Annotated in this window: 104 protein-coding genes and 1 pseudogene (2 of these 105 cut by a window edge); 75 read left to right on the forward strand and 30 right to left on the reverse strand. The window is 34.2% G+C overall.

The genetic code is table 11. The features are described 5' to 3' along the window. The 8 genes from argC to argH form a co-directional block, all read left to right on the forward strand. On the forward strand, nt 1–869 hold the 3' portion of the coding sequence (gene argC / locus C8P67_RS02860; RefSeq protein WP_115811018.1) for an N-acetyl-gamma-glutamyl-phosphate reductase. The gene continues 109 nt to the left of window position 1, outside the view; the window shows 869 of its 978 coding nt (coding positions 110–978); its start codon lies beyond the left edge, outside the window; the stop codon is at nt 867–869. Between the two features lie 88 nt (nt 870–957). After that, nucleotides 958–2094 (forward strand): aspartate aminotransferase family protein, encoded by a 1137-nt coding sequence (locus C8P67_RS02865; RefSeq protein ID WP_115810225.1) that lies wholly within the window; start codon nt 958–960, stop codon nt 2092–2094. Between the two features lie 136 nt (nt 2095–2230). Beyond that, nucleotides 2231–3427: a glutamate-5-semialdehyde dehydrogenase gene (locus C8P67_RS02870; RefSeq protein ID WP_115810227.1), complete on the forward strand. Its 1197-nt coding sequence runs from the start codon at nt 2231–2233 to the stop codon at nt 3425–3427. Between the two features lie 108 nt (nt 3428–3535). Further along, nucleotides 3536–4297, forward strand: coding sequence for a glutamate 5-kinase (proB, locus tag C8P67_RS02875; RefSeq protein WP_115810229.1), 762 nt, complete (start codon nt 3536–3538; stop codon nt 4295–4297). A 75-nt stretch (nt 4298–4372) separates the two neighbouring features. Then, nucleotides 4373–5320 carry an N-acetylornithine carbamoyltransferase gene (locus C8P67_RS02880; RefSeq protein WP_115810231.1) on the forward strand — a complete coding sequence of 316 codons (948 nt, stop codon included), beginning with the start codon at nt 4373–4375 and terminating at the stop codon, nt 5318–5320. Nucleotides 5321–5402: 82 nt separating this feature from the next. Then, nucleotides 5403–6179: an acetylglutamate kinase gene (argB, locus tag C8P67_RS02885; RefSeq protein WP_115810233.1), complete on the forward strand. Its 777-nt coding sequence runs from the start codon at nt 5403–5405 to the stop codon at nt 6177–6179. 67 nt (nt 6180–6246) lie between these two features. After that, nucleotides 6247–7317: a M20 family metallo-hydrolase gene (locus tag C8P67_RS02890; protein ID WP_115810235.1), complete on the forward strand. Its 1071-nt coding sequence runs from the start codon at nt 6247–6249 to the stop codon at nt 7315–7317. Nucleotides 7318–7499: 182 nt separating this feature from the next. Next, on the forward strand, nt 7500–8780 hold the full coding sequence (gene argH, locus C8P67_RS02895) for an argininosuccinate lyase (protein WP_115810237.1): 1281 nt from the start codon (nt 7500–7502) through the stop codon (nt 8778–8780). Between the two features lie 280 nt (nt 8781–9060). On the opposite strand, the gene C8P67_RS02900 is transcribed toward argH, so the two are convergent. Further along, nucleotides 9061–9690 carry a hypothetical protein gene (locus tag C8P67_RS02900; RefSeq protein WP_115811020.1) on the reverse strand — a complete coding sequence of 210 codons (630 nt, stop codon included), beginning with the start codon at nt 9688–9690 and terminating at the stop codon, nt 9061–9063. 280 nt (nt 9691–9970) lie between these two features. Here C8P67_RS02900 and C8P67_RS02905 point away from each other — a divergent pair, with 280 nt between their 5' ends. Both C8P67_RS02905 and C8P67_RS02910 read left to right on the forward strand, forming a co-directional pair. Beyond that, on the forward strand, nt 9971–10969 hold the full coding sequence (locus C8P67_RS02905; protein ID WP_115810239.1) for a DUF2157 domain-containing protein: 999 nt from the start codon (nt 9971–9973) through the stop codon (nt 10967–10969). Beyond that, nucleotides 10953–12140: a hypothetical protein gene (locus C8P67_RS02910; protein ID WP_115810241.1), complete on the forward strand. Its 1188-nt coding sequence runs from the start codon at nt 10953–10955 to the stop codon at nt 12138–12140. Before C8P67_RS02905 ends, C8P67_RS02910 begins: the two co-directional genes overlap by 17 nt. A gap of 125 nt (nt 12141–12265) precedes the next feature. Here C8P67_RS02910 and ytxJ read toward each other — a convergent pair whose 3' ends face one another. Further along, nucleotides 12266–12655 (reverse strand): bacillithiol system redox-active protein YtxJ, encoded by a 390-nt coding sequence (ytxJ, locus tag C8P67_RS02915; protein ID WP_115811022.1) that lies wholly within the window; start codon nt 12653–12655, stop codon nt 12266–12268. 301 nt (nt 12656–12956) lie between these two features. On the opposite strand from ytxJ, the gene clpB reads away from it, so the two are divergent. From clpB to C8P67_RS02940, 5 genes are all read left to right on the forward strand, one after another. Next, a complete protein-coding gene (gene clpB, locus C8P67_RS02920) occupies nt 12957–15560 on the forward strand; it encodes an ATP-dependent chaperone ClpB (RefSeq protein WP_115810243.1) in 2604 nt (867 codons plus the stop codon). Between the two features lie 193 nt (nt 15561–15753). After that, complete coding sequence (locus C8P67_RS02925; RefSeq protein ID WP_449403983.1) at nt 15754–16398, forward strand: KilA-N domain-containing protein; 645 nt, start codon at nt 15754–15756, stop codon at nt 16396–16398. A 442-nt stretch (nt 16399–16840) separates the two neighbouring features. Next, a complete protein-coding gene (locus C8P67_RS02930) occupies nt 16841–17233 on the forward strand; it encodes a hypothetical protein (RefSeq protein ID WP_115810245.1) in 393 nt (130 codons plus the stop codon). 343 nt (nt 17234–17576) lie between these two features. Beyond that, nucleotides 17577–18407: a toll/interleukin-1 receptor domain-containing protein gene (locus tag C8P67_RS02935; protein ID WP_115810247.1), complete on the forward strand. Its 831-nt coding sequence runs from the start codon at nt 17577–17579 to the stop codon at nt 18405–18407. Between the two features lie 250 nt (nt 18408–18657). Then, nucleotides 18658–19038, forward strand: coding sequence for a ribosomal eL19 family protein (locus tag C8P67_RS02940; RefSeq protein ID WP_170141400.1), 381 nt, complete (start codon nt 18658–18660; stop codon nt 19036–19038). Nucleotides 19039–19066: 28 nt separating this feature from the next. Here the strand turns inward: C8P67_RS02940 and C8P67_RS02945 are convergent, their stop codons facing one another. Beyond that, a complete protein-coding gene (locus tag C8P67_RS02945) occupies nt 19067–19552 on the reverse strand; it encodes a hypothetical protein (protein ID WP_115810251.1) in 486 nt (161 codons plus the stop codon). 362 nt (nt 19553–19914) lie between these two features. On the opposite strand from C8P67_RS02945, the gene C8P67_RS02950 reads away from it, so the two are divergent. From C8P67_RS02950 to C8P67_RS02995, 10 genes are all read left to right on the forward strand, one after another. Continuing rightward, nucleotides 19915–20259: a hypothetical protein gene (locus C8P67_RS02950; RefSeq protein WP_115810253.1), complete on the forward strand. Its 345-nt coding sequence runs from the start codon at nt 19915–19917 to the stop codon at nt 20257–20259. Nucleotides 20260–20345: 86 nt separating this feature from the next. After that, nucleotides 20346–20906, forward strand: a complete 561-nt coding sequence (locus tag C8P67_RS02955) for a helix-turn-helix domain-containing protein (protein ID WP_115810255.1) — start codon at nt 20346–20348, stop codon at nt 20904–20906. Between the two features lie 77 nt (nt 20907–20983). Next, complete coding sequence (locus tag C8P67_RS02960; RefSeq protein ID WP_115810257.1) at nt 20984–23401, forward strand: heavy metal translocating P-type ATPase; 2418 nt, start codon at nt 20984–20986, stop codon at nt 23399–23401. 39 nt (nt 23402–23440) lie between these two features. Next, nucleotides 23441–23671 carry a heavy-metal-associated domain-containing protein gene (locus C8P67_RS02965; RefSeq protein WP_115810259.1) on the forward strand — a complete coding sequence of 77 codons (231 nt, stop codon included), beginning with the start codon at nt 23441–23443 and terminating at the stop codon, nt 23669–23671. A 123-nt stretch (nt 23672–23794) separates the two neighbouring features. Beyond that, nucleotides 23795–24394: a nitroreductase family protein gene (locus C8P67_RS02970; RefSeq protein WP_115810261.1), complete on the forward strand. Its 600-nt coding sequence runs from the start codon at nt 23795–23797 to the stop codon at nt 24392–24394. Between the two features lie 355 nt (nt 24395–24749). Next, on the forward strand, nt 24750–25034 hold the full coding sequence (locus C8P67_RS02975; RefSeq protein ID WP_115810263.1) for a YtxH domain-containing protein: 285 nt from the start codon (nt 24750–24752) through the stop codon (nt 25032–25034). A gap of 16 nt (nt 25035–25050) precedes the next feature. Continuing rightward, nucleotides 25051–25404 carry a hypothetical protein gene (locus C8P67_RS02980; RefSeq protein WP_115810265.1) on the forward strand — a complete coding sequence of 118 codons (354 nt, stop codon included), beginning with the start codon at nt 25051–25053 and terminating at the stop codon, nt 25402–25404. Further along, nucleotides 25401–25787: a hypothetical protein gene (locus C8P67_RS02985; protein WP_115810267.1), complete on the forward strand. Its 387-nt coding sequence runs from the start codon at nt 25401–25403 to the stop codon at nt 25785–25787. Before C8P67_RS02980 ends, C8P67_RS02985 begins: the two co-directional genes overlap by 4 nt. 291 nt (nt 25788–26078) lie before the next feature. Then, nucleotides 26079–28151: a prolyl oligopeptidase family serine peptidase gene (locus C8P67_RS02990; RefSeq protein WP_115810269.1), complete on the forward strand. Its 2073-nt coding sequence runs from the start codon at nt 26079–26081 to the stop codon at nt 28149–28151. A 259-nt stretch (nt 28152–28410) separates the two neighbouring features. Then, nucleotides 28411–29286 carry a DUF808 domain-containing protein gene (locus C8P67_RS02995; protein WP_115810271.1) on the forward strand — a complete coding sequence of 292 codons (876 nt, stop codon included), beginning with the start codon at nt 28411–28413 and terminating at the stop codon, nt 29284–29286. A gap of 101 nt (nt 29287–29387) precedes the next feature. On the opposite strand, the gene C8P67_RS03000 is transcribed toward C8P67_RS02995, so the two are convergent. Then, complete coding sequence (locus tag C8P67_RS03000; protein WP_115810273.1) at nt 29388–29930, reverse strand: hypothetical protein; 543 nt, start codon at nt 29928–29930, stop codon at nt 29388–29390. A 397-nt stretch (nt 29931–30327) separates the two neighbouring features. Here C8P67_RS03000 and C8P67_RS03005 point away from each other — a divergent pair, with 397 nt between their 5' ends. Next, complete coding sequence (locus C8P67_RS03005; protein ID WP_115810275.1) at nt 30328–30567, forward strand: hypothetical protein; 240 nt, start codon at nt 30328–30330, stop codon at nt 30565–30567. Between the two features lie 5 nt (nt 30568–30572). Here the strand turns inward: C8P67_RS03005 and C8P67_RS03010 are convergent, their stop codons facing one another. Further along, nucleotides 30573–31022, reverse strand: coding sequence for a hypothetical protein (locus tag C8P67_RS03010; protein ID WP_147298191.1), 450 nt, complete (start codon nt 31020–31022; stop codon nt 30573–30575). Between the two features lie 258 nt (nt 31023–31280). Here C8P67_RS03010 and C8P67_RS03015 point away from each other — a divergent pair, with 258 nt between their 5' ends. Together C8P67_RS03015 and C8P67_RS03020 are read left to right on the forward strand one after the other, a co-directional pair. Beyond that, complete coding sequence (locus tag C8P67_RS03015; RefSeq protein ID WP_115810279.1) at nt 31281–31961, forward strand: HAD family hydrolase; 681 nt, start codon at nt 31281–31283, stop codon at nt 31959–31961. Between the two features lie 134 nt (nt 31962–32095). Continuing rightward, nucleotides 32096–32749, forward strand: coding sequence for an NADPH-dependent F420 reductase (locus tag C8P67_RS03020; RefSeq protein WP_115810281.1), 654 nt, complete (start codon nt 32096–32098; stop codon nt 32747–32749). A 115-nt stretch (nt 32750–32864) separates the two neighbouring features. Here C8P67_RS03020 and C8P67_RS03025 read toward each other — a convergent pair whose 3' ends face one another. Then, nucleotides 32865–33866, reverse strand: a complete 1002-nt coding sequence (locus tag C8P67_RS03025; protein ID WP_115810283.1) for an LLM class flavin-dependent oxidoreductase — start codon at nt 33864–33866, stop codon at nt 32865–32867. Between the two features lie 379 nt (nt 33867–34245). Between C8P67_RS03025 and C8P67_RS03030 the strand changes: the two genes are divergently transcribed. The 6 genes from C8P67_RS03030 (at nt 34246) to C8P67_RS03055 (ending at nt 39725) form a co-directional block, all read left to right on the forward strand. Next, nucleotides 34246–34878: a hypothetical protein gene (locus C8P67_RS03030; RefSeq protein ID WP_115810285.1), complete on the forward strand. Its 633-nt coding sequence runs from the start codon at nt 34246–34248 to the stop codon at nt 34876–34878. A 20-nt stretch (nt 34879–34898) separates the two neighbouring features. After that, a complete protein-coding gene (locus C8P67_RS03035) occupies nt 34899–35402 on the forward strand; it encodes an endonuclease V (protein ID WP_115810287.1) in 504 nt (167 codons plus the stop codon). A gap of 179 nt (nt 35403–35581) precedes the next feature. Next, nucleotides 35582–36043, forward strand: a complete 462-nt coding sequence (locus C8P67_RS03040) for a hypothetical protein (RefSeq protein WP_147298192.1) — start codon at nt 35582–35584, stop codon at nt 36041–36043. Between the two features lie 274 nt (nt 36044–36317). Beyond that, a complete protein-coding gene (locus C8P67_RS03045) occupies nt 36318–37268 on the forward strand; it encodes a serine hydrolase domain-containing protein (protein WP_115811024.1) in 951 nt (316 codons plus the stop codon). A gap of 526 nt (nt 37269–37794) precedes the next feature. Continuing rightward, a complete protein-coding gene (locus tag C8P67_RS03050; RefSeq protein ID WP_115810291.1) occupies nt 37795–38682 on the forward strand; it encodes a carbon-nitrogen hydrolase in 888 nt (295 codons plus the stop codon). A gap of 2 nt (nt 38683–38684) precedes the next feature. Next, complete coding sequence (locus tag C8P67_RS03055) at nt 38685–39725, forward strand: agmatine deiminase family protein (RefSeq protein ID WP_115810293.1); 1041 nt, start codon at nt 38685–38687, stop codon at nt 39723–39725. Nucleotides 39726–39795: 70 nt separating this feature from the next. On the opposite strand, the gene C8P67_RS03060 is transcribed toward C8P67_RS03055, so the two are convergent. Beyond that, nucleotides 39796–42069, reverse strand: a complete 2274-nt coding sequence (locus C8P67_RS03060; RefSeq protein WP_115810295.1) for a M1 family metallopeptidase — start codon at nt 42067–42069, stop codon at nt 39796–39798. A gap of 235 nt (nt 42070–42304) precedes the next feature. Between C8P67_RS03060 and C8P67_RS03065 the strand changes: the two genes are divergently transcribed. The 3 genes from C8P67_RS03065 (at nt 42305) to C8P67_RS03075 (ending at nt 44374) form a co-directional block, all read left to right on the forward strand. Continuing rightward, nucleotides 42305–43156 (forward strand): aldose 1-epimerase family protein, encoded by an 852-nt coding sequence (locus C8P67_RS03065; protein ID WP_115810297.1) that lies wholly within the window; start codon nt 42305–42307, stop codon nt 43154–43156. Nucleotides 43157–43176: 20 nt separating this feature from the next. Further along, a complete protein-coding gene (locus C8P67_RS03070) occupies nt 43177–43728 on the forward strand; it encodes a GNAT family N-acetyltransferase (RefSeq protein WP_115810299.1) in 552 nt (183 codons plus the stop codon). A gap of 196 nt (nt 43729–43924) precedes the next feature. Beyond that, entirely contained in the window at nt 43925–44374 is a 450-nt protein-coding gene (locus C8P67_RS03075; protein WP_115810301.1) for a GNAT family N-acetyltransferase, read from the forward strand. A gap of 135 nt (nt 44375–44509) precedes the next feature. On the opposite strand, the gene C8P67_RS03080 is transcribed toward C8P67_RS03075, so the two are convergent. Further along, nucleotides 44510–44743 carry a VF530 family protein gene (locus tag C8P67_RS03080; RefSeq protein ID WP_115810303.1) on the reverse strand — a complete coding sequence of 78 codons (234 nt, stop codon included), beginning with the start codon at nt 44741–44743 and terminating at the stop codon, nt 44510–44512. Nucleotides 44744–44813: 70 nt separating this feature from the next. On the opposite strand from C8P67_RS03080, the gene smpB reads away from it, so the two are divergent. Then, nucleotides 44814–45266, forward strand: a complete 453-nt coding sequence (gene smpB / locus C8P67_RS03085) for an SsrA-binding protein SmpB (protein ID WP_115810305.1) — start codon at nt 44814–44816, stop codon at nt 45264–45266. Nucleotides 45267–45356: 90 nt separating this feature from the next. Further along, nucleotides 45357–46028, forward strand: a complete 672-nt coding sequence (locus C8P67_RS03090; protein ID WP_115810307.1) for a DUF4136 domain-containing protein — start codon at nt 45357–45359, stop codon at nt 46026–46028. Between the two features lie 246 nt (nt 46029–46274). On the opposite strand, the gene C8P67_RS03095 is transcribed toward C8P67_RS03090, so the two are convergent. Both C8P67_RS03095 and C8P67_RS03100 read right to left on the reverse strand, forming a co-directional pair. After that, nucleotides 46275–50027 carry a transglutaminase domain-containing protein gene (locus C8P67_RS03095; protein ID WP_170141401.1) on the reverse strand — a complete coding sequence of 1251 codons (3753 nt, stop codon included), beginning with the start codon at nt 50025–50027 and terminating at the stop codon, nt 46275–46277. A 25-nt stretch (nt 50028–50052) separates the two neighbouring features. Continuing rightward, on the reverse strand, nt 50053–50694 hold the full coding sequence (locus tag C8P67_RS03100; protein WP_115810311.1) for a protein-L-isoaspartate(D-aspartate) O-methyltransferase: 642 nt from the start codon (nt 50692–50694) through the stop codon (nt 50053–50055). Between the two features lie 167 nt (nt 50695–50861). On the opposite strand from C8P67_RS03100, the gene C8P67_RS03105 reads away from it, so the two are divergent. From C8P67_RS03105 to C8P67_RS03130, 6 genes are all read left to right on the forward strand, one after another. Further along, entirely contained in the window at nt 50862–51827 is a 966-nt protein-coding gene (locus C8P67_RS03105) for a Gfo/Idh/MocA family protein (RefSeq protein WP_115810313.1), read from the forward strand. Between the two features lie 90 nt (nt 51828–51917). Further along, nucleotides 51918–52805 (forward strand): 3-hydroxyacyl-CoA dehydrogenase family protein, encoded by an 888-nt coding sequence (locus tag C8P67_RS03110; RefSeq protein ID WP_115810315.1) that lies wholly within the window; start codon nt 51918–51920, stop codon nt 52803–52805. 88 nt (nt 52806–52893) lie between these two features. Then, complete coding sequence (locus C8P67_RS03115) at nt 52894–53481, forward strand: hypothetical protein (RefSeq protein WP_147298193.1); 588 nt, start codon at nt 52894–52896, stop codon at nt 53479–53481. Continuing rightward, a complete protein-coding gene (locus C8P67_RS03120) occupies nt 53478–54161 on the forward strand; it encodes a YggS family pyridoxal phosphate-dependent enzyme (protein WP_115810319.1) in 684 nt (227 codons plus the stop codon). Before C8P67_RS03115 ends, C8P67_RS03120 begins: the two co-directional genes overlap by 4 nt. A 54-nt stretch (nt 54162–54215) precedes the next feature. Beyond that, complete coding sequence (locus C8P67_RS03125) at nt 54216–55577, forward strand: exonuclease domain-containing protein (RefSeq protein WP_115810321.1); 1362 nt, start codon at nt 54216–54218, stop codon at nt 55575–55577. A gap of 9 nt (nt 55578–55586) precedes the next feature. Beyond that, on the forward strand, nt 55587–56435 hold the full coding sequence (locus tag C8P67_RS03130) for an ion transporter (protein ID WP_115810323.1): 849 nt from the start codon (nt 55587–55589) through the stop codon (nt 56433–56435). On the opposite strand, the gene C8P67_RS03135 is transcribed toward C8P67_RS03130, so the two are convergent. Next, the gene (locus tag C8P67_RS03135) at nt 56412–56603 is read right to left on the reverse strand and encodes a hypothetical protein (RefSeq protein ID WP_147298194.1); all 192 of its coding nucleotides are present in this window, start codon (nt 56601–56603) and stop codon (nt 56412–56414) included. The two genes, C8P67_RS03130 and C8P67_RS03135, sit on opposite strands and share 24 nt — an antisense overlap. 13 nt (nt 56604–56616) lie before the next feature. Here C8P67_RS03135 and miaA point away from each other — a divergent pair, with 13 nt between their 5' ends. Together miaA and C8P67_RS03150 are read left to right on the forward strand one after the other, a co-directional pair. Beyond that, a complete protein-coding gene (gene miaA, locus C8P67_RS03140; RefSeq protein WP_115810327.1) occupies nt 56617–57537 on the forward strand; it encodes a tRNA (adenosine(37)-N6)-dimethylallyltransferase MiaA in 921 nt (306 codons plus the stop codon). A gap of 210 nt (nt 57538–57747) precedes the next feature. Further along, a complete protein-coding gene (locus C8P67_RS03150; RefSeq protein ID WP_115810331.1) occupies nt 57748–58488 on the forward strand; it encodes an acyl-[acyl-carrier-protein] thioesterase in 741 nt (246 codons plus the stop codon). A gap of 75 nt (nt 58489–58563) precedes the next feature. On the opposite strand, the gene C8P67_RS03155 is transcribed toward C8P67_RS03150, so the two are convergent. The 3 genes from C8P67_RS03155 to C8P67_RS03165 form a co-directional block, all read right to left on the reverse strand. Then, entirely contained in the window at nt 58564–59517 is a 954-nt protein-coding gene (locus C8P67_RS03155) for a LamG domain-containing protein (protein WP_115810333.1), read from the reverse strand. Between the two features lie 331 nt (nt 59518–59848). After that, nucleotides 59849–60889 carry a PLP-dependent cysteine synthase family protein gene (locus C8P67_RS03160; RefSeq protein WP_115810335.1) on the reverse strand — a complete coding sequence of 347 codons (1041 nt, stop codon included), beginning with the start codon at nt 60887–60889 and terminating at the stop codon, nt 59849–59851. 73 nt (nt 60890–60962) lie between these two features. Further along, on the reverse strand, nt 60963–63023 hold the full coding sequence (locus C8P67_RS03165; protein ID WP_115810337.1) for a S9 family peptidase: 2061 nt from the start codon (nt 63021–63023) through the stop codon (nt 60963–60965). A gap of 141 nt (nt 63024–63164) precedes the next feature. Here C8P67_RS03165 and C8P67_RS03170 point away from each other — a divergent pair, with 141 nt between their 5' ends. The 3 genes from C8P67_RS03170 (at nt 63165) to C8P67_RS03180 (ending at nt 65136) form a co-directional block, all read left to right on the forward strand. Next, on the forward strand, nt 63165–63485 hold the full coding sequence (locus C8P67_RS03170) for a YbaB/EbfC family nucleoid-associated protein (protein ID WP_115810339.1): 321 nt from the start codon (nt 63165–63167) through the stop codon (nt 63483–63485). Nucleotides 63486–63618: 133 nt separating this feature from the next. Further along, nucleotides 63619–64605 (forward strand): hypothetical protein, encoded by a 987-nt coding sequence (locus C8P67_RS03175; protein ID WP_115810341.1) that lies wholly within the window; start codon nt 63619–63621, stop codon nt 64603–64605. Between the two features lie 87 nt (nt 64606–64692). Next, the gene (locus C8P67_RS03180; protein ID WP_115810343.1) at nt 64693–65136 is read left to right on the forward strand and encodes a GNAT family N-acetyltransferase; all 444 of its coding nucleotides are present in this window, start codon (nt 64693–64695) and stop codon (nt 65134–65136) included. A gap of 12 nt (nt 65137–65148) precedes the next feature. Here C8P67_RS03180 and C8P67_RS03185 read toward each other — a convergent pair whose 3' ends face one another. After that, the gene (locus C8P67_RS03185; protein WP_115810345.1) at nt 65149–66174 is read right to left on the reverse strand and encodes a threonine aldolase family protein; all 1026 of its coding nucleotides are present in this window, start codon (nt 66172–66174) and stop codon (nt 65149–65151) included. 98 nt (nt 66175–66272) lie between these two features. Here C8P67_RS03185 and prfB point away from each other — a divergent pair. Further along, nucleotides 66273–67371 (forward strand): peptide chain release factor 2 gene (prfB, locus tag C8P67_RS03190; protein WP_115810346.1). Its coding sequence is split into 2 segments (ribosomal slippage): nt 66273–66335 and nt 66337–67371, totalling 1098 coding nucleotides; the frame shifts between segments, so codons are not numbered across the junction. Nucleotides 67372–67440: 69 nt separating this feature from the next. On the opposite strand, the gene C8P67_RS03195 is transcribed toward prfB, so the two are convergent. Further along, entirely contained in the window at nt 67441–68346 is a 906-nt protein-coding gene (locus tag C8P67_RS03195) for a phospholipase A (protein ID WP_115810348.1), read from the reverse strand. Between the two features lie 278 nt (nt 68347–68624). Here C8P67_RS03195 and C8P67_RS03200 point away from each other — a divergent pair, with 278 nt between their 5' ends. Next, complete coding sequence (locus C8P67_RS03200; protein ID WP_115810350.1) at nt 68625–70253, forward strand: acyl-CoA carboxylase subunit beta; 1629 nt, start codon at nt 68625–68627, stop codon at nt 70251–70253. Nucleotides 70254–70444: 191 nt separating this feature from the next. Beyond that, nucleotides 70445–70876, forward strand: coding sequence for a DoxX family protein (locus C8P67_RS03205; RefSeq protein ID WP_115810352.1), 432 nt, complete (start codon nt 70445–70447; stop codon nt 70874–70876). Between the two features lie 91 nt (nt 70877–70967). On the opposite strand, the gene C8P67_RS03210 is transcribed toward C8P67_RS03205, so the two are convergent. Continuing rightward, nucleotides 70968–72023, reverse strand: coding sequence for an AMP-binding protein (locus C8P67_RS03210; RefSeq protein WP_115810354.1), 1056 nt, complete (start codon nt 72021–72023; stop codon nt 70968–70970). A gap of 36 nt (nt 72024–72059) precedes the next feature. Beyond that, nucleotides 72060–72971 (reverse strand): CPBP family intramembrane glutamic endopeptidase, encoded by a 912-nt coding sequence (locus C8P67_RS03215; protein WP_115810356.1) that lies wholly within the window; start codon nt 72969–72971, stop codon nt 72060–72062. Nucleotides 72972–73076: 105 nt separating this feature from the next. Between C8P67_RS03215 and arsC the strand changes: the two genes are divergently transcribed. Together arsC and C8P67_RS03225 are read left to right on the forward strand one after the other, a co-directional pair. Further along, nucleotides 73077–73418, forward strand: coding sequence for an arsenate reductase (glutaredoxin) (gene arsC / locus C8P67_RS03220; protein WP_115810358.1), 342 nt, complete (start codon nt 73077–73079; stop codon nt 73416–73418). 81 nt (nt 73419–73499) lie between these two features. Beyond that, nucleotides 73500–75950: an outer membrane beta-barrel family protein gene (locus tag C8P67_RS03225; RefSeq protein WP_115810360.1), complete on the forward strand. Its 2451-nt coding sequence runs from the start codon at nt 73500–73502 to the stop codon at nt 75948–75950. Between the two features lie 78 nt (nt 75951–76028). On the opposite strand, the gene C8P67_RS03230 is transcribed toward C8P67_RS03225, so the two are convergent. Beyond that, the gene (locus C8P67_RS03230; protein ID WP_115810362.1) at nt 76029–76196 is read right to left on the reverse strand and encodes a hypothetical protein; all 168 of its coding nucleotides are present in this window, start codon (nt 76194–76196) and stop codon (nt 76029–76031) included. Between the two features lie 329 nt (nt 76197–76525). Between C8P67_RS03230 and C8P67_RS03235 the strand changes: the two genes are divergently transcribed. Beyond that, nucleotides 76526–77953, forward strand: a complete 1428-nt coding sequence (locus tag C8P67_RS03235; protein WP_115810364.1) for an L-serine ammonia-lyase — start codon at nt 76526–76528, stop codon at nt 77951–77953. 106 nt (nt 77954–78059) lie between these two features. On the opposite strand, the gene C8P67_RS03240 is transcribed toward C8P67_RS03235, so the two are convergent. The 3 genes from C8P67_RS03240 to C8P67_RS03250 all read right to left on the reverse strand — a co-directional run bounded on the left by C8P67_RS03240 (nt 78060) and on the right by C8P67_RS03250 (nt 81898). After that, complete coding sequence (locus tag C8P67_RS03240; protein WP_115810366.1) at nt 78060–80003, reverse strand: KUP/HAK/KT family potassium transporter; 1944 nt, start codon at nt 80001–80003, stop codon at nt 78060–78062. 103 nt (nt 80004–80106) lie between these two features. After that, nucleotides 80107–80793, reverse strand: coding sequence for a response regulator (locus C8P67_RS03245; protein WP_115810368.1), 687 nt, complete (start codon nt 80791–80793; stop codon nt 80107–80109). After that, nucleotides 80786–81898, reverse strand: coding sequence for a sensor histidine kinase (locus C8P67_RS03250; RefSeq protein WP_245980362.1), 1113 nt, complete (start codon nt 81896–81898; stop codon nt 80786–80788). Before C8P67_RS03250 ends, C8P67_RS03245 begins: the two co-directional genes overlap by 8 nt. A gap of 515 nt (nt 81899–82413) precedes the next feature. On the opposite strand from C8P67_RS03250, the gene panB reads away from it, so the two are divergent. The 7 genes and pseudogenes from panB to C8P67_RS03285 all read left to right on the forward strand — a co-directional run bounded on the left by panB (nt 82414) and on the right by C8P67_RS03285 (nt 91815). Beyond that, nucleotides 82414–83232 carry a 3-methyl-2-oxobutanoate hydroxymethyltransferase gene (gene panB / locus C8P67_RS03255; protein ID WP_115810370.1) on the forward strand — a complete coding sequence of 273 codons (819 nt, stop codon included), beginning with the start codon at nt 82414–82416 and terminating at the stop codon, nt 83230–83232. An 88-nt stretch (nt 83233–83320) separates the two neighbouring features. Next, nucleotides 83321–84010 (forward strand): RluA family pseudouridine synthase, encoded by a 690-nt coding sequence (locus tag C8P67_RS03260; RefSeq protein WP_115810372.1) that lies wholly within the window; start codon nt 83321–83323, stop codon nt 84008–84010. A 78-nt stretch (nt 84011–84088) separates the two neighbouring features. Continuing rightward, the gene (locus C8P67_RS03265) at nt 84089–85417 is read left to right on the forward strand and encodes an aldehyde dehydrogenase (protein ID WP_115810374.1); all 1329 of its coding nucleotides are present in this window, start codon (nt 84089–84091) and stop codon (nt 85415–85417) included. A gap of 174 nt (nt 85418–85591) precedes the next feature. After that, entirely contained in the window at nt 85592–86362 is a 771-nt protein-coding gene (locus tag C8P67_RS03270; RefSeq protein ID WP_115810376.1) for a DUF2189 domain-containing protein, read from the forward strand. Nucleotides 86363–87063: 701 nt separating this feature from the next. After that, entirely contained in the window at nt 87064–90456 is a 3393-nt protein-coding gene (locus C8P67_RS03275; protein ID WP_170141402.1) for a PAS domain S-box protein, read from the forward strand. A gap of 63 nt (nt 90457–90519) precedes the next feature. Continuing rightward, nucleotides 90520–91371: pseudogene (ypfJ, locus tag C8P67_RS03280) on the forward strand (KPN_02809 family neutral zinc metallopeptidase). Nucleotides 91372–91401: 30 nt separating this feature from the next. After that, the gene (locus tag C8P67_RS03285) at nt 91402–91815 is read left to right on the forward strand and encodes a hypothetical protein (RefSeq protein ID WP_115810379.1); all 414 of its coding nucleotides are present in this window, start codon (nt 91402–91404) and stop codon (nt 91813–91815) included. Nucleotides 91816–91873: 58 nt separating this feature from the next. On the opposite strand, the gene C8P67_RS03290 is transcribed toward C8P67_RS03285, so the two are convergent. Next, the gene (locus tag C8P67_RS03290; protein ID WP_115810381.1) at nt 91874–93361 is read right to left on the reverse strand and encodes a YifB family Mg chelatase-like AAA ATPase; all 1488 of its coding nucleotides are present in this window, start codon (nt 93359–93361) and stop codon (nt 91874–91876) included. A 43-nt stretch (nt 93362–93404) separates the two neighbouring features. On the opposite strand from C8P67_RS03290, the gene C8P67_RS03295 reads away from it, so the two are divergent. From C8P67_RS03295 to C8P67_RS03310, 4 genes are all read left to right on the forward strand, one after another. Further along, a complete protein-coding gene (locus tag C8P67_RS03295; RefSeq protein WP_115810383.1) occupies nt 93405–95186 on the forward strand; it encodes a recombinase family protein in 1782 nt (593 codons plus the stop codon). Between the two features lie 58 nt (nt 95187–95244). Continuing rightward, a complete protein-coding gene (locus C8P67_RS03300) occupies nt 95245–95454 on the forward strand; it encodes a hypothetical protein (protein WP_115810385.1) in 210 nt (69 codons plus the stop codon). 23 nt (nt 95455–95477) lie between these two features. Continuing rightward, a complete protein-coding gene (locus C8P67_RS03305; protein WP_115810387.1) occupies nt 95478–95963 on the forward strand; it encodes a hypothetical protein in 486 nt (161 codons plus the stop codon). Nucleotides 95964–96047: 84 nt separating this feature from the next. Further along, nucleotides 96048–97532 (forward strand): DNA/RNA helicase domain-containing protein, encoded by a 1485-nt coding sequence (locus tag C8P67_RS03310; protein WP_115810389.1) that lies wholly within the window; start codon nt 96048–96050, stop codon nt 97530–97532. Nucleotides 97533–97586: 54 nt separating this feature from the next. On the opposite strand, the gene C8P67_RS03315 is transcribed toward C8P67_RS03310, so the two are convergent. Then, complete coding sequence (locus C8P67_RS03315; RefSeq protein WP_115811028.1) at nt 97587–98189, reverse strand: recombinase family protein; 603 nt, start codon at nt 98187–98189, stop codon at nt 97587–97589. 1339 nt (nt 98190–99528) lie between these two features. Here C8P67_RS03315 and C8P67_RS03325 point away from each other — a divergent pair. Beyond that, nucleotides 99529–102120 (forward strand): hypothetical protein, encoded by a 2592-nt coding sequence (locus C8P67_RS03325; protein WP_115810393.1) that lies wholly within the window; start codon nt 99529–99531, stop codon nt 102118–102120. Between the two features lie 48 nt (nt 102121–102168). On the opposite strand, the gene C8P67_RS03330 is transcribed toward C8P67_RS03325, so the two are convergent. The 4 genes from C8P67_RS03330 to C8P67_RS03345 all read right to left on the reverse strand — a co-directional run bounded on the left by C8P67_RS03330 (nt 102169) and on the right by C8P67_RS03345 (nt 104478). Next, complete coding sequence (locus tag C8P67_RS03330) at nt 102169–102459, reverse strand: hypothetical protein (RefSeq protein WP_115810395.1); 291 nt, start codon at nt 102457–102459, stop codon at nt 102169–102171. A 28-nt stretch (nt 102460–102487) separates the two neighbouring features. Further along, nucleotides 102488–102853, reverse strand: coding sequence for a hypothetical protein (locus C8P67_RS03335; protein WP_115810397.1), 366 nt, complete (start codon nt 102851–102853; stop codon nt 102488–102490). Between the two features lie 46 nt (nt 102854–102899). Continuing rightward, nucleotides 102900–103082 carry a hypothetical protein gene (locus C8P67_RS03340; RefSeq protein ID WP_115810399.1) on the reverse strand — a complete coding sequence of 61 codons (183 nt, stop codon included), beginning with the start codon at nt 103080–103082 and terminating at the stop codon, nt 102900–102902. A 403-nt stretch (nt 103083–103485) separates the two neighbouring features. After that, complete coding sequence (locus tag C8P67_RS03345; protein ID WP_115811030.1) at nt 103486–104478, reverse strand: Gfo/Idh/MocA family protein; 993 nt, start codon at nt 104476–104478, stop codon at nt 103486–103488. 567 nt (nt 104479–105045) lie between these two features. Between C8P67_RS03345 and C8P67_RS03350 the strand changes: the two genes are divergently transcribed. The 7 genes from C8P67_RS03350 (at nt 105046) to C8P67_RS03380 (ending at nt 112431) form a co-directional block, all read left to right on the forward strand. Then, a complete protein-coding gene (locus C8P67_RS03350; RefSeq protein ID WP_115810401.1) occupies nt 105046–105423 on the forward strand; it encodes a PH domain-containing protein in 378 nt (125 codons plus the stop codon). A gap of 160 nt (nt 105424–105583) precedes the next feature. Beyond that, nucleotides 105584–106594 carry a dipeptide epimerase gene (locus tag C8P67_RS03355; RefSeq protein ID WP_115810403.1) on the forward strand — a complete coding sequence of 337 codons (1011 nt, stop codon included), beginning with the start codon at nt 105584–105586 and terminating at the stop codon, nt 106592–106594. Between the two features lie 354 nt (nt 106595–106948). Continuing rightward, on the forward strand, nt 106949–107116 hold the full coding sequence (locus C8P67_RS22050; RefSeq protein WP_170141403.1) for a hypothetical protein: 168 nt from the start codon (nt 106949–106951) through the stop codon (nt 107114–107116). Between the two features lie 62 nt (nt 107117–107178). Next, on the forward strand, nt 107179–108249 hold the full coding sequence (locus C8P67_RS03365; RefSeq protein WP_115810406.1) for an aminotransferase class I/II-fold pyridoxal phosphate-dependent enzyme: 1071 nt from the start codon (nt 107179–107181) through the stop codon (nt 108247–108249). A gap of 300 nt (nt 108250–108549) precedes the next feature. Beyond that, nucleotides 108550–109866 carry an ammonium transporter gene (locus C8P67_RS03370; protein ID WP_115810408.1) on the forward strand — a complete coding sequence of 439 codons (1317 nt, stop codon included), beginning with the start codon at nt 108550–108552 and terminating at the stop codon, nt 109864–109866. Nucleotides 109867–110377: 511 nt separating this feature from the next. Continuing rightward, nucleotides 110378–111703, forward strand: a complete 1326-nt coding sequence (locus tag C8P67_RS03375; RefSeq protein ID WP_115810410.1) for an ammonium transporter — start codon at nt 110378–110380, stop codon at nt 111701–111703. A gap of 188 nt (nt 111704–111891) precedes the next feature. Further along, complete coding sequence (locus tag C8P67_RS03380; protein WP_115810412.1) at nt 111892–112431, forward strand: NADPH-dependent FMN reductase; 540 nt, start codon at nt 111892–111894, stop codon at nt 112429–112431. Between the two features lie 70 nt (nt 112432–112501). Here C8P67_RS03380 and C8P67_RS03385 read toward each other — a convergent pair whose 3' ends face one another. Both C8P67_RS03385 and tilS read right to left on the reverse strand, forming a co-directional pair. Further along, nucleotides 112502–114529 (reverse strand): protein-disulfide reductase DsbD family protein, encoded by a 2028-nt coding sequence (locus C8P67_RS03385; RefSeq protein ID WP_115810414.1) that lies wholly within the window; start codon nt 114527–114529, stop codon nt 112502–112504. A 9-nt stretch (nt 114530–114538) separates the two neighbouring features. Beyond that, nucleotides 114539–115343: the 3' portion of a tRNA lysidine(34) synthetase TilS gene (gene tilS, locus C8P67_RS03390; RefSeq protein ID WP_115810416.1), read on the reverse strand. The gene runs 506 nt beyond the window's last position; the window shows 805 of its 1311 coding nt (coding positions 507–1311); the start codon falls outside the window, past its right edge — the gene reads right to left on this strand; it ends in the stop codon at nt 114539–114541.

The following is a 115343-nucleotide window of genomic DNA, read 5'->3' on the forward strand; positions in this document are numbered from 1 at the left end:
ATGCAGGAAAACCGCTTTCAGTAGCGCATCACGATTTGCTTGGCGATATCGAAATGAATTTCACCGACAAAGTAAATCCTGATGTAAACGTATTATTTCTGTGTTTAGGACATGGAAAATCTAAAACCTTTTTGACCGAAAACCAATTTGCCAGCCATACTAAAATTATTGATTTAGGAAATGATTTCAGATTGAACAAAGACGAAGTTTTTGACGGAAAAAAATTCATTTACGGCTTACCGGAATTAAACAAACCAGCGATTAAAAACGCTCAGTTTATTGCGAATCCTGGATGCTTTGCAACCGCAATTCAATTGGCTTTATTACCATTGGCGGAAGCCAAATTATTGAACAGCGACGTTCATATCAACGCTACAACTGGAAGCACAGGTGCTGGAGTTAGCCTTTCAGAAACCTCACATTTTAGCTGGAGAAACAACAATATGTCGCATTACAAAGCTTTCGAACACCAACATTTGGGCGAGATTTCAGAAAGTCTGCACCAATTGCAGGCTGATTATAAAAACGAACTGCTCTTCATTCCGAACAGAGGGGATTTCCCAAGAGGAATTTTTGCAACATTATACACCACTTGCGAAGAAAGTCTGGAAGATATTGTTGCCAAATATGAAGCATTTTATCAAAATCAGCCTTTTGTAACCGTTACCACAACTGGCATCAACATGAAACAGGTGGTTCAAACAAATAAATGTATCATTAGTTTAGTCAAAAAAGGGAACCGGATTTTGATCACTTCGGTGATCGATAATTTAGTCAAAGGCGCTTCGGGGCAAGCCATCCAAAACATGAATTTAATGTTTGGATTGGAAGAAACCACAGGACTGCATTTGAAACCATCTGGATTTTAATAATTAAGTTGATGGTTGTCGGTTGATAGTTGATTGAAAAATACTATAACCGACAACCAGCAACAATCAACCAAAAACTAAAAAGAAAATGAACTTATTTGACGTTTACCCATTATACCCTATTACTCCTGTAAAAGCTTTAGACTGCACGATTACAGATGATAAAGGAATTGAATATTTAGATTTATACTCTGGTCACGGAGTAATTTCAATCGGACATACACATCCTGATTATGTTGCGAAAATAAAAGAACAATTGGATAATTTGAATTTCTATTCGAATGCGATTCAGAATCCATTACAAGTAGAATTAGCCGAGAAACTAGGTAAAGCATCTGGTTTGACAGATTTCAGCTTATTTCTTTGCAGTTCTGGTGCTGAAGCCAATGAAAATGCTTTGAAAGTAGCTTCTTTTCATACTAATAAATCAAGAGTCGTTGCTTTTCATAATTCATTCCACGGAAGAACTTCTGCTGCTGTTGCGGTTACGGATAACAAAAAAATTGTTGCTCCAATTAATGCGCAACAGGTTGTTACATTTTTGCCTTTGAATCAAATTGATTTGGTCGAAGCAGAACTAAAAAAAGGTGATGTCTGCGCTGTGATTATTGAAGGAATTCAAGGTGTGGGTGGTTTAGACCAAGGTACAGCTGAGTTCTTTCAAGCATTAGAGAAAGTTTGTAAAGCCTATGATGTAGTTTTAATTTTAGACGAAGTACAGTCAGGATATGGAAGAAGCGGGAAGTTTTTTGCTTTTCAGCACCACGGAATCAATGCCGATATTATCACGACTGCAAAAGGAATGGGGAATGGTTTCCCGATTGGCGGGGTTTTAATTTCACCTAAATTCAAAGCAAGTCACGGTTTATTGGGAACCACTTTTGGCGGAAGTCATTTGGCTTGTGCAGCAGGAATTGCAGTTTTGGATGTAATCGAAAAAGAAAACTTAATAGCAAACACCAATAAAGTATCTGACTATTTCATGGAGGCGATCAAACAAGTTCCTGAAATTATCAAAGTGAAAGGAAAAGGACTAATGCTGGGAGTTGAATTTGACTTTGATGTGAGTGCTTTAAGAAAAAAACTGATTATTGAAAAATACATTTTCACTGGGGGAGCCAACAATAAAAACTTATTGAGAATTCTTCCGCCATTGACGATTACAACTGAAGCTATTGATACTTTTATTATTGCTTTAAAAGAATCATTAGCTGAACTGAAATAGTAAGCTGCGTGAGGGATAGCAGTGGAGCTCTTTTTATAATTAGCGATTTTTTTCGCTAATTATAAAAAAACGGGAACGAATAGCCCGACCCGCTTTTTCTGCGGGTCACGCCCAAAAATTAACTAACCAAAAAACAATGAATACAATACTTCCAATCGAAAAAAGAAATGCTGTTCTAACCACAATGGCTGCTTTATTAGAGCAAGAAAGAGAGGTGCTGAAAAGTATCAATCAACAGGATTTAGCCAATTATTCAGGCGAAGATTTGGCAATGGAAAAACGTCTGCTTGTTGATAATGCAAAAGTGGATGCCATGATTCTTTCTTTGCAGCAATTAGCTAGTCAGGAGGATCCGGTTGGACAGGTTCGATTTACTTTCACTCATGAAAACGGAATGAAAATCAGCAACAAAACGGCTGCTTTTGGAACTATTTTAATTATATACGAATCTCGTCCAGACGTAACTGTCGAAGCGGGAGGAATCGCTTTTAAATCGGGGAATAAAATCCTTTTGAAAGGCGGAAAAGAATCACTGCTTTCGAACCAGAAAATTGTAAGTCTTTGGCATCAAGCCTTAACAAACAATGGGGTTTCTGCGGATTGGGTGGAATATTTGAATTATGACAGGACTCAAACTCAGGAATTCCTTGAAAAACCAACGCAAAAAGTAGATTTAATTGTACCTCGTGGCGGCGAAAAATTAATCGAATTTACCAAGAAACATGCTACCTGCCCAGTTATTGTAAGCGGACGCGGAAATAACTTTGTGTATGTAAATGCCGACGCTGATTTAGAAAAAGCAATGGCGATTATCATTAACGGTAAAACGTCTAATATCTCTGTTTGCAATGCTTTAGACAAAGTGCTAATTGATACCAATCTGCCAAATTGGGAAGTTTTCGCTAAACAATTAGTAACTGAATTAGAGAAATTCAAAGTGACTATTCTAGGAGATGATGCTTTCGCAAAAGCGACTGGAGTTCCAGCAATTGAGAGTGATTTGATTTGGTACGAAGAATTTTTAGATTACAAAATCGTGATTGGAACAATCAATTCTAATCAGGAAGCGATTGCCAAAATCAATAAATATTGTGGCGGTCACTCTGCTTCTATCATTACTAAAAACGAAGCTTTGGCACAAGAATTTATGGAGAATGTAGATGCCTCTTCTGTATATCACAATGCCTCTACCCGCTTTACTGATGGAGGGCAATTTGGTCTTGGAGGAGAATTGGCAATCAGTACTGATAAATTACACCAGCGCGGACCAATTGGTTTACAGCATTTGGTAACCAATAAATGGTACGTTTACGGTGATGGACAAATTAGATAGCAGAATTTAGATTGCAGATTAACGATTTTTAATTTTAGATATAGCTTTGCGAACCTTGCGTTTACAGAGATCCAAATAAAAACCTTGCGCCCTTTGCGGTTAAAAACAATGGCAAAAAAAAGAATATTATTAAAGTTAGGCAGTAATACCTTAACCAAAGAAACCAATCATATTTCGAGAGGAAAGATTGAGGATATTGGGGTACAAATAGCCGCTTTGCAGGACGAATACGAATTCATTATTGTGAGTTCAGGAGCTATTGCAGCAGCCAAACAATTCGTAAAACTGGACAATAATGACAAAGATGTTTTTGTAAAGCAAGCATTAGCATCCATTGGACAGCCTCATTTGATGCGGATTTACCATGAGAATTTCAGCGATTTGGGATTGCATATTTCACAATGTTTACTGTCATATTCTGATTTTGAAAAACAGCAGTCCAAAGTCAATATTGTAAACACCATCAATGTATTGGTCAAAAACAATTACATTCCGATTATCAATGAAAATGACACCGTTGCAACCGATGAGATAAAATTTGGAGACAACGATAAATTGGCGGCTTTGACGGCAGTATTGTTAAATGTTGACATTCTGATTATTGCAACCAACACCAACGGAATTTACACCAAATCGTCAATAAACGATGAAGTACCGGAAACGATACAATTAGTTACTGATTTATCGCTTTTGCAAAAAGAAATCGGAGACAAAAAATCGTCTCATGGAACTGGAGGCATGCAGTCTAAAATCGATTCGGCGGCTATTGCCAAAGCAGGAAATATCGAAACTTGGATTGTAAACGGACTAGAAGACAATTTTATGCTGAAGGCATTAAAAGGAGAAATTAAGTTTACAAAAATTGCTTAAAATCATCATGTATTTAAACGATATTTAAAAATATCGCGCATTTAGATGATATTTTAAATTAATAAACAAAAAACTATGAACTACACCTCGATAAAAGAAATAGACTCACTCCAAAAATGGGTGAAAGAAGCGTTAAAAATCAAAAAAAATCCGCTTAAAAATAAAAAACTAGGAAAAAACAAAACCTTAGTAATGCTGTTTTTCAATTCCAGTCTGAGAACACGTTTGAGTACTCAAAAAGCAGCCATAAATTTAGGAATGAATGTGATGGTGATGAATTTCGGAAGTGAAGGCTGGACGCTTGAATTCGAAGACGGAACCGTTATGAACCAAGGTGCTTCAGAACACATCAAAGAAGCGGCAGAAGTAGTTTCACAATATGCGGATATTATTGCCATCAGAGCATTTGCTGGTTTAGCTGACAAAGAAAAAGACAATGCCGAAACAGTAATGAATGGCTTCGTAAAACATGCTACTGTGCCAATTCTAAATATGGAAAGCGCAACAGGACATCCATTGCAGTCTCTTGCCGATGCCATTACTATGGCTGAAAACAAAACCAAACACAGACCAAAAGTAGTGCTGTCATGGGCTCCGCACCCAAGAGCGTTACCGCAGGCTGTTCCTAATTCATTTGTAGAAATGATGCAGCTGCAAACCGAAATGGATTTTGTAATTACGCACCCAGAAGGCTACGAACTGAATCCTGAAATCACCAAAGATTCCAAAATCGAACACGATCAGGACAAAGCTTTTGAAAACGCTGATTTTATCTACGCCAAAAACTGGAGCAATTATAAAGAATATGGTAAAATCACCAACTCTGACCCAAATTGGACCATCACAGCCGATAAAATGAAACTGACCAACAATGCTAAATTCATGCATTGTCTACCCGTAAGACGTAATGTAATTGTTACTGATGAAGTCATCGACAGCGAAAATTCGGTTGTAATCCAGCAGGCGAATAACAGGACGTATTCAGCCCAATTGGTTTTACAGAAAATATTAAAAAGTCTCTAAGTTTCTAAGACACTAAGATACTAAGTTTTTTTTGCTTGTTATCTTAGAAACTTAGCCACTTAGTAACTCAGAAACTTAAAAAATGAACAAACTATCTATCATAAAAATTGGCGGTAACATCATCGACAATCCAACGGAATTAGCACAATTTCTAACTGATTTTTCCAAAATAGAAGGCAATAAAATACTCGTTCACGGTGGTGGAAAATCAGCTACCAAAATGGCACAGAGTATCGGATTAGTTCCGCAGATGATTGACGGACGAAGAATTACCGATGCACCAATGCTTGACGTAGTCGTGATGATTTATGCGGGTGAAATCAATAAAAATGTTGTAGCTCAACTACAGGCTCATAACACTAATGCAATTGGATTTTCAGGTGCTGATGGAAATTTGATTCAATCAACTAAAAGAAATCACCCGACAATTGATTATGGTTTTGTTGGCGATGTGCAAAAAGTAAATACTCCTTTATTGGAAACATTATTAAACAGCGGAATAACACCTGTTTTTTGCGCTATCACTCACGACGGCCAAGGACAATTATTGAACACGAATGCTGATACTATTGCAAGTGAATTGGCTATTGCAACCTCCGAAGTTTTTGACGTGACTTTAACTTATTGCTTCGAAAAAGCAGGAGTTTTAACAGATGTTGAGGATGAAAATTCAGTAATCCAACAAATAAATTCAGCTCTTTATTCAAAATTAAAAGAAGAAGGTGCCATACATTCCGGAATGATTCCTAAATTGGATAATTGTTTTAACAGCTTATCTAAAGGCGTTCAAAAAATACGGATTGGTCACCACAGAATGTTACAAAACACAAACGCAATTTGTACAACAATCGAATTGTAAAAAATTAAACGCTAATTGCACTGATTTACATGAATAATTTGTGAAATTTGCGCTGAAAATAAAATAAATGAAAAACATCGAAACCCTCATACAAGAAGCCATCGCACTTTTAAAATCGCTGATTGCAATTCCTTCCTTTTCGAGTGAAGAAGATCAGACGGCGCTTTTAATCGAAAACTGGTTTACTCAAAACAATATCCCTTTCGAGCGGGAAAACAACAATATCTGGGCGTATAATCAGCATTTTGACAAATCCAAACCTACACTTTTACTTAACTCACATCATGATACAGTAAAACCCAATCAAGGTTACACTAACGATCCGTTTGAAGCAATAGTAAAAAACGGAAAACTATACGGTTTGGGCAGCAACGATGCGGGCGGTTGTCTAGTTTCATTAATTGCCACATTCACTCATTTTTATGCCAAAGAAAACCTGCCTTACAACATTGTAATTGTAGCTTCGGCAGAGGAAGAAAGCAGCGGAAAAAATGGCTTGAACAGTGTTTTAAAACATTTGCCGGAACTAGAATGCGCTATTGTTGGCGAACCTACTTTAATGCAGCTGGCAGTAGCCGAAAAAGGTTTATTGGTTCTGGATGTTGTGGTAAAAGGAACTGCAAGTCACGCAGCTCATAACAATCCAGACAACCCAATTTACAATGCAATGCCCGTGATTGACTGGTTTAAAACCTATCAATTCGAAAAAATATCAGAGGTTTTAGGTCCCGTAAAAATGACCGTAACACAAGTAACTGCTGGAAAACAGCACAATGTCGTTCCCGCCGAATGCCATTTGGTTGTCGATATCCGCGTGACTGACCGTTACAGCAATATCGAAATTCTAGAAACGGTTAGAGCCAATGTTAATGCCGAAGTTACACCTCGCTCAATGCATTTAAACGCTTCATCCATTCCCGTTTCACACGGATTGGTGCAGGCGGGAATCGCTTTGGGAAGAACGACTTATGGCTCGCCTACCCTTTCGGATCAGTCGGTTTTAAGCTGTCAGTCATTGAAACTAGGGCCTGGAGAATCCCTGCGGTCGCACTCTGCAGACGAATTTATATACATCAACGAAATCGAAGAAGGAATCCAATTGTACATTAAAATACTTGGAGACTTCTTGAAGAATTAAAATAATTTTCAGGAGCTAATCCCGCTATCCGCTTCAATCTTGTGTGCCGAAACCCGGCCCACAAGGATTTCCGCTGCTATCGGGGCTAAGGGTTTCTGTAATCAAGAAAATTTTGAAATAATAAAACCTTTGCGAATCTCTGAGTAACCTCTGAGTATCTTTGCGAAACAAAAAATACGAATATGAAACTTTGGGAAAAAGGAATACCAACCGACAAACAAATCGAACATTTTACGGTAGGAAATGATAGGGAACTTGATTTAGTTTTAGCCAAATACGATGCTTTGGGTTCTATCGCCCATGCAAAAATGCTAGGTCAGATTGGTTTATTAACTCAAACAGAAACCGATTCATTGGTAGTCGCTTTAAACGAAATAATCGCCGATGTAGAGAAAGGAAATTTCAAAATCGAAGACAGTTTCGAAGACGTACATTCCAAAATTGAATATCTCCTGACAGTAAAACTTGGCGATGCAGGAAAAAAAATCCACACCGCCCGTTCCCGTAATGATCAGGTTTTGGTTGATGTAAATCTTTACTTGAAAGATGCTGTCAAAGAATTGAAAGAGCAGGTAAAAACGCTTTTCGATTTAATGATGGAATCAGCAGAGAAACATCAAAATGTATTACTACCGGGTTACACCCACCTTCAGATTGCAATGCCGTCTTCTTTCGGAATGTGGTTTTCTGCTTATGCCGAAACCCTGATTGACGATATAACAATGCTTAACGCAGCTTTGAAAGTTGTAGATCAAAATCCGCTGGGTTCAGCTGCTGGTTACGGAAGCTCCTTCCCTATCAACAGAACTTTCACAACCAAAGAATTAGGTTTTGAAACGTTGAAATATAATTCGGTTGCAGCGCAAATGAGCCGTGGAAAATCTGAAAAAACAGTTGCTTTTGCAATGAGCAGTGTTGCGGCAACTTTAGCGAAATTCTCAATGGATGTATGCTTGTACATGAGCCAGAACTTTGATTTTATTGGTCTGCCATCACATTTAACGACAGGTTCTAGCATTATGCCTCACAAAAAAAACCCAGATGTTTTTGAATTAATTCGTGGAAAATGTAACAAGATTCAAGCCCTGCCTTATGAAATTACTTTAATTACAAACAACTTGCCAAGCGGTTACCACAGGGATTTTCAACTATTGAAAGAAGGTTTGTTTCCTGCGATTCAAAACCTGAAAGCCTGTTTGGATATTGCTATTTTCTCTATCAAAGACATTAAGGTAAAAGATAATATTCTTGCAGATAAAAAATACGATTATCTTTTTACAGTAGATACTTTAAACGAAATGGTTGTTGCCGGAATGCCTTTCAGAGATGCGTATAAAGCCGTTGCTGAAGAATTGGAAGCAGGCAATTATCAATCTCCAAAAGAAACCAAACATACGCACGAAGGAAGTATAAACAATCTTTGTTTGCTGGAAATAAAGACTAAAATGAAGAATGCTTATTAAGTAATAGCATCATTACATAGGGTAACTAGAAGGCATTAGAATTTATTTCCTAATGCCTTTTTTATTTGGGTAATGTGGTAAAAATGGATGATAGTTTTTGATTTTATAATGATTATATTTCCATGATTACAAAAAAAGAAACATCTCTCCTCCTAGCCCTGATCGAAGTGAAAATCCTTGTTGTCTGGAGTTCGGACAACAAGATTGAAACGGAGAGCAGGAACCATCTTTCCAAAAATTCCTATTATTTCTGCTTCTAAAAATAATTAAACCTTATTTATTAATTCAAACTTGGTGCTTCAGGAATTTTGACTTTGATTTTATTTTTCTTTGTCAATAATAAATAGGTAGTAATACCGGTTAGTATAACGAGTAAGGCAATTTCGAGCTCACCTAAACTGTTGTTTCCGTTATGTATAGCAGTGGCATGGTCTAATTTAAATTTCCCTTCCTTAATTTGAAGATTGGACAATTTAGCCAATATTTCCAGAGCCTGATTACTCGAATTTGCAATTTGAATCCAGTTTTTATTTCTGTTTTGTTCTTTTATCGCTGTACAGGATGCTAAAAAAGATTTAAAAAAAGATTTCTCTCTTGGAGTTAAAACCGTCTTTAAGTACAGTATATCAATGTTTTGAATATTTCCTAAAGCTATTGCAATAGCCTCAATTTTTTGAGTATCATTTAATTGTGTTTTAATTGCATTTGCTTTTATTGAATGGAGTTCATTAGCATACTGAAAGATATAATGCTCTACAACCAAACGGTCATTAAAAATGGCATTGATATCTTCATTCGTTTTTTTTGAATTATGAAGCGTATTGAAATTATTAAACAGAATAATAACCATAACAATTAATAAAATAAAAGCTGCTTTCGTTTTATTCGAATATTTTTTTAAACCACTCATCTGTAAAGTTTTATATTTAGCAATATAGGTCATTGTTTTGGGTAAACCAATTTTATTTATTCAGTATGCTAATATCCTTAGTAATCAGTATTATTTCTTGACATTGGACGCTGTCACTGTCTATAAAAAATGAAAAACAGGTTATCTAATAATCCTATTAGATTGCATCAAATTTTGAAATTCAGAATACAAATAATATGCCAGTAAATTAAGTACACAATTACTCTATAATTAGTACTAAAAATTGTATATATTTGAGAAAACATCTTAATGGAATACTATGGCAAATTTGGAAGAACAGGCTGCGCAGACTCTTTTTGATAAAAATCTCATTAAAGAAGAACAATTTACAGCAATTAAGGCTTATCGTGCATTAAATATATTTTCGGTTCATAACGAACTAAAGTTTTTATTGTACTTATCAATGCTGCTGTTTACATCAGGCGTGGGAATATTAATTTATCAAAACATTGATACCATTGGGCATACAGTACTTCTTGGACTGCTGCTGCTAGTAACATTAACGTGTTTTTACTTTTGCTTTAAAAACCATCCCGGTTTTAAAAAAGATGAAGCTCCATTTCCCAATCCATTATATGATTACTTAGTGCTTACGGCGGTAATATTAAGCTGTTCATTTGTAGGGTATCTGCAATTTCAGTATCAGACTTTTGGAACTCATTATGGATTAGCTACTTTAATCCCGACCATTATCAGTCTTTTTTGTGCCTATTATTTTGATAACAAAAGTGTTTTATCCATCGGAATAACCGGTATGGCAGCTTATTTAGGGCTTTCTGTAGATCCAAAACATTATTTTGAAAACGAGATGTTCAACAATACGACCTTAAGCTACATTGGTCTCGCATTTGGATTGACATTGCTGCTCTGGGCCTTGTACGCCATCAAAATCAATTTAAAGAAACATTTCAATTTGGTTTACTTAACTTTTTCACTGCACTTAATTGGCATTGCCTGTATTGTGAATCTTTGTGACGATTTCTGGTTTCCTTTTGGTTTGGTATTAGGAATTGCTGCCTATTATTTTTATAATTTAAGTTTCCAAATCAGATCCATATCATTATTCATTTTCACAGTTTTATATGGATTTGTCGGGATGAATATCTTTTTTGTCCAGATGCTGACAGCCATCCATTTTGATGACTTTTTCTCAATATTCCTTTTCACAACGCCTTTTTATTTTATTGGCACCATACTTGGATTCATTAAACTGATTAAACATTTTAACAAAAAAACTTCCGATGATAGCATACGATAAGACACTTTTAGACAACGTTTATATTGACCAAGAAGCAAACCGGCTGAAAGAATCTGGATTTATCAGTAAGGAACAATACAAAGATTTAAGCCACGAATTACCAAAGCTAAAAAGCCAAAACAATCTTTTCATCCGAATTGGTTTCTTTATTTTGGGCTGTCTGCTCTATTCGTCAATCTGCGGTTTTATATCACTTTTGGGACTGGGAGCTATGGACAACGGGTACTTGTTTTTCATCTATCTTTTTGCCTTTATTGGTTTTGGTGCAAAAGAATATATGTCCCAGGAAATGAAATATTTTGGTTTTGGTTTAGACGATGCTTTTATTTTGGGAGCCATTTTAGCATTGCTGATTGCTGTTGGACTTACGTTTGAACAAAACTATGATCCCAACTATCTGGCTGTTATTATTGTTCTGGCAATTGCTTCCAGCATCGCCTATCTGCGTTATCTCAATACTTCTTTAGTCTTGCTCGCCTGTATTGGAATAACAGGAAGCGCCGCTTATCTGATTTTTGAATATCTTATAATTGGCAAAGCCATATTGCCTTTTGCTATGATGTTATTAGCTGGAACGGGATATTTATTTTCTAAAAAGAAACTACAGAATTTAGCTTTTCCTTATTATTACAACGGACTGAAACTCGCCAAAGGTTTCTGCTTAATTCTATTTTATCTTGCCGGAAACTATTATGTGGTAAGGGAACTGAATTTCAGTCTCTCGGGAGAGTTTTATTACAATGCCGTAAGTCCTGAAATCCCTTTTGCTCTGCTTTTTTGGGCTTTTACATTTATAATACCGGCAGTTTATCTCATTTTTTCTTTAAAAAGCAAAGACCGAATGATGCTTTGGATCGGCTTTTTAGCCCTTTGTTTTAGCTTTTTTACTTTCAGAATGTATCATCATGTTTTACCCCCCGAAGTTGCTTTAACCATTGGCGGTTTAGCTGTATTTGCCTTTACTTATTTTTCTATTAAAAAAACAAAATATAACGAAACTGGAATTACTTTCAAAGCCGATCGATTTACGAATCCAAATGCATTTTCGAATCTTCAGGCACTTGTTGCTGCTTCACAATTTGGCCTTAAACCTGAAGTAAAAGTAGAGGAATCACCAATGGAATTTGGCGGTGGCGGGTTTAGTGGCGGCGGTTCGAATGGTGAATTTTAAAACCTCATCAATCTGTTTCTCGCAAATACGCGAAGGCGCAAAATTTGAAATGTTTTACTTTACGCCTTTGCGTCTTTGCGAGCTAAAAAAACTTAGTTTGACGAGATACTATACTGTTAATTAAACTACAATCTCTCAGCCAATTCCTGCGCATCAATATCACTATGCGAAGCATCATAAACCGATTTTCCGTTTTTAATCAATAATAACTGCGGGGACTGATGCGTTACCAGAAAACGGCTGGCAATTTCATTAGAGATATCGCGGTATTCTAATAAATCCAGAAAATAAGCATCTACAGTATCCTGTAAAGCATATTCATTTTCAAATTGTTTCAATGCAAATCTGCTTATGCTGCAGCGGGTGCTGTGCTTAAAAATAACTGCAGGCGCTTGGTCTGATAAAGCCACAATTTCGTCTAATTGTCCTATATGCTGCAGCGGAATCCAATTGATTTTACTTTCTCTTTCTTTCTTTTCTTCTGAACTCCCGAATAGTGAATTGAATATACTCATTTTGTCGTATTTTATGTCGTTTTGTCTTTTTAAAATGATAAAAATCATCGGTAAAGCGTCAAATTGTCCGTAAATTTAGACTGGAATACCGTTTGATATTTATTCTGCAAAGTTAATGATTAGTCATTAGGCAATAGCCACTAGCCATAAGTTTTTAGCAGGAAAGAAAAATCTATACAGATTTTTTCATTCGCTTTACTTAATTAAAGCTATCATAATCTAGTTAAAACTAACAGCACTAATGCCTAATGGCTTTTGCTTAATCATTTAAAAAAAAACTAAAAATATAAAACCTTTAATCATGAACATTAATAAGTTTACCATTAAATCGCAGGAAGCCATACAGCATTCACAGCAATTGGTTCAGAGTTTGGGTCAGCAGCAAATAGAAAATGAACACATTTTCAAAGCTATTTTTGAAGTCGATGAAAATGTAGCCCCTTTTATCTTGAAAAAACTCAACGTCAATGTACCGCTGTTTCTTCAGATTTTAGATGCCACTATCCAAAGTTTTCCAAAAGTTTCAGGAGGCGAAATACAGCTTTCCAGAACAGCCAATACCGCTTTGAACGAAGCCGAAATCATTGCCAAAAAAATGAACGACGAATACGTTTCAATCGAGCATTTAATTTTGGCTATATACGATTCCAAAAGCAAAGTGTCTCAAATTCTGAAAGACCAAGGCGTTACCGGAAAAGGACTGAAAGCGGCCATAGAAGAACTGCGCAAAGGAGAAAGAGTCACTTCAGCATCAGCCGAAGAAACCTATAATTCATTGAACAAATACGCCAAAAACCTCAACGAACTGGCTAGAACCGGGAAACTAGATCCGGTAATTGGCCGTGACGAGGAAATTCGTCGCGTACTGCAGATTTTGACTCGTCGTACCAAAAACAACCCAATGCTTGTGGGAGAACCCGGAGTAGGTAAAACCGCAATTGCCGAAGGTCTCGCCCACCGAATCGTAGATGGAGACGTACCTGATAATCTAAAAGATAAAATCGTATTCTCTCTGGATATGGGAGCTTTAATTGCGGGGGCAAAATACAAAGGAGAGTTTGAGGAACGATTAAAATCGGTGGTTAAGGAAGTAACCGCTGCCGAAGGTGATATCGTGCTTTTCATAGACGAAATCCACACACTTGTTGGTGCGGGAGGCGGTGAAGGCGCAATGGATGCAGCTAATATTCTGAAACCAGCTTTGGCTCGTGGCGAATTGCGTGCCATCGGTGCCACGACTTTGGACGAATACCAGAAATATTTCGAAAAAGACAAAGCATTGGAACGCCGTTTCCAAAAAATTATGATCGAAGAGCCTGATACCGAAAGTGCGATTTCGATTCTTCGAGGCATCAAGGAAAAATATGAAACACACCATAAAGTTCAGATAAAAGACGATGCAATTATTGCGGCCGTAACCCTTTCGCAGCGCTACATTACAAGCCGTTTTCTGCCAGACAAAGCTATCGATTTAATGGACGAAGCTGCTTCGAAACTGCGTATGGAAATCAACTCAAAACCGGAGGAACTGGATGTTTTGGACCGAAAAGTAATGCAGTTAGAAATCGAAATTGAAGCTATCAAGCGCGAAAAGGACGAAAGCAAACTCAAAGTATTAGGTTTGGAACTGGCTAATCTAAAAGAAGAGCGAAATGTTATTTACACCAAATGGAAATCAGAAAAAGATGTTGTAGATAATATTCAAGCCGTTAAAACCGAAATCGAAGATTTAAAACACGAAGCCGAACGCGCCGAACGAGAAGGCGATTACGGTAAAGTCGCCGAAATCCGTTATGGAAAAATCAAAGAAGCCCAAGAGCGATTGGATACTTTTACCATACAGTTACAGGAAAATCAATCGGGAACTTCCCTGATTAAAGAAGAAGTAACCCGCGAAGATATTGCCGAAGTGGTAGCCAAATGGACCGGAATCCCTGTTATGAAAATGCTGCAGGGCGAGCGCGAAAAACTTCTGCATCTCGAAGAAGAATTACACAGACGTGTTGTGGGTCAGGAAGAAGCAATCGAAGCCGTGAGTGATGCCGTGCGCCGTAGCCGCGCAGGACTGCAGGACATGAAAAAACCAGTTGGAACTTTCCTTTTCCTTGGAACTACAGGAGTTGGTAAAACCGAATTGGCCAAAGCGCTGGCCGAATACCTGTTTGACGATGAAAACGCCATGACCCGAATCGACATGAGCGAATATCAGGAACGCCACAGCGTGAGCCGATTAGTAGGTGCACCTCCGGGCTACGTGGGTTATGACGAAGGCGGTCAATTGACCGAGGCCGTTCGCCGTAAACCGTATTCCGTAATCCTGCTTGATGAAATCGAAAAAGCCCACCCCGATACTTTCAATATATTGTTACAGGTGTTGGACGAAGGACGTTTAACAGACAATAAAGGACGTCTGGCCGATTTCAGAAATACGATCATCATAATGACTTCCAATATGGGAAGCCAGATTATACGGGAGAAATTCGAAAACCTAAAAGGCAGTGTTGAAGCAGCTACGGAATTAGCAAAAGTAGAAGTCCTTGGTTTACTAAAACAAACAGTTCGTCCGGAGTTTATAAATCGTATTGACGAAATCGTGATGTTTACTCCGTTAACCAATGCTAATATTACTCAAATCGTGGGACTACAGCTAAAAAGCATCACCAAAATGCTGGCACAGCAGGGCATCACGATGGATGCTACCCCTCAGGCTATCGAGTATTTGTCTGAGAAAGGATACGATCCGCAATTTGGTGCAAGACCGGTAAAACGAGTGATACAAAGAGACGTATTGAATAAATTGTCCAAAGAAATCCTCGCCGGAAGCATCAAAACAGACAGTATTATTCTGCTCGATTCCTTTGACGGCGAATTGGTTTTCAGGAACCAAACTGAGCTGGTACACTAATAAATAATAACAATAAATCAATAAAAACTGCAAAGTCATAAGCTTTGCAGTTTTTTGTTTTTGGGAGCAGAGGAATTAATTTATTGCTATTTTATTTTAAAGAATTTTAATACATTTACTTTTCAGTTTTTACATTTAGTAACTAATAAAAAGAAAACATTTCAGTTTTAAGTAAAAAGAAAAACAATAGTTCATGGCAAAAAACAAGACAATAGTTGTAAAAGGAAATCCAATAACTATTATTCAAAAAGAAGGAACTGAATTTATATCACTTACCGATATGCTGAAAGCAAAAGATGGTGATTTTTTTATTTCAGATTGGTTAAGAAATAGAAATACAGTTGAATTCATAGGGATTTGGGAAAGTATCAATAATCCAAATTTTAATTACGGCGAATTCGCCATAATTAAAAGTCAAGCAGGATTGAACAGTTATAAACTAAGTGTCAAAGAATGGGTTGAAAAAACCAATGCAATAGGATTGAAAGCAACAACCGGAAGATATGGAGGTACTTACGCACATCCTGATATAGCTTTTGAATTTGGGATGTGGATTAGTCCAGAATTTAAAATATACCTCATCAAGGAATTCCAGCGTTTAAAAGACGACGAGAGCGATAGACTAAAATTAGAATGGAGCTTTCAGCGTACACTCGCAAAAGTAAATTATCACATTCATACCGATGCTATAAAACAAAATCTTATTCCAGAGGCAATTGATAAAAACAAAATCAATTTTGTGTATGCCAATGAAGCCGATTTACTAAATGTGGCATTATTTGGTCAAACAGCAAAACAATGGCGAACCGAAAACCCAACAACGGAGGGGGAACATTAGAGATTCTGCCACCATCGAGCAATTGGTAGTACTATCAAATTTAGAAAGTTTAAACTCGGTTTTCATTCATCAAGGGCAATCACAATCAGAACGGTTAATTCAACTCAACACCATTGCAATTACCCAAATGAAAGCTTTGATCAACAATAAACAAATCAAAAATCTAAACCAATAAAATTGGCACACGAATAAATAATAACAATAAAATCTCCAAAAACTGCACAGTGGCAACACTCTGCAGTTTTTTTGTTTTTAGAAAAAAGTATTTCGTCCTTCATGTCTTAAGATTTTAAAGATACACCTCTTCAACAGTGCATCACTCCAAAAAACTTACGGTGCAAAGTTTCTGTACCCAAATCAATTGTGTAAACCTAATTATTAACTTAACTTAGTATTTAGTAATTGAAACCGCATACAAACGAACCCAAAACAGCCAAAAGAAATGAGCAGCGGACGCATAAAAATTGACGGAAAAACTATTAATTGGATTTGGAAGAACGAGACTATTCTTGAACTCCCAGTAGATCAGATTATAGCCGTCGGCGAACTCACTCTAAACGCTCTCGACGAGGATTACTTTGTAATACTGGTAACTTATGACGGGAAATGGCACAGAGTCTCAATGTATGCCGAAGAAATTGACCAGCTCCTCTGCCTCTTGGCCGCCAAATTTGGCGTTAAAAAATTTGAAGCCCAGCTGGCTAACAAAACAGACTTTGCCTCTGCTATTACTTATCCTTCAGCATTAAAAGGCGAATTGATAGTAGAAAAAAACACCCAAAATCAAATCGAACTTAGCGCACCAATACAAATCCTAATTCAGTCCGGCCAGTAACATAAAAATCACCTGCATAGTCCTAAGATCTTTGCAACTGCAAAGTGACGACGCTTTGCAGTCTTTTTATTTTTAGGAGCAGAGGGATTTGTGTTTTCATTAATAGTACTCCCGCTATTCGTTGCAATCTTCTTGCCCGAACCCCGGGCAACAAGGATTTTCACTGCTATCGGGGCTAGGTTAGGTATTTAGTTTTTCAGATAAATATTTTTTAGTATTACGATATTTATATATTACTCTATAATTTATTACTTAATATAAATACTATATATTTACTACAATTCTTATTATAAATTAATTGCTTACTTAAGTAATAATATATACACCATTAAATAAATAAATTATGAATATTTTTATAAGTTGGTCTGGAGAAAGTAGCAAAGAAATAGCTAGTACAATAAAAAATTGGTTACCTACAGTTCTTCAATCTACAAAGCCTTATTTTACACCTTCTGATGTCGAAAAAGGATCTAAATGGGAAAGTGAAATTACAAAAAAACTAAATGAATGCAAAGTTGGATTAATATGTTTAACAGCTGATAATACAGAAAAACCATGGATTCTATTTGAGTCAGGTGCACTATCAAATAGATTAGAAAAATCAAGAGTTTGCCCAATTTTATTCGGTTTGTCTAATTCAGATTTAAAAGGCCCATTAGCTACATTTCAAACTACTGAGTTTCGTAAAGATGATTTTAAAAAGTTAATAAAATCAATAAATAAGCTTTTGGAAGAAAATGAAATCCCTGATTTTGTTTTAGACGAGGCTTTTGAAGCTTTTTATCCAAAACTTGAACAAAAAATAAATTCAATTTTAGAAGATTCAAATTCAGACAATCAAATAAATAAAATAACTAAACGATCGGATAGAGACATACTAGAAGAAATTTTAGAATTAAATAGAAAACAATATATCACTCCAAAAACTATTATTGAAGATAATGATGATGTATACAACTTAATAAATAGTAGCAACTATAAAGTATTAACATTTGGGGAAGCACAAAAATTACAAGCTGGAGATAGAGTATTACATTCTAAATTTGGTAGAGGAACTGTTTATAGTCTGAATATGTATCCTGAAAAACCACTAGATTGCAAAATAGATATTAAATTTGATCATTCAGGTATAAAAAAATTACTGTTACGATTTGCTCAATTAGCGAAACTATAGATTCCTCCCGCTTTGCAAAATATCCTGACTTCCCCCGCGAGCGCGAGCGTCCCGCTCGTAAACACTAACATAAGCAAACAATTATAAATCGGCACGAGCGGGACGCTCGCGCTAGCAGAGCTTTAGATAAAAAGCAATATTAAAAAAAAATATTTGAAGAATTGAAGCGGTTAACAGCTCTACGAAATTCCCCGATTTCGCAGCACACGTTGAGCACTACACAATATAAAAGTCGCAAGAAAATATTTTTGTGGCTTTATACTTTTATAAGACACGAGCACTTATCAAAAACACAGGAGCTCCTACCAAAATCATAGGAGCTCCTATCAAAAACGTAAGTTCTCCTACCAAAACCATAGGAGCTCCTATCAAAAACATAGGAACTCCTACCAAAATCATAGGAGCTCCTATCAAAAACGTAGGAGCTCCTATCAAAAACATAGGAGCTCCTACCAAAAACGTAGGAGCTCCTACCAAAACTATAAGAGCTCCTATCAAAACCATAGGTTCTCCTACCAAAACTATAGGAGCTCCTATCAAAAACGTAGGTTCTCCTACCACAACTATAGGTTCTCCTATCAAAATCATAGGAGAACAAGTCATAAAAAAAGCCAGCCTAAAAATAGACTGACTTATAAACATGTAATCAAATCGTCTGATTATAAATCAGCTGGAACTTTAGCAGGAGCTTCTGTTTTGTGGGCAAAACGCTTGTTCCATTCATCGACTTCTGCCATTGCCAAGTCAAGAGATCCCTCATTTCCTCTGGAAACCTGCAGGTTGGCTGTATATCTATCCACCAAGGTCATTACATCGGTGGCGGTTGCCAGCTGAATTTCATCGATGGTCTCCAATGCCTGCAATAGGGCCATTTTGTTTGCTTCCAAATTGTTGTAATAATCCAACAGATTGGAAAGCTCTGTAGGAACATCGGCACGGCTCAATGAATTTGGAAACTGATTAGCGATTCTGGAGATTAACCGAGCATAGCCCTCCCTGCCCTCGGCCATGGAACGTGTGCCTTTTTTTTGTTCGTCGGTCAAATTAATTTTGAAAGGATTCAATGGTATCAATGCCGTATTAATGGCAGTTTTAAAAGCTGTTAACACTGCTGGTGTAGCAATGGAAGTAATCATTTTTGACATAAAAAATAGTTTAAATTGGTTAATAAAAGTTAATTTAAGCGAATATTTCTTACGTAATTTTTTTTCATTTATAAAATAACAAAAAATTAATATCTTACTATTCTTACTATAAATAAATTAGCATGTACGAAGTGTCTCAAATAAATACTAATTTATACTGCTTAAGCGAAAACCAAAGATTCCGCTCTGCGAAATCTCTCCGCTTTCGGCACACACGCTGAGAACTACACAAATAAAAATAAAAAAGAAAATATTTTTGTAGCAACGTTTCGTTTATATCAGCAGAAAAATCAATCTTTGTAAATAACAAACAAATCCTTACTATCAGGAGCAGACAGCTCCATAACCTAAAACAAACCAAAATGAGTAACTTCAATTTCGACAATAAAAAATTCGCCTTAATTAATAATTCCGAAACGGGACAAGTAAACCCAGATACCATTTTTGAATACAAACAAAAAGACAACCTTGTAACAGCTGACTATTACGGAGGAACTATTCTATACGGAAAAATCATAGCCGACCTTAAAGACAATGAATTACACATGCTCTACCAATGCATCACTACCGACAGCCAGCTCAAAGCCGGAAAAGCAATAGCCAAAATAACATTGACAGATAACGGAAAAATAAAATTAAATTTGGATTGGGAATGGTTAACCAGCGTAAATGAAAAAGGCAAGTCTGAATACATTGAAATTGAATAACCGCATCATTACATTTGAAAAAAACATACAGCCTCTTTTTATCTCATTAATAGATCGAAGCATTGCTCTAGAATTTTAAATTACTTATGAAACTTTACATAAAAAATATGGTCTGCAATCGCTGTATCATGGCGGTAGAAAACGAGTTGGAAAAACTTGGACATCAGCCGTTAAATATTACTTTAGGTGAAGTACTCTTAAACAAAGAACTTACCGACAGCGAGAAAGAAATACTCAGCCTGCATTTGCAAAATCTAGGCTTTGAAATGATAGACGACAAAAAAAGCCGCCTTATCGGACAAATAAAATCATCTATTATTGAAATCGTCCATCATCAGAACAGTGATTTAAAATCGAATCTCTCCGACTATTTAAGCAGCAGACTTCATCACGATTACACCTATCTTTCCAATCTTTTTTCAGAGACCGAAGGCACAACTATTGAAAAGTATTTTATTGCCCAAAAAATCGAAAAGGTAAAAGAACTGCTAGTCTATGATGAGTTATCGTTAAGCGAAATCGCAGCAAAAATGAATTACTCCAGCGTTGCTTATTTAAGTAATCAGTTTAAAAAAGTCACTGGCCTCACTCCTACTTATTTTAAGAATATCAAGGAAAACAAACGCAGACCATTAGACGAACTGTAAATGTTACAAATACTATCCAAAATCAGGTAACATGAAATACAGCTAGTCCTGCGACCTTTGTTATGTAATTAAAAAACATGACAGCAAAAGCAAATACTACAGAAATATTTCTGCCTCTCGAAGGGGTTGAAAGCGAACACTGCGCCTTAATTATAGACAAGGCACTCAGCAGACAGCAGGGAATTAACACCCACAAGGTTGAATTAAACAACAAACGAGCCGTCATTCAGGCAGATAATCCCGAAGCAGTTTCGGAAGCAGTTCATCTTATCAAGGATTTAGGCTACACCGTAACAACCATCAAAAAAACATTTCCAGTATTAGAATTGAGCTGTGCTTCTTGCGCAGTAAATGCTGAAAACATTTTAAAATCACAGCAGGGTGTTATAAATGCAGCAATAAATTTTGCCACAGCAACCGCCGCTGTCGAATATATCCCGGGAGTAATAAACCCTATTGACCTCAAGAAAGCTGTACAGTCTGGCGGTTATGATTTATTGGTCGAAGAAAATAAAGAGGAAACCAATACAATAGAAAATCTGCAGCATGCAAAATTTGCTTCACTAAAAAAGAAGACCTATTGGGCGCTGGCATTTTCTGTTCCATTAGTAATTATTAGTATGTTTTTTATGAACATACCTTACGCTAATGAAATTATGTGGCTGTTGAGTACGCCCGTAATCGCATGGATTGGAAGGGATTTTTTTATAAATGCTTGGAAACAAACCAAACACCGAACTGCCAATATGGATACTTTGGTGGCTTTGAGTACAGGAGTTGCGTATATTTTTAGTGTTTTCAATACGCTGTTTCCTGATTTTTGGCATCAAAGAGGATTACATGCTCATGTATATTTTGAAGCTGCTGCAGTTGTAATTACTTTTATATTGTTAGGAAAACTGCTGGAAGAAAAAGCCAAAGGAAACACTTCGTCTGCGATTAAGAAATTGATGGGGCTACAGCCAAAATCAGTTATCATTATTAACGAAAGCGGGCATGAAACGGAAATCCCTATTGAGCAGGTACAGATTGGCGACATCATTTTGGTAAAGCCAGGAGAGAAAATCGCAGTTGACGGAACACTCATCAGCGGTAATTCGTATGTAGACGAAAGTATGCTGAGCGGCGAACCGATTCCTGTGTTGAAAAACGAAAACGAAAAGGTTTTTTCGGGGACTATCAACCAAAAAGGAAGTTTTCAATTTAGAGCCGAAAAAATTGGAAGCGACACTATGCTTGCCCAAATCATCAAAATGGTACAGGATGCACAGGGAAGCAAAGCTCCTGTCCAAAAATTGGCCGATAAAATTGCAGGCGTATTTGTGCCGATAGTTATGGTCATTGCCATTGCATCATTTATCGTTTGGACAATTTTTGGCGGTGAAAATGGTTTCACGCAAGGCTTAATCGCTTTGGTAACAGTACTCGTAATTGCCTGCCCTTGCGCCTTAGGATTGGCTACGCCCACAGCAATTATGGTTGGAGTCGGCAAGGGAGCCGAAATGGGGATCTTGATAAAAGATGCTGAAAGTCTGGAGCAGGCAAAAAAAATCAATGCAATAGTACTCGATAAAACAGGAACGATCACCGAAGGAAAACCAGTTGTAACTGATGAATTTTGGATAACCGAAAATAATCTGCCTTTGCAAATTTTATTCAGTATAGAAAAACAATCAGAACATCCATTGGCAGAAGCAATAGTGAAACATTTAAATTCACAAACAAAAACAGCAGTTTCAAATTTTGAAAGCATTACTGGCAAAGGAGCAAAAGCTGTCTTTGAGGGCGAAACCTATTTTGTCGGCAATAAAACTTTAATAAAAGAAAATGAAATCACTATTGAAAACACACTATTAAAAACAGCCGAACAATGGAGCAATGAAGCTAAAACCGTCATTTGGTTTTCTAACAGTCAAAAAGCGTTAGCCATCTACGCCATTGCCGACCAAATAAAACCCAATTCAAAAACCGCAATTGCCGAACTGCAAAAAAACGGTATTGAAGTATATATGCTGACAGGCGACAATGAAGCCACCGCAAAAGCAATAGCAGAAACTGCTGGGATCAATCATTACAAAGCAGGGGTATTGCCGGAACAAAAAGCGATATTTATTAAAGAGCTCCAATCTAATGGAAAAGTAGTTGCGATGGCTGGTGATGGTATTAACGACAGCACGGCATTGGCACAGGCAGATGTAAGTATTGCAATGGGAAAAGGCAGTGATATTGCAATAGATGTTGCAAAAATGACCATCATTTCATCTGATCTAAAAAAAATACCTGAGGCTATCAGCTTATCAAAAGCAACTGTGGCTACCATAAAGCAGAATCTTTTTTGGGCATTTATCTACAACCTAATCGGAATTCCTATTGCAGCGGGAATACTCTATCCTATTAACGGTTTTTTATTGAACCCGATGCTTGCGGGTGCAGCGATGGCATTAAGCAGCGTGAGCGTAGTTAGTAACAGCCTCCGTTTGAAATGGAAAAAATAATCAAAATCCAATTAATCATTAACATTTAAAATAAAAAACATGAAAGCCGAAAATAATAATTTACAGTTCAAAACTAATATCAACTGCAGCGGATGTGTTGCCAAAGTAACACCTTTTCTTAATGATACTAGAGGCATTAACCAATGGGAAGTGAACACAGAAAACAAAGACAAAATACTTACTGTACAGACCGATGATGGAATTTCGGCTGAAAAAGTTATTCAGAAAGTACAGGAAGCCGGATTTAAAATTGAATTAGTAAGTCTCTGAAATCGATCGGGTCTGCTCTCACAAATTTTAAATAATAGTCATCATAAAATTTAGACACTAACCTAATCCGAAATAAAAAAGCATTATTGCTTAACTTTGTTTTTTTAATATAAAAACAGCATTATGGATATTCTCGAATTAATACAAAAAAGATACAGCACCAAGAAATACAACGCAGATAAAGCTATTCCGCAAGAAAAAGTTGAAGCTTTGAAAGAGATTTTGCGCCTCTCGCCTTCCTCCATAAATATTCAGCCTTGGAAATTTACATTTGTACAAAATCCGGAGGTTAAGGCCAAACTGGCTTCTGTCTCTATGCACAATGAAGAAAAAGTAAATCAGGCTAGACTTTTAGTAGTTTTTAGTGTGGCCGACAATTTGGATGCTTTTCAAAAAGTCGTAGATAATGAATTACCGCCAGCCAGAAGAGATTGGTACAATCAGATTAAAGCCAGTAAGCCCGAAGCTGATCTAAAAATATGGCTGGCAAAACAGCTTTATATTGCTTTGGGAGTTGGTTTGACAGCCAGCATCGCCCTAGGCTTGGATTCAACACCTATGGAAGGTATAGAAACGGACAAATATATGGACATACTTAATATGGAAGATTACCGGCCATTGTTTGCAATGGCTGTTGGCTACGCCTCCGAAGATGATTTCAACCGAATTGAAGCTGCGCCAAAATCAAGAAGATTACCAGAGAATGTAATTGAAACTATTTGACCATTATAATCTCCGCTAAAACCCAACAAAAACACTAGTCGAAAGGCTGGTGTTTTTTTGTATATAGAAATTTTGTAACTTTTTTAAAAAGTAATGTAAAACATTTTTTGAGCAAAGTATGGAACTTTACAGTGTTGCAATAGAGCAATAAATTGACTGGAAAACAACCTTATAAAACATAAAAATATGAACAATTTATTCAGAGGACTGCTAGCAGGCTATGGAGCAAAAAAACTAGGCGGTGGCTGCTTTGGCACAATATTAGTTTTTATTATTATTTGGGTACTTCTGGGGCAATGTCATTAAAAATTTTAAATTCATATAATTCATTCATTAACATTCAAAATTAAATATCATGAGTACAGGTAAAGCAGTATTAGGAACAGTGGCAGGACTTGCCATAGGCGGAATATTAGGAATTTTATTTGCACCTGAAAAAGGTTCAGTAACACGCAGACAAATAGCTGATAAAGGCAATGACTGTGTGAATGATTTAAAATCAAAATACGAAGGTTTTGCCAATACTTTGAAAGAAAAAATTCAGGCTACAAAACAAGAAGCGAAAGACATTGCTGAAATCGGATTGGATAAGTTTGACAAAGTTCAAGGTGAATTCAATGATGAAGCAAAAAACTTTTAACTATAAATAATACATTATGATTGACGATACAACGCCTATAGCCACGCTTTTTGAAAAAGCAGAAAACTATTCTAAAACAACCTTGAAATTGTTAAAACTTAACGCTGTAGATAAATCAGCCGAAATAGTTTCTTCACTCTTTTCATTGCTTGTTGTTAGTATGACGGTTGTATTGTCAATCATAATTTTTAGCGTTGGTGTAGCATTGTGGCTAGGAAAACTATTGGGTGATACATTTTACGGCTTCTTTATAATTGGCGGTTTTTATCTGCTTGTAGCAGTTTTACTGCGCATATTTAGAGAACAATGGCTCAAATATCCAGTTAGTAATTCTATTATTAAACAAATGATGAAACAAAAAGCGTTATGAAAAAGACAAATGAAACCGATGCATTAAATGAATCGATAGTTCTTCTGCAGCAGCAATATAATACTGACCTGTTTTTATTAAAAGAACAATTTCACATTGCTTATGAAAGTGTAAAACCTATCAATCTAATACAAAATCTCGTTCACGAAGTTACTTCTTCACCCAAAATAAAAGAAGATGTACTTGGTAATGTCATGGGTTTAATAACTGGATTTATTTCTAAAAAACTTATGGTAAATCATAAAAGCAGCTCTATTAAAAAACTGTTTGGGACAATTCTTCAATTTGGAATAGCAAATATTGTTTCAAAACATTCTAACGATATTACAGCAACTGGAAGTGCCATTTTCAATAATTTTATAAAAAAAACAAGCGCTAATTAACTAATTCAAAACTGTGATGAAACACCAGTCTATTTCGGCTGGTGTTTTTTTTGCATAATTGACTATTATTTATAAAGCGATAGTAATCATTTCAATTATATAAGAAAAATTATCAAAATTTCATAGTTCTTTGATATATTTGCAGGAATAAGCTCCTTATTTCAAATTATAAAACACAAATCGATGATTTATATTCAAGTTTTTTTTTAAGCTAAATGATTAAAAACCTTTTTTACAACAACACCGATACCAATACAAATTTAATATTAGCTAAAAATTTATAAACAATACATGAAAGTAAACACTTTTTTATTCTTGGCAATCTTGGGATTATGCCAAATTACTCAAGCACAAGATGACAAATACCAATGGCTGGAAGAAGTAGATGGCGTTAAGTCATTGGAATTTGTAAATGCTCAAAACAAAATTACTTTTGAGGAATTAAGCAAAGAAAAAGATTATCAATCAATGTTTAATAACGCCTTAGAAATATATAATTCTTCTGAACGTATTGAATACCCATCTATTTCTGGAAAATATGTCTATAACTTTTGGAAAGACAAAGATCATGAAAGAGGAATATGGAGAAGGTGCCTTTTAACACAATACATTAATAAAAATATTACTTGGGAAACCCTTCTTGATATAGATGAACTGTCAAAAAAAGACAATATAAAATGGGTATATAGCGGTGCAACAGGATTGTATCCTTCTTATGACCGTTTCTTAATTATGCTTTCAAAAGGCGGTGGAGATGCAGTTATAACAAAAGAATTTGATGTTAATACAAAACAATTCATCGAAAATGGATTTTTTATTGACGAAGCAAAAGCATCTGCCACCTATTTAGACGAAAACACTTTACTTGTATCTTCAGATTTTGGTGAAGGCACGATGACAACCTCTGGATATCCAAAACAAGTAAAACTATGGAAAAGAGGAACTTTGCTAAAGGATGCTCAACTCATTTTTGACGGACAATCCTCTGATGTTGGATCATGGGGTATTGTTTTACGAGATGGCGCACAATCCTATACATTAATAATTCAAGGAACAACTTTTTTTTCAAATAATTCATATATCTGGATCAATAATAAATTAATAAAATTAGATCTTCCAACAGACAGCAACATAAAAACTATTTTAAACAACCAACTAATTGTTGAATTAAAATCAGATTGGACCGTTAATACAATAACCTATAAAGCAGGAACACTTTTAAGTCTCGACTTTAAAAAAATAATAAACAATGAGAAGGAAATTCAAGTTATTCTTGTACCAGATGAATTTTCAAGTATTTCTGAAGTTTCGAGCACTAAAAATAAATTACTCATTAATTTATTAACAAATGTCACTGGGCAACTGTATATTTACTCATTTGCAAATGGCAAATGGGTGAATCAAAAAGTAAAAGCTCCAGATTTTGGAACTATTTCTATTGCTGCAACAGATGAGCTTTCAGATCAATATTTCTTTGAATTTGAAAACTTTACAACTCCTACTACAATATATAACGCTGATGCAAATAATAACACCTTTAAGGCTTACAAATCATTACCAGCTTATTTTGATGCCAATAAGTATCAGATAAAACAATTTAAAGCAAAATCAAAAGACGGTACAATGGTACCCTATTTTTTGGTCTCAGCTAAGAACATTAAAAATGATGGAAACAACCCGACTTTAATATATGCATATGGAGGTTTTGAGGTTTCTTCAAATCCATTTTATTCTGCAACATTTGGAATTTCATGGCTGGAAAAGGGCGGTGTTTTTGTATTAGCAAACATTCGAGGTGGCGGGGAGTTTGGACCAAAATGGCATCTTGATGGGATAAAGGAAAAACGCCAAAATGTATTTGACGACTTATACTCTGTTTCTGAAGACCTGATAACAAAAAAAATAACCTCATCAAAACACTTAGGCGTGATGGGAGGAAGTAATGGTGGATTATTAGTGGGAGTAGCCTTTGTGCAGCGTCCAGATTTATACAATGCCGTAGTCTGTGAAGTTCCATTATTAGACATGCATCGCTATAATAAACTACTAGCGGGCGCCAGCTGGATGGACGAATATGGAAATCCTGACATACCCGAAGAATGGAATTACATTAAAAAATATTCTCCTTATCAAAATCTTAAAACCAATGTCAAATATCCTGAAGTATTATTCACGACTTCTACTCGTGACGATAGGGTGAGTCCAGGACATGCCCGAAAAATGGTTGCCAAGATGAATGACATGGGATACAAAACGTATTACTACGAAAACACAGAAGGTGGTCATGGAGGCTCATCTACCAATGAACAAAAAGCAAAAGAAAATGCCTTAATATTTTCTTATTTACTGATGAAACTGCAATAAAAACTAAATAGTTACGCAATACAAAATTAAAAAAAACTGCACTAGTCAAAAGACTGGTGTTTTTTTTGCTGTGCATAATTAGTATTTTCAATTTTCTGCTTACTGTTTTACATTGAATAGAATTTATCGTATTTCAAAACAGATTATTGCGATAAATTCAGTCAAAAGTAGTAGTTTCGTATTTTTAAATAATCAAACACTGGGCAAAAGATTTTGATACTTCATCCAAATTTTAGTCTGGTTTCTTAAAACACTTATAATGGCATCAGGTTTTTTCGCACTATTAGATGATATCGCAGCAATTATGGATGATGTTGCCGTAATGAGTAAGATTGCAACAAAAAAAACAGCAGGTATTTTGGGTGATGACTTAGCGGTCAATGCCGAAAAAGCTTCAGGATTTGCCTCTTCGAGAGAATTGCCTGTATTGTGGGCTATAGGGAAAGGTTCACTTATCAATAAATTAATTATATTACCAATAGCATTCTTATTGAGCGCTTTTTTCCCAATAGCAGTTATCATCGTTTTAGTCCTTGGCGGACTATATTTAGCGTATGAAGGCGCCGAAAAAATATATGAATTTATATTTCATCGCGGACACAAAGGAGCCGAAATTGAACTCAAAGAATTCACCGAAGAAGAAATCCTGGAAATTGAAAAGGATAAGATAAAATCAGCAATAGTAACCGATTTTATTTTGTCAGTAGAGATTGTGATTATTGCATTAGGTACTGTAATTGAAAAACCGCTGTTATCTCAGATTATTGTGGTTTCTTTTGTTGCCATAATTGCGACTGTAGGTGTTTATGGAATCGTAGCTTTGATAGTACGAATGGACGAAGCGGGCTATAAACTTATTAAACACAGCAGTAACAATCGTGGTATCGTATTCCATATAGGAAACATATTGGTACAAGCCTTACCAAAAGTTATCAAAAGCCTTGCAGTTATCGGCACGATCGCACTGCTTCTTGTGGCTGGCGGTATATTTGTACACAAAATTGAGTTCTTACATCATTTATTTCCTGAATGGCCAGCTATTGTAAAGGAATTTAGCTTTGGGCTTGTAATTGGATTTATTGCTTTAGGAATCGTAAACTTGTTCAAAAAGATATTCGGGATAAAACATCACTAGCCAATCTTATATCTTTCCTTTTTAAATCACTCGATAGCATTAAATATAATCAAAAAAACACCCATCATGTGATGGGTGTTTTTTTGTAAACCAGTGTCTATTTATCTGTAAATATTATGTCCGCTGGATTTCCAATTTTGTTCCAAATAATCAGCATCTTCATCGTTTCTAGGATGCACACCCAAAACAACATGGCCGTCTTTAATTCCAGATTCATATATTTTAGCACGGTCTTCTGGAATTCCAGATCCTACAAGCGCTCCTATCAGACCACCTGCAATTCCTCCGGCTCCTGCACCCGCTAGTCCTGCCGCCAAAGGTCCAGCAATAATTAATCCTAATCCCGGAATAACTACACTTGTCCCAATTGCAGCAATAACTCCTGCAATAGCACCGATTGTCCCGCCAATGGCAGATCCGGTACCAGCTGTTTCTGCTGCTTTGGTCCCAAGTTCTGAATGATCATTTTCATCTGAATAATATTTTTTACGGGTCTCGTCCGACATCAGCAGGTTGACATCGTCTTTTGAGTATCCACGTTCATTAAGTGTATTATATGCATTTTCTGTACTTTCGCGATCAGCGAACATTCCTGTCAGCATTGGACGTCTGCCAGTGCCTTCGTTGTTGTGATTATTTTCCATGATATTTTTTTTTTTAGCAGTGGATTTATTTCCACAAATACAAAGTTGGAGATAATGCCACGGAGGATTTTACAGAATTTTATAGAAATATTGTAAAATATACAGAATTAAATTACGGAATAACTTACTATAATTCTCCTATTTTTTATCTATAAAACGCAACATACCATTGACTTAAGAATAAAACAGTAAATTAAAAACAACAAATAACTTAAATTTATTACAGCCAAAAAAATATGTTATTTCTTATATTGAATAAAAATAAATGTCTATTGTCGGTATTTTAATAATTTTTAACTAACTTTAGCATAACTCTTGAAAGTTACTCTGTTCATAAAAGCAAGCTTTCTACCTTCAAAGAATTTTAAAGCAATTACTAATTTAATACCAAAACACCATGAAAAATAAAAAAATATCTCTATTAAACATCTTGATTGATTTTTTTGCCTCCCTTTATGATTTGGTAATTGACTTTTTTGCCTCTCTTTATGACATAGTTTATAACTCTATAAGTTTTTTAGGCGAATATGTGAAGTGGCTGACTACTATCCGTGTAAAATCTTCGGATTTCAGAACACCTGCTAAGGAATCCATACCAGTTCAAAATCAAAATCCTTTTGAAGCAATGGGCAGGTAAGAAAATTAATTACTTTTTTCAAAATAAAGCTGATTAACCAAATCGCTATTGCTATTGTTTTTCAGCTTCAAAGAAGTACCTGTATTCTCAATTACTTTCCAGCTTCCGCTCAAATGGAGCAAGCTGGAAGAGGTGCCGAACGAAAGTATAAAAATTGTACTGGATATATCATCATCACTCGTGCTTTTGGATACGGACCAAACACCAGTATAAGAATCTGCCTCTTTCGCAGCCGTTACTACTGTGTTGTCGTCAAAAGCAAAATTATATCCCGCATACTCTTGGGTAATATCTTCACCCGACTCATAAAAATAAGTAACTTTCCAAGTCCCATCCTGCACAGTATCTGATACATCATTAGCTCCTGTTTTGTTGTCATCATTGCTGCAGGAAATAAAAACTGCCATAATAAACGCTATGGTCAAAACTTTTCGAAAAACAATAATATATTTCATATTCATGGAGAAATTAGGTCAGTTTTTATTTATGCCTTTTTGTAAAATTAAGAATTAAAATTAGACTTCAAATCAATTATTTCATCGCTCTTTTATTTATACTCATTTAGTTTTTGGCTAAGAATTGAAATTTCCGCTAAAAATTGAAGTATATAATTAGCAAAAGTCATACAAAGCAAAAAAACAATATTCTTATCTTTGAACTCATTAGTAAAATGAAAATCGAAATGAAATTTTCGATGAATTAAAAAAATAAAAATGAAATATAAAGGCGTTATTTTTGATTTAGACGGCACATTAGTAAACTCACTTGAAGATATTGCAGATGCAATGAACAAAGTCCTTATAAACCTAAATTATCCCACCCATAGTTATGAAAGCTACCAATACTTCATTGGAAGCGGCCTGCGCAATTTAGTAAGTAAATCGTTGTCTGAAACTCATAATCATGAACAGCATATCGATAAATGCTATCAATTGATGATTGAGGAATATACCAATAATTGTACCCGAAAAACAAAAACATACGAAGGGATTGCTTTATTATTGGATCACTTAATTTCAAACAATATAAAACTAAGTGTCTTTTCAAATAAGTCGGATGAGCTTACTAAGAAAATCACTGCTGATTTGTTTCCAGATATTTTTGAAAACGTAGTCGGTTTACGTATTGAGGAGCTAAAAAAACCAAATCCATCTGAAGCCCTGGCTATATGTGAAAGCTTAGGATTAAAAACTGAAGAAATCATTTTCGTCGGTGATTCCGGCATTGATATGCAGACAGCGGTAAATGCTGATATGCTTGCAGTTGGTGTGTCTTGGGGATATCGCCCAGAAGAAGAGTTAATTGCTGCAGGAGCAAAATATGTAATAAACCATCCTTTGGATTTGATAAAGATCATACAGCCAAGCGACGAAGCAGTTTTAACTCAAAAGTAGGCTCCAAAATCTGTAAAAAATAAAACTTCTTAAAAATTAATTCTAGCATGATAATTGATTATGATTTTTAAAAAATGTATTTCTTTTATATATTTTTTTAACTTTATATTTCACTAAATTTTAAAACAAACAGAATGAAAATAGGAGTTTTAGGAACGGGAGCTGTTGGTACAGCAATTAATTCCAAATTAATAGAATTGGGTCATCAGGTAATGATAGGCTCAAGAGACAATACAAATGAAAAAGCAATTGAATTTGTAGATAAATTTGATTCAAATGCCAGCAGTGGAACCTTTGAAGAAGCAGCCTCTTTTGGAGAAATTATCTTTAACTGCATCAAAGGCGAGTTTGCTGTAGCAGTATTAAAATCTGTGGAAAACAGTATTCAAAACAAAATCCTTATCGACATCAGTATCCCTGTAGACACAAGCAAAGGAGCTCCATTGAGCTTAATCCCTGAACTCTGCAATACTAACTCACTGGGTGAAGAAATCCAGAAAAACCTTCCGGATACCAAAGTGGTAAAAACCCTGAATACCATGTGGAGCACGCTTATGACTGCTCCTGGAACTTTAAAAAACGGAGATCACACTAATTTTATATGCGGTAATGACGACGAAGCTAAAGCCACCGTAAAGAGTCTCCTTAACGAAATTGGGTGGAAAGATGAAACCATCTTAGATTTAGGCGACATTGTGGGTTCAAGAGGAACTGAGGCTACCGTCCTGCTATGGCTTCGAATTTGGGGAGCCACTATAGGTACTTTCAGCCTTAAAGTGGTTAATTAAAAAATAATCCTAAAATAGAGAAAGACTGCAGTGTAATAAAATACACTACAGTCTTTTTTATTTGATAATGTGACAAAAACACTTTCTTTTAACCGCAAAAAAAAACTGATACAGATTAAATACTATCTACAACCTCTTTCATCATCTGCAGACTTTTCAATTTATCGATATGGCTATATATTGGGCTGCTGATCATCAGTTCGTCGATTCGGGAATAACGAATAAATTCTTTTAATTCTTTGACTAATGTTTCCTTACTGCCTATAAAAGAACCAGCCGTCATTTGGTTAACATGAAAACGCGCTTCTTCACTCATATTATTCATAAGATCGGTCAGGGAAGCCACAGGAGGCTGTAATGGTTTGCGGGTATTTTGAACTAAATTCTGAAACATCTGATACAGACTGGTAGAAAGAATTTCGGCTTCTTCATCCGTATCGGCAGCTATAGCATTGACGCAGGCCATCGTTTTAGGCTCCTGAAGAAATTCTGAGGGCTTAAAATTCTCCCTGTAAAACTCAAAAGCCTGAATCATCTGCCGCGGTGCAAAATGCCCTGCAAAAGCATAAGGTAAACCATATGCTGCAGCCAATGTGGCGCTGTCCATACTTGATCCCAAAATCCAGATAGGCACATTGGTTCCTTCTGCTGGAAAAGCACGGACACTAGCCGTGGCGTTATCTTCCGAAAAATAATCCTGCAATGCCGATACATTTTTAGGAAATCGCTGTGACTCCTCAAAAAAATCTTTTCGTATAGCTTGTGCTGTCTGCGAATCGGTTCCTGGCGCTCTTCCCAAACCAAGGTCAATACGGTCCGGATACAAAGTTGCCAGTGTCCCAAACTGTTCGGCAATAATGAGCGGAGAATGATTTGGCAGCATAATCCCTCCCGATCCTACTCGTATATTTTGTGTCATACTCGCAACATACCCTATCAAAACCACCGTTGCCGTACTCGCAACATGTGCCATATTGTGATGCTCAGCCAGCCAAAACCGCTTGTAATCCAGAACATCTGCAAGCTGCGCCAGCTCTTTGGTTTTCTGCATCGTTTCGGTGGCATTGCTTCCTTCGGTAATTATGGCTAACTCTAATAAGGATATTGGAATTTTCATATTTCAATTATAATTTTGTACAAAATTAACTATAAAATCATATTGCATTTAGGATTTCACTGTTAATTCGATTATAATTTATTTTATTACGCATGATTTTTAGGAGCAGAAACTCAATACAATTTCATCAGCATTACTCCCGCTATTCGTTGCAATCTTATATGCCGAACCCCGGCATATAAGGATTTTTACTGCTATCGGGGCTGGACCAGATGTTTTAGTATTTCAGCTGGCTGTACTATGACTGCAAAGATTTTGTTTATGATATTAAAATACAATATATTTACTACAATTGCAGGACAAAGCAAGTTATATTAGATGTATAATCACTATATTATAGGGAGTACACACTAATTAGCTGACATTTTAGAAAAAAACGATGAACACAAGAGAATCTTTTAATTATTTTACTAGTCAAACAGGAATACAAATTCCTCAAAATGTTTTGAATATATATTCAAATGGTGACACTGATAATTCCGAATTTATTCGTCTTTTTAAACCACAAATTGATTCTATAAAAAAAGGTTATAATCCAGAATTAAGAGTGTTGATTTCTGAAAATTTTGCTAAAGAAATCTTAACTTTAATTCACGAATATTCATACGAGGAAAGAATTACTACTTTATATAAAGAAATATTCAATAATAAAAATTATGGAAAAGAATTAAAGCTTGATACTAATATGGATAAAATTGTTATTGAAGAAGTTTTATATTCTGTAACTGATTATAATTATAAAGAAAATACATTTAAATTTCCGTTAATTCAAAAAGCATATAAAAAAATTAATTCAAATCCTGAAGAAATAAAAGTCTTTTTAGTATTGTGGTGTGATTGCGGAGGAGAGGGAGGATTAATAGTACGAGGTAAAAATATTGGTTGTGACACAGGTTATACACACAGTGATAGTTCAGAAATAGAATTTAATGGTAAAATATATGAATATGATGGTTACCTATTTGAAAAACACGAAAAATTACACAAAGCAATATTATCAAAAAGTAATTAATATAAAATTTATAGCATAAAATGATATTAGCATTTGATACTTATTACTACGAAAATAAAGCCAAAACGGTTTGTTTAAGTTTTGAAGATTGGAATCAGGAAGATAAATTTGAAATTTATACTGAAACACTTTTCGAAATAGAAGAATATGTTTCAGGGGAATTTTACAAAAGGGAACTTCCTTGCATTATAAGTTTAATTTCAAAAATAGATTTAAAGAAAGTAAATTTAATTATAATTGATGGTTTTGTTTTTTTAAATGATGAGAGCAAGTTTGGTCTCGGTGCATATCTTTATCACGAATTAAATAAGAAGATTCCAATTATTGGTGTAGCAAAACGAGATTTTGCAACAATTGAAAAAAATAGAATAAAATTATACAGAGGAAAAAGCGAAAATCCTTTATTTATTACATCTATTGGAATTGAATTAAATATAGCTTCAAAAATAATTGAAGAAATGAATGGAAAATACAGAATTCCTACTTTGCTGAAAGAAGTGGACAGGCTAACTAAAGAAAAATAAAAACGTCAGCTAACAGCTACTATAACGGATTTGGGCAATTGGCTTAATGGAAAGATGGTTTTGTATGTGAATGATTGGGCAAATCCGAAGAATGGGCTTAATTTAGTCCCAAACCCGCTGTAGTACCAGAACGTTACCAGCAATGATACAGTCCCAAAAATACTATGATAAGATAAAATATGGAAGCACTTTGGACATTTCCCCTTTACATAATCAGCCCTTTGATTGGTACAATATTAACTCTTATCGGTATTTTAAAAATTAGAAAAAGTGATACAAATAAAACTCTTTATATAGGGTTAGGTTTTCTCTCACTACCATTAATTCATCTTGCATTAGTTTCTATATTTCAGCTAAAATTTGAAAGTAAAATCGTAGGCAACTACAATCTCGGAAAAGAAAAAGATGTACTAATTGTCTATGACAACGAGACTTTCACTCTGAATAAATCCAGACAATATAATAATGTCGGCAAAGGAAAATGGAAAATTGAAGAAATCGATTCACCAATACTAATTCTAGATTTTGACTCTATTAGAAAAAGTGAATTATGGTTAGAAATTGAGCAGAATGAGAAACAAATTGTTTTGAAAACTATTCCTTGGGGGAATAACATTTCAACAGAGTTTGTCAAGAAATAATCACTGCTGGTAAACAGCTACTCCAACTGATTCCGGCAATCGCCTTAATGGAAAGTGGGTTTTGTATTTGGATGATTTGGCAAATCCAAATAATGGCTTAATTAAGTTTCAAACCCACTGTAGTACCACAAACGTAAACCAAAATACCTTAAAGAATCCAAGAAATAAAAATATGCGATTAAACAAACAGCAATTCTCAATTCTTATTTTTCTATTACTTCTGACAAATAATTTATTTGCTCAGACTCAGCAAATAAAGCAAATTGACTCTTTAATGAAATGGTCAAACCAAATCGGAATTTTCAATGGAAATGTGCTTGTTTCAAAGAATAATAAAATAATTTACAGCGCTTCATTTGGCTTTGCCGATGCCAGTAAAACAAGCCAATTAACGAATGATTATAGATTTAATATTGGTTCTATTACTAAGGAATTCAGTGCGGTTGCATTAATGCAATTGAAAGAGCAAGGCAAACTGAAACTCGATGATAAGGTTTCGAAATTTATTCCCGAACTTCCAAAATGGGCAGACGAAGTTTCAATTAAAGATCTATTGCAATATACAAGCGGAATACCTGATGTAAATTGGAAAAATATAAAAAATGACAAAGATCTTTTTAATGGCTTGATGCTTATCGATACTCTTGATTTTAAGCCTGGCAAAAATTATGCCTACAACAATAACAATATTTTTTTAAGACATTTCATAGTTGAGCGATTAAGCGGAATGAATTATAAAATGTATGTCGAAAAATTCATCTTTCAGCCTTGCGAAATGAATTCGTCAGTAATGACACTTTTTGAAAATGAAGAAAATATAGCTAGAGGATTTAATAATAATTTAGTGGCAGACAAACCCGACTTACCAATAACTGGCGGAACCTATTTAACGACAATTGATTTATTAAAATGGGAAAATTGTCTGTGCTCGGAAAAAATAATTAACAAAAAATCACTTTACGAAATCGGTCAGCAATTTGATTTGCCCGAAACTCAATCGGCTTTGGGAGAAGCAAAATTTAAAAGTAAGAAAATAACTGAACATATACACGATGGCAGAATGGGAAACTATGAAGCCCTTTTGACATCTAACATGGACGAAAAGTTCACAATCATTTTATTAGACAATAACTATAACAAAAAAGTTTTTGAAATTTCAGACGCAATTATATCAATCTTAAGAAATCAAAAATATAAACTTCCCGAAAAAAGAACTGAAAAATAACCGTCACCTAACAAGGGTTTTGCGTCAGGTGGGCTGAAGTACAGAATTCAATCGCAGTTTACCAGCTCTACGAAGTCTCCCGACTTCCTCACGAATGCGGAATCAGCAATCTATAACAGCATATAAAGACATTTAAAATTTCGATAATTATTCGGAAGCTATTCATCACATTCAATATAATAACAATTCGAAAACTTGTACTTCTGACGAAGGAAGCAGGTCCGTAAGAACTGTAATTAATTTCAGCCAACGGTACTACACCAGCTATTTTTTATATTTATTTTAATATATTGATAGTTTCTTATAGTTCAATTATTAAATATTGTAATTGAATTATAATATTTAATGACTCAATTATGACCTAGTACAATTCTATTATAGACCTACATATCTCAATAATTATTTTATAAAAAAGGCCATTTACTTTTTAGAGTCATCGCAGACCTTTAAACTTTTCACAAAAACCAAAAGTCAGTACTGCAACTGTTTTAAAAAAGAACTATTTTTGCAGTCTAATTTTTTTAACATGTCAAAGAAGAAATATAAAATAGCGGTGATTCAACTGAATCTAAACGATGTTGCCGAGAACAACCTTAAAAAATGCCTAAGCTGGGTGCGTGATGCTGCCAGTCAGGGAGCCGAGGTGATTTCGCTGCCGGAGTTATACAGCAGTCATTATTTTTGTCAAAGTGAAGATGTCGATAATTTTGCTTTGGCAGAGCCATTGTACAGTACTTCCTTTATTGCTTTTAGTGCTTTGGCAAAGGAATTGGGAGTGGTAATCATTGTTCCTTTCTTCGAAAAAAGAATGGCTGGAATTTACCACAACAGTGCTTACATCATCGATACCGATGGGTCTGAAGCTGGATTGTACCGCAAAATGCATATTCCCGATGATCCGCATTTCTACGAAAAATTCTATTTCACGCCTGGTGATTTAGGATTTAAAACTATTCCGACTCAAAAAGGGAAAATAGGAACTTTAATCTGCTGGGATCAATGGTATCCTGAGGCAGCTAGACTCACAGCTTTGAAAGGAGCCGAGGTTTTATTTTATCCAACAGCAATTGGATGGCATCCGCAGGAAAAAGAACAGTACGGCGAAAACCAGCACGGAGCCTGGATGAGTGTTATGAAAGGGCACGCTGTTGCAAATGGTGTTTATGTTGCTGCCGCAAACCGAATTGGTCTGGAGCAGTATATTGAAGGAACTGCAGGAATCCAGTTTTGGGGATCTTCGTTTATAGCTGGACCTCAAGGAGAAATTTTGGCGCAGGCCTCACATGATAAAGAAGAAATCCTGATTGCCGAAGTAGATTTGGATTTACAGGAAAACGTACGCCAGAACTGGCCTTTCTTTAGAGACAGACGAATTGATGCCTTTGAAGATATTACCAAAAGAGCTATTGATTAATTATGAATACAAATAACAGACGTATCCCGGCAGAATGGGAAAAACAGCAGGGAATTTTATTATGTTTTCCGCACAACGGCAAAGATTGGCCTGGAAAATATGAAGCCGTGCAATGGGCATTTGTTGAATTCATCAAGAAAGTGGCCATTTACGAGCAGGTTTTTTTGGTAACTGCAGATGAAAATCAAAAGAGCAAAGTAACCGAAATGCTGGAAACAGCTCATGTAAAGATGACAAATGTCTCTTTCATTATACACAAAACCAACCGCAGCTGGATGCGCGATTCTGGACCAATTATTGTAAAAAATGGTTCCTCAAGAGAGGCATTGAATTTTAATTTCAACGGCTGGGCCAAATACAAGAATATCAATTTAGACAAGCATGTTCCTGCCAAAGTAGGCGAGTTTTTAAAAATTCCTGTGACTCAGGTAATGTACAAAGGCAAACCAGTTATCGTTGAAGGAGGTGCTATTGATGTAAACGGTCGCGGTACTTTATTAACTTCTGAAGAATGCTTGATGCATCCTACAATTCAGGTTCGAAATGCTAATTTCACAAAAGAAGATTATGAAGCTGTTTTCAAAGAATATTTAGGAGTAACAAATGTAATTTGGCTGGGTGACGGAATTGAAGGTGACGATACTCACGGACATATTGATGATTTATGCCGATTCGTCAATGAAGATACTATTGTAACTATTGTTGAAACTGATAAAAATGATTCGAATTACAAACCGCTGCAGGATAATTTGAAACGTTTACAAAATGCAAAATTAGAAGACGGAAAATCACCAGTAATTGTAGCTTTGCCAATGCCAAAACGTTTAGATTTTGAAGGATTGCGTTTACCTGCCAGTTATGCTAATTTTTTAATATTAAACAACTGTGTCTTGGTGCCGACATTTAATGATGTTAATGACCGAACAGCTTTAAATATTTTAGCAGAATGCTTTCCTGACCGTGAAATTATAGGAATAAGTGCTACTGATTTTATTTGGGGATTTGGCACGCTGCACTGCCTGAGCCAGCAGATTCCGGAATAAATAATTATAAAACCATAAAAAAAGACTTGCAGAAAAATCTACAAGTCTTTTTTTTATGGGTGTATTTTAATTAATCTCTTGTGAAAGACAATTTATTCCCCGTACTGTCAAGCAAATCAACTCCGTTTTTAGCTTCGTTAAACTGGAACGTAATTCCGGCCTCTTCTGATTGAAATTTATCTTTATCAATCAGAGAAAGCTGCACTTTTGGATAATCAGTAATTTGGGCAAAAAGGATTCCGTTTTTCTCGGTAAATTCAATTTTTAAAGGAGCTGCCTTAGTAGAAAACTTTCCTAAATATCCATCCAGAATAACATCTTTTTCAATTAGTCCTTTATCAGACATCCAAGTATTATTACTTTCATTTACATCTGGAAATACGTGATCGGGATCGATAACCACTTTTGCTATTTCTTCAGTAGTATTCACCTCGAAAGACCAATCTATATTTCGCTGCCAAATTTCAACCGGCAGATTAACTCTTGTAACTTTTCCGCTTTTTGTTTTTACATCCAAAATTACCGGCATAGCCATTTTTTCGAAATTTTCAATAGTTATAACTGCTCCTTTGCTTGGATCATTTTTCACATATTTAACAGAATTTACTCCTTGGTCTAAACGCCAGTTGTTAACGAACCAAGCTTTCCAAAACCAGCTTAAATCCTCCCCTGCCACATTTTCCATCGTTCTGAAAAAATCATCTGGTGCCGGGTGTTTAAAAGCCCAGCGCTCTATATAAGTTCTAAAAGCCAGATCAAAACGTTCTGTCCCTAATATTTGTTCTCTTAACATTACCAGTCCGGCACTTGGCTTGAAATAACACAAAAGACCAATATTTTTTTCCTTCATATTATCCGGCGAACTCATAACAGGCTCATTATTTGGATTTGTAAAATAATCCGCATTTTTATGAAGATCCCATACTTTACTTTTATATTCGCCATTATTAAAACCATTTGAGCTTAATGAATTAATAAAAGTATTGAATCCTTCGTCCATCCATCCAAACAAACGTTCATTAGAACCTACAATCATCGGAAACCATCCATGACCAAATTCATGATCAGTAACTCCCCATAAATCCTCTCCTTTGGACTCCCAGCTGCAGAAAACAATTCCAGGATATTCCATTCCGCCTTCATTTCCTGCCACATTTGTAGCTACCGGATAAGGATATTCGAACCATTTGTTAGAATAATGTTCGATTGAAGCTTTGGTATATTCTGTAGCACGTCCCCAAGCTTCATTCCCTGCGCTTTCAACTGGATATGCTGACAGCGCCAATGATTTTGCCCCGCTCGGCAAATTGATTCTGGCTCCGTCTAAAATAAATGCCGACGAAGATGCCCACGAAAGATCTCTTGAATTCTTAATTTTAAAATGCCATGTCTTTTCAGATGCAGTTCCAGCATTTGAAGCATTGGTAGCTACTTCCTCTGCGGTTCGAATCATTATAGCTTTTTCACTTTGCTTCGCTTGAGCAAGTCTTTTTTGTTCAGTGGCAGTATAAACAGCAGCTGCATTTAACAGTTCACCTGAGCAAACTACAATATGATTTGAAGGCACGGTAATATTTACATCAAAATCACCATATTCCAAATAAAATTCTGAAGCTCCTAAATACGGAGCAGTATTCCAGCCACGCAGATCATCATACACACACATACGCGGATACCATTGCGCCATGGTGAAAATTTTACCGTTTTTTGTTTCTAAAACTCCCATTCGGTCCGAGCCTTCTTTTGGAGAAATAAAAGAAAAATCAATTTTAATTTTAACAACTCCTCCTTTTGGATTCAAATCATCGGGAAGAAACACCTGCATTCTTGTATCATTAATGATGAATTTTGCTGTTTTTTCAACTGATTTTCCTTTTGAAACAGTAACGATTTTAACGGATTTAATTTTGTGTCCTCCGTCAAAAATTTCACCTCTTGCTCCATTCCGGCTTCCATTAAGCGGGATAAGCGCATTTCCTCTTGAATCGGCTTTGAACAAATTCTGATCCAGATGCATCCATACGAAAGACATTTTATCAGGACTATTATTAGTATACGTTACAATACCTGAACCAATAATTTCATTTGTCTTTTCGTTTAATTTTGCAGTTAGTTTATAGTCTGCCCTGTTTTGCCAGTACGCATATCCAGGCTCGCCGCTTGCAGAACGGGTTGGTGTTGCGTCTTTTGTATAAAAAGAGGGTCCAAAAGCATCATGATAATCATACTTTGAAACTGGTTTGGGATTAGCAGTGCCGGCGGGCGGAGTTTCTTGACTCCATGACGTGCCAGCCATAATTAATAAGGCCAATTGAAATATGGCGCCAAAACGATTGTTTTTCATGTTTGGTAAGGTTTAATTCCTGAATCGGGGATTGATGCTTTTAAGAATTCATTATTCTTCTTTCAAATTTTTTATCTATTAAAAGCAAATTAATGAATAAAAAAATAAAAATTAATCATAAAATTAAGAATTTAGTCAATTTTAACTTTAAAAAGTTTTTAGTTTTCCTTTTTGAAATAATAATTATAAATATCTTTACGACAGCATTTCTCAACAACAAAAAACGACTATTATTTTGACTACAACTATTTCTAACTCAATTTTAACCGCAGAAATAAAACATACTGGAGCAGAATTATGCTCTTTAAAAGATAATTTAAACAAAGAATACATTTGGAATGGAAATCCAGAATTTTGGGGAAAGCACTCCCCTGTTTTATTCCCAATTGTAGGTACTTTAAAAAACAATACTTATCAGTACAACAATGCTGACTACCATTTGTCCCGACACGGTTTTGCACGCGAAATGGAATTTGAATTGATTGCTAAGCAGGAAAACAGCGTTACTTTTTCATTAGCAGCTACTCCAAAAACCAAAGAAAAGTATCCTTTTGATTTTGATCTGCATTTAGTTTACACGCTGGAGAACAAAACATTGCAAATTGAATACAAAGTATTTAATAATGGTGAATCTAAAATGCCGTTTTCTATTGGTGCGCATCCTGCATTTAACCTGCCTAACGATTTTGAGAATTACTCTTTAGCATTCGAAAAAGAAAATTCTTTAAAATATTATTTACTCGAAGACGGTTTGATTTCGAATACAACAAATGAAGCATCGCTGGACAAAAATGAACTGCATTTGAATTATGGACTGTTTGCAAATGATGCTTTGGTTTTAAAAAACTGCAGTTCCAAATCGGTTACTATTTTAGAAAATTCTAAGCCGTTTTTGAAAGTAAGTTTTTCTGATTTTCCGGATTTAGGAATCTGGACACCGCCAAATGCGCCTTTTATATGCATTGAACCATGGTTTGGCTATTCGGACACTGTGGATAAATCTGGTGCGCTTTTGGATAAAGAAGGAATTCAGGTTTTGGACGCAGATGAGACTTTCCACGCTGCTTTCAGTATTGAGATTTTATAAAACAATTAAAACCAGAGAGTATGCTCGAAGTTAATTTTTTACCTTTTCCTGTATTAAAAACGGAACGATTAGTATTGCGCCGAGTAGTAGATAATGATGCTGAAACTATTTTGGCCCTGCGCTCCAATGAGGAAGTCATGAAATACATTCCGAGGCCGTATCTTAAAAATAAAGAAGACGCTCTGGAACTTATTGCCATGTTTGATGACAAAATTGAAAACGGAATCGGTATTAACTGGGGAATAGCATTCTTGGACAAACCTGAAAAAATCATAGGAATCATTGGTCATTACCGAATGAAACCGGAACACTACAGAGCCGAAGTGGGCTACATGCTCTTTCCTGAATACAATGGAAAAGGAATTATTTCGGAAGCACTGCAGCGAGTAGTTGATTATGGATTTAAAGACATGAAACTGCATTCTATAGAAGCCATTTTGGATCCTGAAAACACAGGTTCTGAAAAAGTTTTACTTAAAAACGGTTTTGTAAAAGAAGCACATTTAATTGAAAATGAATATTACGAAGGACGATTTCTGGACACCATGATTTATTCTAAATTGAATAAATAATTTTGAAAATGACTAGCTGAGATCATCTCTAAGCTGAAAAAACAGCCACAGATTAAAAAGATTCGCACAGATTTTTTTTTAAATTTTGCTAAACAAATCTGTGTAAATCCTTTAATCTATGGCATAAAACAAGGTTGATATTTCTCGACAACTATTAAACTGATGTCGGTTAATAAACAACTGTTTCAATTAAAATATGGAAATCAAAAAAGCAAGCTTAGGTGACAACGAGATTTTGACAAAAATAACAAAAAAATCAAAAGCCTATTGGGGATATTCTGAAGAGCAAATTTTGAAATGGAATGATAACCTGACGATTTCCAAAGATTATATTGAAAATAATTCTGTATTTAAATTAGTAAACGGCAATGAAATTGTCGGTTATTATTCATACATCATCAAAGAACAAAATGATGTACTGCTCGATAACCTATTTATTTTACCAGAATATATTGGAAAAGGATTCGGGAAATATTTAATGAACGATTTTTTAAATCGGATGAAGAATGAGAAATTCGAAAAGATAACATTAGATTCTGAACCAAATGCTGAAGAATTTTATCTGAAATTTGGATTCAAAAAAATTGGAGAGTTCGAAACTTCCATAAAAAACAGGTTTATGCCAATTATGGAAATTAGTCTTTAAAAAGTAAAACAATCACTTGTTATACATCTAAATCTTTATTATGAAAACTAATGCCCTAGCCCAGATGGGAACGGCATCCTCTTGTCCCAGGGTTCGGGACAAGAGATATAGTGGACAGCTGGATTGAGCTCCTAATTATTTGGATTGTATTTTTGGAAGTGTTTTGATATACAGATCTTCGACTTGTTTTCTTGCCCAATCTGTTTTTCGCAAAAAAGTAAGGCTTGATTTTACACTTGGATTTTCGTTGAACGATTTTATTTTAATCAGTTCTCCCAAGGTGTCAAAACCATAATATTCTACTAATGTCTCCACTATTTTTTGAAGTGTAACGCCATGAAGCGGATCTTTTGACTGCTGTTTTTCCATATTGCAAATTTATGGCATTTTCCCAAAAACAATTGTTCTTTCATTAATTAGTTCCTAAATTTGCCCTACTATGCAAAAAACTGTCAACATACTCAATAAAAGAGCCCGTTTCGATTATGAAATTCTGGAAACCTATACTGCCGGAATTGTTTTGGCCGGGACCGAAATAAAATCTATTCGCTTAGGAAAGGCTAATATTACCGAAAGTTTCTGTGAATTTAGCGGTACTGAACTTTTTGCCATTAATACTTATATCGAAGAGTATAGTTTTGGGAACCAATTCAATCATAAGGCTCGCAGTGAGCGAAAACTGCTTTTGAATAAACGAGAATTAAAAGGACTTGCCCGAAGCGTCCAGGCTAAAGGTCTGACAATAGTACCTTTGAAATTATTTACAAATGAAAAAGGTTTGGCTAAACTCCAGATCGGTCTTTGCCGTGGTAAAAAAACATATGATAAGAGAGAATCTTTGAAAGAGCAGGATACCAAAAGAGATTTAGACAGAATCAAAAAGGCTTATTAAATAAAAATCCCGTTAAAATTTTGTTTTTTAAATGTTATTTATATCTAAAAATAATTACTTTTACTTGTAGTAAAACAAACAAACAAAATTATGAAAAAAATTTTAATCGCTTTAATCTGTGTATGCTTAGCAAGTTGCGGAAGCAATACCTCAATCGTATCGAGCTGGAGAGATCCAAATGCTACGCTTTCTAAAGAACAATTCAAAAAAGTATTAGTTGTTGCGCTGGCAAAAGACGAAAGTACTAGAAGATCTACTGAAAATAGAATTGCATCTATTAACCCAAAAGTATTAAACCCTTCTTATAATTATTTGAACCAGCAAAATCTTAACCTTACGCAGGAACAAAAAATAAGTATTATTCAATCTGAAGGATTTGACGGAGCTATCACTTTACGTTTCATTAGAGCGGATAAACAAACAGAATATGTTCCTGGAACATCAAACTACTATGGAGGAATGGGATATCCTGGAATGGGATATGGTTACGTGGGAGGTTACGGAATGGGTTACGGTGCAGGATTTGGCGGATGGTACGGTGCTTATGCTCCTGCTTACTACACACCTGGATACTATCAGGAAAATGTTTACTATTATATTGAAACAAACATTTTTGATTTGAAAAACAACAAACTAGTTTGGAGTGCTACTACAAAATCACTTGATGTATCTGACATAAACACTACTGTTGATGAAATCATGGAAGCCTGTGTACAGCAAATGAGAGCTGACGGTTATATGGATCCTAAAGCAAAAAAATAAACAAATATTCTAAGGAAAACATACAGACAAAGGCAGCATATAAAGTGCTGCCTTTTTTCATACACCTTTATCAAGAAATCTACAAAACACAATGCCCTGAAGCAGTTTTTAATTCTTCTTTAAATAAAAACCTGCTGTAATTTATTAACTAGCATAAGTCAATACTTTCAGGCTTCGAAAAGCAGATACAAAAAAACCATTCACAGAATATGAATGGCTTTTGTAAAGATCAGGACTTCAAATAAATTATTTAAAACCTACAATTTGTTCTTCGGCAGCAATGACTTCTTCTACGAATTTTTTGTATTCCAAATAATCACTCGGCTTAATATTATCCCAAAGAATAGTAACCTCTCTATTTATCTTTAGTGAATTATTTTTCAAGAGTTCAAAATGCAGTGTATAGTTCTGATTCTTAAATGAAAACGTTTTACTCTCTGGTATTTCTGAAAATTTCTTTCCTTCGGGAATATTCAAAATTACTTCTGATTCATATTTATTGTTATTTTCATAATAGGAATAATTAATATCGAATTTTCTATTATCTGTAGCAATGATATCTCTTGTATATACTTTATCAATAAAAGGGATTTCTGTTATTTTGAGTGTACCAACTTTTTGTAAATTTTCATTTATCGAAAATTTAGTTTCGTAGGTAAGCGCTTTATCAAATGTTTCGTTTGCCACTAACTTAACTGACTGCAGACTCACTACTTTTTGCAATTGTTTATTATATCCCTTCTCAATTTCTTTATCCCTTACATCTTTTGTAGTCGCATCAGAAAAGAGCTCATTGTAATACGATTTTGTAGCTCCAGCAATAGTATGCGTATTTACAAACACTTTACTTTTATCATCTAAAGTAACAACAGAAGATGTTTTTAAACTGTTTTGAATTGTAGTATCAAAAGGGATATTTATTAATTTGGAAGCCTCATTTTCCTTTTTATCAAACGAAATTACTAGAGCATTTGCATTATATAATGAAGTCGGAAGCATTCTATACGGCAAATATTTATCTGTAAGTTCTAAGAAAACAACTTTATTATCAATTCTAGTCTGCACGATACAATGATTAAAATCCTTTGAAGGCAGTCTCATCGAATTGAAACCATTATCATTTGTTGAAACCAAAACCAAATTAGACTTTAATCCTGCATATTCAGACAATGCAACAAACAAGGTCGAAACGTCTTTACAATCTCCCAACTTTGTTGTTATTGTCTTAGAAGGTTTTTGAGGAACATAACCACTTTGTCTAAAATCTAAAGAGCTATAGGTAATATTTTTTTCTATGTAGCTATAGATTGCTTTTGCTTTCTCGTCATCACTTAAGTTAGCAGTTCCTTTTGGAAAAATAGTATTAAAAGTATCTTTGGTAATTTTATCCGATTTTAAATTTTTCTTTACTAAATCCGAATACCAATTTGATATATCACTCCATGATTTAATAGTTCCCACTTCAATTGTATTGGTCAAATCACTTGCTATTGGCGCATAATCTTCTTTAAGCGATAAAGCTGGAATATTAGTTCTTTTCCAGATACTGCAGTTCTTTCCATTGATTTTTTTAGTTATCGGCACTATATCACCGTTACTAAAACTGGTATAATACTTGCTGTCTTCTGGTGTTATTAAACCAAAAATGGCTTCAGTAGATGGATAATCACTGTCAAAATAACAGCTTATATTAAAGTCTTTATAGAATCGGCCGGTTCCGTTGTCAATGCGTTCATAATATAAATAGATAACATCACCTACTTTTAAATTAGAAAACACTAATAAATTGTCACCTTCTTCAGCAGGGACTATTGTCCCGTCTGCTTTTATAATTTCAGCTTTTATAACGGTATTATAATTTAAGTTCAGCGAATATTCTTTCATTTTTTCGATACCGCTTTCAGTTGTTATTTCATACAGGTAAGACATTTTTGACTTTCTTCCGCCTTCAGGAAAAACATTTACAATGTATTCGTCAAGTAATAATACAACTCCGTAATCACTCTTTAATTTAGAATTTCTTCTGGTTTTAGCCAGTTTATATATGTCTTTCGTAGCTATTTCTTCAATTTCATCTGGAATTTTGGAAATATCATACAGCTGCTTTCTCAATTTCCCGTTACCTGAATTATGGGTCAAAGACTGACGGATATACTTCTCTGCTTCTTTATTATTTTTCATCAGATTATAAATCCCCGCTTTCTTTTCCATATTTGTAAAAGAATATGGAAAATTGCTCAGATTTTCATCAATGACAGCTAATGCTTCATCATATTTATTTTCGTTAGACAAAATAGTTATGTAATCATTTCTGAATAAATTTATATAACTATACTCTTTAATTCGTCTTTTTACAATTCTCTCGACTGCAGCTTTATTATTAAGCTCATTATAATAAGTAATTAATAAATTATCAACTTCTGTAATTATTTTATCTTTCGATAATTCTTCCAAAAGAGCAATAGTCTTTGCTTTGTCATTTTTTAGTTTTAAATATAAAGTAGCTGATGCAATTTTAAACTTTTCATTTCCATACGTATCTTTATCAATATCACTCAGAAGTCTAAACATTTCCTCAACATCTTCCTTTTTTGATGCAATCATAAAATCAAACATCAGCTCACAAAAACGCTGTTTGTATTTTTTGGAACGATTTTTATAAATTTCCAAATCAGCAATAGAAGAGTTTTGAAGCCATTTACTATCTAATATTTTCGAGAAAGTAGCATAATAATAATCAATATCGTTTTTCTCTATATTTTTTACAATCTCCTGTTTCTTTTGTGCTTCATCACCAACTAAATCATAATAACGCAGAAAATAACTTGCAATAAAAGAACTGTTTGGATATTTCACGTCAAGACCTTCAATAGCTTCATAAGCACTAATGTATTTGGTATTCGATTCATATGCTGCATATTGGAATAATTTATATAATAGATTATTCGGATATTTTTTCACCAAATTATCAAAATACAATTCATAATCTAATTTCAGAATTTCTACTTCAGCAGCATCTCCCTTCGAAATGGTATAAGGAAGATATTCTTTATTGAATTTCAAATCATTGGCCACGGTATAATCTAGATTTTTAACTTGTGCCGAAAAATAATCGCCTCCTCCATAGGTAGATAATTTAAAAAGCAGCCTGTTAACACCTTTTTCTAAATTAATTTTTAAAGTGTAAGCATCCAGATTTGTTCTTTTAATATCTTGATTGAAATAAATTTCTTTATCATTCAAAAATATTTTCAATCCCTGACTGGCACCAAAACGTAACAGAAAACTTTTCTTTTCGGGCGAATCAATAAAAGTCTGGGCATATATAATTCCATTTCCATATTCTCCCTCGTTTGTAAAAAACTGGTACGCATCATTTTCTATATCTTTTGGATTGTACCAGCCAATTTTACCATTGCTGTTAGCATCAAAAAGTTTATCATTTTTGGCATAAATTTCAGGCTCGTATTCAATTTCCAAACCACTGCCATTCAAGTTTTCAAAAACACCGCAAAACTGCCATTGCGTTATGACTCCCAAATCAGCAAACGACTTTTGAGCATCTTCAAATTTCATTCTTTTGCGCTCAAATATTGCTTTTCTGTATTTAACAATAGGCAGGTCTTTAAACTTTGGTGATGAAGCCAGATAATCAATTTTAGTATATGTCAGATCATTGCAGGCGTCCGTCGAAATATCACTAAGTATCATATCTTTATTAATAAAAGGTGCAATATAGTACTGAGAATTCGGAAGCTTTTCTAAATTTTTAAGCATAGTCTCATCAAAGCTTATCTTCCCAGACTGTTCATCTATAAATGCGTCCAAAAACAATAAATCAATGTTAGTTGTTTTACTTTTTCCAAACTGTTTATCAAATAAAACTCTTGCCTCATCCCGTTTATTATTAATCAGCAAATTCAATACATTAGTGTAATCTGCCTGCGAGTAAATAAAATTTGAAACAAACAGTAAAAACAGAATAGTAATTTTTTTCATAATTTTTGGTTGGTTAAGTAGCATTTTAATTTTTATCTTCTAATAAAGGAACAAAGCGAAACTCTCCAAATTCATGTTTTTCAAACTGTGTTTCATTTACACGAATAAGCATAGTCATTATTTGAACATTTTCTCCTAATGGAATAACAAGCCTTCCTCCTACTTTGAGCTGTGCCATCAAAGGCTGCGGGATAAAGGGAGCACCGGCAGTAACGATTACACTATCAAAAGGCGCATAATTTGGAAGTCCTTTATAGCCATCTCCAAAAGAAAGATGTTTAGGACGAATCCCAAGTTTTGGCAGTAAAACAGAAGTTTTTTTGAACAGCTCATTTTGTCTTTCTATAGAAAAAACCTGAGCGCCCATTAAACACAAAACCGCTGTCTGATATCCTGAACCTGTACCAATTTCCAACACTTTGTGCCCTTTCTGGATTTCTAACAACTGTGATTGAAAAGCTACAGTATAAGGCTGAGAAATTGTCTGACCTGCTGCGATAGGAAAAGCTTTGTCCTGATAAGCATAATCTTCAAAACTGGAGTTTAAAAATAAATGACGAGGGATTTTTTTTATAGCTTCCAGAACATTCTTATCTGCAATTCCTTTTTCCTTTAAGGTATTTACTAATTGATTTCGAAGTCCTTGATGCTTGGCTGTATCTTTCAAAATTTAAGATTTATATTATAGAACAAAAATAGAAAACTAAATCAATTTCCTTCTCAAAATAAAATCAAAATTAATACTCCCAAACAATAAAAAATAAGCACGTAATTTAGAATCTTATAAATTGGAATTTCTTATTTTATTACTATTTTTGTGGAAACATCATTATTATGCTGAAAATTGGAGTATTAGGTGCTGGGCACCTGGGTAAAATACATTTGCGTTTATTACAACAATCTGAAAAGTATGAATTAGTTGGTTTTTATGACCCCAATCTAGAAAACGCCGAAAAAATAAACAAAGAATTTGGTTACAAAAATTTCAATACAATTGCAACACTTATCCATGCAGTAGACGTTATTGATATCGTTACACCTACACTTTCCCATTATAAATGTGCCAAAGTAGCCATCAAATCCGGAAAACATGTTTTTATTGAAAAACCCATTTCAAATACCATTGAAGAAGCTGAAGAAATCATTGCATTAGCAAAAGAATTCAATGTAAAAGGTCAGGTTGGTCACGTAGAAAGATTCAACCCTGCATTTATCGCTACCAAAAACATGATTGAAAACCCAATGTTTATTGAAACACATCGATTAGCAGAGTTCAATCCCCGCGGAACTGACGTTCCTGTAGTTTTGGATTTAATGATACATGATATTGACGCCATTTTGAGTGTTGTGCAATCGAAAGTAAAAAGCATCAATGCGAGCGGAGTTTCTGTAATCAGTGATACACCAGATATTGCAAATGCCAGAATTGAATTCGAAAATGGCTGCGTGGCAAATTTGACTGCGAGCCGAATTTCACTGAAAAATATGCGTAAATCAAGATTTTTTCAAAAAGATGCCTACATCTCTGTTGATTTTCTTGAGAAAAAATGTGAAGTAGTCAAAATGAAAGATGCACCAGAAGTTCCTGGCGATTTTGATATGATTTTGCAAAATGCTGAAGGGGTAAAAAGACAAATCTATTTTGAAAATCCAGATGTAGAAAGCAATAATGCTATTCTTGACGAATTAGAAACATTTGCTGATGCAATTAATAATGATACTACTCCAATTGTAACATTGGAACAAGCTACTGATGCCTTGAGAGTTGCCTATCAGATTATTGATTGTTTTAATAAATAAAAAAACTAAAAATTTCATTAAAGTTTAAGGTTTAAAGTCTAATATGTAGATTTTAAATTTTAAACTTTTTTAACTTATAAATATCATAAAATGAAAATTATTGCTGTAATCGGAGCTGGAACTATGGGTAACGGAATTGCCCATACTTTTGCGCAAAGTGGTTTTACCGTAAAACTGATTGATGTTTCCGAAAAATCACTTGATAAAGGGATGGCGACTATTTTCGCTAATTTAGACCGAATGGTTTCTAAAGGAACCATAACCGAAGAAGACAAAGTCAAAACCATTACCAATATTATTACTTACACTGATATAAAAGACGGTGTTGTAGGAGCTGATTTAGTAGTCGAAGCAGCTACCGAAAATGTAGAATTAAAACTAAATATTTTCAAGCAATTAAACGAAGCATGTTCTCATAATACGATTTTAGCAACCAACACTTCGTCTATTTCGATTACTCAAATTGGAGCCGTTGTAGCGCATCCGGAACGTGTAATAGGAATGCACTTCATGAATCCGGTGCCAATCATGAAACTAGTTGAAATCATTCGTGGATATAACACCAGTGATGAAGTGACAAACATCATCATGAAGTTATCCGAAAAACTGGGAAAAACTCCCGTGGAAGTAAATGATTACCCAGGTTTTGTTGCCAATAGAATTTTGATGCCAATGATTAACGAAGCAATCGAAACCCTATACAACAAAGTTGCCGGCGTTTATGAAATTGACACCGTTATGAAACTAGGAATGGGACATCCGATGGGACCTTTACAACTAGCCGATTTCATTGGCCTTGATGTTTGTCTGGCGATATTAAATGTAATGTACGACGGTTTCAAAAACCCAAAATATGCGCCTTGTCCGTTATTGGTAAATATGGTTAGAGCTGGAAAACTAGGAATTAAATCAGGTGAAGGCTTTTATGATTACAGTGAAAGCAAAAAAGCAGAGAAGATTTCGAAGCAGTTTGTTTAAGCTAGAAGTTTATTAAATTTTACAAAAACACATTTCAAAATTCAAAAAATTTAGTATTCCAATCCCATTAAACAACAAAAAGGAATGTATGAAAAATTTACTACGAACACTTTTTATGTTTACAACAACGATTTGTATTTCACAGAATATAAAAATTGATACTAATAAACGAGAATTTACAATTAAAGAAATTGATAGTATTTGTTTAAAAAACGGAAGTGCTAATATTGTTTCGGAAGGAAAGATTGAAAGAAAGATTGAAAATTTAAATAAATCAAATGTAGTAATTGGAAATGGAGGCTTCTCGAATAAAATATATCTATATCATTTTGACGAAGCCAAATACAACGCATTAACAAATATTGAAAAAAGAAAATATGATTTCAATCAATATTCCCGTTTAATAAAAGGTGAATATCATGAAGGCGTAAATTACAAAAAATCATATTCAGAAAATATCTATGGTGAATTTTATTATTTAAATGATTTACTTTTTTACATAAAGGTTAAAATTATTAGAACGGAAAAAAACAAAGAAGAGATATCGCAAATTTTCAATTTTAGCATTTCAGAATTGAACAATTCAAAATCAATAAAAAACATTTTCTTATTTGAAGTTAAAAGTTGGATTAAAAAAAGAAATAATGAAATTTTAGAAATTTATAATAAAAAATGAATACGATTCAACAAAACCTTCTCCACATAAAATCAACTCTTCCAGAACACGTTACTTTGGTGGCTGTTTCCAAAACCAAACCTGTTCCGGATTTAATGGAAGCCTATAATGCCGGTCAGCGTATTTTTGGTGAAAACAAAATTCAGGAAATGGCCGATAAATGGGAACAAATGCCCAAAGACATTGAATGGCACATGATTGGGCATGTACAAACTAATAAAGTTAAATACATGGCTCCTTTCGTGAGTTTGATTCATGGTGTTGATAGTTTGAAATTATTGGAAGAAATCAACAAGCAAGCCAAAAAAAGTAATAGAATTATTGATTGTTTATTACAAATATACATAGCCGAAGAAGAATCAAAATTCGGATTGGACAAAGAAGAATTGTCAGCACTATTGACCTCTCCAATTTTAGAAGAAATGAAAAATATTCGAATAGTTGGTTTAATGGGAATGGCAACTTTCACAGATAATCAAAACCAAATCAAAAAGGAATTCACGCATTTGAAAACGATTTTTGATGGATTAAACGACACAGTCGGATCACGTAGAGATGCACTGCAGTGCATCTCTACGCCGAAAACATTATCAATGGGAATGTCCGGCGATTACCAATTGGCAATTTCATGCGGAAGCACAATGGTTCGAATTGGAAGTAGTATATTTGGAGGAAGATAGAAAAACATCGTAAAGATGCACTGCAGTGCATCTCAACAAAACTAAAACTGAATTTTGTACGCAATACTCGACATAGAAACCACAGGAGGGCAATTCAACGAAGAAGGAATCACAGAGATTGCTATCTATAAATACGATGGGCATGAAATTGTGGATCAATTCATCAGTTTGATTAATCCTGAAATTCCAATTCAACCGTTTGTTGTCAAACTCACGGGTATCAATAACGAAATGCTTCGTGGCGCGCCAAAGTTTTACGAAGTTGCCAAACGTATTATCGAGATAACAAACGACTGCGTACTTGTGGCACACAACGCCTCATTTGATTATCGAATTCTCCGCACCGAATTTCGTCGCCTCGGATATGATTTCAATATCAAAACCCTTTGTACCGTAGAATTGTCACAGCGTTTAATGCCGGAACAACCATCACACAGTCTGGGAAAATTAGTAAGAGCATTGGGAATTCCCATGGCCGACAGACACAGAGCCAGCGGTGATGCAATGGCGACGGTCAAACTTTTCAAGATGCTTTTGGACAAAGATTTAGAAAAGACAATTACAAAAGAACTAATCAAATTTGAAGTTATCAAAGGAGTTTCTCCTCGATTATTGGACATAATCGAAAGCCTTCCATCCAAAACCGGAATTTATTACATTCATAGAGAAGACGGCAGTATCATATTCATCGGCCAAAGCAAAAACATAAAAAAGAGAGTCAATCAGCACTTTACAGGAATAACCAGCAGTGCCAAAAAAATTCAAACTGAAGTATTCACAGTAACATTTGAAGAAACAGGAAGCGAATTGATTGCACTATTAAAAGCATCCGAAGAAATAAAGAAAAACAGTCCGATTTACAACAGAATGTCACGCAAAAAAACGCTGAATTGGGCAATCTATGCCGAAAAAGACAGTGACGGATATTTGAATTTAAAACTTCAAAAGGCAGATGGACGCAAAAAAGAAATAACTGCTTTTTCCAGCCAGCAGGAAGCAAAATCTGCCCTAAGCCGTATTACGGCAAGTTATCAATTGTGTCCGAAGCTGACAGGTCTTTCGGATTCGAAAACGCCTTGTCCGCAAAACGAAAACAATCCATGTGACGGTGCCTGTTCAAAGAAAATAACTCCCGAAGAATATAATGCCAGAGTTCAGGTTTTTATCGACAAAAATCTTTTTGATAATAAAAACATGATTATCATTGACCGTGGCCGAAAAACAGGTGAACACAGCGCTATTCTAATAGAAAACGGAGTTTACAAAGGTTATGCTTTTTATGATTTGAACTATCAGATTAACACTCCGGATATTCTGAAAAATATCTTGATTCCAACACCCAACAATAAAAATACCCGAAATTATATTCAGGAATATCTAAGAAAAAACAGAGTTCAAAAAATTATTAATTTTTAATAATTACAATTGAGAAAAATTAAATCTAAATATGATGCTTTCAGGCAACAAACCCGAATCATAGTCCACGGCACAACTACAAGCGCCGGACAAATATTTGATTTGGTACTTTTGGGTGTAATTTTATTGAGTCTCTTTTTGGTTATCATGGAAACCGTCGAAGGTTTCAATGCCAAATACCACAGCCAACTCGTTTTTTTAGAATGGATAATTACTATTTTCTTCACTATCGAGTATATTCTACGGGTAATTTCTATAGACAAACCAATCAAATACATTTTTAGTTTCTACGGTATAATAGATCTAATTGCAACTTTACCTATGTATTTGTCAATATTTTTCCCAGGAACAAGTATATTAACCGCTGTTCGGGCTCTACGATTGTTACGTCTGTTTAAAATTATCAATCATCCACATTTCACCAGTCAATCTGTACAATTGAAAGAGGCAGTCAACGCCAGCCGAGGGAAAATCATTGTATTTATCTATTTTGTTCTAATCTGTACAATCATTATTGGGTCCATAATGTACATTATCGAAGGTAAAGAAAGTGGTTTTACCAGCATCCCAACAAGCATCTACTGGACTATTGTAACCTTAACAACAGTAGGTTATGGCGACATTTCTCCGCAAACTCCGTTGGGACAAATTTTTGCTTCATTAGTAATGATTTTAGGTTACGGAATCATCGCCGTTCCTACCGGAATCATCACAGCCGAATTTGCAAAAAGAAACATACATACAAACTCAGACACTTTCAAAACTACTTGTACATCATGTAGTACAGTCATTCAAAATAAGGAAGCACTATTTTGCCATCATTGCGGAAATAAATTAAATGATTCTATTAGTAGCTAATCCAGCTGTACACTGCAACTCCTCGTTATTCCAGTAGTTTTTCCAAGGCATAAAAGGAGCTTCTTTCAGTCGCTCTTTTATACCAGGAAAAACAAACTGTAATAACTGCGGGGTTTCCGTTACCATCTGGGCTAGTGGAGCAGTAGTCAAAAGAAGAAATGCAAACATTGCAACAAAACAAATGAAATATTTAATTACCATAGTCGGACCAACAGCCATAGGAAAAACAGCCTTGAGCATCAAGTTGGCCAATCATTTTAACTGTGACATCATTTCCTGCGACAGTCGGCAGTTTTTCAGGGAAATGACTATTGGAACAGCCGTGCCAAATCCCGAAGAACTAGCTACAGCGACACATCATTTCATTCAAAACAAATCCATTTTTGACAATTATACCGTAGGCGATTTCGAAAAAGAAGCGCTCATAAAAATCGAAGAACTATTTCAAACCAATGATTACGCAGTCCTCGTTGGAGGTTCCGGATTGTATGTAGATGCCATTTTAAAAGGCTTTGACGAGTTTCCAGCCATAGATCCTGCCATTCGTGAAAACGTAAATTTAAATTATGAAAATCTCGGAATCGAATATTTACAACAACAGTTAGAAACACTTGACCCAGAATATTTTCAAAAAATAACTTTCGAAAATCCGCAGACCTTACAAAACCCGCAACGCATGATGCGATTTGTAGAAGTTTGCCTAGGAACTGGAAAACCGTATTCCTCCTTTTTAAACCAAAAGAAAAACAACCGCAATTTCACACCAATCGTCATCGGTCTGGAAGCTGACAGAAACGTAATTTACGATAGAATTAACCTGCGAGTCGATATTATGATCAATGAAGGACTTTTGGCGGAAGCCGAAACTTTATATCCAAACAAGGAATTAAACGCATTACAAACGGTAGGATATAGAGAATTATTCAGTTACTTTGATGGAGATTTCACATTGCCTTTTGCCATTGAGGAAATCAAGAAAAACACACGCCGGTTTTCAAAACGTCAGCTCACATGGTTCAAACGCAAAGAAAACACCCAATGGTTTGATTATTTGACAGATCAAAAAAATATAATTAAGTACATTGAAAATCATTTAATATGAATACATTAAAACTAATAGCTAAAACTATTTTTTTAATTTTTACTATATGTTTAATAATAGCATATTCTATTTCATTAGTAACAAAAATTGAACAACCTCATTTTAAAAATTTAAATACTAAAGAATTAATTCTTTTAGGAATTCTATTATTAGGTTTTATTTTCATCAACTTCAAATTATTTTCCCCATACTTTAAAAATAAAAAATAAAATGCCAATAAGTCCAGATTTTACCTCAATATTAAGCAAAGACTGGGAAATTAATTTTACCCAATGCACTCCAAACGGCTATTTAAAATACACTGATCTGTGTAATTTACTGCAATTAACAGCTGCCGCACATTCCGAAGTGGGCGGGATTAGTTTTACCGATATGCAGGAGTTCGACCAAGCATGGGTGCTCAGCAGAATGCGTGTAGAAATTACCGAATTACCCAAATGGAGAGACGTTGTAACCGTAAAAACATGGATTAACTCATTAGAAAATTCTCGTTCGGTTCGTGCACTCGAAATGCACGTAAACGGCAAAAAAATAATAGGATCTGAAACCTTTTGGGCAGTTTTTAACACCAAAGCACGAAGACCGGAACCATTGGCTTTGCCATACGAGCACTTTGAATTATTTCCCGACAAAAAAGCTACCGAAGAAGGTTTTTCTAAAATCAACATCAACCCCGAAAAAGAATCTGTTTTTGAAAAAACCGTTTATCTTTCAGACTTGGATATCGTAAATCATGCCAATAATGTCAAATATTTGGAATGGTGTCTGGATCATGTTGACGCAAAAAGAATTTTAAAACAAGAAGTCCAAAGCTTCGAAATGAATTTCCTGAAAGAGCTTTCCCTAAAAGACGAAGTCATCATTCACGAATGTGTCAATGAAACCGATGTCGTATTTAGCATTACTAAAGAAGATAAAACCTGCTTCGCTTTACAAATCAATTGGAAATAGATCCTAAGTACATAAAAAAAAGGCTGTGCCTAAATAGCACAACCTCCCTTGATTTTTTTTATACTTTTTAAAAAACTAATTCGATGTCAGTTTATTGTATGCTGTACTATTATGCAGATTAGTACTTACTTTCAATAAATATGTACCTTCAGGCAGTGTGGTTATATCAATTTCATTTTTGTCACCGCTCAACACTTTAAAACCTTCTGAAGAATAAATTTCAGACAACTTAACATCCATTGCTTCTAAGGGATTAGACAGCGCTACATCAGATTTTGTAACAGTTTTTTTTGTAATTGTTTTTACACTTCCTTTTTGGGTTAAGGCTTTAGCCGGACTAACCTCAGCAACTGCATCCTTTACTGCTATTGAAGAGCCATCATTATATATAGCTGCAACTTCTTGAGCTGATAAAGCGACATTATAAATTTTCAAATCATCTATATCAGCATTAATGCTAACTGCAGATCCCATTCTACCTATTCCAAAAACCACCGCAGAAGTCAGTTTTCTAGGACTTATAGATGATTTAATCAGTTCGCCGTCTCTATAAATTTTCGAAGTAAGTCCATCATACGTTACAGTATAGTTATACCAAATCCCCGCAGCAATTGTTGTCGTTACAATAACATCATTAGCCGGCCCCCAGCAGGCAAGATTTAAATCAGATGCTGAAGTGGTGGTACTTTGCTGTAATAAACCAAAATACTGGGCATTAGTTAAAGATCCATATCCCCAAATATAATTAGCTGTAGCAACATCATTATATTTAACCCAGATAGAAACTGTCCTTTGAGAATTAGAACATGGTAAATTAGCTATAGTTGCTTCTAGAACAGTATTAGAAACACGTATTGCATTATTAGCCATACCTGCTCTATCCTTTACAAATTTAGCAATACCTGAAAATGAAATATCATTTGCTGTATTACTAAAATTACCATTAAACTTAAATTCTTGAATTGCTGTTTGAGCATTAACTTGAAAAGAAAATACCAACATTACTGTAAAAAGTATAATTTTTTTCATAAGCTTGTAGGATTAAATTTGACTATAAATAACCTGAGAATCATTTACATATCAAATTTAGAACTACATCGTAACAATATCCTAAATATTTCGATGAAATGTAAAAATACTCGTTTAATCAACTAAATATCATCAGCTTCAAATAAATTATACTCAACAAAAAGCAGATATAAACAGACTGTGTTAAAAAATTCACATTATTTTAACTGTTTGATTATTGAATTAAAAATACAAAAACAACAGCTACTTCTTATTAATTAAAAATCTAATAGGCAAAAAAAAGCTCCAGATTTACATCTAGAGCTTTTCGTATAATTAACAGTAAAATAATTTATTTGATAAATTCTATTTTCTGCGCTTCTTCTTCATTAACACTATCAAAGAATCCTTGATCGTTCATCCAGTCATCGCTAAACACTTTACTCATATAACGAGAACCATGATCTGGGAATATGGCAACTACATTACTATTTTCATCAAACTCACCTTCTTCAGCATATTGCTTGATAGCTTGCATTACTGCCCCTGAAGTATAACCAACAAATAATCCTTCTTTCCTAGTAATTTCTCTTGCGGAGTGAGCACTTTCCTCATCAGATACCTTGATAAATTTATCAATAATATCAAAGTCAGTTGCTGATGGAATTAAATTTTTACCCAATCCTTCTATTCTGTATGGGTAAATTTCATCGTTATCAAATTCCTTGGTTTCATGGTATTTTTTCAATACTGACCCAAAAGCGTCTACACCAAGAATCTTAACATTAGGATTTTGTTCCTTAAGAAATTTTGCAGTTCCAGAAATTGTTCCTCCAGTTCCGCTACAAGCAACAAGATGTGTTATTTTACCATTCGTTTGTTTCCAAATTTCAGGTCCTGTTGTTTTATAATGAGCATCAATATTTAATTGGTTAAAATACTGATTGATATAAATTGACCCTTTTGTTTCTTCATGAAGTCGTTTTGCTACATTGTAGTAAGAACGCTCATCATCAGCAGATACGTGAGCGGGGCAAACATATACCTTAGCCCCTAAACTCCTTAACATATCGATTTTATCTTTTGAAGATTTGGAACTCACCGCAAGAATACAGTTGTACCCCTTTATGATGCTTACCATTGCCAAACTAAATCCCGTATTACCAGAAGTAGTTTCGATTATAGTATCCCCTGGAGATAAAATCCCTTTTTTTTCTGCTTCTTCAATAATGTATAAAGCAATTCTATCTTTCGAAGAATGTCCCGGATTAAAAGACTCTACTTTTGCATAGAAGTTTCCTTTTAAATTCTCGGTTATACTATTTAGCTTAACAAGTGGCGTATTACCTATTAACTCTAAAATATTATTATAAGCATTTATTTCTTCTTTCATAAAAAAATAGTTTATCTGAGAGCATTTTTTTAATAGACCCCGATATGATGCAAATCTAACAAAAAAATTCTAATTAGTCTTTAATTTTCTCTAAATCTAATAAAAAACTATACTCTTTTGCCAATTCCTTAAGAGCTTCAAAGCGACCTGAAGCACCACCATGTCCTGCATCCATATTGGTATCCAAATAAAGTACATTATCATCTGTTTTTACGGCACGCAATTTAGCCACCCATTTAGCTGGTTCCCAATACTGTACTTGCGAATCATGCAAACCTGTAGACACGTACATATTTGGATATTTTTGAGGCAAAACATTATCGTATGGTGAGTAAGACAGCATATAATCATGATATTCCCGAACATTTGGATTACCCCATTCGTCATATTCTCCAGTCGTAAGCGGAATACTATCATCCAGCATAGTGGTTATCACATCTACAAAAGCCACCTGAGCGATTACTCCATTGTATAATTCAGGCGCAGTATTAACAACTACACCCATCAACAAACCACCAGCTGAACCGCCTTCGGCATATAAATGCTGTGGTGATGTATATTTTTCGGCAATCAAAAATTTGGAACAATCTATGAAATCAGTAAATGTATTTTTTTTCTTCAATAACTTCCCATCTTCATACCATTGTCTTCCCAAATCTTCACCCCCGCGGATATGCGCAATTGCAAAAATAAAGCCTCGATCCAATAACGTTAAACGAGTCGTAGAAAAAGTTGCATCCATAGAATGACCATAAGAACCATAAGCATATTGAAGCAATGGATTTGCACCATCTTTCTTCAAACCTTTCCTGTACACCATCGAAATAGGTATCCTAACACCATCTTCCGCTGTAGCCCAAACACGTTCTTCGACATAATTGTTTTTATCAAACTTTCCACCTAATACTTCTTGCTCTTTTTTGATTTCTTTGGCTTTGGTTTTCATATTGAAATCAATAATTGACGATGGTGTAGTCATAGATTGATAGCCATAACGCAAAACATCGGTGTCAAAATCAACATTTCCTGTTGCATAAGCAGTATAGGTTTCACTTTCAAAAGGAAGATAATACTCCCCTTCTCCATTCCAAGGCATAATTCGGATTTTATTCAAACCATTTTCGCGTTCTTCCAGAACTAAAAAATCTTTAAATATCTCAATATCTTCTAGCAAAACATCGCCTCTATGAGGAATTACTTCTTCCCAATTGGTTTTTGATGTTTTGTTTACCGAAGTTTTCATCAATTTAAAATTCTCCGCCTTGTCCTTATTGGTTAAAATATAAAAACTATCACCATAATGATTGATACTATATTCCAATCCTCGAACTCTTTTCTGAAAAATTTTAAATTCTTCGTCAGGAGTATCGGCATCAAGGATTTGATACTCCGTAGTCAATGTACTCCCTGATTCAATAGCCAAATATTTTCTAGATTTGGACTTAAGAATCTCCACATTAAAAGTTTCGTCTTTTTCAAAATAAACCAATACATCATCTGTTTGCTTTGAACCTAATTTGTGCTTGAAAATTTTATCCGAACGCAACGTAACATCATCTTGATCCGAATAAAATATGGTTTTATTATCATTGGCCCAAACTGCGCTACCAGTGACATTTTCTATTTTATCATCTAAAATTTCGTTGGTTTCCAAGTTTTTGACTTGAATGGTATAAATCCTTCTTCCAACAATATCATAGCTAAAAAGAGCCAGCTTATTATCTGGGCTGATACTCAACGCTCCCAATTGAAAATAAGGCTTATCATTTGCCATTTCATTGCAATTGAAAAGTATTTCTTCTTTTGCCGAAAGGCTTTCTTTTTTTCGGGAATAAATTGGATAGTTCTGCCCTTTTTCATAGCGGGTGATATAATAATACCCATTAAAAAAATAAGGAACCGATTGATCGTCTTCCTTAATTCGGCTTTTCATTTCTTCAAAAAGAGCTTTTTGAAAATCTTTGGTATGTGCTGTTTTTTCTTGGTAATAAGCGTTTTCCTGATTCAAATAATCAATAACTTCAGGATTTTCTCGGTCATTTAACCAAAAATAATTATCAATTCGAACTTCACCAAATTTTTTTAATTTCTTAGGAATAACTTTAGCTACAGGGGCTGTACTATTTTCTGGCATTGTTTGCGAGTTGATTTAGTATTATTACGATTGCAAAAATAACATAAAGCGGTTTCAAAACGAATTCGATTTTTATCTTATTTAACATAACTAAATGTCAAATTGCGTAATTTTGTTTTCAATAATTTAAAAATCACCAAAATGGATTTAATGGGAATGATGGGCAAACTTAGAGAAACCCAACAAAAAATCGAAGATACTAAAAAACGTTTAGACACAGTACTAATTGACGAACAAAGTAATGACAGTCTGCTAAAAGTTACCTTGACTGCCAATACAAAAATTAAATCAATCACCATTGATGATTCTCTATTGGAAGACAAGGAACAACTGGAAGATTACTTGATTTTGGTACTAAATAAAGCGATTGAAAAAGCAGCAACAATCAACCAAGCAGAGTTGGATGCTGTTGCCAAAATGGATATGCCGATGATTCCAGGAATGGACAATCTTTTTAAATAAAATTCAAAAAGGGTTTAAAGCTGAATAGTTTTCTTTAAACCCTTTAAACAAAACAACAATTCTAAAGCTAAATTGACTTAGAAACAAAAAATCAAGTACCTCAAAAATACCCTAAAAAAACATGAAGCTTTTAATGAAAATCTCAGCTGTTATTTACATAGCACTTCTTTTTTCTTGTTCAAACGACACGCCTGCATCTTCAGAAAACAACACATCTAAACCTTCTGACAACAACAAAATCAAAGATGACTTCAGTTATTTAGCTGTAAATGCATCAGGGAAAATTCAAAAAATCGGAAATAATACAGGTAAAATAAGTACATTTTCTCAATTCGAAGGATTAAACGAATCCTATTTTGTCCATTTAAACAACATTACGACCAATTCAGAAAAAATATTTTTAATTAATCATATTTCTCCAAGTGACAAACTTTACATTTTTGATAAAAAAACAAAAACAACAATATCAAAAGAATTAGTTTTTCCAAAGGAAATTACAGGATTTGAGCCTACTTTAACTTCCATTATATGGGATGAGTCAAAAAAAATACTTTATGGAATTATTGTTGACAATCCCTATAGCAAATCCCCCACAAATACATGCTATTTTATAAAAATCAATCCAAATAATTTTACAATAACATACGAAGGATTAACTTTCAACCAAACTGCCTCTTCTTCAGCTTATTTGAATAACAACAAAGTATATAGTTCCTACCTTAATGATGGGTTTACTATTGAAATAGATTTAGTAAATAATACTGCAAAAAAAGTATTATATAATAATGCCAAAACCACATATATAAAACCTATTGCTTATGACAACAATATGGCTTATTGTTTCAGACAAGTGCCAAGCCGTAATATATTAACAAAGTTAAATCTGAGCAATAATACATACGAGGATGTATTACCGAATGAAAGCTTTTACTCCTACCCACCTTTTGGAAATGGTTTTATAGACAAATTGAACGATCAATACATTTGTTTCATGACCGACAGCCAGCAATTTCAAATTTTAAAATACAATATTTCCACCAAAACTTTCAGTGTTTTAAAGATAACTTCTGATTCGACAATTGACAGTAATCTTATAATTATTGACAAAATCGACAATTAAAACAGTAAATAATTTTAAAAAAAACTTGCAAGACTTATTTCCTGCAAGGTTTTTTTCAAACTTTGAACATCTTAATTTTAATGAATTATGATAACAAACTTAACTTTCAGAAAAGCATCCAAAGAAGACATCGAATTTCTCCTTTGGCTTCGCAAAGAAACGATGGTACAGTATCTCATTAATTCGAGAATGGAAGTAAACGAAGAAAGTCATTTAAGCCGAATAAATTACCATTTTGAACATGCCAAAATAATTCTATTAAATAATCAAAAAATTGGACTTTTAAAAACAGCCGAACAAGATGGCGAAATTGAAATCCTTCAAATTCAGATAGCTCCAAACCATCAAAACAAAGGTATCGGAAGCCAAATCATCAAATCCATTCTAAAAGAATCTTTCGCAAAGAAAATCCCAGTAAGACTAAGTGTCCTTAAAGCAAACAAAGCCCAAACTCTATATAAGAATTTAGGCTTTGAAATATATGATGAAAATGAATTTTCATATTTTATGAAAACTACTTTAAACGTTTAAACATTCTTAAACCTACAAAACAATCTTCTGCAGCGTCTCCAAAACATACGTATGCATGACTTCTTTATAATCAAGATGCGTTACAATTCTAAGTTTTCCATGTCCAAGGGAACTAATCAAAATATTTTTCTCTTTCAGCTTCTCGATAAGTAATTTTTCACTCAAACCTTCTCGGACCGAAAAAATCAAAATGTTAGTTTCTACAGGCTCAACTTTACCAATCCAAGGCAATCTTAACAAAACTTCAGCAATTTCCCTGGCTCTTCTATGATCGTCAACTAATTTGGCAATATTGTTGTCTATCGCAAAATTTCCTGCAGCAGCAAGATATCCAACCTGACGCATTCCTCCGCCTAATATTTTTCTAATTCGTAATGCCCTATGAATTGTAGCTTTATCACCCAAAAGCACTGAACCAATCGGTGCTCCCAAACCTTTGGACAAACAAACCGAAATCGTATCAAATAACGCCCCAAACTCTCTTGGATGCTGTTTTTTGGCAACAACGGCATTCCAAATCCGGGCGCCATCTAAATGAAATTTTAAATTATTAGCAACACAAACTGCTTTTATTTTTTTCAGTTCATTTAAATCATAACAAGCTCCACCACCTTTATTTGTTGTATTTTCCACACAAACCAAACTCGTAAGCGGGCTATGATAAAATTCAGGATCATTTATTGCACCAGCTACCTGCTCGGCCGTAATCATGCCGCGAACTCCATCCAATAAACAGCAGGAAACTCCGCTATTAAACGAAACTCCACCTCCTTCATAGTGATATACGTGAGCATATTTATCGGCTATCAATTGCTCACCTGGCTGTGTATGCAGCTTAATCGCCGTTTGATTTGCCATAGTTCCCGATGGAAAAAAAAGCCCCGCTTCCATACCAAACATACTTGCCAATCTTGCCTCGAGCGCAATAACTGTAGGGTCTTGTTTATACACATCATCCCCCACTTGGGCATTAAACATGTATTGCAGCATTTCGACCGATGGTTTGGTAATCGTATCACTAATCAAATTTATTTCCATAATCTAAAAACTAAATCCTATTTTTGTAAACTCAAAACTAGTAAAATTATTATCAGGAGTTGATCCAATAATTTTCGACACAAAATTACTATAAATTTATGACAACTACCGAACAAATAAAAGGTATTGTAGAACGCCTTGGTGCGTTGAGGAGGTATCTTTGACGTTGATGCCAAGCTTATCGAAATAGCCAACGAAGAAGAAAAAACTTTTGCGCCCGACTTTTGGAACAATGCCAAAGAAGCCGAAATTATTGTAAAAAATCTTCGAGGAAAAAAGAAATGGATTGAAGACTATAACAAGGCTGTCGACATGACTGACGAGTTACAGCTTGCTTATGATTTCTACAAAGAAGGAGAATTAACTCCCGAAGAACTAGATCATCAGTACGATGTAACCCAAGCTCACATTGAAGCAATCGAATTCAAAAATATGCTTTCAGAAGAAGGTGATAGTTTGAGTGCAGTTCTTCAGATTACTGCCGGAGCCGGCGGTACAGAAAGCTGCGATTGGGCCGAAATGCTTATGCGTATGTACATGATGTGGGCTGAAAAGGAAGGCTACAAAATCCGTGAACTGAATTTTCAAAAAGGTGATGCAGCCGGTATAAAAACGGTTACATTAGAAATTGAAGGTGATTATTCTTTTGGTTATCTGAAAGGAGAAAACGGCGTTCACCGTTTGGTGCGTATTTCGCCTTTTGACAGTAATGCAAAAAGACATACTTCTTTTGTTTCCGTGTACGTATATCCGCTTGTTGACGACACTATCGAAATTGAAATCAATCCAGCCGATATAGAAATTACAACCGCTCGTTCCAGTGGTGCCGGAGGTCAAAATGTAAACAAGGTAGAAACCAAAGTACAATTGACACACAAGCCAACCGGAATTCAGATTCAGTGTTCTGAGACGCGTTCGCAGCACGATAACAGAACTCGTGCGATGCAAATGTTACGTTCTCAATTATATGAAATTGAACTCAAAAAACAGCAGGAACAGCGTTCTGATATTGAAGCCGGAAAAATGAAAATTGAATGGGGATCACAAATACGTAATTATGTAATGCAACCCTACAAACTAGTCAAAGATGTTAGAACAGGACAGGAAACCAGCGATGTAGACAGCGTAATGAATGGAAACATTGATGGCTTTCTAAAAGCATATCTAATGATGATGGGACAAAAAGAGGAAGAATAAATACTGAAAGTATTCTGACTTATAAATGCAAACCCGACAGTTTCAACTTGTCGGGTTTTTTATATAAAATTACAGCCATTCAACCAGGGAAATTCCAACTCCAACTGTTGTCTGTAAATGATTATAATCTATTAATGACTCACCATAACCATGTGAAACTTGAAAATAAGCTTTCAAATTGTTTTTAATGGGGTAAGACCAGGAAAATTCTGCGTAACCTCTTGGCGTTGAATTGAAATTCATATTATAACCTCCCAGGAATGAAACTATATGTCCTTTTTTTTCATAAATAACATTCAAATCAGCACGTCCTGTATAATCTGAAATATCTGGATTGTCCCCGCTATTATCTGACAATCCATACCATGACCTCAAATAAACCGTCCAGTTTTTTCGTTCGAGTCCTGCATGTAGAATAAATCTGTTTAAACTCCTTGAAAAAGGGTCGCTTTTTCCATTAGACAAATGGTTAAATGCAATTCCTACCATTCGGGTATTAAAACCTAAAACCTTAAATTTGACAGGGAAATTCAAAATTATTTCAGGTTCATAATTTATTTCCCTGAAAGGACGTGAAAGTTCATGATTATAAAGCTGCCAAAATGATTTTTGGGTATAAGCAACCCATAAATCGGCACTTCCCCACAAAAAACTCTGCAACACCTTAGTCTTAAAACTCAATTGAAATTTAAACTCAATGTTATCATACGGCAGCTCTTCCGGCACTATATATTCAGGGCTGTTATTTTCAGAATGAGGCTGATCATTGGGATTGCTTGAATACTTACCTAACAGGAAGTAAATAGGCTTGTACGGCGTTAGTAAAAAAGTACTTCTAACAGCAGTGGTATCTAATTCCCATCGCTGAGACAAATTTTTGGGTTTGACTCTAATATCATTCAAAGATTGAATCTGGGCATGTGCTGCAAAAGAAAGTAACAGCCAGAAAAAGGTTATAGATGTTCTTAATTTCATATAAATTAAATGTGGTTTTCATTAACAAATGTACTTTCTAGTGAAACAAAGCCATTATAGCTTTTCAATTAATATTTATATAATTATCACATTAAAAAACTTTATTAAGTTCTCGACCAGGACATGCTATAAGCATTGTTAAAATATATCCAGTTTTTATTTTTAAATATCTTTAAAGAACATTAAATTGCTGAAAATTTAAAATCAAACTTATAAAACGAATAATTTCAATCGTTTTCGTAAATTAGCAGACATTAAGAAAACACATTTTTACTCTTATGGATTTAAACTTCAATACAAACGAAGATCACAATAAGCTTTTACTTTCTGACCTCAGACAAAAATTTGCCAAAGTCAAACTTGGAGGAGGTGAAAAACGAATCGAAAAACTTCATGCCGAAGGAAAAATGACCGCTCGAGAGCGAATTGATTATCTATTAGATGAAAATGCAAAATCCATTGAGATTGGAGCTTTTGCCGGTAAAAAAATGTATGCAGAACATGGCGGCTGTCCGTCAGGCGGGGTGATAGTAAAAATTGGATACATCAGAGGAAAACAATGTATTGTTGTTGCCAATGATGCAACTGTAAAAGCTGGCGCATGGTTTCCTATTACTGCTAAGAAAAACCTTAGAGCTCAGGAAATCGCGATAGAAAATCGTCTACCCCTTATCTATTTGGTTGACAGCGCAGGAGTTTATCTGCCTTTGCAGGACGAAATTTTTCCAGACAAGGAACATTTTGGACGCATCTTCAGGAACAACGCCATAATGAGCAGTATGGGAATCACCCAAATAGCTGCTGTTATGGGCAGCTGTGTAGCTGGCGGTGCGTATCTTCCGATTATGAGCGATGAAGCTTTAATTGTTGATAAAACAGGAAGCATCTTTTTGGCAGGCAGTTATTTAGTCAAAGCTGCTATTGGAGAAAGTATTGACAATGAAACTTTGGGAGGAGCAACAACACACTGCGAAATTTCAGGTGTAACAGATTACAAAGCCAAAGATGATAAAGACGCTTTAGATAAAATAAAAAATATAGTCGATAAAATTGGTGATTTCGATAAAGCAGGATTCAATCGCATTAAAGCAGAAAAACCGGCTTTGGACGAAAAAGAAATCTACGGCATTTTACCAAAAGCAAGAAATGAGCAATATGACATGATGGAAATCATCAGTCGATTGGTAGATAATTCAGAGTTTGAAGCATACAAAGAAGGATACGGTCAGTCGCTTATTACAGGCTATGCCAGAATTGACGGCTGGGCCGTGGGAATTGTTACCAATCAAAGAAAAGTTGTAAAGACTACCAAAGGTGAAATGCAGTTTGGCGGTGTTATTTATTCCGATTCTGCAGATAAAGCGACCCGTTTTATTGCTAATTGCAATCAAAAGAAAATTCCACTGGTATTTATTCAAGATGTGACCGGATTTATGGTAGGTTCAAAATCTGAACATGGGGGCATTATAAAAGATGGTGCCAAAATGGTGAATGCGGTTTCTAATTCGGTAGTGCCAAAATTCACCGTAATAGTTGGAAATTCTTATGGAGCTGGAAATTATGCTATGTGTGGCAAAGCATTTGATCCCCGATTAATATTTGCTTGGCCCAGTGCTGAATTAGCCGTTATGGGGGGCACGCAGGCGGCAAAAGTATTGGCACAAATTGAAGCTTCCTCTTTAAAAAGCAAAGGCGAAGTTATCGATGAAGTTAAGGAAGCTGAACTGTTTTCTAAAATTAAAGCGCGTTACGATGAACAAGTTTCTCCTTATTATGCCGCTGCCCGTTTGTGGACTGATGCCATTATTGATCCGCTGGATACTAGAACTTGGATATCAATAGGAATTGAAGCAGCTAACCATGCTCCTATCGAAAAACAATTTAATTTGGGAGTAATTCAGGTTTAGAATTCCAAATCCACCTATTTTAAAGCCTTTTAATCGTTTTTCATAAGAAGAATTTTAACACAGTACTATTAAAAGAATAACATAAATAAAATCACCTGATAAAAAGAATTAACATTTTTAAGCACAGCAAAACACACATATATCATTAATAATTAGTACCTTAGTAGTAACAATTTAAAACTCTAGATATTATGAACAATGTAAAAAGCTTAAATAAGTGGGCCAATGCGCATACTTATTTACCAGTAGATATACTTAGAATGGCTCTTGGTGTTTTTTTATTTATGAAAGGAGTTTATTTTTTTTCAAATACGCAGTATCTAATTGATTTATTATCGCCTATAGATAAATTCGACAAATTTGGAGGAGGTATGTTTCTGATTCATTATATAGCTCCTGCACATTTGATCGGCGGTATTTTAATTTTCTTCGGATTACTGACGCGCTGGGCCATAGCAGGACAGCTGCCTATTTTAATCAGTGCCATTATTATCAACTTTATGGGACAGATGCACCATCAAAATTTACTTTTGGCAATACTGACTCTGGGAGTGTGTATTTTTTTCCTAATTTATGGAGGCGGAAAAAATTCGGCAGATTATTATTTTAAAATGCAGCAGTAACTGTAATCCTGAATTAGCAGAAAATATTAGAAATAAAAAGAGAGGAATAATGTCCTCTCTTTTTTATTTCACAAAACTTTTGATTAAAATTTTAATTAGCAATAACTAATTTTTTACTCTCTTCTCTCATTATTTTGCCAGTAGCAGTTTCTTTAAATTTAGGTATAAAAATAATGTCTTTTGGTTTCTCATATTTATCCAAAACATCAAATACTGAGTTATTGATATCTATTGTTTCTCCTTCTACATATAAAACCACTTTTTCACCCAAACTATCATCTTGCTCACCATTTACAAAATAACGTCTAGGAATCAATGTAGATAGTTTGCTCTCAACCTGCTCAGGCATAATTTTAATACCGCCGCTATTAATTACATTATCGAAACGTCCTAACCAGACAAACTGTGTATCTGAAATGAGCTTCACTATATCATTTGTAACGATTTTTTCGTTTCTGATATTTTTAGCAAGAATCTCTAAACATTGATTTTCATTGATAGAAACTGTAACATTTGGCAATGTTGTAAATGCCTCTGTACCAATTTTTTTAGCTGCAATATGAGTAATAGTTTCTGTCATTCCATAAGTCTCATAAATCTGGACTGGCAATTTAACCAATTCCTGTTCCAATGATTTATGAACCTTAACTCCCCCAATAATTATCTTTTTTATATTAGTTAGCTTATTGATCGAGTTTTTGGCCTGAAGTGGCACCATAGCGGCAAAATCATATTTTTGATCATTATATTCTAACGGATTTGAACTTGGCTCTACAAAATCCATATCCAGACCGAGAATAAATGAACGCACAAACATCATTTTACCAGCAACATAATTTACCGGCAGGCAATGCAGTACTTTATTTCCAGGCTCTAATCCAAAAAAATCTCCAGTTGAAATCGCTGACTGGACCATGGCCTCTTTTTCGACTCTTATTGTTTTTGGTTCACCTGTAGTTCCCGAAGTAAACATGTCGATATAAGATTTATCATCAAACCAGTCCAGTAAAAAATCTCCGACTGCCTGCTCAAAATCTGCTCCTTCTTTTATAAAACTATAAGCAATTCTGCATAAATCTTCTTTTGTTAAATGATGACCATTTATTTTAAAATGATTGTGTACATTTTTGTATGTTATTGCACTCATGATAATATTGATAATTTTATGTTACTCATCTAAAAATCAAATACTTTCTGTCAGTTTTTTTACCCACTCCGTCCATTTGTATTTATACCCAAATATAAGCAAAAGCAAAGGATAAATCACTATTACAGGGAAGATAATATCGAATCCAGCTTCAGGTTCTGACACATCTTTAAAAATAGAATACGTTTGAAAAGCAGTCCAGTCTGATGTCACTAATAGTGCTCCTATTAAGTTGTTTGCAGCATGAAATCCTAATGCTAGTTCCATTCCGTCATCCATCAAAGTAATTATACCTAACAACAATCCTGTTCCTATATAATACACCATAATTATATTGCCAATCTTCGAAACTTCGGGATTAGACAAATGCAGCAGTCCGAAAATAGCTGATGTCATCAACAATGGCAGCCATTTATTTCGTGATAAATTAGCGAAGCCCTGCATTAAATAACCCCTAAAAATCAATTCTTCAACAGTTGTCTGCACAGGAATCAATAGAACAGCGATTACCAGTAAAATTAAAAAAGGAATTGGCTGAAAATTAATTTCAAAATCAGATGGATTTAAATAATAAGTAACCAGCGTCGAAACAATAGTAATTAGTGTCCATATAGAAAATGAAAACAGCACTCTTTTCCAATCGATTTTTTTTCTGGTGGTAACTATTGACAGAAACGTTTGCTGATGCAAAAACCGAACAACAAAATACACACCACCCAGCGCCGCAACATAAGAAATGAGTAAAAGAAACAAATTTAAATTGGGTTCAAAAAAATGAAGCAGTTCGGCATCAGTAGTGGGATATGACTTTCCTTTAAAAGCGGTTTCAAATAAAATCATCGCCAACATAGGAATTTGTCCCAAAAAAGAGGCGACGACAATAATCACTAAACCTAAAAGATAATTCCAAAATTTATTTTTTTCGTTTATTCCCTGTTCTAAAAACATCCGTTATTTTTTTCTAGATTATACTTAAAATGGCATTTCAAATCTTACTTTTGCCGAAACTAAAGTAGCTATTTTTATTTTAGAATAACCCAAATATTAATCAAAATGATACAAATTTACCATAATCAGCGCTGCGGAAAATCAAGAAACTGTTTGTTGTTTTTACAAGAATCAAACCAAGAGTTTGAAATTATTAATTATCTCAATACTCCTCCTTCAGCAGAAGAATTGACTTCATTATTAAAAAAATTAAACTTCTCTCCTATTGAATTAGTTCGGCAAAAAGAAAAAATCTGGATTGAGAATTATAAAGGCAAAACTTTAACGGACCGGGAAATTATTGAGGCCATGGTCGAAAATCCAATTCTTATCGAAAGACCAATCGTAGTTAAAGATAATCAGGCAATTATAGGCCGAGACTTGGATCAAGTAGAACCATTTCTTTAAACATTAACATAAGTTTAAGAAACCTCATTTAAACTTTTTAAACTTTTCTGCGTCTTACCTCAAAATCTTATTTATTACTAAATGAAAAATTTAAAATTTACCATAGTTCTATTATTCCTACTATTAGGACTATCCAATTTTGCTCAGCAAGGACCTCCAGCATTTACCAAAGTTAAAGTTACTGGAAAAATCGTTGACAAAAAGAGTAATCAGCCCTTAGAATATGCTACTATTACTTTAAAGAATCAAAAAAATCCAAAGGCCATTTCTGGCGGAATAACAAACAACAAAGGCGAATACGAAGCTGATGTTATTCCAGGAGTGTATGATATCACTATCGAATTTATTTCTTTCAAAAACATAGAAATAAAAGACAAAAAAATAACCGAACCAACTTCCCTTGGCACCATTGCCCTCGAAGATGATGCCTCGCAATTAAACGAAGTAGTTGTTCGTGCCGAGAAATCTTCAGTAGAGATCAAGCTCGATAAAAAAGTATACAATGTTGGTCAGGATATGATGGTAAAAGGCGGAACTGTAAGCGATGTTTTGGACAATGTTCCTTCTGTTTCTGTTGATACCGAAGGAAATGTAAGCTTAAGAGGAAGCGACAACGTCCGGATATTAATTGACGGAAGACCATCCTATGCCGTAAACGTTGCTGAAGCTTTAAGACAGCTTCCTGCTGATGCGATTGACAAGGTCGAAGTTATTACTAATCCATCTGCACGATATGATGCCGAAGGAGGGTCTGGTATAATTAATATTGTACTTAAAAAAGGTAAAAATCAAGGTTTTAACGGAACGCTTATTGCTTCTACAGGTATTCCTGAAACTTATGGTTTAACTGCTAACATAAACTATAAAACAGAAAAATTAAACTACTTCACCACTGCGGGTTTTAACCATAGAACAAATGAAGGAGGCGGAAAAACCAATTCTGAGTATTTCAATGAAGATGGTTCTGTTAAAAATTACTTATATGAAGACCGTGAAACAGAGAGAACCAGAGATGGTTTTAATGGAAGAGCAGGTGTTGAATGGACTGTAGCGCCAAATACCTATTGGACAAATGCTATTAATTATGAAAAAAATACGGGTGAGGACAATGATTTGATTAACTATAACAGCTATGATGCATCTCGAGTTTTCACAGGCACAACTTACCGTTTAAACACTGGCGATACTGGCAGTGAAAATGCCTCATTTACTTCAAACTTAATTAAAAACTTCAACGATAAGGGACACAAACTTACCGTTGACACTTCTATTTCCAGAAATACTGATGACAGCCAAAGTGTAATTACAGGTTCTGACAATTATAATAATACGCTGAACAACCAAATTCAGAAACAAGGACAGTTACAAGCCGATTACGTTCTGCCTCTAGGAGAAGGAAGCCAGTTTGAAGCTGGATATAAAGGAAATTTTGCTGATTTAAACAATGAGTATTATGTTCTTGACGAGAATGGCATAAAAATTAAGAATTTATCAAACACTCTGGAATACAAAGAAAATATTAATGCTCTCTATACTCAGTATGGTTTCAAAGCAAATAAGTTCTCTTATTTATTTGGACTTCGATGGGAAGACACTAATATCGAAGTGAATTTATTAGAAGACCCCATACAATTTAATACTAAAAAGTATAACAACTTTTTTCCTAGTGCTTTTATCAGTTATGAGATTTCAGATCAAAGCAACATCACAACCAGCTACAGCAAGCGTCTTTCAAGACCAAGAGGACGTTTCATGAACCCTGCGGTAAATTATTCAAGTAATGTTAATATTTTTCAGGGAAATCCTGACCTAGATCCATCATTAACAAACAAATTTGACGTTGGTTATATCAAACGATGGGAAAAAGTAACCTTTAATACTTCGGCATATTTTGAAGATACCAAAGATGTTTTCAGCTTTGTTCGGTCTCCTACAGGTGATGTCGTGAATGGAGTTCCGGTAATTAAAAGCCAGCCAATCAACTTAGGAAAAGAGCAAAAATATGGTTTTGAATTTACTTTAAATTATAATCCATTCAAAATATGGAGAATAAACAGTAATTTCAATTTTTATAATGTAAAAACAACTGGAGAACACAGCTACACAGATACAAATGACAAAGTTATAGTTCAAAACCTTGACAATGAAGCAACCACTTGGTTTGCAAGAGTGAGCTCAAAATTAACTTTGCCATACAAAATCGACTGGCAGCTGAACGGTACCTATAATGGGGAACAAAAAACTGCACAGGGAAAAAACTTAGATCAGTTTTCAATGAATACCGCTTTCAGTAAAGATGTAATGAAAGACAAAGCGACAATTGCATTCAATATCAGTGATATTTTCAACACCAGAAAAATGAGATCATATACCTATCTTGATAATCAAATCTCATATGGCGAAATGCAGTTCCGTAAACGTCAGTTCAATTTATCGTTTACTTACCGTTTCAACAAAGCGAAAAATGAGAGAGAGAAAAATGCGCCAAGAAATGAAGGTGGCGGAGATGGCGGTGGCGATTTCCCTGGATAATATACAAACTCAACAAAATACCACAAAAAAAGGATTCGTAATAACGAATCCTTTTTTATTTTAAAGTAAAAAAAAAGACTAAGCTTCTTCTTCTTTTTGTTTTGCTTTCTTTTCTTTATATGCTTCCCAAGTTGCTCCACCTACCCAGTAAGATACGAAACCAACTAAGAAAAACATTAACCAGAATCCCATTGTAAGGATGGTTAAGAAAAGTAAAAAGCCTAAATACTGTTGAAATTCAAACATGTTTTCCGGAATTTTTGAATGTAGCGACAAATGTATGATTTAAATCTTTTCAGACCAATAAAATCAGTAAAAACTACAGCATTTTATCAAAATATTTTTTATTCCTTAAACTAGGGAATGGCTAGGCTGAAGTTCTGCTTTATTAATTGAGAAATATTTCGCTTCGAAAAATAGCAAAACAGCTCTTTCTCTATTTTAAAACTTTAACGATATTCCAAAGCATCAATAAAAAAGCATACCAATTTTATCAAATTCATACTTAATAAAACAAAAGAGTTACTATTACATAAATTAATAATTATATTTGTTCAGTAATAAACAAAAAATTCATGGAAGAATGTATCTCTGTTTTTGATATGTTAAAAATTGGTGTTGGTCCATCCAGTTCACATACCCTTGGACCATGGCGTGCAGCAGAACGTTTTTTAAACGAACTAAGAACTGATTTTGAAATCAATACAGTAACAAGAGTCAAAGTCGATTTGTACGGTTCGCTTTCATTGACTGGAAAGGGACATGCAACCGATTTGGCAGTCATGCTTGGACTTAGCGGCCAAGACCCAGAATACATTCCTATCCAAAATATTGACAAAATCATCAAATCGATTGAAGCCAAAAGCGAAATCCATTTGGGAAACCAGGTCAGTATTCCTTTTTTTATTCTTCAGGACATTGTTTTCAACAAAGACTTCCTTCCTTTTCATGCTAATGGATTGACATTTACAGCATACTTCAACAACGAAACTGAATACAGTTCGACTTTTTATTCCATAGGCGGTGGATTTGTTGTGAAAGAAGAACGGGAAAATGCCCAAAATAAAGTTGCCATAAAATGTGCTTTCCCCTTCCCTATCAATAAAGCAAGTGAACTTTTGGCCTATTGTGCCAAAGAAAATAAATCCGTTTCGGAAATCGTTTATGACAATGAAAAATCCATGCGCCCCGAAACAGAAATTCATCACGAACTACTGCGCATTTGGAACACTATGCTGGAATGCATGTATATCGGCTGTCATTCCGAAGGGATACTTCCCGGAGGTCTGCATGTACGAAGACGCGCTTTTGACATGCACCAAAATCTGATTGGACTATGTAATTATTCTACACCGCAGGAATGGCTGGAAGAAATAAGAAAAACTGAAGTTAAATTCCGCCAAATTCTAAAATGGGTAAGCTGTTTTGCATTGGCAGTAAACGAAGTCAATGCGGCGCTAGGCAGAGTGGTTACCGCTCCTACCAACGGAAGTTCGGGAGTGATTCCGGCAGTCTTGATGTATTATATGGTTATCGAAAATCATCAGGCTGGCGAAAATGAAATCAAAAAATTCCTTATGGTTACCGGCGAAATAGGAAGTATTTTCAAAAAAGGCTCTACCATTTCTGCCGCAATGGGAGGATGCCAAGCCGAAATAGGAGTTTCGAGTGCCATGGCTGCCGCCGCATTATGTGAATTATTAGGCGGAACTCCTGCTCAGGTATTAATGGCTGCCGAAATTGCTATGGAACATCATTTAGGATTAACCTGCGACCCTATTGGCGGCTTAGTACAGATTCCATGTATTGAAAGAAATACTATGGGTGCAATAAAAGCAATTAATGCTGCTGAGCTTGCTTTGGCAACAGATGCCAATAACGCAAAAGTGTCTTTGGACAAAGTAATTGATACTATGTGGCAAACCGCCAAAGACATGAATTCCAAATATAAAGAAACCTCCGAAGGCGGACTCGCAGTTGCCGTAAATATGGCGGATTGCTAGTTAATTAGAAAATTTGGAAAATGAGATAATTAGATAATTGACTAAGTCGCCAATTATCTAATTATCCAAATTTTCTAATTATCAAATTGACACATTATCTCATTGACTAATTAACCATCTTCCTTTCTAATTCTAATTTAACAATAGGATTATAAACGGCAGGAATCTCTTCGATGACCACATCACTTTTATCAAGTCCGAAAGCTCTCGTATCTGATAGCGACATATTTTTCAGTACATAATAAGAATTCAGTAAAAGTCCGTCTCTTACAGAAAACTCATTTTCTACAGACAAAAACTTTTCAATAATTACAAATTTAAAATCAGGTTCCGAATTGTATTTTGTTGAACCATCTGAGCGGATATGCAGATTCAGTTCTTTATTTTCGATAAGATCATGAACAATTCGTTTAAAATACAATTCAACTTTAGGCTGGATTCTAAAACCTATATTCAAAACAATCTTAATCACTTTATCGTCTAATAATTCAATAACTTCATAATTCAGATCAAAAGGAGAATTAGTCCGGTTGATATGAAAAAACCAATATACATCAGCTCTTTTTGGTTTTTTAGAAAAAATGGAATTCAATATTTTCTCTTCTATTTCATAATTCCTGTCTGCTTTTGACAAATAAATTAAATGAGTGGAATATTTAGGAATCAAGACATCATTGCTCAATTCCTTGAACTTCGTTGTATACTCGGTCAAATTGGTAAATTTCACTAATTTATTGTTGATTTTTCGGGAGAAATACCAAACGTACATCGTCATAAAAATAAACAACTCGAAAAATAAGAACATCCAACGTTCTTTGATTTTAACAATATTGGCGACGAAAAATGCGACTTCGATAATCACAAAAACAGTTATGATTGCACCAATGAGAATTCTGTTTAATTTTTTGATATAAATCAAATAATAATTAAGCAGTACAGTTGTCATCAGCATCGCAATGGTTATTGAAAATCCATAAGCGGCTTCCATATTTGAAGAAGTTCTAAAATACAGCACCATCAAAATACATCCAATCCATAAAATAGTATTTACCGATGGAATATAAATTTGTCCTTTCAAATTCGTTGGATTTTTCATCGAAACTCTCGGCCAGAAATTTAGCGAAACTGCTTCGTTAATTAATGTAAACGATCCGCTTATTAATGCCTGCGAAGCAATTATGGCTGCGAAAGTCGAAATTATCACACCTGATAACAAAAACCAATGGGGCATAATTGTATAAAAAGGATTTCTGCCTTCAAGGAAATGACTGCTTTGGTTCATCAGCCAAGATGCCTGTCCCAAATAATTGACAACTAATGCTATTTTTACAAAAGTCCAAGTGATTCTGATATTCTCTTTTCCGCAATGTCCTAAATCCGAATACAAAGCTTCGGCTCCAGTTGTACAAAGAAAAACAGCTCCCAACAGCCAAAAACCATGCGGGTATTCAACTAATAACTCATAAGCATACACCGGATTCAAAGCAGTCAAGATTGCCGGATGCTCTAAAATTTGGACAAATCCTAAAACAAAAAGCATCAAAAACCAAACAACCATAGCGGGACCAAAAAAGAAACCCACTTTTTGCGTTCCAAAACGCTGAAAAAAGAAAAGACCAGACAAGATTGCAATAACAATGGGAAGTATTGGAATATTCGGAACTACATCACCCAATCCCTCAACAGCTGAAGCCACAGAAATAGGCGGTGTAATAATTCCGTCAGCCAAAAGCGTGGTAGCTCCCAGAATAGTAGGAATTACTAACTTTCCTTTTCCAAATCGTTTGACCAATGCATAAAGAGAAAATACCCCTCCTTCGCCATGATTGTCTGCAGAAAGGGTCATTAAAACATATTTAAAAGTTGTTTGAAAAGTAAGTGTCCAAAATATACACGAAATCCCTCCATAAACTAATAATTTTGATATTTCCCTTTGCCCGATAATGGCTTTCATAACATATAACGGACTGGTTCCTATATCTCCGTAAATAATTCCGAGTGCCACCAAAAGCGATGCCGCTGTAACTTTTTGAACCGTTGATTTATTCATTTTATTTTAATTTTATTTTATTAATTTTTGGACATAGAAAGTCCTGTATGAGGTGCATGAAACACTTCATATTACATTTATTTTCAGTTTTTTTTAATTGATTTTAACTGGTATTAAACCGGTAGCCTACACCGGACTCCGTAATAATGAACTTAGGGCGATTTGGATCTTCTTCTATCTTTTTTCTAAGCTGGGCAACAAAAACGCGTAAATACTGAGTTTGATCGGCATAGCTGTTTCCCCAAACCTGTTTCAGTAAATATTGATGAGTTAATACGCGTCCTTCATTTTTTATGAAAATAGAAAGCAGATTATATTCTGTCATTGTGAGTTTCAAAATTTCATTGTTCAGCCTGACAATTCTGGAAGCTAAATCAATTGAAACAGCGCCAAACTCAATTATAGGTTCTTTTTCATTGGAAACCATATTCCGCAAAGCTGTCCGAATTCTAGCTAGCAATTCCTGCGTGCGGAACGGTTTAGTCAAATAATCATTTGCCCCGTTATCAAGTGCTTTTACAATTTCGTCTTCGGCACTTTTTACGGTTAAAATTATAATTGGATTGGTATACCATTCGCGTAAACGTTTTAAAACAATTTGTCCGTCTTCATCTGGCAGACCCAAATCAAGAATAACCAAATCAGGCTGATAATTAGCAACCATCGACAATCCTTCTTTTGCATTTACTGCAAAAATTGTTTTGTAGTTATTAGAATCCAACGTGATTTCAAGAAGCTTTCTAATTTGAATCTCATCATCAATCACCAATATTTGAGCACCGTTATTCATTTGAAATTTCTTTAGTATTCATTGTTAAAGTGTGAAAGCTAAGCGTAAAAACCGAACCACCTTCTTCCCTGTTTTCAAGTTTTACTATTCCATGCTGTGCCTCGACAAATCCTTTTACAATTGACAAACCAAGTCCAGTTCCGCCGGTTTTTGAGTTTTGCAGACGGTAAAATTTATCAAACACCTTATCTAATTCAGCTTCAGGAAAACCGATGCCGTCATCGGCAATTGTAATCACACACGGAAATACTTTATCGGGATTATATTCAAAATCGACATCTACATTATAGGAAACCTTAATTTCTATTTTGGCTCCTTTGGGCGTGTATTGAGAAGCATTGAAAACCAAATTGTAAATTATCTGTTGCATCAAACCATAGTCTAATTTGAAAAGCGGTAAATTTTCATCTGTTTTTACAACTACTTTATGAAACTGTAAATCGTCCTTTAAATGATCTAAAACATTATAAATCAATTCTTCTAAATCACACCAATCCATTTTTGGCTCTATAACACCCGATTCCAATCGCGACATATTCAGTAAATTTTCTACCTGATGATTCAGTCTCAAGGATGCTTTCTCAATCTCGGCATATAAATTCTCTTTATTTTCCTCAGAAATAGGCATGGATTTGCTTTGAATGGTATCTATAGCTCCCATTATTGTTGAAATTGGCGTTCTCAATTCATGAGAAAGAGAGTCCAATAAAGCATTGTAAAGTTTCATCGTATTAATTCTAACCTCTTTTACCTGCAATATCTTTTCGGCTCTCCTGATTTTATGAGTCAAAACTGCATTGATGAGAGCAATAATGAAGAACAAAAACAATAATAAAGAGTCTTCGGCATTGCTGATGTGAAACGTATAATACGGCTTAATAAATAAAAAATTCAATATTAACGCACTCAAAACTGCACTGAGTACTATTGGCAAAATGGTCAAAAACATCGACAATACTGAAACGACCACTAACAGCAGATAACCAACAATTTTGTAGTCTAAATAATCTCTGATGAACAAACACAATGATGCAACGATACCAACTGATAAAACGCTTATCAAATATTGATTTTTAATCTTCATCTGATTCAAAATACTATTCATAATCCTTGTATTTATTTGATATGACAAAGTTAGACCATATCCTATAAGTATTTTATAATATAACAAAGCACGATATAAAGATTTTATAAAGATTTCACTTAACAGTTTTCAGGAGCGGAAAAATTGGGCATTTTTGGAAATATGGTTCCCGCTTTTCGCTATATCTTTTCCTTTTTAAAGAAAAAAGGAAAAGGATGCCGCTACACACGAGCGAAGCGAACTGACGAAGTAATCGGGGCTAAAGGCAGGTAATTGGCATTTTTGGGGTCAATTATAAGACCTAACAGGTTTTAAAAACCTGTTAGGTCTGAATCGCTGAAATCCCTATCATGAAAAACTTCATATTTTAATAAAATTCATCAAAACCATAATTTAAATTACCAATATCACAATTTGACTAGTTCTCAATCACATATTCTTTCCAAAAACTCAATTTAGAAAAATTCTATTTATTACTTTTACAGTCTCAAAAACAAAATCAATTCCGACATATCGGAAATAAAATAAGAAAATACATGTCTGCAATAAAAAAAGATTACAAAAAAGTCACTACCAAGTCATTAATCGAAATGAAATCTAACGGTGAAAAAATCTCCATGCTTACTGCCTATGATTATACGATGGCAAAAATTGTGGATACCGCTGGAGTTGACGTTATTCTCGTTGGCGATTCTGCCTCCAATGTTATGGCTGGTCACGAGACAACACTGCCAATTACTTTGGATCAGATGATTTATCATGCTTCATCTGTTGTTAGAGCTGTGGAGAGAGCTTTAGTCGTAATTGATCTTCCTTTTGGAAGCTACCAATCTGATTCTAAAGAAGCTTTGCGCTCTTCTATCAGAATCATGAAAGAAAGTGGCGGACACGCTGTAAAATTGGAAGGCGGAAAAGAAATTAAGGAATCCATCAAAAAAATTCTAAACGCCGGAATTCCGGTAATGGGACATTTGGGATTAACACCACAATCAATCTATAAATTTGGAACTTACACGGTTCGCGCCAAAGAAGACGAAGAAGCCGAAAAGTTAATTGAAGACGCCAAATTACTAGAACAATTGGGCTGTTTCGCTTTAGTACTTGAAAAAATCCCTGCAAATCTGGCGAAACAAGTAGCCGAGAGTATTTCTATTCCTGTTATTGGAATTGGTGCCGGTGGCGGTGTTGATGGACAGGTTTTAGTAATTCACGATATGCTAGGTATGAATAATGAATTTAGTCCCCGTTTCTTAAGACGTTACATGAATCTATACGAAGGTATGACTTCAGCCATAAGTAAATATGTAACAGATGTGAAATCAAAGGATTTTCCAAACGAGAAGGAACAATATTAAGACTCTGAGTTTCTAAGATACTAAGCCTCTAAGAAAATAAACTTAGGAACTTAGTATCTTAGCGACTTAGAAACTCTAAAAAGTCTGAATGAAAATTATTTCCACAAAATCCAATCTTCAAATCCTTCACGAAGACAATCATTTAATTGTCATCAATAAACGCGTTGGTGATATTGTGCAGGGCGACAAAACTGGCGACAAACCATTAAGCGATGTTGTAAAAGAATACATAAAAGACAAATACAATAAACCTGGTGAAGTATTCCTTGGAGTTGTACATCGACTGGACCGACCAACTACCGGAATTGTAGTTTTTGCGCGTACTAGCAAGGCGTTGACAAGAATGAACGAATTATTCAGTAACAGGGAAACTCAAAAAACCTATTGGGCAGTTGTCAAAAACAGGCCTTCAAAAAGCGAAGACACTCTAGTTCATTACATCAAAAGAAACGAGAAAAACAACACTTCAAAAGCCCATACAAAAGAAGTTCCCGACAGTAAAAAAGCTAGTCTGGAATATAAAATCATCAAGGAACTGGACAATTATTTCGGGCTTGAAATTCAGCTACATACGGGCAGGCACCATCAGATACGCGCACAGTTGTCAGCAATAGGTTGTCCTATAAAAGGAGATTTAAAATACGGTTTTGAACGAAGCAATCCTGACGGAGGAATTCATCTGCATGCAAGAAAACTTGTGTTTGTTCATCCTGTTTCTAAAGAAGAAATCACCATTATTGCTCCAACTCCCGAAGAAGTTATTTGGAAAGCTATTTAAATTTTGGCATAAAAAGAATTTTATTCTGAATTTTAAATTTAACTTGCATTAGCATAATGATTTAAATCTTTTTTCGCTATGAGTTACAAATTAAATATTAGTACCAGAAAAGAAGCTTTAATAAAATTGATGGATGAAATTATCAAGCACGAAAATGAGATCATCCAAGCATTATATGAGGATTTCAAAAAACCTCCATTTGAGTCGATAGTTACTGAAACCAGTTATATCATTTCTGAATTAAAAGAGACAATAAAAAATATTGAAAAATGGGCCAAAATTAAAAAGGTCTTGCCTTCATTACTTAATTTTCCCTCCACAGATTATATAGTAAAAGAACCTTACGGAAAAGTTTTAATTATAGCACCTTGGAATTATCCTTTTCAATTAGCTATCAGTCCATTGACAGCAGCTGTTGCCGCTGGTAATCAAGTAGTATTAAAACCTTCAGAATTAACACCAAAAACTTCGGCTATAATTTTACAAATTATAGAAAAAGTATTCCCGCATCAGCATGTAAAGGTAGTAGAAGGAGGTGTTGAGGCAGCTCAAAAACTATTAGCACAGCGCTGGGATTATATTTTTTTTACTGGAAGTGCTGCTGTTGGTAAAATTGTTGCCAAAGCTGCTGCCGAACATCTTACTCCGGTAACTCTCGAATTAGGTGGTAAAAATCCCTGCATCATTGACGAAACTGCCAATTTGAAACTGGCTGCCAAAAGAATAGTCTGGGGGAAATTTTTGAATGCCGGACAAACCTGCATTGCTCCCGATTATATTTTGATTCAGGAAGAAATGAAAAGTCATTTTATTACTTTTATAAAAAATGAAATTACTAATGCTTATGGGGAAAATCCAAAAAACTCTCCAGATTTCGCCCGAATCGTAAACGAAAAAAACTGGCATCGCTTAGCAAGCATGATTGCACCGGAAAAAGTAATCACCGGAGGAACAACTGATGTAGAAGACTGCTATATTTCTCCCACATTAATTGATGAAAACGATCTTGACAGCGAACTGATGAAGGAAGAAATTTTCGGCCCGATACTCCCTATAATTACTTATAAAGATGAAAAAGAAATTGATAAAATAATTTCCAAATATGAAAAACCGCTTGCCTTATATGTCTTTACAGACGATAAAAAATTTGCAAAAAAAATAATTCAGGAGCATTCATTTGGCGGAGGCTGTATTAATGATACAATAATTCATTTTGCAAATAAAAGGCTTCCCTTTGGCGGTGTCGGTCACAGTGGTATCGGTGCGTATCACGGGAAGTTAAGTTTTGATACATTCTCTCATCATAAAGGAATTGTAAAAAAAGCAAATTGGCTTGATTTAAATTTAAGATACGCTCCCTATACCAATAAAATTAATTCGATAAGAAGATTATTAAATTGGTTATAAAAAACAAAAAAGCATCAAAATCCTAAAAAAATTCTTCGTAAAAACAGTAAATTTACACACTGAAACAGATTTTTACAATATAAATTACGACAATGAGATTTACTTTTTACGAAATATCATCTGAAAATCTTTTTCCAACATACATCTAAAAAATAATTAACCTAAAAACATACAATGAACCAAACTCTAGAAAGATTACAGGAAATTGAAAAAAATGGATACCAAATAGATTTTGGAAATATATTTAATCACGCCTTTGAGAATTATAAAAAAATTGCTTTATATGCTGGGTCAGTAATAGTCATCTTCAGCGTATTATTTATTGTTTTTAGTGCCTTTTCTCTGCTATCGGTTGTAGGTGTAACCGAAATGACAAAGGATCTTTCTTCGGAACAGCATAAAATAGAAAGACTTATCGAATCTAATATAGAGGCTATGGGAATCGGTTCCATAATTATTTCCTGTTTGCTCAGCCCTTTTCAGGCTGCTTTCTTAAAAATGGCAGATCATGCTGACAGAGACGAAAATTTTCCTGTTTCATCTTTATTTTCATTCTATAAATTACCTTATTTAAAAGAAATTGTAATTGCTACTTTGTTAATCTCAGTAGTTACTTTCGCCCAAGCGACTTTATTCAGATATATAAAATTTGAGTTTCTAGGCATCTTAATTAACTATTTTATTTCGTTTATAACACTTCTTACCATTCCACTGATTATATTTGGTAACTTACAGGCAATGAATGCTATAAAACATAGTATTCAGATTGTGCTCAAACAGCCAATTGTTTTATTAGGACTGATAGTTGTTGCAATTATAGGGTCATTGATAGGTTTTATGGCCTGTTGTGTTGGTCTGTTTTTTACAATACCTTTTATTTATTCTATGAATTATGCCATTTACAGTGCTATTATAGGAATAGACAATACCACCGAAAATGAGTAACGTTTAACCATATATTAAATTAATAGTTATCCCCTGAGACTATGCTATTATGTTGTAATATTTTATTGTTTTTCAACTTCAACTTTTCTTTATCAAGTTCAGTTGGTGCTCTTGTGCCATTAAGTTTAGAACAGACACATTTAATAACAACAACTAATAGAACCATTTTTTTGTTAGCAATGCTAATAATTTTATTGGCAGCGATACTATATTCTAATACCAGAATAAATTCTATTTTAAAAAACATAGATAATCTTCCTGCCGAAGAATCAGATAAAAGGGAATATCAGCTTTATTTATTATTTTTAGGATTAGCTATTCCGTTTATAGAAATTCTATTTGAATTGTTTCATGTGAGGCCGGAAAGCGTTTTAATTAAAAATTTCTCTGTTGGCTGCATCTTTTTACTCATATTTTTAGCAAGCGAAAAATCAAAATATTTATACAATAGAATTCGAAATATTTTTGTTTTCTTATTTTATCTGTATTGTATTTTAAAGGCGTATAATATAATATTCATACCAAGGGATGCTATACCTCCTTATTCATTTATTATTGCTTTATTCTTTTCGTATATAGTCATTAAACCAATCCAAAAATACTGGATCTTTTTCGGGTGCGTCTTTTGTTATCTATTCGCAATCTATGCCTTTGAAGTTGTCCCTGCCAAAAAAGTAATAATGCTTATTTGCGGCTCTCTTATGATTTTCATAATAAACCATATTAGACATGTCTCGTTAGCTAAAATTCAGGAAAAATTTAATTTCACCAATGAAATAGTAAACAAAGGAAACTCATTAACAATTGCTACCAATAAAATGGGAGAAATTACTTTCTGCAGTAACACTATAACCTCAATTTTAGGTTACACACCTGAAGAAGTAATGGGATATGGCTTTTGGAAACTTACTGAAGATCCCGAATTTATCGGCATCGACTATCATAAAAACTTTATAGACAATCGTTTGTACGTTAGAAAATTAAAATGTAAAAATGGTGAATACAAATTCATACAATGGATTGATAAAAAATTTAATGAAAATTCCATTATCGGAATTGGACAAGACATTACTAATGAGATAAAAATCAGAAAACAATACGAAACATTAATTCAGACTGCTGTTGATATCATTTTTGAAGCCGATGCACTGGGTAATTTCACTTTTGTTAACGATTATGCAGTAAAAGCGTTAGGATATTCCAGAGAAGAACTCCTTTGCAAAGACTTTTCATCTTTAATTAGAAAAGATTACATTACGAATACCATGAGTTTTTACCAAAACATTCTTGATATTGAAGAAAATTTCACCACTCTTGAATTCCCAATAAACAAAAAAAACGGAGATGAAATATGGATATCGCAAAACGTTTTTGTCAGAAGAAACAGTTTTGGAGAAATCGAAGGCTATTCTGGAATTGCTAGAGACATTACACAATTAAAAAATATTGAAGATGAAAAATCAAAAAGACAGTTTAAAATTGAAGAGTACAGTACAACTCTCAAAGATTTAGCTGTTTTAAATCATTCCAATAGTGACAATTTTGATCAAACCATCAGTAACATTCTCAAAATTACCGCTGGTGCGTTAGGTGTAAACCGCTCTAGTTACTGGATCTATGACAAGGAGAAGATTATTTGCAGTAAACTCTATGAATCCCAAAGCGATATTCTAGAAAGCGGTATTCAATTTTATAGAAATGAAAACATAGGTTATTTCGAAAAAATTGAAAATAAACTTCAGGTAGTTCAATCTGATATTAAATCATACACTATTAACAATAAAATAAAAAGTGATTATGTTAATAGCAATAGTATATTTTCAACACTGGATACACCAGTTTTCATTGATGGTGAATTAAAAGGAATTCTTTCTTTCGAATCAACTCAGCAGATTAAAAATTGGGATAATGAGGATATTAATTTTGCAAAATCTATTTCGGATTTAATTATTATAGCGCTCACCTCGCAGATGAGGTTAGAAATTGAACGCAAGCTGGCTTATAAAAGTGAATTGCTTTTGGTCATTAATAAAAATACTAATCAGTTTTTATTAGAAAAAAGTACCAGCAAACTTATCATGGGAATAATTAATGAGCTGGGAAAAGTTACTAAATCAGAACGGATTTCCTATTTTAAGAAAAATCCAAAAACCAATCTTTTTGATCAAAAATGTATGTGGACAAATGATCTGCATGATTTTGACACTGTACTTCCTATACTGCAAAATCTTGAATTTAATGAATTTGACAGCAATATAAAAGATTTATCACCAGTAGAATTCTTTGAAAGCATTAAAAATAAAGTCAAAAATGAAACAGTAAAATTAGGTTTAAACCGTTTAAACCCTGATTCCATGCTTTTTTTTCCGGTTTTTATTAAAAATGATTTTGATGGTTTTTTTGCATTTGATAATTCAACAGAGGAACGTATCTGGAACCGTGATGAAATTTCTATTTTACAATTATTAGTAAAAAACATATCCTCTTCTATTGAACGAAATATTAACGAATCTATCATTGAAGAAAGTGAAGAACGCTTCCGTTTATTAGCAAATAATATTCCCGGCACTGTGTATTTATCTAATTACGACGAAAAATACACAAAAATTTATCTTAACGATGAAATTGAAAAACTAACAGGATATCCGAAATCTGATTTTTTAGAAAATAAAATATTTTTTATAGACTTAATTGTTCCTGAAGACATTGAGAATGTATTATCAAAAAATAAAAAAGCTTTAGAAGAAAAAAAATCATTGCATGTCGTTTATAGAATTATCAATAAAAATGGCTCTGTAGTTTGGATCGAAGAATTTGGAGATTCTATAATTAAAAATGGAGAGATTACATTCATGGAAGGCATTTTCATTGACATCACCGAAAAGAAAAAGAACGAATCGATTGTTAAAGAAAAAGAGCTGGCAGAGGCGGCAAACAAAGCTAAATCCGAATTTCTAGCTAATATGAGTCATGAAATAAGAACTCCGTTAAACGGAATTATTGGCTATACCGATCTGCTGATGAATTCTAAACTCGAGACTACACAAAAACAATATATGAATACCATTAATCAATCGGCCAATATTTTATTGGAAGTGGTTAATGATATACTTGATTTTTCTAAAATCGAGTCAGGTAAGCTGGAACTCAATATTGAAAAATATCGAATTGAAGATATTATTCAGCAAATAAAAGAGCTAATTAATTATCAGGCTCATTTGAAAAAATTAGATATAAACTATATCATTAATGAAGATGTTCCAAAATACATTTGGGTAGATTATATCCGTCTCAAACAAGTGCTTATCAATCTGCTGACAAATGCAATTAAGTTTACTCACAATGGCAGTATTGATCTCACCATATCAGTATTAGATGTACATAAAAATCAAACTTTGTTAAGATTTTCGGTAAAGGATACAGGTATTGGCATTCGAAAAAGTAATCAAAAAATTATTTTTCAAGCCTTTTCTCAAGAGGACAGTTCAACTACCAAAAAATTTGGAGGTACGGGGCTGGGATTAACAATTTCAAATCAATTGTTAAGTTTAATGAACAGTAAATTACAAATAAACAGCCACTATAATGTGGGAAGTACGTTTTACTTTGATATTAAATTGAAAAGCAGTAATAAATTAAAACAAAACAAATTAATAGATTCTCTAAAAGTAATTTCTGAAAATCGTATCTTAGAATTGGAAAATGAAGAGCCTAAAATATTGATCGTAGAAGACAATAAAATTAATATGCTTTTGACTAAAACATTAGTCAAGCAAATTGTTCCAAAATGTACTATTTTTGAATCAAGCGATGGCGAAAAAGCACTTGAAAAAGTACTAGAAATTAGTCCGGACATAATTTTTATGGACATTCAAATGCCTTTAATTAATGGATATGAAGCGACTAAAGCGATTCGGAAAATACCGCAATTACAAGATATCATTATTATTGCTCTCACTGCAGGAACAATAATGGGTGAAAAAGAAAAATGCATCGAAGAGGGCATGAATGATTATGTTTCTAAACCTATAATAAAGAAAACACTTGAAGATATTTTAGAAAAGTGGCTCAAGCCAAAAAGTATGTCTTTATAAAACTGCCCTTTTTTGAAATTACCATTACTGTTTAATAAGGAACCAAAATAAATTATATTAGCTATGAAATGGATTGGAAGAAGACAAAGCGATAATGTAGAAGACCGAAGAGGAATGTCTGGTGGCGGTAAAACCATTTTGGGAGGCGGAATCATTGGTATCATTATTTTACTTGTAAATGCTTTTGGCGGTGAAAATGCTCAAATGATAACACCTATTTTAGAGCAATTTAATCAGTAGCAAACTACACAGACTGAATCGAGACCTTTAACAGAAGAAGAAGAAAAATTAGGACAATTTCCTAAAGTTATTTTTAAAGACACTGAAGATATTTGGACTAAAATATTTGAAGAAAACAACATGCAGTATAAAAAACCAATTTTGGTTTTATTTACAGGTTCAGTAGAAACAGCTTGTGGCGGAGCGTCGTCAGCATCAGGTCCATTTTATTGTCCAGGAGATCAGAAAGTATATATGGATTTGGCTTTTTTTGATGAATTACAAACTAAATTTGGGGCTTCGGGAGGAGATTTTGCAACTGCATATGTTATTGCTCACGAAGTAGGACATCACATACAAACACTATTAGGAACATCGGCCAAAATGCGTCAGGCCCAACAAGGAAAAAGTGAAGCAGATGCAAATAAATTATCTGTTGCACTAGAATTACAAGCTGATTTTTATGCTGGAGTCTGGGCTAAATATAATCAAGAAAATCTTGATATTGGAGACATTGATGAAGCATTAAGTGCCGCACAAGCAGTTGGAGATGATGCTATTCAAAAAAGAATGCAGGGACATGTAGTTCCGGAATCATTTACACATGGTACATCAGAACAGCGTAAATATTGGTTTATGAAAGGATACACAACCGGCGATATTAGACAAGGAGATACTTTTTCGGAGGTAGATTAATAACCTTACATAACTTAAGCACCTATTGAGATGAAGAAACTATTAGTATTTATTTTTATTGCTATTGGATTACTAACTAACTGCAGTAATGACAATGACTCAAAAGAAAAAAACATTACAGATAAATCTTTTGATTATAAAATAATTGATGCTAAAGGTTATGACAGTAAATCAAATCAAACCGATTTACCTTTTACAATTGATAAAGATTCAAGGTTTACATATAACAAAGAGAAACAAACAATTGAATTAACTGTTTATAAGGATAATGCTGTAGTTCCAAGTATATTTTTTGTTACATCTTTCGAAAAAAATATTTACCATACAAAAGCTGAATCAGATAATGACTTCTCTTACGATTTTGAGCTAGCGGATGGTAAAATCATAAATTACATTTATAGTCAAAAAGTACTTATAGGCAAAGTCATTTATATTGTACAATAAAGAATATAGTGCCTAGAGCATTAAAAATGCTACAGCAACTATTCTTTTTGTTTTTAAACTACCCCAGCCACCCATCTCGATCCAAACTTCTATACTGTATCGCTTCTGCAATATGTCCTGAAACAACTTGGGGTGCATCATCCAAATCGGCGATTGTTCTGGCTACTTTCAGAATTCTGTCATAGGCACGAGCAGAAAGATTCAGCCGTTCCATGGCGGTTTTCAGTAACTCCTTGGAAGCATCATCAAGAGCGCAATGTTCCCTAATATGTTTAGTACTCATTTGGGCATTGTAATGAATGTGTTCCATTTCTTCAAATCTTTTGGATTGGATTTCACGCGCCGAGGTTACTCTTTTACGAATATCAACACTGCTTTCGGCTTTTCGGTCATCTGATAATTTTTCGAAAGGAACGGGCGTTACTTCTATGTGAATATCAATTCTATCCAATAATGGTCCCGAAATTTTGCTCAAATAACGCTGCATTTCGTGTGGCGAAGAAGTCTGCGGAGCATCCGGATCATTAAAAAAACCACTCGGACTAGGATTCATACTCGCCACCAGCATAAATGACGATGGATAAGTGACCGTAAATTTAGCTCTGGAAATTGTTACTTCCCTATCTTCCAACGGCTGCCGCATTACTTCTAGAACATCGCGCTTGAATTCCGGCAGTTCGTCTAAAAACAAAACACCATTATGCGCCATCGAAATTTCTCCCGGCTGCGGGTAACTTCCGCCACCGACTAAAGCGACATTGGAAATGGTATGGTGCGGACTGCGAAACGGACGCTGATTCATCAATCCAACTTCTTTCAATTTTCCTGCGACGCTGTGAATTTTTGTAGTTTCCAATGCTTCACGCAATGTCATTGGCGGTAAAATACTGGGCAGTCTTTTGGCAAGCATGGTTTTTCCAGCTCCCGGAGGGCCTATGAGAATTATATTATGGCCGCCGGCGGCCGCAATTTCCATACAGCGCTTGATGCTTTCCTGTCCTTTCACATCGCTGAAATCAAATTCGGGAAAATCAAGTGTTTTATAAAATTCGGCTCTGGTATCTACTGTAGTGGGTTCTAACGTTCCTTTTCCCTCCAGAAAATCAATTACTTCCTGCACATTAGAAACGCCGTATACATCAAGTCCTGAAACAATTGCAGCTTCTTTCACATTTTCAAGAGGAAGAAAAAAACCTTTAAAACCTTCTTCTTTTGCCTTTATTGCTATTGGTAAAGCACCTCTAATAGGCTGTAAACTTCCGTCAAGCGACAGCTCGCCCATGATTACATATTGCTCGTAGATATCTGTTTTTATCTGTGCAGACGCGACTAAAATCCCGATTGCCAATGTCAAATCATAAGCAGAACCTTCTTTACGCAGATCAGCTGGAGCCATGTTAATGATGATTTTTTTACCCGGCATTTCATAGCCGTTATTCTTGAGTGCGGCCGCAATACGATAACTGCTTTCCTTGATGGCATTGTCCGGCAAACCAACCAAATGATAACCGATTCCCTTATCTATATTAACTTCATTTGTTATTATAAACTAGTAGGTATATATTTGCAGTACTTTAAAACTGTAGAAAATGGACAAAGTAGCAATCTATGCTAGGGTTTCGACTGCTGACGGTAAGCAATCCTATGAAAGACAAATACAAGACCTTACAAGAATCGCCTTACAACACGGATACACTAACGAGCAAATACATGTATTTGCGGAAATGGTCAGCGGATACCAAAAGGAACGCCCCGAAATGATTCGGTTGTTGAACATAGTCGAAAATGAACCGCAAACATACAAAATTATATACTGTACTGAGATTTCGAGAGTTGGTAGGAATCCAAAAAATACACGTGAGATAATTGACAAGTTAACCGAGTTAAATGTTCCGTTATGGATTGATAGTATTAAACAAGCTACAATCGAAAGCAGTGGGAAAAGAAACATCATTGTTAGCATCATACTACAAGTACTTATGGAGTTCGCTGACCTCGAAAGTGAACAAATGAAAACACGTATGGCAAGCGGTAAAATGAAGCGAGCCAAGGAGGGAAAAACATCGAACAGTGTACAACCATACGGTTATACAAGCGATTCAGATGGTTATGTTATTATTGATGAAGAAGAGCGAATAATCATTGAACAAATATTTGAAAGTTATCAAAGTGGAATAGGAACACGCATAATTGCGCAAACTCTTAATACAATGCAAGTACCAACCACACACGCCAAAAGAAACCCGACCAAAGTGTATAACTACAATAAATCAATACCAACTATTGAAGGTAATGAGATTAAATGGACTGATGTTGTAGTACGACAAATATTAATTAATCCAATTTACAAAGGAGACCGAAAATTTAAAGATGAAATAATTAAAGTTGAACCAATAGTGAGTGCTGAGGCCTTTGACTATTGTAACGAACTACTTAAAACAAAGAACACAAGAAACATATTAACCAAACACGAATATCTACTTAAAGACCTTATTCGTTGTGGGTGTTGCGGTCGAATTTACATGGGACGTTATGTACTTGGTGGCGATGCAGTTTATCGTTGTACCTCTAGTCTGAAAACACGATGTGCAAACCGTAGTATTAACATCAGCTTAATCGAAACTATCATTTACAGTTTAATTCTTAATAGTGATGCGTTATTAAAAACACTAGAGAATCCAAACGAGATGTTAAACCAAATCAAAAAGGAACTAAAGCAAAATGAACAGTTACTTAAAAATGAGGAAAAGGAATTAACTGCAAAACAGAAACAACTTGAAAACCTTTTAACAACTATGACCCTATCAGCAAATCCAAATTTTAGTTTGTATACAAAGTTGGAAAATGACATATTAACTCAAATTGATTTAATAAAGAACAAAATAAGTCTTTTAAAGAGAGATATTTTCTCAAAGATAACAACTGTTCAAAACTTCAACATCGAAGCAACAAGCCGAGATATGATAGTAAAGGCACAACACAACCGACACGAATTAAAAAACATATTCAAACAGTTTGTACAAGGAATAGTTATTAATGACTTGAGAAATGGATACGTATTGGCAAACCTAACAATCAAGATTAACGGTGTAGCTTACACCAATCAAAGACTAAAATTATTTGTATATGCAAATGGTGTTCGCAAGTATGGTGGTCGAAATGAGAAAACCTACAAATACCTTTCAGCACTTCATCTAATCAATGACCCAACGTATAAAAACAACATACTCACGACCGAGATACAGGACATAAAAGAAGAGTTTGAGCGTTTGGTAGAACAGTCAAAAGATACTACAGGATTAATACCCATTCATAAATTCTATAACATACCAAAAGAAAATCGACTATACATTAATGAATGTGATTTATAATTTGGAAATAATTAAAATAATTATTAATCTTTGTTAAACAACCAGTAAAAAAAATAAAATGAGTAAAGAAAGTGTCCAAATATTAATAGAAAATGTGGAATCAATTGAAAGGGATTTTGAATCAAAAGTAGATAGCAATATTTTAAGCTCTACTATAGAATCTAGTTTGATGACAATAAAATTAGCGAAAACAAATCCAAATAATAACGAAGAAACTTTAAATGATTTAGAACTTAGACTTTCAAGAATTTTATCAAAATTATATTAAAAAAATTGAATTAATTAAAAGATATGAAAACAACTGAAACTACAAAGGTATTAACACCAAAGGAAAAAAGAATTGCTAAAGTAATAGCTGAAAGTGAAGCTAAATTAAAGCTAGATATTGCTGAGATTGAAAATGAAGAGGAAGCAAAAGAAGCACGCAAGGAACTAGAAAAAAAGATTAAAGAACTAATTAGAGAGTTTGAATTTACATACAATGTTAAGTACAAGATAGACGATACGCCAAGTGAGAGCAAGGAACAAAAGAAACTTACTATAGAAGAAAAATATGAACTTGCCAAGGCTGAATTAAATAAGGAAAATCAACTTAAATACAGAATGAATGATACCAAGGATGCTATCATTGGAGCAAAAGGAGAACCAATAACAAGTGTAATCAAAATGCGTGTTGATGGAAAAATAGAAACACTATCGGTTAGAAACTTTTTTGAACATTTGAAACCCGAAGCAACCAAAGAAGAACTAGATAAATTGTATCCAAATAAAAAATAATATAACTAGTGTATGCACTTAGTTTTCTATCATAACACAAGTTATGTATAAACTTAAATAACTACTTAATAAATAATATCTTGAATGAAACAAGTAAACCTAATTTCCCTACTAAGTGCATATAAAGATTTAAGTAAAGAATCTTTTAGTTCTTACTTAACATATTACAATATCAATGTAAAAACTAGTGAATTAAATGATTTAAGCGCTCTAGTTAATACATTTCTATCAATAAACACCAATGTTATTTTGTTTGATGAGTATTTTGTTGGGTATTCGATTCCACAAATTAGTAAAGAATTTGACTTGTTAAGGATAGATGACAAAACAGTGGTTAATATCGAGTTAAAAAGAACAAGTACAGAAGATAAAATACTCACACAGCTAATACGAAATAAATATTATTTAGAGTTTTTAAACAAAGAAATATATAGCTTTTCTTTTGTTTCAGATACAGGAATACTATACACACTTGACAAACAAGACAAACTAATAGAGGTAGATTTTATAGAACTAATAAATATCTTAATTCAGCAAGATGTAAAGAAAATTAATGACATAAATAAGTATTTTGACCCATCGAATTACTTAGTTTCTCCATTCAACTCAACAGAAGAGTTTATCAAGAGAAGATACTTTCTTACATCTCAACAAGATGATATTAAATTAAAAACATTCACGCAATTGAGATTGCCTTCACCATCGATTATTTCAATTAAAGGAAATGCTGGAACAGGTAAAACATTATTAACTTATGATATTGCAAAAGAAGTATCAGATACAAATGATGTACTTGTAATACATTGCGGAAATTTAAATCTTGGACATAGAAGTCTTAGAGATGATTACGGTTGGAATATTATAGGAGCAAGAGACTTTGCTAGTGAAAATTTTTCTAAATATTATTTAATAATAGTTGATGAAGCGCAAAGAATGTATTCTACTCAACTGAATTATTTAATCAATGAAGTTAAAAAAAATTCTAATAATTTAATATTTTCTTATGATGGTAAACAAACTTTATCTAAAAAAGAAATTGATTATAATAATATTGAAAAAATTGAAAGTGAAATAACAACACTACCATTTGAATTAACAGATAAAATTAGAACCAATAAAGAAGTTGCTTCTTTTATTAATTGCTTATTCAGCAGTAAAAGAGGACTAGTAAAATTGGATTATGATAATATTGAATTTCACTATTTCAACAACAATAATGACGCCAAATTCTTTATAAATAATCTAAATAAAGAATATTGGAAAATCATTAACTATACACCAGACAGAGTAAGAACTTTACCTTATGAGCATCACAATATTGAAGATGTATTTGAAAATGCACATTCAGTAATTGGGCAAGAATTTAATAATGTTGTTGCAGTAATTGGTGAACACTTTTACTATAAAAACAACTATCTTTCAACAAGGAATTATAAAGATAATCCATTCTACCACCCAACCAATATGTTGCGTCAGATAGTATCAAGAACTAGAATTAAGCTAAAAGTGGTTATAATCAAAAATCAAGAAATTCTTGATAGGTGTATGGAGATTTTGAACCAAAAATAATACATATATTAATGAATAAAGGCTATCTATTACGATAGCCTTTTAATATCTTATTTATAATTTAGCCAAAATTCCTTTTACTTTCTGAACAGTTGATAAACTAACATTACTTATGCTAGCTATTTTTCTTAGCGATAAATCAGAATGATTATTAAGTGTTTTAACAACTACTTTGTACTTTTCTAATACTTCACTATCGCTAGCACCCGAACCCTTTACACGTCCTTTAAACTTACCTTGCGCTACCGCAATTGCAATTCCTTGCGCTTGTCTTTCTTTTGAATTGTTTCGCTCCATTTCGCTAACATTAGCTAAGACATCAGAGATTAACTTAAACGTTGGATTGACTTTATTATTAACAAGGCTTTCAATTCCTAGGTTATCTACTTTAAGTGTAACTAGCTTAGCATTGAAGTATTGAATTGTCTTTTGTATATCGTAGGTAGTACGTCCCAAACGGTCAACAGCCTCACAACTGACATAAGATACTTTACCGTCTTCTATTGCTTTGATTAACTCTAAGGCTTGTGGTCTTTCAGCAAATGGAACAGCACCACTTATAACATCAATAAATACCTGTTCATCATTATGTGAGTTCACAGTTTGACGGATTGTGTTTTGAGTTGCTGAACTTACTCTTATGTATCTTGCTTTCATAATTATCATGTTTATTTGAACATGGTAAAGGTAAACCATTACTTTGATGTATGCAAATAAAGTATACTAATAACGCAGTCATTTTTTCATTATCTTATTAACGTATTAACTAGTTTAAAAGTGTATTTATGTATGTACTCTAAACACATACACTAATATAGACACTACCATTATTTAACTCCCTTTTTGATTTCATTTTTTTATGCGCATTGCTAGATTATTTTCCTCTTTTTTAATTGGGACATAACTATTTTAACATTTTACTGAGTGGTTGTGAGACCATCCGATGAAAACAGATTTTTTGCTATCACTAGAACAGAAATGAAAAATAATACACCTAGCATTTAACGGAGAATGTACATCATAATCGGAACCAAAAGGAACAATAAACAGCCAAAAAATACCCGAAATTTTACCGAGCCTATACGAGTGTACATATACGACCCCCCCCTCGATGTACACATACCACTAGCGGGTAACTCGACCAAGTAAAACTAAAATTCTTAACCTAGGGGGCGGGGTGGGTAACAAAAAGCAAACGATAGCCGAACTTGGTACTTGACCCTTTCCTTTAGTGATGCCGTCTTGACAGTTTTTCTTTATATACATTTCATCAGGACGCTATCACTATTTTAAGAAAAACCTAGAAAATGCGGTACTTAACAACCTTTTAAGTATCCGTACGCTGAGGTCAAATAATCATTCCGACCTCACAGACCATCAAAAAAGGGTCATAAACTATCGTAACAAAATGTTATATATAAAACAAATGTTGCTTTATTTGTTAAATAAGTGTAATTCATTTGACTTTTTTGGTATCTGTAGTATAATTGTAATATAACGAAAGGAATAAAACTTTAAAATTAAAATGAGTGAACCAAAAAAGAAATGGGGTCTAAGCGTAGAACCTACAACATTAACATTACAGGAGCGTAAAGATGCAATGCTATTCTTAGCATTTCTAAACATCTTTGATGACTACAATAACGCATTAAGAATGTACAAAGATTATTGGTTAGATACAGTCCACCAACTACCATGTACGAACAGTGAGAAGTACAACGGAATAAAGCAAACAAGATGTTTAGCGATGCGTAGGATTAAGAAAGTTTATATTGATTACATCACTTTAAACTAAAAAAAAAGAGCGTAACTAGTTGTTACACTCTTTAATATTGGGTTTGAGCGACCTAATAAAATAATGTTCATTTACTGATTTATAATCTTGTTAGTAGTAGCTAACAACAATGAGCAAAAGACTTAATTACCTATTAACAAATATACTTAATTTTTATAAAAAGTCAAATTGTTAATTAAGTCATTAATACCAAATATATAGGTGTTAGAGAATGTTAAAACAATTAAATTTAATTCAAAATATGTAAGCGGAACAGCTAAAGAGTTAATAACAAGTTTCGAAAGGAACACATACATAATAAAAGGCAGTACAGGTATTGGTGGGACTACTGCACTACTTAACTACAAAGAATCAAACTGCTTAATTATATCGCCAAACGTGGGAATGATTAAAGGCAAAGAGAACCAAAAATACATTAGTGACCGACAAGTATTCATTTATGCAAGTTCAAAGGATAAATGGAAAGACGTTAGCGAATATCTAGATGATGAAGACAATAAAAACTTAATCATTAACACCACACCCGACCAGATTTGTATAATAAGAAACACCAATAAAGAACTATATGACAAGCTACGCAGTTTCAATGTATTTGTAGATGAGTTTCACGTTTATACAACCGATGCCATGTTTCGAGATAGTGTAGGTCAGTTGATGGAAATCATCTTCAATGAATGGATAGCAAAGTTTAAGTTAAGCACTGCAACACCAAACTATAATCTATTTGACATACCTAAAAATATCGATATTGACATCTACAAGATTGAACGTGCAGACCAACCCAAAAATCAACTATTCTACTCGTACGACATTAATGATGTGAAACCATTCGTCTATGACGAGGTGGCTCAGGGTCGTATGGTTGTGTTGTTCACAAACAATAGTCGCTACCATAAATCATTTAAGGATTTAAGAGTACATAACTTAACAGGCGAAACACTAAAGGTAAAACTAGCACCATTCGAACGTGGTCAAGATGGAATTAATTTTGCCAGTGATACACAAGTGCTGATAGTTAGTAGTTCGTATTATGCGGGGTTTGATATAGATGTTGATTGCAGTATGATTTTCGTTAGCGAAGAACTAATGCCACAAAATAAGATTAACATTAACAACCTTATGCAAGCGTATGGACGTGGACGTGCAAACATCCATAACGCACTATACATTAACGCTAGAGCATTCAAAAACCAACCAAACGCAGTAACTACACTCAATGATGTAAACAAAGCAATAGCGGTGGCCGAAACGAGTATTAACGATGCAAATGAAGACCTAAACAAAAACACGAGTTATAGTTTAAATATTTTGTACGTTAATCGTTCCCAATATAGAGCTGAAGCGATTCAAGTAGCTAATGACTACATTCAGTACACACCAACTGAGATGATTAAGACACTTGAATGTAACAACTTTGAGGTTGTTGAGTATGACAATAGCTATGTTAATGACATCGTTACACAAAGCACTACCACACTATTTCAAGATAGGATTAAAAACCTACTACAATTAGATGAAAAGAGTTTATTGTATAGTTATCTAACAATCAAAAAGAACTTAACATACAAAGATAATCCAACGTTTACGACTAGTCTAGCACTAGAATACTTAACAAGTATCTTAATCAAAAAAAGCAATACTCATTTGGTTATTATGCTAGACAATAAGCGATTAAAGGCAAATGAACTGTATGGTTCTTTCAACTTGTTTTTAAGAGTTAATCATCCCACTACATACTTATATGAACAACTAACAAACGTACAAATACGTAAAGCAGAAAGCCTACATAAGCAAGAACAATACAATGAAAAGCTAAGTGGTAGTTGGTTGTTAATAAAAGAATGGTATTTGTTGTATGCGGTGCATAAAGCAAAAAAAGGAATACTTCCGACCAGCATTGAACGTGAAATACTAATCTACAAACATTTTTACGATGAACAAGTATATAACAATAACTCTAAGGATAAGCATAACCGCATACGTACCACAAAGAACCACATCATTAAACAACTCGATGATGATGAAATAACACTTTCGGATAGTGAGGCAAATTGGTTAAATGAAGTATTAAAGAATAGATATAAGAGCATAGATAATGGCGAAACTATATCGAACAATAACACCAAAGTGCATCTAGTGAAAAAAATGGTTAACGCTTTGCTATTTATCTGGTCGGGGGGTAAAAATGAAATCATCAAAGAGGTTAAAAATAGAGAGTACCATTCAATAACACAGCTACCAAGTGCATTTAGATGCATCATTCCGATTAAGTACGTTAGTGTTGACTTAACTTGTGCTAATCCGCAAACTGTAGATAGCATTTTAAATACAGAGGTCGCAATGAATGTGTATCCTAACTTAATGAGCAAGCGAAACATAACAAGGAATGAAGCAAAGAAAATGTATAACTCGTGTTTAAACAATCACAAGTTAACAGTTTCTAAAGCATACGATTTATACATGGATGCTGGCTATGGAGCAATCAAAGCAAAGGAATTAAGCAAACTAACAGCACAAGTATCCAAAGGTTCATTCTATGAAGTTATGACGCTAAATGAGAAACGATTAATGGAAAACTATGCTAGTGTTTTGCCAATACAAAGTTATAGGTTTCACGATGCAATCATCATTGAGTTTGAAGATGTAGTAAGTAACAATATAACACTACCAAACTATGTGAATGATTATGTTTACCATACGGATTTGTTTAACGATTCAAGTGATTATACTGATGTAACAAATGAAAAAGTACTAAGTGCAAATGGATTCGTTCCCAACCATAAGGTAGCATAAGAATAACCAAATAAAAAAGCTACCATGTGGTAGCTTTTTATTATGGTACTATTGTACTTTAGCTTTTAAATTCATTACCAAATAACCTATATCTTTTTCGAAGTATCTAGTATTTATTAATCCATCAAATCGAGGTTTTGCATTATCAACATCCAAAGCAATTTGATAAAGATTATATTCTTTAATATACTCTTTTGCATCCTCCATTATCTCATAGAGTGTTTCATTTAATTTGGTTTTCTGTTTTATATCAGTTGATGAGTTAACTAATTTCCTTAACTCACTAAATTTTACAATAGAACCTTCTAAATAATCTATTGCATCTTTTATCTTATCCATTTTCTTATTAGTATTTCGAAGAATTTACTTAGTAAGGTTTAACCTCCAATGTACTTAATTCCCTAATTTTATTGAAGTAATTTTCCCAACTACCATTTGGATATCTTGGGTTAGTGTTATCGTCATATAAGAATAACATGGTAATTTCTCCTTGTTCATCTCTCTTGACTAAGTTTTCAGAACCTGCAATTTTTAAAAGCTTAGTTTCAGTTAATCCTTTGTATTTAGTATGAATAGGGTTTTCAGAGAAAGCACCATCACTATGAATAGATGTAGCACTATGTGTGTTCCAACCTAGGGGAGCATATTCTCTATTGAATGCAAACCATTCATTGTGTTCATTTCGTTTGATACCATAAGGTAAATTGATTGCAAAGAAAGTTGATAGTGGCATAAAAATATTAATTAAGTTTAAAATATTCAGTATTCAAAAAAGTATGTTACAATGACCAATCATTCAAAAATTTATCTCTTATACTACCTGTTTTAAATTCAATACTATATACAGTACCATCTTTAGTTTCGATTTTTTCATACGTACACATATACTCACGGAGTAACTTTTCTAATCTAGGAATAGAACCTTTATCTTTGTCTAAGATTGTAATATCAATATCATTCATTATACTAGTTTTTGAGTTCCTTATAAAAGTATTCAATTTTCCATAATGAAAATAGTTTTGGTCATAAAGTTATCAACTTAGATTTTATTGCATATAGCTATTATCTGACAAATAATAATGATTGCCCCTACGGTCATAATAACCTTATACATTAGCTTTGATTGTGGATTCATATTTTTGTATATTTAATTTTAATACCTACTAGTTTATAATTATTGTTTCAACAGTGATTGTCGTTGCTTCGACCCCAAAAACAGCACTTCCGTAAACTTTAATTAACATATAAAATAGTTTTTCTAAATGTAAAAACTATTTTACCTTAAATCAAGAGTATTTAATTAAATTCTTACGTAATATCATTTATAACACAAAATATAGCTGTTTAATGAAATTTGAAACATAATTAAGAATACACCAAACCAATTTGATTTTTTACTTCTTCCACAATTTTAGCTAGTTCCAAACTGTTTTGATGACACCAAAGTTCGCTTTCTGTTTTATTGGCTCTGAGGCAGGCATGGCATTCTTCAATTTCGTAAGTGTATCCTTTACCTAATGTTGGTCTTTCAAATTTTGATTTTTGCGCACCCTCAACCAAAGTACCATGAGTTAACGAATAGGATTCGGTCATGAACCAAAGCGGGTCTAGATTGATTCGTCCTTTTGTACCGCTTATTGTGGCATCGACATTGCAGGTGTATAAAAAACTGCAATGCAGTACGGCCTGCGCATTTTCATACTGCAGAATAATAGACGTTTGTGTATCGGCTCCTGTGGAATAAAAATTAGATTTTGCTACAATTCCTTTAGGTTTTCCTAATATCAAATAAGCCAAAAACAAAGGATATACACCTATATCCATCAGTGCTCCGCCACCAAGTTTCATATCCGTCATTCGGGTATTATCTGGGTTCTCGAATTTGATTGAAAAATCTGCATTGACGTATTTTACTTCTCCTATCGTACCGTTTTGAATGTGTTCCAAAGTTTCACGAATCGAAGGATTAAAACGCGTCCAGAATGCTTCCATGAAAAATTTATTGCTTTTTTTGGCAGTAGCAATCATTTGTTCTACATCAGAATAATACAGGGCTAATGGTTTCTCGCACAGTACATTCTTATTGTTTTCCAATGCTTTGATGGTTAACTCTGCATGCGAATCATGTGGTGTTGCTATATAGAGAATGTCAATGTTTTTGTCTTGAAAAAGCTCATCATACGATCCATAAGCTTTTGGACACTCGAACTGATTGGCAAAATCTTGTGCTTTGTCAATATTTCTGGAAGCTACAGCACAAAGTTCGGCCGAATCAATCAGCTCTAATTCACTTGCAAACTGCTTGGCAATATTTCCCAAACCTACAATTCCCCATTTTATTTTTGAAGTTTTTTCCATTGAATTTAAATTCCTTTTTTCAAATGTATTAAATATTTTTTCAAAATAGAAAATGCTGATTTTCAGCAGGACATTAGCTTTTAAAAGCTTGCGCCACGAATTCACTAATGAATCACAAATTACAATATGTTTTAATTACACGAATTATTAAAGCTGATAGAATTCGTGTAATACGATTTCAATTTTAATAAAAATTAGTGACAATTAGTGTAATTTGTGGCTAACTTTTTTTAAATGCGAATATCCTAGTTTTCAGATATTAAAAGTTTTTTTGACCGCTGATTTGACAGATTAACACAGATTAAAAATTTTAAATTCAATAAAAAAACTAAAATCGATTGAATGACTGAACTTCTCGTTTAACCGTGTAAGGGATAGAAGCAAGTTACCTTGTAACGCGGATAGCCCGACCGCATCCCGAAAAGAGGGCGTATCACCGCAAAGTAAATTTGCCCTCTTATCGGGATGGGGTTACACCCAAATGATTTTTTATGATTTTGCACTAAATTATAATGCTGTGAGAAGTAAAATCTTTAAATTTGGTTTTCACAATTTAAAGAGAATCACATGGGACTATTTAATGCCATTCTGGGCAATGCATCTGAAGTAAATCTTGAAAATCTTTCGAAAGAATTTGAACCTTTACTGATTGAAGGCGAAAGAATCGAAAAGGGATATAAAGTAATCAAGGACATGTTTGTTTTTACGAATAAAAGACTGATTTTAGTCGAAAAACAATTGGTGGGAAGCAAAGTGGATTATCTTTCGATTCCGTATTCGTCCATTAAAAAATTCTCTAAAGAAAGTGCCGGAATCCTAGACATGGATGCCGAATTGAAGATTTGGCTTTCTGGTGAAGATGCGCCTATTTCTAAACAATTTGGGAAAGGCGGGAATAATATCAACGAAGTGTATCAGATTTTAAGCCAACATATATTGAAGTAAATTGAGATACAAGAAGCAAGAGTCAAGAAGATAGATGTAAAAAAGAAGATTTTATATTGAGGATTTGAAATTAGAATCTTTCCTCTGAGCTCTTGCTTCTTACTTCTTATCTCCTTAAACACAAAATTCCTGCCTCTTTCGAAACTAACAATGAATACACATGAAAATAATCATCCGCACTTTTAAGCTTCAATTAAAGCATACTTTTACTATTTCGAGAGAGTCACACGATGTACAGCCTACGCTTATTGTAGAACTGCAGAGTGATGGGTTTTCGGGGTTTGGGGAAGCTACTTCTAATCCGTATTATAATATTACAGTTGATAGCATGAGAGCCAATCTGGAAGCAATTATTCCGTTTATAGAATCTCATAACGATGAAACTCCTGAGGAATTTTGGGACAGTGCTTCGGCTTTATTAAAGGATGATATGTTTGCATTATGTGCTTTGGATATGGCTTACAATGATTTGTATGCTAAGAAAAAAGGCAAAAAACTATATGAGCTTTGGGGGAATTCTCCACTCCACAATCCTAAAACCGATTATACCATTGGCATTGACAAAATCGATAAAATGGTAATGAAACTCAAAGAAATGCCGTGGCCGATTTATAAAATTAAATTGGGTACCAAAGATGATATTGCGATTGTTACCGAATTGCGTAAACATACCGATGCCCGTTTCCGGATTGACGCCAACTGTGGCTGGACTGTTACCGAAACGATCAATAATGCAGTTGCATTGAAGAAATTAGGCGTTGAATTCCTAGAACAGCCAATGAAAGCTGATCAATGGGCGGCGCACAAAGAGGTTTTCAAACATTCGGTTCTGCCAATTGTTGCTGATGAAAGCTGTATTATAGAAGAAGATGTCGCCAAATGCCACAATCATTTTCACGGTGTGAATGTCAAATTAGTAAAATGTGGCGGTCTCACTCCTGCCCGAAGAATGATTGCCGAAGCTAAACAATACGGCATGAAAACTATGGTGGGCTGTATGACGGAATCTACTGTTGGGATTTCCGCCATTGCGCATTTATTACCAGAGCTGGATTATGTAGATATGGATGGTGCTTTGCTCCTTTCTGAGGATATTGCGACCGGTGTTACGATCACCGACGGGATTGTTCATTATGCAGACTCGAATGGTATTGGGGCTGTTCTAAAATAGAGAAACAAAAACTGACACAAACAAGACTATTTTTCAATTTTTGCTAAAGAAATGATATCTAAAATACTTTTATTTTTATTAATTTTTCTTTTTGTATATAATATAAAAAAGATATTTTATTACATTAAAAACTACAATGAAATTGAAGAAGCTCATTTTAAAAAAAGAACAAACTTAGATTTAACAAAATTGACTAAAATATCAAATGGCCGATTCTTCTTTGGATTAGCAGAGTATTTAAGAGTCAAATCTGAATTTTATTATGACGAAAAATATTTATATGTAATAAACACAAAAAATCAAGTCAATAAACATTGTATATCTAATATCATAGAGATTACTAAAACCTCAATTATGATTAACGACAGAAGAGTTTGGAAAATCGTAATTAATAAAGAAGATGATAAAATAATTTATAAACTTACCACTAATGACACTCTATCCAACAACAATTTCAATTACTTTTTAGACAAGGTAAACGAAAACGATAATTCAATTGTAGATTCTGATTGGTTGTGGTAATAAAGAAAACTGAACTACCATAAAATCAATACTTTTTTAATCTGTGGCAAAAACAAAATACAATGCACGTAAACGAAATTCCAAATAGAGTATTTTACAAAGACGGAGAAGAATTTCTGTACTTTGGCGGTACTAATTATTTAGGAGTTACTACGCTGACTGAGTTTCAGGAGATAATGCTGAAAAGTTTTCAAAAATGGGGAACCAGTTACGGAAGCTCCCGTTCTGCCAATATTCAATTGGAGATTTATAAAACCGCCGAAGATTTATTGGCCAAACAAATTGGGACAGAATCGGCAGTTACTGTTTCATCGGGCATGCTTGCAGGAAAACTGGCTTTGGAGCAGTTACAGCATTCTACCGACCTGCTTTTTCATTTTCCGAGTACACATCCCGCTTTGATGCATCCGTCTTCATTACCGCTTATTCAAAACGGAAAACTGAATTCTTTTCTTCTGGATTCTTCTGTAACTAGAATTGGGATTGTAGCCGATGCGATTCCGTCGCTGGAAGTCACTCCTATCGATTTGAGTATACTGCAAAATATTCCGAGTAATAAAGAAATCATTCTGCTGTTAGATGAATCACACAGTATTGGAGTTCTTGGAGATCAAGGACAAGGAGTACTTCATCAATACAGTCTACCAAACGTAAAGCAAAAAATAATCATTGCATCGCTGGGAAAAGCATTAGGACTTTCAGGAGGCATTATTGCCGGGGATTTTCAATTTATCGATGCAGTAAAAAAACAACAGAATTTTATCGGCGCTTCAGGAATGAATCCTGCTTTTTTGGAAACTTTTGTTAATGCGCAAGAACTATATCAATCGCAGAGACAGTTGTTAAAAGTCAATTTAAATTATGTTGCAAAGAATTTATTATCCAATGAAGCTTTGACCTTTATCGAAAATTATCCGGTTATTTATTTCGATCAAGAAGAATTACTGCAAATGCTCTTGGAAAACAATATTATTCCGACTTCGTTTCCATATCCAACAGCTTCAGGAAAATTGAGCCGAATTGTAATTAGTGCGCATCACACCACAACCGATTTAGACAAAATGTTACAGCAGCTTAATATGTTTACACAGCTGACATCCGATTTAGAAGGTGATATACGATTTGTGCTATAATTCTAAAAAAGATATTTTTTTTATAACAATACATTACATTATTATTGAATACATAACGCCAAAACTGTTTAAACTTTATAAATTAAGTTAACAGCTACAATTTACAGAAAACACTATCTTTAATATCAAATAAAAAATGCAATAATTTAAATTATTATTATTTTTAAATCATTTTTACATCACCTACCCCATTTTTTACAGAGGTAAAATATAAAAATGACAAAAATAACACATCAAGACCCTTTTTAACAAGGTGTTCGAAATGATTTTTTATTTTTGCACTAAAAAAAATAACACAAAATGCGAAAAATAGTTTTAAGTGTGATACTTGTCACAATTTTGGTACTATCCTATTTCTCTAATTACTTTTTAACCATCCACACAACTAATCCGTCCGAAATTTCAAAATTCGATACTGGTGATATCGCATGGATGGTAGTAGCCTCGGCATTAGTATTATTAATGACCCCTGGATTAGGATTTTTTTATGGCGGTATGGTTGGCAAAAAAAATGTAATCAGTACTATGCTTCAAAGCTTTATGGCTATGATTATTGTAACCGTTTTATGGGTACTTATTGCTTTCGGATTATCCTTTGGCCCCTCAATTGGAGGTATTATAGGAAATCCAATACCATATATCTTCTTTCAAGGAGTAGGAATTGGCACCTCATGGAAATTAGCGCCAACAATTCCGTTTTTACTATTTGCATTATTTCAAGCTAAATTTGCAATTATAACACCTGCTATCGTAACAGGTGCCTTCGCAGAGCGCATCCGTTTTTGGGCTTACCTATTATTTATGGTGCTATTCATACTTTTTGTATACGCTCCGTTAGCACATATGACTTGGCATCCCGATGGATTACTATTTAATTTTGGAGTATTGGATTTTGCCGGAGGAACGGTTGTACACATGAGTGCAGGATGGGCCGCATTAGCTGGTGCCATTTTTCTCGGAAAACGAAAATCACCGAAACCAAATCCAGCACGTATTACGTATGTATTATTAGGTACAGGATTATTATGGTTTGGATGGTTTGGCTTTAACGCCGGTTCAGCCATGGGAGCCAATGGTCTTGCTGTACAAGCACTCGGGACAACCACTGTTGCCGCCGCCGTTGCCTCAATGACCTGGGTGTTTCTTGATAAAATAATGGGACACAAACTTTCGGCCATGGGCGCTTGTATCGGAGCAATTGTTGGACTGGTAACTATTACGCCGGCTGCTGGATTTGTAAGCATGCCGCATGCAATCACAATGGGAATTATTGGAAGTATCATAAGTAACATTACTGTCAGCAAATTTCACAAATTTAAAATCGATGATGCATTAGATGTATTTGCATGTCACGGTGTAGGCGGAATGGTCGGTATGGTATTAACAGGAGTATTTGCTTCCAAAGATATCAATCCTGCTGTTGTCGATCAAGGACTAGCTTTTGGAGAAACTACTTTATTCATTCATCAGATTATTGCTTTGGTAGGGGTTTCAATATTTGCTTTCGCAATGTCATATTTCCTTTTTTATATAGTAAACAAAATTACTCCTCTGCGGGTAACTGAAGAAAGGGAAGAACTAGGATTAGATATTTCACAACATGGAGAATATTTATAGATTATTCTAAACAAAAACAAAAACACACTCTAAATCAGAGTGTGTTTTTTGTTTAGATTCATTTCAGCCAATCTAATTTCTAAATATGCTTCCTCCTATTATTTAGAAGAAAATCAAAACTGGCGCAGCCAAGCCACCTCGTTCTACGCATTTTTTTTCAAAAATAACAAGGAGAGCAATTTCACAATAAACTATTAAAGGCATCAACAACCTAGAGAATAGGCAAACTGCATACGGTTAACTAAAATTTTAAGTAATCATTAACAAAAATATCGTTCAACTACCAAAACCGGCGATAATATCATAAATTGTTTGATGATTCAGGAATAAAACTTAAAAAAAACTTAAAATTCCGTTAACACATTCTTTATTTTGACTAAAAATATTAAATACCCCTCAAAATACAATGGTACTAAATAAAAATTTCGTAAAAATAACCACAGTACCCCGTATTTTTTGGAGGGTATAAAATGATTTGATACTTTTATAAAAAATTAAAAAATCAAAAACTATGCGAAAAATTATTTTAAGTGTGATATTAATCACAATTTTAGTACTATCTATTTTTTCAATTTACTTTCTTGTAGAATCTCCAACACTAGGAGCACACGTTGTTGAATTAAAGCTAGACACAGGAGACACGGCTTGGATGATTGTGGCCACAGCCTTTGTATTATTAATGACGCCTGGACTTGGTTTCTTCTACGGCGGAATGGTAGGCAAAAAGAATGTTATCAGTACGATGTTACAAAGTTATATGGCGATGGTTATAGTAACCATACTATGGATTGTAATTGGATTTGGATTATGTTTTGGACCTTCAATCGGCGGTTTTATTGGCGATCCTTCTTCAAACCTATTTTTTAACAATGTAAGTGCCAACACTGCTTGGGAATTAGCACCAACAATTCCTATGATTTTGTTTGCATTATTTCAAGCAAAATTTGCAATTATCACTCCTGCATTAATCACTGGAGCTTTTGCTGAAAGAGTACGTTTCTGGGCTTACCTATTATTTATGGTATTATTTATATTAATTGTATATGCTCCATTATGCCACATGACTTGGCATCCTGATGGATTATTCTTCGGATGGGGAGTATTGGATTTTGCAGGAGGAACAGTAGTACACATGAGTGCTGGCTGGGCTGCTCTTGCAGGAGCTATGTTTTTAGGAAAAAGAAAAGTTCAAAAAGCAAATCCAGCTCGTATTACTTATGTATTATTAGGAACTGGTTTATTATGGTTTGGCTGGTTTGGATTTAATGCCGGATCTGCTGTAGGAGCTAGTACTCTTGCTGCACAAGCATTAGGAACAACAACTGCTGCTGCTGCTGCTGCTGCAATGGGATGGGTTTTCCTTGATAAAATTATGGGTCATAAACTTTCTGCAATGGGAGCTTCTATCGGTGCAGTTGTTGGATTAGTTGCAATTACTCCTGCTGCTGGATTCGTAAGTATTCCTCACGCTATAGCAATTGGTATTATTGCAAGTATCGTAAGTAACCTTGTTGTTAGCAAATTCCCTAAAGGAAAAATTGATGATGCATTAGACGTTTTTGCCTGTCACGGTGTTGGAGGTATGGTTGGTATGCTACTAACTGGAGTTTTTGCTTCAAAAGCTGTTAACCCGATTGTAGGTGATAACCAAGGTTTAATTTTTGGTGATCCAACTTTATTCTTAATCCAATTGAAAGCATTAGTTCTTGTTTCTATATTTGCTTTCGCTGTTTCTTATGCTTTATTCTTTATTGTAAATAAAATTACACCTTTAAGAGTTACTGAAGAAAAAGAAGAATTAGGATTAGACATTTCTCAACACGGAGAATTCTTATAAAATTCAAATCTTTAAAATACCACAAAAACACTCTAGAATTTATTTTAGAGTGTTTTTTTTTATTCAAAATCTTTCAAATTGCAGATTGCATTTTTTAGTAAAACAATTATCTTAGCTAAGAACGCGCTGTTTTAAATGTTGTTATAAAACAGACATTCATAACAATACTAAAAACTCTGTCAGCAATAATGAGCAGCAAAAAAAATATCTTCGTAATAATAGGAAGCGCAAGCAAAAATTCTGCAAACGAAAAAATAATTGACCTCTTTATCAATCAAACAAATGATTATTTCAGTTTTAATGTATTTAAGGAATTAAAAACACTTCCACACTTTGATCCCGAGCTTTCTGCAGAAAAACCTCCGCAAGCAATAATTGAATTCAGAAATAACATTGAAAAAGCAGACGGAATAGTAATTTGTTCTCCTGAATATATTTTTAGCATTCCAAGCGGATTAAAAAACGCAATTGAATGGTGCGTTTCAACAACTGTCTTTACCGAAAAAGCTACCGGTCTCATAACTGCTTCGGCAAGCGGAGAAAAAGCTCATGAAGAACTACAGCTCATCATGAAAACAATGATGGCGAAATTTACAAATGAAACAACACTGCTAATACAAGGTGCAAAAGGAAAAATAACCGAACAAGGACAGCTTAATGATGACAAAACAAAAGCAGAATTTTCAAATTTCATCGAAGCTTTTAGAGCATTAATTGTAAAAAAATAAGAGCACTTAAAAAAGTGCCCTTATAAAAATCATTCAATTATTATTTACTTATATATTCTCCTAAAAGAACTTATTTTTTAAAATTTAAAATACCGTTTTTTAACCAGGTTTCATATTCTACAGCATTTACATAACTAATAGTCGGCTGGTTTTTATTCAGATTATTTCCTTGCAAATCAGTCAGCACATACAGAGGCTGCGTATTCGTATTGTATTTTGAAATCATAAAATCAGTCCATTTATCTCCTATCGTTTCAATTTCTGCACCTGTTGTTTTAGATATAAACTGCTCACTCTTTGGTAATGGCCTTTGATCATCCACATATAATGAAATTAAGACTACATCATTTTTAAGAATAGAAAGCACACTAGTAACAGACCAGACATTGTTTTCCATTTTTCTGCAATTTACACAGGCATGTCCAGTAAAATCAAGCATTATAGGTTTATTCACTGCTTTGGCATATGCAAGTCCTTTATCATAATCATCAAAAACAACAATTTGGTGAGGACCTAATTTTGCACCTTCTGGCAAAGTTGCTGCTGGTGCAACTGCATTAGAACCACCTACACCATATGGGCTCTCACTGTATTCCATTGGAGGCGGAAATGCACTTATCAATTTAAGCGGAGCTCCCCAAAGCCCAGGTATTAAATAAACTGTAAAAGACAAAACCAGCAAACCTAAATACAGTCTTCCTACCGAGATATGAGGCAACGGACTATCGTGTGGCATCGTTATTTTTCCAAATAAATAAAAAGCCAATGTTCCAAAAATAGCTATCCAAATCACCAGAAACACTTCTCGTTCTAACAAATGCAATTGCAGTACTAAATCTGCATTAGATAAAAATTTAAAAGCTAAAGCTAATTCTAAAAACCCCAAAACTACTTTAACCGTATTTAACCATCCGCCTGATTTTGGTAACGAATTTAACCATCCTGGAAACATTGCAAAAAGCATAAAAGGCAAAGCCAAAGCTAAGGAAAAACCTAACATTCCTACTATGGGAGCAATTCCGCCTTTGGAAGCCGCATCAACTAAAAGAGTCCCTACAATAGGGCCGGTACAAGAAAAGGAAACAATAGCTAACGCCAATGCCATAAATAAAATTCCAATAATACCTCCTCTATCAGCTTGACTGTCTACTTTATTTGCCCATGAATTAGGCAGCATAATCTCGAAAGCTCCAAGGAATGATGTTGCAAATACGATTAATAAAATAAAGAATATAATATTAAAATATACATTGGTAGACAGCGCATTCAATGCATCGGCACCAAAAATCCACGTAACCACAAATCCTAATAATACGTAAATAAGTATGATCGAAATTCCATAAATAATGGCATTTCTAATTCCTGCAGCTTTATTTTTACTTTGTTTGGTAAAAAAACTTACTGTCATCGGAATCATTGGAAATACACAAGGTGTCAGCAAAGCAGCAAATCCAGATAAAAAAGCAATAAAGAAAATAGACCATAATCCTTTTCCTGATTTAGGCTGTGACTGTTCTACCGTCTTAATTTCTGTAATATCCGGAACATTGTTCTCTATTACTGCCGGAGCAATACTTGCAGTATCTATTTTAGTCCCATCCTGTTTTGCAACAGCAGCCGGAACTATTTCTGCAGCAGTATTTGTTTTTACTGTAGGTATATTAAAAGTAAATTTCTTTTCCAGATTAATACAAACCTCTTTACAGATCTGATAATTCAATTCAGCCTGAATAGCTGTAATTTTAGGATTTAGCAGCTTTATTTCCTGCTGAATCTGCGCTTTATCATGAAAAAATGTTTCATTTACTCCAAAAACATCATTGAAAGCTGTAGTAGTCTTGCTTTCTTTGGCTTTGCCAACCAAATCAAAATTTCCTTTTTGATCTTTAAAAATAACTTCCAATGGAAGCGGTCCTCCATCAGGGGTAAATTGTGAGTATATATGCCAATCCTTTTCTATTACCGCATTAAAAGTTAAAATATAATTAGTTTCCGATTTCTTTTCGATTGCTATCGTCCATTTTGCTGGATCCAAAACCTGTGCATTTACTTTGGCGAAAGCTAAAAAAGCAAGCAGTATAAAAAGTAATTTCTTCATTATTAGTAGCTAAATTAATTCTATTTTTAATATGTTTTTTGTTGTATTAACTGTTCTAAATCGATTGTCCGCCCGTATTCCAACTACCCAGACTATTTGCTCTCCTGAACACAGAATCCAGATATTCTCCTTTTCGATCAGTGATAATTTTTCATCTTTAAAAAGCTTGCTTACTTTCTTCGATTTTCCACCCATTCCGAGAGGTATAAAGACATCTCCTGTTTTCCACTTCCGCAAAACCAAAGGATAAACCAATTGATCAGCGTCCACAAAGATAACTGTATTTGAATCAATCAAAATGTCATCTGCTTTGCTTATACTCAATTTTAAGGGAACATTAACTTCTGTCTGATTTTCGGTAATATAAAATTCTTCTGAAATTTCGATTTGCTTAACAGGGCATACAATTATAAAATCCCTGTCTTTCAATAATCGGTAATCTGTGGCAAAAACCTGTTTCCCAGACTGTCCATCTACTAAATCATAAATATCATCCCAAGCTGTAAACCCATATTCTTTGAGCCATTGGTACAAATAGGACTGATAATTTGGCAATTGCATCAGCTTTTTTAAGTCAAAATGAATTTGATCTTCTTCTTCATGGGCAACTTGCTGATATACCATTGAGGCAGCATCTTCAACCATTGATTGTGACTGCTGCAGATAACTTTCGGTTTTCAGGAATGACGAAATAAAATTAGGATTCAGCTCCTTTAAAATTGGAATTAAATGATGACGAATTTTATTTCTCACATATTTATCAGAAGCATTACTGCTGTCTTCTCTCCATCGGATATCATGCTCTTTGGCATAA

Source organism: Flavobacterium aquicola (assembly GCF_003385115.1).
GTDB lineage: Bacteria > Bacteroidota > Bacteroidia > Flavobacteriales > Flavobacteriaceae > Flavobacterium > Flavobacterium aquicola.

Bases quoted from the DNA above. Each gene is read 5' to 3' on its own strand.
- C8P67_RS02865 (WP_115810225.1), top strand. From the start codon at position 958: ATGAACTTATTTGACGTTTACCCATTATACCCTATTACTCCTGTAAAA.
- C8P67_RS02870 (WP_115810227.1), top strand. From the start codon at position 2,231: ATGAATACAATACTTCCAATCGAAAAAAGAAATGCTGTTCTAACCACA.
- proB (WP_115810229.1), top strand. From the start codon at position 3,536: ATGGCAAAAAAAAGAATATTATTAAAGTTAGGCAGTAATACCTTAACC.
- C8P67_RS02880 (WP_115810231.1), top strand. From the start codon at position 4,373: ATGAACTACACCTCGATAAAAGAAATAGACTCACTCCAAAAATGGGTG.
- argB (WP_115810233.1), top strand. From the start codon at position 5,403: ATGAACAAACTATCTATCATAAAAATTGGCGGTAACATCATCGACAAT.
- C8P67_RS02890 (WP_115810235.1), top strand. From the start codon at position 6,247: ATGAAAAACATCGAAACCCTCATACAAGAAGCCATCGCACTTTTAAAA.
- argH (WP_115810237.1), top strand. From the start codon at position 7,500: ATGAAACTTTGGGAAAAAGGAATACCAACCGACAAACAAATCGAACAT.
- C8P67_RS02900 (WP_115811020.1), bottom strand. From the start codon at position 9,690: ATGAGTGGTTTAAAAAAATATTCGAATAAAACGAAAGCAGCTTTTATT.
- C8P67_RS02905 (WP_115810239.1), top strand. From the start codon at position 9,971: ATGGCAAATTTGGAAGAACAGGCTGCGCAGACTCTTTTTGATAAAAAT.
- C8P67_RS02910 (WP_115810241.1), top strand. From the start codon at position 10,953: ATGATAGCATACGATAAGACACTTTTAGACAACGTTTATATTGACCAA.
- ytxJ (WP_115811022.1), bottom strand. From the start codon at position 12,655: ATGAGTATATTCAATTCACTATTCGGGAGTTCAGAAGAAAAGAAAGAA.
- clpB (WP_115810243.1), top strand. From the start codon at position 12,957: ATGAACATTAATAAGTTTACCATTAAATCGCAGGAAGCCATACAGCAT.
- C8P67_RS02925 (WP_449403983.1), top strand. From the start codon at position 15,754: ATGGCAAAAAACAAGACAATAGTTGTAAAAGGAAATCCAATAACTATT.
- C8P67_RS02930 (WP_115810245.1), top strand. From the start codon at position 16,841: ATGAGCAGCGGACGCATAAAAATTGACGGAAAAACTATTAATTGGATT.
- C8P67_RS02935 (WP_115810247.1), top strand. From the start codon at position 17,577: ATGAATATTTTTATAAGTTGGTCTGGAGAAAGTAGCAAAGAAATAGCT.
- C8P67_RS02945 (WP_115810251.1), bottom strand. From the start codon at position 19,552: ATGTCAAAAATGATTACTTCCATTGCTACACCAGCAGTGTTAACAGCT.
- C8P67_RS02950 (WP_115810253.1), top strand. From the start codon at position 19,915: ATGAGTAACTTCAATTTCGACAATAAAAAATTCGCCTTAATTAATAAT.
- C8P67_RS02955 (WP_115810255.1), top strand. From the start codon at position 20,346: ATGAAACTTTACATAAAAAATATGGTCTGCAATCGCTGTATCATGGCG.
- C8P67_RS02960 (WP_115810257.1), top strand. From the start codon at position 20,984: ATGACAGCAAAAGCAAATACTACAGAAATATTTCTGCCTCTCGAAGGG.
- C8P67_RS02965 (WP_115810259.1), top strand. From the start codon at position 23,441: ATGAAAGCCGAAAATAATAATTTACAGTTCAAAACTAATATCAACTGC.
- C8P67_RS02970 (WP_115810261.1), top strand. From the start codon at position 23,795: ATGGATATTCTCGAATTAATACAAAAAAGATACAGCACCAAGAAATAC.
- C8P67_RS02975 (WP_115810263.1), top strand. From the start codon at position 24,750: ATGAGTACAGGTAAAGCAGTATTAGGAACAGTGGCAGGACTTGCCATA.
- C8P67_RS02980 (WP_115810265.1), top strand. From the start codon at position 25,051: ATGATTGACGATACAACGCCTATAGCCACGCTTTTTGAAAAAGCAGAA.
- C8P67_RS02985 (WP_115810267.1), top strand. From the start codon at position 25,401: ATGAAAAAGACAAATGAAACCGATGCATTAAATGAATCGATAGTTCTT.
- C8P67_RS02990 (WP_115810269.1), top strand. From the start codon at position 26,079: ATGAAAGTAAACACTTTTTTATTCTTGGCAATCTTGGGATTATGCCAA.
- C8P67_RS02995 (WP_115810271.1), top strand. From the start codon at position 28,411: ATGGCATCAGGTTTTTTCGCACTATTAGATGATATCGCAGCAATTATG.
- C8P67_RS03000 (WP_115810273.1), bottom strand. From the start codon at position 29,930: ATGGAAAATAATCACAACAACGAAGGCACTGGCAGACGTCCAATGCTG.
- C8P67_RS03005 (WP_115810275.1), top strand. From the start codon at position 30,328: ATGAAAAATAAAAAAATATCTCTATTAAACATCTTGATTGATTTTTTT.
- C8P67_RS03010 (WP_147298191.1), bottom strand. From the start codon at position 31,022: ATGAAATATATTATTGTTTTTCGAAAAGTTTTGACCATAGCGTTTATT.
- C8P67_RS03015 (WP_115810279.1), top strand. From the start codon at position 31,281: ATGAAATATAAAGGCGTTATTTTTGATTTAGACGGCACATTAGTAAAC.
- C8P67_RS03020 (WP_115810281.1), top strand. From the start codon at position 32,096: ATGAAAATAGGAGTTTTAGGAACGGGAGCTGTTGGTACAGCAATTAAT.
- C8P67_RS03025 (WP_115810283.1), bottom strand. From the start codon at position 33,866: ATGAAAATTCCAATATCCTTATTAGAGTTAGCCATAATTACCGAAGGA.
- C8P67_RS03030 (WP_115810285.1), top strand. From the start codon at position 34,246: ATGAACACAAGAGAATCTTTTAATTATTTTACTAGTCAAACAGGAATA.
- C8P67_RS03035 (WP_115810287.1), top strand. From the start codon at position 34,899: ATGATATTAGCATTTGATACTTATTACTACGAAAATAAAGCCAAAACG.
- C8P67_RS03040 (WP_147298192.1), top strand. From the start codon at position 35,582: ATGGAAGCACTTTGGACATTTCCCCTTTACATAATCAGCCCTTTGATT.
- C8P67_RS03045 (WP_115811024.1), top strand. From the start codon at position 36,318: ATGAAATGGTCAAACCAAATCGGAATTTTCAATGGAAATGTGCTTGTT.
- C8P67_RS03050 (WP_115810291.1), top strand. From the start codon at position 37,795: ATGTCAAAGAAGAAATATAAAATAGCGGTGATTCAACTGAATCTAAAC.
- C8P67_RS03055 (WP_115810293.1), top strand. From the start codon at position 38,685: ATGAATACAAATAACAGACGTATCCCGGCAGAATGGGAAAAACAGCAG.
- C8P67_RS03060 (WP_115810295.1), bottom strand. From the start codon at position 42,069: ATGAAAAACAATCGTTTTGGCGCCATATTTCAATTGGCCTTATTAATT.
- C8P67_RS03070 (WP_115810299.1), top strand. From the start codon at position 43,177: ATGCTCGAAGTTAATTTTTTACCTTTTCCTGTATTAAAAACGGAACGA.
- C8P67_RS03075 (WP_115810301.1), top strand. From the start codon at position 43,925: ATGGAAATCAAAAAAGCAAGCTTAGGTGACAACGAGATTTTGACAAAA.
- C8P67_RS03080 (WP_115810303.1), bottom strand. From the start codon at position 44,743: ATGGAAAAACAGCAGTCAAAAGATCCGCTTCATGGCGTTACACTTCAA.
- smpB (WP_115810305.1), top strand. From the start codon at position 44,814: ATGCAAAAAACTGTCAACATACTCAATAAAAGAGCCCGTTTCGATTAT.
- C8P67_RS03090 (WP_115810307.1), top strand. From the start codon at position 45,357: ATGAAAAAAATTTTAATCGCTTTAATCTGTGTATGCTTAGCAAGTTGC.
- C8P67_RS03095 (WP_170141401.1), bottom strand. From the start codon at position 50,027: ATGAAAAAAATTACTATTCTGTTTTTACTGTTTGTTTCAAATTTTATT.
- C8P67_RS03105 (WP_115810313.1), top strand. From the start codon at position 50,862: ATGCTGAAAATTGGAGTATTAGGTGCTGGGCACCTGGGTAAAATACAT.
- C8P67_RS03110 (WP_115810315.1), top strand. From the start codon at position 51,918: ATGAAAATTATTGCTGTAATCGGAGCTGGAACTATGGGTAACGGAATT.
- C8P67_RS03115 (WP_147298193.1), top strand. From the start codon at position 52,894: ATGAAAAATTTACTACGAACACTTTTTATGTTTACAACAACGATTTGT.
- C8P67_RS03120 (WP_115810319.1), top strand. From the start codon at position 53,478: ATGAATACGATTCAACAAAACCTTCTCCACATAAAATCAACTCTTCCA.
- C8P67_RS03135 (WP_147298194.1), bottom strand. From the start codon at position 56,603: ATGTTTGCATTTCTTCTTTTGACTACTGCTCCACTAGCCCAGATGGTA.
- miaA (WP_115810327.1), top strand. From the start codon at position 56,617: ATGAAATATTTAATTACCATAGTCGGACCAACAGCCATAGGAAAAACA.
- C8P67_RS03150 (WP_115810331.1), top strand. From the start codon at position 57,748: ATGCCAATAAGTCCAGATTTTACCTCAATATTAAGCAAAGACTGGGAA.
- C8P67_RS03155 (WP_115810333.1), bottom strand. From the start codon at position 59,517: ATGAAAAAAATTATACTTTTTACAGTAATGTTGGTATTTTCTTTTCAA.
- C8P67_RS03160 (WP_115810335.1), bottom strand. From the start codon at position 60,889: ATGAAAGAAGAAATAAATGCTTATAATAATATTTTAGAGTTAATAGGT.
- C8P67_RS03165 (WP_115810337.1), bottom strand. From the start codon at position 63,023: ATGCCAGAAAATAGTACAGCCCCTGTAGCTAAAGTTATTCCTAAGAAA.
- C8P67_RS03170 (WP_115810339.1), top strand. From the start codon at position 63,165: ATGGATTTAATGGGAATGATGGGCAAACTTAGAGAAACCCAACAAAAA.
- C8P67_RS03175 (WP_115810341.1), top strand. From the start codon at position 63,619: ATGAAAATCTCAGCTGTTATTTACATAGCACTTCTTTTTTCTTGTTCA.
- C8P67_RS03180 (WP_115810343.1), top strand. From the start codon at position 64,693: ATGATAACAAACTTAACTTTCAGAAAAGCATCCAAAGAAGACATCGAA.
- C8P67_RS03185 (WP_115810345.1), bottom strand. From the start codon at position 66,174: ATGGAAATAAATTTGATTAGTGATACGATTACCAAACCATCGGTCGAA.
- C8P67_RS03195 (WP_115810348.1), bottom strand. From the start codon at position 68,346: ATGAAATTAAGAACATCTATAACCTTTTTCTGGCTGTTACTTTCTTTT.
- C8P67_RS03200 (WP_115810350.1), top strand. From the start codon at position 68,625: ATGGATTTAAACTTCAATACAAACGAAGATCACAATAAGCTTTTACTT.
- C8P67_RS03205 (WP_115810352.1), top strand. From the start codon at position 70,445: ATGAACAATGTAAAAAGCTTAAATAAGTGGGCCAATGCGCATACTTAT.
- C8P67_RS03210 (WP_115810354.1), bottom strand. From the start codon at position 72,023: ATGAGTGCAATAACATACAAAAATGTACACAATCATTTTAAAATAAAT.
- C8P67_RS03215 (WP_115810356.1), bottom strand. From the start codon at position 72,971: ATGTTTTTAGAACAGGGAATAAACGAAAAAAATAAATTTTGGAATTAT.
- arsC (WP_115810358.1), top strand. From the start codon at position 73,077: ATGATACAAATTTACCATAATCAGCGCTGCGGAAAATCAAGAAACTGT.
- C8P67_RS03225 (WP_115810360.1), top strand. From the start codon at position 73,500: ATGAAAAATTTAAAATTTACCATAGTTCTATTATTCCTACTATTAGGA.
- C8P67_RS03230 (WP_115810362.1), bottom strand. From the start codon at position 76,196: ATGTTTGAATTTCAACAGTATTTAGGCTTTTTACTTTTCTTAACCATC.
- C8P67_RS03235 (WP_115810364.1), top strand. From the start codon at position 76,526: ATGGAAGAATGTATCTCTGTTTTTGATATGTTAAAAATTGGTGTTGGT.
- C8P67_RS03240 (WP_115810366.1), bottom strand. From the start codon at position 80,003: ATGAATAAATCAACGGTTCAAAAAGTTACAGCGGCATCGCTTTTGGTG.
- C8P67_RS03245 (WP_115810368.1), bottom strand. From the start codon at position 80,793: ATGAATAACGGTGCTCAAATATTGGTGATTGATGATGAGATTCAAATT.
- C8P67_RS03250 (WP_245980362.1), bottom strand. From the start codon at position 81,898: ATGAATAGTATTTTGAATCAGATGAAGATTAAAAATCAATATTTGATA.
- panB (WP_115810370.1), top strand. From the start codon at position 82,414: ATGTCTGCAATAAAAAAAGATTACAAAAAAGTCACTACCAAGTCATTA.
- C8P67_RS03260 (WP_115810372.1), top strand. From the start codon at position 83,321: ATGAAAATTATTTCCACAAAATCCAATCTTCAAATCCTTCACGAAGAC.
- C8P67_RS03265 (WP_115810374.1), top strand. From the start codon at position 84,089: ATGAGTTACAAATTAAATATTAGTACCAGAAAAGAAGCTTTAATAAAA.
- C8P67_RS03270 (WP_115810376.1), top strand. From the start codon at position 85,592: ATGAACCAAACTCTAGAAAGATTACAGGAAATTGAAAAAAATGGATAC.
- C8P67_RS03275 (WP_170141402.1), top strand. From the start codon at position 87,064: ATGATTTTCATAATAAACCATATTAGACATGTCTCGTTAGCTAAAATT.
- C8P67_RS03285 (WP_115810379.1), top strand. From the start codon at position 91,402: ATGAAGAAACTATTAGTATTTATTTTTATTGCTATTGGATTACTAACT.
- C8P67_RS03295 (WP_115810383.1), top strand. From the start codon at position 93,405: ATGGACAAAGTAGCAATCTATGCTAGGGTTTCGACTGCTGACGGTAAG.
- C8P67_RS03300 (WP_115810385.1), top strand. From the start codon at position 95,245: ATGAGTAAAGAAAGTGTCCAAATATTAATAGAAAATGTGGAATCAATT.
- C8P67_RS03305 (WP_115810387.1), top strand. From the start codon at position 95,478: ATGAAAACAACTGAAACTACAAAGGTATTAACACCAAAGGAAAAAAGA.
- C8P67_RS03310 (WP_115810389.1), top strand. From the start codon at position 96,048: ATGAAACAAGTAAACCTAATTTCCCTACTAAGTGCATATAAAGATTTA.
- C8P67_RS03315 (WP_115811028.1), bottom strand. From the start codon at position 98,189: ATGAAAGCAAGATACATAAGAGTAAGTTCAGCAACTCAAAACACAATC.
- C8P67_RS03330 (WP_115810395.1), bottom strand. From the start codon at position 102,459: ATGGATAAGATAAAAGATGCAATAGATTATTTAGAAGGTTCTATTGTA.
- C8P67_RS03335 (WP_115810397.1), bottom strand. From the start codon at position 102,853: ATGCCACTATCAACTTTCTTTGCAATCAATTTACCTTATGGTATCAAA.
- C8P67_RS03340 (WP_115810399.1), bottom strand. From the start codon at position 103,082: ATGAATGATATTGATATTACAATCTTAGACAAAGATAAAGGTTCTATT.
- C8P67_RS03345 (WP_115811030.1), bottom strand. From the start codon at position 104,478: ATGGAAAAAACTTCAAAAATAAAATGGGGAATTGTAGGTTTGGGAAAT.
- C8P67_RS03350 (WP_115810401.1), top strand. From the start codon at position 105,046: ATGGGACTATTTAATGCCATTCTGGGCAATGCATCTGAAGTAAATCTT.
- C8P67_RS03355 (WP_115810403.1), top strand. From the start codon at position 105,584: ATGAAAATAATCATCCGCACTTTTAAGCTTCAATTAAAGCATACTTTT.
- C8P67_RS22050 (WP_170141403.1), top strand. From the start codon at position 106,949: ATGATTAACGACAGAAGAGTTTGGAAAATCGTAATTAATAAAGAAGAT.
- C8P67_RS03365 (WP_115810406.1), top strand. From the start codon at position 107,179: ATGCACGTAAACGAAATTCCAAATAGAGTATTTTACAAAGACGGAGAA.
- C8P67_RS03370 (WP_115810408.1), top strand. From the start codon at position 108,550: ATGCGAAAAATAGTTTTAAGTGTGATACTTGTCACAATTTTGGTACTA.
- C8P67_RS03375 (WP_115810410.1), top strand. From the start codon at position 110,378: ATGCGAAAAATTATTTTAAGTGTGATATTAATCACAATTTTAGTACTA.
- C8P67_RS03380 (WP_115810412.1), top strand. From the start codon at position 111,892: ATGAGCAGCAAAAAAAATATCTTCGTAATAATAGGAAGCGCAAGCAAA.
- C8P67_RS03385 (WP_115810414.1), bottom strand. From the start codon at position 114,529: ATGAAGAAATTACTTTTTATACTGCTTGCTTTTTTAGCTTTCGCCAAA.